Annotated in this window: 101 protein-coding genes, 7 tRNA genes and 1 pseudogene (2 of these 109 cut by a window edge); 67 read left to right on the plus strand and 42 right to left on the minus strand. The window is 55.3% G+C overall.

Annotated features, from left to right (window positions below; genetic code table 11):
• A protein-coding gene (gene purN, locus ACERY3_RS10685; RefSeq protein ID WP_058841785.1) for a phosphoribosylglycinamide formyltransferase crosses the window boundary here: on the minus strand, window positions 1-423 show its 5' portion. It extends 219 nt beyond the left edge of the window; the window shows 423 of its 642 coding nt (coding positions 1-423); the start codon lies at window positions 421-423; its stop codon lies beyond the left edge, outside the window.
• Window positions 420-1,457, minus strand: a complete 1,038-nt coding sequence (gene purM, locus ACERY3_RS10690; protein ID WP_008501643.1) for a phosphoribosylformylglycinamidine cyclo-ligase — start codon at window positions 1,455-1,457, stop codon at window positions 420-422. The genes purN and purM overlap by 4 nt, the downstream gene beginning before the upstream one ends.
• Before the next feature lie 266 nt (window positions 1,458-1,723).
• Between purM and ACERY3_RS10695 the strand changes: the two genes are divergently transcribed.
• From ACERY3_RS10695 to ACERY3_RS10710, 4 genes are all read left to right on the plus strand, one after another.
• Entirely contained in the window at window positions 1,724-3,154 is a 1,431-nt protein-coding gene (locus ACERY3_RS10695) for a 6-phospho-beta-glucosidase (protein ID WP_058841786.1), read from the plus strand.
• A 227-nt stretch (window positions 3,155-3,381) separates the two neighbouring features.
• Complete coding sequence (upp, locus tag ACERY3_RS10700; protein WP_023308769.1) at window positions 3,382-4,008, plus strand: uracil phosphoribosyltransferase; 627 nt, start codon at window positions 3,382-3,384, stop codon at window positions 4,006-4,008.
• An 83-nt stretch (window positions 4,009-4,091) separates the two neighbouring features.
• Entirely contained in the window at window positions 4,092-5,381 is a 1,290-nt protein-coding gene (uraA, locus tag ACERY3_RS10705; protein ID WP_023308768.1) for a uracil permease, read from the plus strand.
• Window positions 5,382-5,477: 96 nt separating this feature from the next.
• Window positions 5,478-6,179 (plus strand): DnaA inactivator Hda, encoded by a 702-nt coding sequence (locus ACERY3_RS10710; RefSeq protein WP_211438414.1) that lies wholly within the window; start codon window positions 5,478-5,480, stop codon window positions 6,177-6,179.
• Window positions 6,180-6,224: 45 nt separating this feature from the next.
• Here the strand turns inward: ACERY3_RS10710 and ACERY3_RS10715 are convergent, their stop codons facing one another.
• The 3 genes from ACERY3_RS10715 to celB are packed head-to-tail and all read right to left on the minus strand — an operon-like array spanning window position 6,225 to window position 9,925.
• A complete protein-coding gene (locus ACERY3_RS10715) occupies window positions 6,225-7,646 on the minus strand; it encodes a M17 family metallopeptidase (RefSeq protein WP_058841787.1) in 1,422 nt (473 codons plus the stop codon).
• A complete protein-coding gene (locus ACERY3_RS10720) occupies window positions 7,646-8,602 on the minus strand; it encodes a N(4)-(beta-N-acetylglucosaminyl)-L-asparaginase (protein ID WP_373225586.1) in 957 nt (318 codons plus the stop codon). The genes ACERY3_RS10715 and ACERY3_RS10720 overlap by 1 nt, the downstream gene beginning before the upstream one ends.
• A 3-nt stretch (window positions 8,603-8,605) precedes the next feature.
• Window positions 8,606-9,925 carry a PTS cellobiose transporter subunit IIC gene (gene celB, locus ACERY3_RS10725; protein WP_219940073.1) on the minus strand — a complete coding sequence of 440 codons (1,320 nt, stop codon included), beginning with the start codon at window positions 9,923-9,925 and terminating at the stop codon, window positions 8,606-8,608.
• Between the two features lie 146 nt (window positions 9,926-10,071).
• Here celB and ACERY3_RS10730 point away from each other — a divergent pair, with 146 nt between their 5' ends.
• Entirely contained in the window at window positions 10,072-10,896 is an 825-nt protein-coding gene (locus ACERY3_RS10730; protein WP_373225588.1) for an XRE family transcriptional regulator, read from the plus strand.
• Here the strand turns inward: ACERY3_RS10730 and arsC are convergent.
• Complete coding sequence (arsC, locus tag ACERY3_RS10735; RefSeq protein ID WP_023308762.1) at window positions 10,893-11,249, minus strand: arsenate reductase (glutaredoxin); 357 nt, start codon at window positions 11,247-11,249, stop codon at window positions 10,893-10,895. The genes ACERY3_RS10730 and arsC overlap by 4 nt on opposite strands.
• A gap of 18 nt (window positions 11,250-11,267) precedes the next feature.
• Entirely contained in the window at window positions 11,268-12,731 is a 1,464-nt protein-coding gene (bepA, locus tag ACERY3_RS10740; protein ID WP_033146173.1) for a beta-barrel assembly-enhancing protease, read from the minus strand.
• Between the two features lie 221 nt (window positions 12,732-12,952).
• Between bepA and ACERY3_RS10745 the strand changes: the two genes are divergently transcribed.
• On the plus strand, window positions 12,953-14,017 hold the full coding sequence (locus ACERY3_RS10745; protein ID WP_033146172.1) for an AI-2E family transporter: 1,065 nt from the start codon (window positions 12,953-12,955) through the stop codon (window positions 14,015-14,017).
• A 96-nt stretch (window positions 14,018-14,113) separates the two neighbouring features.
• On the opposite strand, the gene bcp is transcribed toward ACERY3_RS10745, so the two are convergent.
• Together bcp and ACERY3_RS10755 are read right to left on the minus strand one after the other, a co-directional pair.
• Window positions 14,114-14,584, minus strand: coding sequence for a thioredoxin-dependent thiol peroxidase (gene bcp / locus ACERY3_RS10750; RefSeq protein WP_032659360.1), 471 nt, complete (start codon window positions 14,582-14,584; stop codon window positions 14,114-14,116).
• Window positions 14,584-15,153 carry a glycine cleavage system transcriptional repressor gene (locus tag ACERY3_RS10755; RefSeq protein ID WP_045888584.1) on the minus strand — a complete coding sequence of 190 codons (570 nt, stop codon included), beginning with the start codon at window positions 15,151-15,153 and terminating at the stop codon, window positions 14,584-14,586. The genes bcp and ACERY3_RS10755 overlap by 1 nt, the downstream gene beginning before the upstream one ends.
• A 145-nt stretch (window positions 15,154-15,298) precedes the next feature.
• Between ACERY3_RS10755 and dapA the strand changes: the two genes are divergently transcribed.
• The 6 genes from dapA to ypfH all read left to right on the plus strand — a co-directional run bounded on the left by dapA (window position 15,299) and on the right by ypfH (window position 21,756).
• The gene (gene dapA / locus ACERY3_RS10760) at window positions 15,299-16,177 is read left to right on the plus strand and encodes a 4-hydroxy-tetrahydrodipicolinate synthase (protein ID WP_033146170.1); all 879 of its coding nucleotides are present in this window, start codon (window positions 15,299-15,301) and stop codon (window positions 16,175-16,177) included.
• A 16-nt stretch (window positions 16,178-16,193) separates the two neighbouring features.
• The gene (bamC, locus tag ACERY3_RS10765) at window positions 16,194-17,228 is read left to right on the plus strand and encodes an outer membrane protein assembly factor BamC (RefSeq protein ID WP_033146169.1); all 1,035 of its coding nucleotides are present in this window, start codon (window positions 16,194-16,196) and stop codon (window positions 17,226-17,228) included.
• A 109-nt stretch (window positions 17,229-17,337) separates the two neighbouring features.
• A complete protein-coding gene (gene purC, locus ACERY3_RS10770) occupies window positions 17,338-18,051 on the plus strand; it encodes a phosphoribosylaminoimidazolesuccinocarboxamide synthase (protein WP_023332985.1) in 714 nt (237 codons plus the stop codon).
• Window positions 18,052-18,171: 120 nt separating this feature from the next.
• A complete protein-coding gene (locus ACERY3_RS10775) occupies window positions 18,172-19,041 on the plus strand; it encodes a neutral zinc metallopeptidase (protein ID WP_047060716.1) in 870 nt (289 codons plus the stop codon).
• Complete coding sequence (locus ACERY3_RS10780; protein ID WP_373225592.1) at window positions 19,041-20,987, plus strand: tRNA(Met) cytidine acetyltransferase TmcA; 1,947 nt, start codon at window positions 19,041-19,043, stop codon at window positions 20,985-20,987. The genes ACERY3_RS10775 and ACERY3_RS10780 overlap by 1 nt, the downstream gene beginning before the upstream one ends.
• A gap of 73 nt (window positions 20,988-21,060) precedes the next feature.
• The gene (gene ypfH, locus ACERY3_RS10785; RefSeq protein ID WP_373225594.1) at window positions 21,061-21,756 is read left to right on the plus strand and encodes an esterase; all 696 of its coding nucleotides are present in this window, start codon (window positions 21,061-21,063) and stop codon (window positions 21,754-21,756) included.
• Between the two features lie 38 nt (window positions 21,757-21,794).
• On the opposite strand, the gene ACERY3_RS10790 is transcribed toward ypfH, so the two are convergent.
• From ACERY3_RS10790 to ACERY3_RS10800, 3 genes are read right to left on the minus strand one after another with little or no spacing between them, the layout of a single operon-like run.
• Complete coding sequence (locus ACERY3_RS10790; protein WP_014171111.1) at window positions 21,795-21,992, minus strand: YpfN family protein; 198 nt, start codon at window positions 21,990-21,992, stop codon at window positions 21,795-21,797.
• A 24-nt stretch (window positions 21,993-22,016) separates the two neighbouring features.
• On the minus strand, window positions 22,017-23,144 hold the full coding sequence (dapE, locus tag ACERY3_RS10795) for a succinyl-diaminopimelate desuccinylase (protein WP_047060712.1): 1,128 nt from the start codon (window positions 23,142-23,144) through the stop codon (window positions 22,017-22,019).
• A gap of 10 nt (window positions 23,145-23,154) precedes the next feature.
• Entirely contained in the window at window positions 23,155-23,505 is a 351-nt protein-coding gene (locus ACERY3_RS10800) for an ArsC family reductase (protein WP_064673735.1), read from the minus strand.
• A gap of 387 nt (window positions 23,506-23,892) precedes the next feature.
• Between ACERY3_RS10800 and ypfM the strand changes: the two genes are divergently transcribed.
• Window positions 23,893-23,952: a protein YpfM gene (gene ypfM / locus ACERY3_RS10805; RefSeq protein WP_015572204.1), complete on the plus strand. Its 60-nt coding sequence runs from the start codon at window positions 23,893-23,895 to the stop codon at window positions 23,950-23,952.
• Between the two features lie 109 nt (window positions 23,953-24,061).
• On the opposite strand, the gene acrD is transcribed toward ypfM, so the two are convergent.
• Together acrD and narQ are read right to left on the minus strand one after the other, a co-directional pair.
• Complete coding sequence (acrD, locus tag ACERY3_RS10810) at window positions 24,062-27,175, minus strand: multidrug efflux RND transporter permease AcrD (protein WP_033146163.1); 3,114 nt, start codon at window positions 27,173-27,175, stop codon at window positions 24,062-24,064.
• Between the two features lie 142 nt (window positions 27,176-27,317).
• Window positions 27,318-29,012 carry a nitrate/nitrite two-component system sensor histidine kinase NarQ gene (gene narQ, locus ACERY3_RS10815; RefSeq protein WP_373225597.1) on the minus strand — a complete coding sequence of 565 codons (1,695 nt, stop codon included), beginning with the start codon at window positions 29,010-29,012 and terminating at the stop codon, window positions 27,318-27,320.
• A 152-nt stretch (window positions 29,013-29,164) separates the two neighbouring features.
• On the opposite strand from narQ, the gene aegA reads away from it, so the two are divergent.
• From aegA to ACERY3_RS10830, 3 genes are all read left to right on the plus strand, one after another.
• A complete protein-coding gene (gene aegA, locus ACERY3_RS10820; protein WP_373225599.1) occupies window positions 29,165-31,141 on the plus strand; it encodes a formate-dependent uric acid utilization protein AegA in 1,977 nt (658 codons plus the stop codon).
• A 66-nt stretch (window positions 31,142-31,207) separates the two neighbouring features.
• Window positions 31,208-31,801, plus strand: a complete 594-nt coding sequence (nudK, locus tag ACERY3_RS10825; RefSeq protein ID WP_058841580.1) for a GDP-mannose pyrophosphatase NudK — start codon at window positions 31,208-31,210, stop codon at window positions 31,799-31,801.
• A 101-nt stretch (window positions 31,802-31,902) separates the two neighbouring features.
• Complete coding sequence (locus ACERY3_RS10830; protein WP_045888593.1) at window positions 31,903-32,946, plus strand: DUF1176 domain-containing protein; 1,044 nt, start codon at window positions 31,903-31,905, stop codon at window positions 32,944-32,946.
• Between the two features lie 97 nt (window positions 32,947-33,043).
• On the opposite strand, the gene tkt is transcribed toward ACERY3_RS10830, so the two are convergent.
• Complete coding sequence (tkt, locus tag ACERY3_RS10835) at window positions 33,044-35,032, minus strand: transketolase (RefSeq protein ID WP_029739981.1); 1,989 nt, start codon at window positions 35,030-35,032, stop codon at window positions 33,044-33,046.
• 19 nt (window positions 35,033-35,051) lie between these two features.
• A complete protein-coding gene (tal, locus tag ACERY3_RS10840) occupies window positions 35,052-36,002 on the minus strand; it encodes a transaldolase (RefSeq protein ID WP_058841579.1) in 951 nt (316 codons plus the stop codon).
• Window positions 36,003-36,291: 289 nt separating this feature from the next.
• Here tal and maeB point away from each other — a divergent pair, with 289 nt between their 5' ends.
• The gene (maeB, locus tag ACERY3_RS10845) at window positions 36,292-38,571 is read left to right on the plus strand and encodes an NADP-dependent oxaloacetate-decarboxylating malate dehydrogenase (RefSeq protein ID WP_023308741.1); all 2,280 of its coding nucleotides are present in this window, start codon (window positions 36,292-36,294) and stop codon (window positions 38,569-38,571) included.
• A 56-nt stretch (window positions 38,572-38,627) separates the two neighbouring features.
• Here the strand turns inward: maeB and hemF are convergent, their stop codons facing one another.
• Both hemF and amiA read right to left on the minus strand, forming a co-directional pair.
• Complete coding sequence (gene hemF / locus ACERY3_RS10850; RefSeq protein WP_058841578.1) at window positions 38,628-39,527, minus strand: oxygen-dependent coproporphyrinogen oxidase; 900 nt, start codon at window positions 39,525-39,527, stop codon at window positions 38,628-38,630.
• Window positions 39,527-40,402, minus strand: a complete 876-nt coding sequence (gene amiA / locus ACERY3_RS10855; RefSeq protein WP_023308739.1) for an N-acetylmuramoyl-L-alanine amidase AmiA — start codon at window positions 40,400-40,402, stop codon at window positions 39,527-39,529. The genes hemF and amiA overlap by 1 nt, the downstream gene beginning before the upstream one ends.
• Window positions 40,403-40,614: 212 nt before the next feature.
• Between amiA and ACERY3_RS10860 the strand changes: the two genes are divergently transcribed.
• The 10 genes from ACERY3_RS10860 to pdxK all read left to right on the plus strand — a co-directional run bounded on the left by ACERY3_RS10860 (window position 40,615) and on the right by pdxK (window position 48,952).
• Window positions 40,615-41,040 carry a GNAT family acetyltransferase gene (locus tag ACERY3_RS10860; RefSeq protein WP_023308738.1) on the plus strand — a complete coding sequence of 142 codons (426 nt, stop codon included), beginning with the start codon at window positions 40,615-40,617 and terminating at the stop codon, window positions 41,038-41,040.
• A complete protein-coding gene (locus ACERY3_RS10865) occupies window positions 41,027-41,476 on the plus strand; it encodes a DUF2919 domain-containing protein (RefSeq protein ID WP_058841577.1) in 450 nt (149 codons plus the stop codon). The genes ACERY3_RS10860 and ACERY3_RS10865 overlap by 14 nt, the downstream gene beginning before the upstream one ends.
• Before the next feature lie 63 nt (window positions 41,477-41,539).
• Window positions 41,540-42,115 carry an RpoE-regulated lipoprotein gene (locus ACERY3_RS10870; protein WP_048974884.1) on the plus strand — a complete coding sequence of 192 codons (576 nt, stop codon included), beginning with the start codon at window positions 41,540-41,542 and terminating at the stop codon, window positions 42,113-42,115.
• Window positions 42,116-42,207: 92 nt separating this feature from the next.
• Entirely contained in the window at window positions 42,208-43,107 is a 900-nt protein-coding gene (locus tag ACERY3_RS10875) for a Dyp-type peroxidase (RefSeq protein ID WP_029739987.1), read from the plus strand.
• A gap of 172 nt (window positions 43,108-43,279) precedes the next feature.
• A complete protein-coding gene (locus ACERY3_RS10880) occupies window positions 43,280-44,293 on the plus strand; it encodes a sulfate ABC transporter substrate-binding protein (RefSeq protein WP_023308734.1) in 1,014 nt (337 codons plus the stop codon).
• The gene (gene cysT, locus ACERY3_RS10885) at window positions 44,293-45,126 is read left to right on the plus strand and encodes a sulfate/thiosulfate ABC transporter permease CysT (RefSeq protein WP_004123378.1); all 834 of its coding nucleotides are present in this window, start codon (window positions 44,293-44,295) and stop codon (window positions 45,124-45,126) included. Before ACERY3_RS10880 ends, cysT begins: the two co-directional genes overlap by 1 nt.
• A complete protein-coding gene (gene cysW / locus ACERY3_RS10890) occupies window positions 45,126-46,001 on the plus strand; it encodes a sulfate/thiosulfate ABC transporter permease CysW (RefSeq protein ID WP_048974889.1) in 876 nt (291 codons plus the stop codon). Before cysT ends, cysW begins: the two co-directional genes overlap by 1 nt.
• Window positions 45,991-47,085, plus strand: coding sequence for a sulfate/thiosulfate ABC transporter ATP-binding protein CysA (cysA, locus tag ACERY3_RS10895; protein ID WP_008501607.1), 1,095 nt, complete (start codon window positions 45,991-45,993; stop codon window positions 47,083-47,085). Before cysW ends, cysA begins: the two co-directional genes overlap by 11 nt.
• 113 nt (window positions 47,086-47,198) lie before the next feature.
• Window positions 47,199-48,110, plus strand: a complete 912-nt coding sequence (cysM, locus tag ACERY3_RS10900) for a cysteine synthase CysM (RefSeq protein ID WP_058841575.1) — start codon at window positions 47,199-47,201, stop codon at window positions 48,108-48,110.
• Between the two features lie 5 nt (window positions 48,111-48,115).
• Window positions 48,116-48,952, plus strand: coding sequence for a pyridoxine/pyridoxal/pyridoxamine kinase (gene pdxK / locus ACERY3_RS10905; RefSeq protein ID WP_319876378.1), 837 nt, complete (start codon window positions 48,116-48,118; stop codon window positions 48,950-48,952).
• A 44-nt stretch (window positions 48,953-48,996) separates the two neighbouring features.
• Here pdxK and crr read toward each other — a convergent pair whose 3' ends face one another.
• The 5 genes from crr to cysZ form a co-directional block, all read right to left on the minus strand.
• Complete coding sequence (gene crr / locus ACERY3_RS10910) at window positions 48,997-49,506, minus strand: PTS glucose transporter subunit IIA (RefSeq protein ID WP_003861316.1); 510 nt, start codon at window positions 49,504-49,506, stop codon at window positions 48,997-48,999.
• A 40-nt stretch (window positions 49,507-49,546) separates the two neighbouring features.
• Window positions 49,547-51,274: a phosphoenolpyruvate-protein phosphotransferase PtsI gene (gene ptsI, locus ACERY3_RS10915; RefSeq protein WP_373225605.1), complete on the minus strand. Its 1,728-nt coding sequence runs from the start codon at window positions 51,272-51,274 to the stop codon at window positions 49,547-49,549.
• A gap of 44 nt (window positions 51,275-51,318) precedes the next feature.
• Window positions 51,319-51,576 (minus strand): phosphocarrier protein Hpr, encoded by a 258-nt coding sequence (gene ptsH / locus ACERY3_RS10920; protein ID WP_000487600.1) that lies wholly within the window; start codon window positions 51,574-51,576, stop codon window positions 51,319-51,321.
• Window positions 51,577-51,893: 317 nt separating this feature from the next.
• The gene (gene cysK / locus ACERY3_RS10925; protein ID WP_014884739.1) at window positions 51,894-52,865 is read right to left on the minus strand and encodes a cysteine synthase A; all 972 of its coding nucleotides are present in this window, start codon (window positions 52,863-52,865) and stop codon (window positions 51,894-51,896) included.
• A 163-nt stretch (window positions 52,866-53,028) separates the two neighbouring features.
• Complete coding sequence (cysZ, locus tag ACERY3_RS10930; protein WP_039263698.1) at window positions 53,029-53,790, minus strand: sulfate transporter CysZ; 762 nt, start codon at window positions 53,788-53,790, stop codon at window positions 53,029-53,031.
• 230 nt (window positions 53,791-54,020) lie between these two features.
• Here cysZ and zipA point away from each other — a divergent pair, with 230 nt between their 5' ends.
• The 3 genes from zipA (at window position 54,021) to ACERY3_RS10945 (ending at window position 57,306) form a co-directional block, all read left to right on the plus strand.
• The gene (gene zipA / locus ACERY3_RS10935) at window positions 54,021-55,004 is read left to right on the plus strand and encodes a cell division protein ZipA (protein ID WP_058841574.1); all 984 of its coding nucleotides are present in this window, start codon (window positions 54,021-54,023) and stop codon (window positions 55,002-55,004) included.
• A 69-nt stretch (window positions 55,005-55,073) separates the two neighbouring features.
• Window positions 55,074-57,089, plus strand: coding sequence for an NAD-dependent DNA ligase LigA (gene ligA / locus ACERY3_RS10940; RefSeq protein WP_039263696.1), 2,016 nt, complete (start codon window positions 55,074-55,076; stop codon window positions 57,087-57,089).
• Between the two features lies 1 nt (window position 57,090).
• The gene (locus ACERY3_RS10945; protein ID WP_003861328.1) at window positions 57,091-57,306 is read left to right on the plus strand and encodes a DUF3820 family protein; all 216 of its coding nucleotides are present in this window, start codon (window positions 57,091-57,093) and stop codon (window positions 57,304-57,306) included.
• Here the strand turns inward: ACERY3_RS10945 and ACERY3_RS10950 are convergent.
• Window positions 57,303-58,298, minus strand: coding sequence for a bile acid:sodium symporter family protein (locus ACERY3_RS10950; protein ID WP_373225615.1), 996 nt, complete (start codon window positions 58,296-58,298; stop codon window positions 57,303-57,305). The genes ACERY3_RS10945 and ACERY3_RS10950 overlap by 4 nt on opposite strands.
• A gap of 89 nt (window positions 58,299-58,387) precedes the next feature.
• On the opposite strand from ACERY3_RS10950, the gene ACERY3_RS10955 reads away from it, so the two are divergent.
• The gene (locus ACERY3_RS10955) at window positions 58,388-59,323 is read left to right on the plus strand and encodes a LysR family transcriptional regulator (protein ID WP_373225616.1); all 936 of its coding nucleotides are present in this window, start codon (window positions 58,388-58,390) and stop codon (window positions 59,321-59,323) included.
• Here ACERY3_RS10955 and ACERY3_RS10960 read toward each other — a convergent pair.
• From ACERY3_RS10960 to ACERY3_RS10980, 5 genes are all read right to left on the minus strand, one after another.
• Entirely contained in the window at window positions 59,320-59,658 is a 339-nt protein-coding gene (locus ACERY3_RS10960; protein WP_029740388.1) for a FlxA-like family protein, read from the minus strand. The two genes, ACERY3_RS10955 and ACERY3_RS10960, sit on opposite strands and share 4 nt — an antisense overlap.
• A 188-nt stretch (window positions 59,659-59,846) precedes the next feature.
• Window positions 59,847-59,922, minus strand: a tRNA-Lys gene (locus ACERY3_RS10965).
• 4 nt (window positions 59,923-59,926) lie between these two features.
• Window positions 59,927-60,002 (minus strand) — tRNA-Val (locus ACERY3_RS10970).
• Between the two features lie 29 nt (window positions 60,003-60,031).
• Window positions 60,032-60,107: transfer RNA gene (locus ACERY3_RS10975), tRNA-Val, on the minus strand.
• Between the two features lie 41 nt (window positions 60,108-60,148).
• A tRNA-Val gene (locus ACERY3_RS10980) sits at window positions 60,149-60,224 on the minus strand.
• Window positions 60,225-60,482: 258 nt separating this feature from the next.
• On the opposite strand from ACERY3_RS10980, the gene gltX reads away from it, so the two are divergent.
• Entirely contained in the window at window positions 60,483-61,898 is a 1,416-nt protein-coding gene (gene gltX / locus ACERY3_RS10985; protein ID WP_033146145.1) for a glutamate--tRNA ligase, read from the plus strand.
• 50 nt (window positions 61,899-61,948) lie between these two features.
• Here gltX and ACERY3_RS10990 read toward each other — a convergent pair whose 3' ends face one another.
• Both ACERY3_RS10990 and ACERY3_RS10995 read right to left on the minus strand, forming a co-directional pair.
• Window positions 61,949-62,332: a YfeC-like transcriptional regulator gene (locus ACERY3_RS10990; RefSeq protein WP_373225618.1), complete on the minus strand. Its 384-nt coding sequence runs from the start codon at window positions 62,330-62,332 to the stop codon at window positions 61,949-61,951.
• 1 nt (window position 62,333) lies between these two features.
• Window positions 62,334-62,696 carry a YfeC-like transcriptional regulator gene (locus ACERY3_RS10995; protein WP_033146143.1) on the minus strand — a complete coding sequence of 121 codons (363 nt, stop codon included), beginning with the start codon at window positions 62,694-62,696 and terminating at the stop codon, window positions 62,334-62,336.
• 217 nt (window positions 62,697-62,913) lie between these two features.
• Here ACERY3_RS10995 and ACERY3_RS11000 point away from each other — a divergent pair.
• The 3 genes from ACERY3_RS11000 to ACERY3_RS11010 all read left to right on the plus strand — a co-directional run bounded on the left by ACERY3_RS11000 (window position 62,914) and on the right by ACERY3_RS11010 (window position 65,512).
• Window positions 62,914-62,989 (plus strand) — tRNA-Ala (locus tag ACERY3_RS11000).
• Between the two features lie 41 nt (window positions 62,990-63,030).
• Window positions 63,031-63,106, plus strand: a tRNA-Ala gene (locus ACERY3_RS11005).
• A gap of 213 nt (window positions 63,107-63,319) precedes the next feature.
• Window positions 63,320-65,512, plus strand: a complete 2,193-nt coding sequence (locus ACERY3_RS11010; protein ID WP_373225619.1) for an EAL domain-containing protein — start codon at window positions 63,320-63,322, stop codon at window positions 65,510-65,512.
• 44 nt (window positions 65,513-65,556) lie between these two features.
• On the opposite strand, the gene ACERY3_RS11015 is transcribed toward ACERY3_RS11010, so the two are convergent.
• Window positions 65,557-66,744 (minus strand): NupC/NupG family nucleoside CNT transporter, encoded by a 1,188-nt coding sequence (locus ACERY3_RS11015; RefSeq protein WP_008501591.1) that lies wholly within the window; start codon window positions 66,742-66,744, stop codon window positions 65,557-65,559.
• Between the two features lie 348 nt (window positions 66,745-67,092).
• On the opposite strand from ACERY3_RS11015, the gene ACERY3_RS11020 reads away from it, so the two are divergent.
• Window positions 67,093-68,331: an Nramp family divalent metal transporter gene (locus ACERY3_RS11020; RefSeq protein WP_033146141.1), complete on the plus strand. Its 1,239-nt coding sequence runs from the start codon at window positions 67,093-67,095 to the stop codon at window positions 68,329-68,331.
• Between the two features lie 32 nt (window positions 68,332-68,363).
• Here ACERY3_RS11020 and ACERY3_RS11025 read toward each other — a convergent pair whose 3' ends face one another.
• Together ACERY3_RS11025 and mgrA are read right to left on the minus strand one after the other, a co-directional pair.
• Window positions 68,364-68,717, minus strand: coding sequence for a DUF2502 domain-containing protein (locus ACERY3_RS11025; RefSeq protein WP_023308717.1), 354 nt, complete (start codon window positions 68,715-68,717; stop codon window positions 68,364-68,366).
• A gap of 127 nt (window positions 68,718-68,844) precedes the next feature.
• On the minus strand, window positions 68,845-69,843 hold the full coding sequence (gene mgrA / locus ACERY3_RS11030) for an L-glyceraldehyde 3-phosphate reductase (protein ID WP_373225622.1): 999 nt from the start codon (window positions 69,841-69,843) through the stop codon (window positions 68,845-68,847).
• A gap of 183 nt (window positions 69,844-70,026) precedes the next feature.
• Between mgrA and ipdC the strand changes: the two genes are divergently transcribed.
• Window positions 70,027-71,685, plus strand: a complete 1,659-nt coding sequence (gene ipdC, locus ACERY3_RS11035; RefSeq protein ID WP_221701993.1) for an indolepyruvate decarboxylase — start codon at window positions 70,027-70,029, stop codon at window positions 71,683-71,685.
• Here ipdC and ACERY3_RS11040 read toward each other — a convergent pair whose 3' ends face one another.
• Complete coding sequence (locus tag ACERY3_RS11040) at window positions 71,686-72,921, minus strand: ion channel protein (RefSeq protein ID WP_045889205.1); 1,236 nt, start codon at window positions 72,919-72,921, stop codon at window positions 71,686-71,688. It abuts the gene before it with no gap.
• Between the two features lie 205 nt (window positions 72,922-73,126).
• On the opposite strand from ACERY3_RS11040, the gene glk reads away from it, so the two are divergent.
• On the plus strand, window positions 73,127-74,092 hold the full coding sequence (glk, locus tag ACERY3_RS11045; RefSeq protein WP_023308713.1) for a glucokinase: 966 nt from the start codon (window positions 73,127-73,129) through the stop codon (window positions 74,090-74,092).
• A gap of 35 nt (window positions 74,093-74,127) precedes the next feature.
• On the opposite strand, the gene ACERY3_RS11050 is transcribed toward glk, so the two are convergent.
• Together ACERY3_RS11050 and ACERY3_RS11055 are read right to left on the minus strand one after the other, a co-directional pair.
• On the minus strand, window positions 74,128-74,859 hold the full coding sequence (locus tag ACERY3_RS11050; RefSeq protein WP_045889204.1) for a LytTR family DNA-binding domain-containing protein: 732 nt from the start codon (window positions 74,857-74,859) through the stop codon (window positions 74,128-74,130).
• 3 nt (window positions 74,860-74,862) lie between these two features.
• Complete coding sequence (locus ACERY3_RS11055) at window positions 74,863-76,569, minus strand: LytS/YhcK type 5TM receptor domain-containing protein (RefSeq protein WP_373225625.1); 1,707 nt, start codon at window positions 76,567-76,569, stop codon at window positions 74,863-74,865.
• 119 nt (window positions 76,570-76,688) lie between these two features.
• On the opposite strand from ACERY3_RS11055, the gene ACERY3_RS11060 reads away from it, so the two are divergent.
• Both ACERY3_RS11060 and alaC read left to right on the plus strand, forming a co-directional pair.
• Window positions 76,689-76,937, plus strand: a complete 249-nt coding sequence (locus ACERY3_RS11060; RefSeq protein ID WP_319876370.1) for a hypothetical protein — start codon at window positions 76,689-76,691, stop codon at window positions 76,935-76,937.
• An 18-nt stretch (window positions 76,938-76,955) separates the two neighbouring features.
• Entirely contained in the window at window positions 76,956-78,194 is a 1,239-nt protein-coding gene (gene alaC, locus ACERY3_RS11065) for an alanine transaminase (protein ID WP_023308710.1), read from the plus strand.
• Between the two features lie 52 nt (window positions 78,195-78,246).
• Here the strand turns inward: alaC and ypdK are convergent, their stop codons facing one another.
• Both ypdK and lpxP read right to left on the minus strand, forming a co-directional pair.
• Window positions 78,247-78,318, minus strand: coding sequence for a membrane protein YpdK (gene ypdK / locus ACERY3_RS11070; RefSeq protein WP_099458937.1), 72 nt, complete (start codon window positions 78,316-78,318; stop codon window positions 78,247-78,249).
• A gap of 357 nt (window positions 78,319-78,675) precedes the next feature.
• A complete protein-coding gene (gene lpxP, locus ACERY3_RS11075; protein WP_024907634.1) occupies window positions 78,676-79,596 on the minus strand; it encodes a kdo(2)-lipid IV(A) palmitoleoyltransferase in 921 nt (306 codons plus the stop codon).
• A 12-nt stretch (window positions 79,597-79,608) separates the two neighbouring features.
• Between lpxP and ACERY3_RS11080 the strand changes: the two genes are divergently transcribed.
• The 26 genes and pseudogenes from ACERY3_RS11080 (at window position 79,609) to ACERY3_RS11205 (ending at window position 112,569) form a co-directional block, all read left to right on the plus strand.
• Window positions 79,609-79,749, plus strand: coding sequence for a hypothetical protein (locus ACERY3_RS11080; RefSeq protein ID WP_162531704.1), 141 nt, complete (start codon window positions 79,609-79,611; stop codon window positions 79,747-79,749).
• 632 nt (window positions 79,750-80,381) lie between these two features.
• Window positions 80,382-80,879 carry a type VI secretion system contractile sheath small subunit gene (gene tssB / locus ACERY3_RS11085; protein WP_094935815.1) on the plus strand — a complete coding sequence of 166 codons (498 nt, stop codon included), beginning with the start codon at window positions 80,382-80,384 and terminating at the stop codon, window positions 80,877-80,879.
• 32 nt (window positions 80,880-80,911) lie between these two features.
• Window positions 80,912-82,456 carry a type VI secretion system contractile sheath large subunit gene (gene tssC / locus ACERY3_RS11090; protein WP_033146134.1) on the plus strand — a complete coding sequence of 515 codons (1,545 nt, stop codon included), beginning with the start codon at window positions 80,912-80,914 and terminating at the stop codon, window positions 82,454-82,456.
• Window positions 82,457-82,473: 17 nt separating this feature from the next.
• On the plus strand, window positions 82,474-83,814 hold the full coding sequence (gene tssK, locus ACERY3_RS11095; RefSeq protein ID WP_047060680.1) for a type VI secretion system baseplate subunit TssK: 1,341 nt from the start codon (window positions 82,474-82,476) through the stop codon (window positions 83,812-83,814).
• Window positions 83,811-84,500: a type VI secretion system protein TssL, short form gene (tssL, locus tag ACERY3_RS11100; protein WP_096150714.1), complete on the plus strand. Its 690-nt coding sequence runs from the start codon at window positions 83,811-83,813 to the stop codon at window positions 84,498-84,500. Before tssK ends, tssL begins: the two co-directional genes overlap by 4 nt.
• Window positions 84,497-86,203, plus strand: a complete 1,707-nt coding sequence (locus ACERY3_RS11105) for an OmpA family protein (RefSeq protein WP_373225629.1) — start codon at window positions 84,497-84,499, stop codon at window positions 86,201-86,203. The genes tssL and ACERY3_RS11105 overlap by 4 nt, the downstream gene beginning before the upstream one ends.
• 5 nt (window positions 86,204-86,208) lie before the next feature.
• Complete coding sequence (gene hcp / locus ACERY3_RS11110; RefSeq protein ID WP_023325816.1) at window positions 86,209-86,700, plus strand: type VI secretion system effector Hcp; 492 nt, start codon at window positions 86,209-86,211, stop codon at window positions 86,698-86,700.
• A gap of 171 nt (window positions 86,701-86,871) precedes the next feature.
• On the plus strand, window positions 86,872-89,526 hold the full coding sequence (gene tssH, locus ACERY3_RS11115; protein ID WP_373225631.1) for a type VI secretion system ATPase TssH: 2,655 nt from the start codon (window positions 86,872-86,874) through the stop codon (window positions 89,524-89,526).
• Window positions 89,523-91,865 carry a type VI secretion system Vgr family protein gene (locus ACERY3_RS11120; protein WP_373225633.1) on the plus strand — a complete coding sequence of 781 codons (2,343 nt, stop codon included), beginning with the start codon at window positions 89,523-89,525 and terminating at the stop codon, window positions 91,863-91,865. The genes tssH and ACERY3_RS11120 overlap by 4 nt, the downstream gene beginning before the upstream one ends.
• Window positions 91,865-92,758: a hypothetical protein gene (locus tag ACERY3_RS11125; protein WP_373225634.1), complete on the plus strand. Its 894-nt coding sequence runs from the start codon at window positions 91,865-91,867 to the stop codon at window positions 92,756-92,758. The genes ACERY3_RS11120 and ACERY3_RS11125 overlap by 1 nt, the downstream gene beginning before the upstream one ends.
• Window positions 92,758-95,832: a T6SS effector BTH_I2691 family protein gene (locus ACERY3_RS11130; protein WP_373225636.1), complete on the plus strand. Its 3,075-nt coding sequence runs from the start codon at window positions 92,758-92,760 to the stop codon at window positions 95,830-95,832. The genes ACERY3_RS11125 and ACERY3_RS11130 overlap by 1 nt, the downstream gene beginning before the upstream one ends.
• Before the next feature lie 20 nt (window positions 95,833-95,852).
• Entirely contained in the window at window positions 95,853-96,644 is a 792-nt protein-coding gene (locus ACERY3_RS11135; RefSeq protein ID WP_373225638.1) for a DUF6708 domain-containing protein, read from the plus strand.
• Between the two features lie 44 nt (window positions 96,645-96,688).
• Window positions 96,689-97,477 (plus strand): DUF6708 domain-containing protein, encoded by a 789-nt coding sequence (locus ACERY3_RS11140; RefSeq protein WP_373225640.1) that lies wholly within the window; start codon window positions 96,689-96,691, stop codon window positions 97,475-97,477.
• A gap of 44 nt (window positions 97,478-97,521) precedes the next feature.
• Complete coding sequence (locus tag ACERY3_RS11145; RefSeq protein ID WP_373225641.1) at window positions 97,522-98,319, plus strand: DUF6708 domain-containing protein; 798 nt, start codon at window positions 97,522-97,524, stop codon at window positions 98,317-98,319.
• A gap of 44 nt (window positions 98,320-98,363) precedes the next feature.
• Entirely contained in the window at window positions 98,364-99,137 is a 774-nt protein-coding gene (locus tag ACERY3_RS11150) for a DUF6708 domain-containing protein (protein WP_373225643.1), read from the plus strand.
• A gap of 58 nt (window positions 99,138-99,195) precedes the next feature.
• The gene (locus tag ACERY3_RS11155) at window positions 99,196-99,972 is read left to right on the plus strand and encodes a DUF6708 domain-containing protein (RefSeq protein WP_373225645.1); all 777 of its coding nucleotides are present in this window, start codon (window positions 99,196-99,198) and stop codon (window positions 99,970-99,972) included.
• 233 nt (window positions 99,973-100,205) lie between these two features.
• Window positions 100,206-101,429 carry a hypothetical protein gene (locus ACERY3_RS11160; protein ID WP_373225646.1) on the plus strand — a complete coding sequence of 408 codons (1,224 nt, stop codon included), beginning with the start codon at window positions 100,206-100,208 and terminating at the stop codon, window positions 101,427-101,429.
• Entirely contained in the window at window positions 101,426-104,896 is a 3,471-nt protein-coding gene (locus ACERY3_RS11165) for an ImcF-related family protein (RefSeq protein WP_373225648.1), read from the plus strand. Before ACERY3_RS11160 ends, ACERY3_RS11165 begins: the two co-directional genes overlap by 4 nt.
• Window positions 104,896-106,500, plus strand: a complete 1,605-nt coding sequence (tssA, locus tag ACERY3_RS11170; RefSeq protein ID WP_373225650.1) for a type VI secretion system protein TssA — start codon at window positions 104,896-104,898, stop codon at window positions 106,498-106,500. The genes ACERY3_RS11165 and tssA overlap by 1 nt, the downstream gene beginning before the upstream one ends.
• 31 nt (window positions 106,501-106,531) lie before the next feature.
• Window positions 106,532-106,804: pseudogene (locus ACERY3_RS11175) on the plus strand (PAAR domain-containing protein); the annotation flags it as partial.
• A gap of 63 nt (window positions 106,805-106,867) precedes the next feature.
• Entirely contained in the window at window positions 106,868-108,622 is a 1,755-nt protein-coding gene (gene tssF / locus ACERY3_RS11180) for a type VI secretion system baseplate subunit TssF (protein ID WP_373225651.1), read from the plus strand.
• The gene (tssG, locus tag ACERY3_RS11185) at window positions 108,586-109,671 is read left to right on the plus strand and encodes a type VI secretion system baseplate subunit TssG (RefSeq protein ID WP_373225653.1); all 1,086 of its coding nucleotides are present in this window, start codon (window positions 108,586-108,588) and stop codon (window positions 109,669-109,671) included. The genes tssF and tssG overlap by 37 nt, the downstream gene beginning before the upstream one ends.
• Window positions 109,649-110,194: a type VI secretion system lipoprotein TssJ gene (gene tssJ / locus ACERY3_RS11190; RefSeq protein ID WP_047060652.1), complete on the plus strand. Its 546-nt coding sequence runs from the start codon at window positions 109,649-109,651 to the stop codon at window positions 110,192-110,194. Before tssG ends, tssJ begins: the two co-directional genes overlap by 23 nt.
• Window positions 110,194-110,649 carry a type VI secretion system baseplate subunit TssE gene (gene tssE, locus ACERY3_RS11195; protein WP_047060651.1) on the plus strand — a complete coding sequence of 152 codons (456 nt, stop codon included), beginning with the start codon at window positions 110,194-110,196 and terminating at the stop codon, window positions 110,647-110,649. Before tssJ ends, tssE begins: the two co-directional genes overlap by 1 nt.
• Window positions 110,650-110,663: 14 nt before the next feature.
• Window positions 110,664-111,134, plus strand: coding sequence for a hypothetical protein (locus ACERY3_RS11200; protein ID WP_047060649.1), 471 nt, complete (start codon window positions 110,664-110,666; stop codon window positions 111,132-111,134).
• Window positions 111,135-111,237: 103 nt separating this feature from the next.
• Complete coding sequence (locus tag ACERY3_RS11205) at window positions 111,238-112,569, plus strand: VasL domain-containing protein (protein ID WP_373225656.1); 1,332 nt, start codon at window positions 111,238-111,240, stop codon at window positions 112,567-112,569.
• Window positions 112,570-112,618: 49 nt separating this feature from the next.
• Here the strand turns inward: ACERY3_RS11205 and ACERY3_RS11210 are convergent.
• Window positions 112,619-112,690: transfer RNA gene (locus tag ACERY3_RS11210), tRNA-Arg, on the minus strand.
• A 75-nt stretch (window positions 112,691-112,765) separates the two neighbouring features.
• Window positions 112,766-113,695, minus strand: a complete 930-nt coding sequence (locus ACERY3_RS11215) for a formate/nitrite transporter family protein (protein WP_039263249.1) — start codon at window positions 113,693-113,695, stop codon at window positions 112,766-112,768.
• Between the two features lie 315 nt (window positions 113,696-114,010).
• On the opposite strand from ACERY3_RS11215, the gene mlaA reads away from it, so the two are divergent.
• Window positions 114,011-114,763 (plus strand): phospholipid-binding lipoprotein MlaA, encoded by a 753-nt coding sequence (gene mlaA, locus ACERY3_RS11220; RefSeq protein ID WP_023312585.1) that lies wholly within the window; start codon window positions 114,011-114,013, stop codon window positions 114,761-114,763.
• Window positions 114,764-114,807: 44 nt separating this feature from the next.
• Here mlaA and fadL read toward each other — a convergent pair whose 3' ends face one another.
• Window positions 114,808-115,343, minus strand: the 3' portion of a protein-coding gene (gene fadL, locus ACERY3_RS11225) for a long-chain fatty acid transporter FadL (RefSeq protein ID WP_033146109.1). It continues 748 nt past the right edge of the window; 536 of the gene's 1,284 nt are visible here — the last part of the coding sequence; its start codon lies beyond the right edge, outside the window; it ends in the stop codon at window positions 114,808-114,810.

The following is a 115,343-nucleotide window of genomic DNA, read 5'->3' on the forward strand; positions in this document are numbered from 1 at the left end:
GGTAACGAAATGCACGGAGGTGCCGTGCTCCTCATCGCCGTTTTCCAGAACCTGACGATGGGTGTGCAGGCCGGGATATTTCGGCAGCAGGGAAGGGTGGATATTCAGCAGACGACCAGCGAAGTGTTTGACGAAGGCCGGGCTCAGAATACGCATATAGCCCGCCAGCACGACCACGTCCGGCGCGTAGGCATCAATCTCATGCACCAGCTCGCGGTCAAAGGCTTCACGCCCGGCGAACTGGCTGGCTTCCAGCGCGTGCGCGGGAATGTTCGCTTCCCGCGCGCGCTCAAGGCCGAACGCGTCGGCCTTGTTGCTGAAAACTGCCCGAATGGTGCCATTGATTTTCTTCTGCTTGCAGGCGTCTATGATGGCCTGCAAATTGCTTCCGTTGCCGGAAATGAGCACCACGATGTTTTTCATTCAATGACCACACGCTGTTCGGAATCGGAGGCTTTAATCGTACCGATTTTCCACGCGTTTTCACCTTTTTCAGTCAGCAGCTTAACCGCTTTATCCGCTTCGCTTGCCGGCAGGGCGATAACCATGCCCACGCCGCAGTTAAAGGTGCGGTACATTTCGTGAGAGCTCACGTTGCCTGCGGTCTGCAGCCAGTTAAACACGGCTGGCCACTGCCATGAGGATTCGTCGATCACCGCCTGGGTGTTGTCCGGCAGGACGCGCGGGATGTTTTCCCAGAAGCCGCCGCCGGTCAGGTGAGCGATAGCGTGAACGTCGACGTTCTCGATAAGCTCAAGCACGTTTTTCACGTAGATGCGGGTCGGCGCCAGCAGATGGTCAGCCAGCGGTTTACCGTCGAGTTCGGTGGTCAGCGGGTCACAGCCGCTCACTTCGAGGATTTTACGCACCAGGGAGTAGCCGTTGGAGTGCGGGCCGCTCGAGGCGAGCGCGATCAGCACATCGCCATCGGCCACTTTGCTGCCGTCGATAATTTCTGATTTTTCTACTACGCCAACGCAGAAGCCCGCGACGTCATAATCTTCGCCGTGATACATGCCCGGCATTTCTGCGGTTTCACCACCGACCAGCGCACAGCCGGACTGCAGACAGCCTTCGGCGATACCGTTAATCACGCTGGCAGCGGTATCCACGTCCAGTTTGCCGGTTGCGTAGTAATCGAGGAAGAACAGCGGCTCTGCGCCCTGTACCACCAGGTCATTCACGCACATCGCGACCAGATCGATACCGATCGTGTCATGACGTTTTAAATCCATCGCCAGGCGCAGTTTGGTGCCTACACCGTCAGTACCCGAGACCAGAACAGGTTCACGATATTTTTGCGGCAGCGCGCACAGTGCGCCGAATCCACCCAGACCACCCATCACTTCCGGGCGGCGGGTTTTTTTCACCACACCTTTGATTCGGTCAACCAGCGCATTACCTGCGTCAATATCAACACCGGCATCTTTGTAGCTGAGAGAAGTTTTGTTGGTCACGGCTTAAATCCCCACGCGATTGCATAGCTAGTAAGAAAAATCGGCGCAATTCTAACAGTCCAGGCAAACGTTTGCGAGCCTATTCTGGACGTGGGGATCTTTTTTTCTGTGTACCTCGTGAATGTAGCCAAACTTGACTCTGTTCACGAAAATGAAACCGGTTTCTGAGAACTGCTTGCAACAGCTATGCCCTTTGCACATCATCGAAATGAAACCGGTTTCTGTAATTGTTTTTGCAGAAAATAACGCAGAATGAGGGAAAGCGAATGTCGGGATTTAAAGCAGATTTTCTGTGGGGCGGGGCCGTTGCGGCGCACCAGCTGGAAGGCGGCTGGAAAGAGGGCGGCAAGGGCGTAAGCGTTGCCGATGTCATGACCGCGGGGGCGCACGGCGTGCCGCGTGAAATCACCAACGGCGTGCTGGAGGGGAAAAATTATCCTAACCATGAAGCCATCGATTTCTACCACCGCTATAAAGAAGACATCAGACTCTTTGCCGAAATGGGGTTCAAATGCTTCCGCACCTCTATTGCCTGGACGCGGATCTTCCCGAAAGGCGACGAGCTTGAGCCTAACGAGGCTGGCCTGAAATTCTATGACGATCTGTTCGACGAATGCCTGAAGTACGGCATCGAGCCGGTTATCACCCTGTCTCACTTCGAGATGCCTTTCCATCTGGTCACCGAATACGGCGGCTGGCGCAACCGTAAGCTGATCGACTTCTTCGTTCGTTTTGCAAAAGTGGTGTTCCAGCGCTACCAGCATAAGGTGAAGTACTGGATGACCTTCAACGAGATCAACAACCAGGCTAACTTCCACGAAGACTTTGCGCCGTTCACGAACTCCGGGCTGAAGTACGCGCCGGGTGAAGACCGTGAACCGGTGATGTTCCAGGCGGCGCACTACGAGCTCGTGGCCAGCGCCCTGGCGGTGAAGGCGGGGCGCGAGATTAACCCGTCGCTGCAGATTGGCTGCATGATTGCCATGTGTCCTATCTACCCGCTGACCTGCGCGCCGGACGATATGATGATGGCGATGAACGCCATGCACCGCCGCTACTGGTTCACCGACGTACACGTGCGCGGCAGGTACCCACAGCACCTGCTCAACTACTTCGAACGTCGCGGCTTCGCGCTGGATATCACCGAAGAGGATAAAGCCGCGCTGAAGCAGGGCTGCGTGGACTATATCGGGTTCAGCTACTATATGTCCTTCGCCACCAAAGCGACGGCGGACAACCCGCAGCTGGATTACGACGAAAGCAAGAGCCTGGTCTCTAACCCGTACGTGCAGAAATCCGACTGGGGCTGGCAGATTGACCCGGTCGGGCTGCGTTACTCCCTGAACTGGTTCTGGGATCACTACCAGCTGCCGCTGTTTATCGTTGAGAACGGCTTTGGCGCGATCGACGTGCAGGAGAGCGACGGCACGGTGAACGACCAGTACCGTATTGATTATCTGGCCGCCCATATCCGCGAGATGAAAAAAGCGGTGGTGGAAGATGGCGTGGATCTGATGGGCTACACCCCGTGGGGCTGTATCGACCTGGTGTCTGCCGGCACGGGCGAAATGAAAAAACGCTACGGCTTTATCTTTGTGGATAAAGACAATGAAGGGAACGGCACGCTGAACCGCAGTAAGAAGAAATCGTTCGACTGGTATAAGCAGGTGATTGCGAGCAACGGCGAGAACCTGTAATTGTCGGGTGGCGCTAACGCTTACCCGACCTACACTACACGTAGGCCCGCGTAAGCGCAGCGCCACCGGGCAGAACCCCGCACCCAAGCCGGAGTCTCGCCTCCGGTTTTTTTGTCTCTAAATCACTTTGCTTGATATACGTCAAGCAACATGGGTATGGCCTAATCCGAAAAAAGCGGTATAATCCCGCGATTTTTTTGCGGACGCCACCTCAGAGGAGAAAGAGAATGAAGATTGTGGAAGTGAAACACCCACTCGTTAAACACAAGTTGGGCCTGATGCGTGAGCATGACATCAGCACGAAGCGTTTTCGCGAACTGGCATCTGAAGTCGGCAGCCTGCTGACCTACGAAGCGACCTCTGATCTGGAAACAGAAAAAGTCACCATCGAAGGCTGGAACGGCCCGGTGCAGGTTGAGCAGATCAAAGGTAAGAAAATTACCGTGGTGCCAATCCTGCGTGCCGGTCTCGGCATGATGGAAGGCGTGCTGGAGCACGTGCCAAGCGCGCGTATCAGCGTGGTGGGTATCTACCGTAACGAAGAAACCCTTGAGCCGGTTCCTTACTTCCAGAAGCTGGTCTCTAACATCGACGAGCGTATGGCGCTGGTGGTTGACCCAATGCTCGCGACCGGTGGCTCTATGATCGCTACCATCGACCTGCTGAAAAACGCGGGCTGTAACAGCATTAAGGTGCTGGTACTGGTTGCCGCTCCGGAAGGGATCGCGGCGCTGGAAAAAGCGCACCCGGACGTTGAGCTGTATACCGCCTCTATCGACCAGGGGCTGAACGAGCACGGGTACATCATCCCGGGGCTCGGCGATGCCGGCGATAAGATCTTTGGTACGAAATAATCGAATAACGATAAATAAGCCGACTTTGATAGTCGGCTTTTTTTTGAATAAAACACCAACAATACTACACAGAGGAAAACACTATGACGCGCCGTGCTATCGGGGTGAGTGAAAGACCGCCGCTTTTACAGACTATCCCGCTTAGTTTGCAGCACCTGTTCGCCATGTTTGGCGCAACCGTGCTGGTGCCAATCCTGTTCCACATTAACCCGGCCACCGTGCTGCTGTTCAACGGCATCGGTACGCTGCTGTACCTTTTTATCTGTAAAGGCAAAATCCCGGCGTATCTCGGGTCGAGCTTCGCCTTTATCTCGCCGGTGTTGCTGCTGCTGCCGCTGGGTTATGAAGTCGCGCTGGGCGGCTTTATCATGTGTGGCGTCCTGTTCTGCGTGGTGTCCTTCATTGTGAAGAAAGCCGGTACCGGCTGGCTGGACGTGATGTTCCCCCCTGCGGCGATGGGCGCAATCGTTGCCGTCATCGGTCTTGAGCTGGCGGGCGTCGCGGCGAATATGGCCGGTCTGCTGCCTGCTGACGGTCAGTCACCGGATTCCAAAACCATTATCATCTCGCTGGTAACGCTGGGCGTAACGGTGTTTGGCTCCGTGCTGTTCCGCGGCTTCATGGCGATTATCCCGATCCTGATCGGCGTGCTGGCGGGCTATGCGCTCTCCTTCGCGATGGGCGTGGTGGACACAACCCCGATCGCTCAGGCGCACTGGTTCGCCCTGCCAACCTTCTATACGCCACGCTTCGAATGGTTTGCTATTTTCACCATTCTGCCTGCGGCGCTGGTGGTGATTGCGGAGCACGTCGGCCACCTGGTGGTGACGGCGAACATCGTTAAGCGCGATTTAATCCGCGACCCGGGTCTGCACCGCTCCATGTTTGCGAACGGTTTCTCCACCATCATCTCCGGTTTCTTCGGTTCGACGCCAAACACCACCTACGGTGAGAACATCGGCGTGATGGCGATTACCCGCGTCTACAGTACCTGGGTTATCGGCGGCGCGGCGATCATCGCCATTCTGCTCTCCTGCGTCGGCAAGCTGGCGGCAGCGATTCAGATCATTCCTGTGCCGGTAATGGGCGGCGTTTCTCTGCTGCTGTACGGCGTGATCGGCGCCTCCGGTATTCGCGTGCTGATTGAATCCAAAGTGGATTACAGCAAGGCGCAAAACCTGATCCTGACCTCCGTTATCCTGATCATCGGCGTGAGCGGCGCGAAGGTACACATCGGTGCGGCCGAGCTGAAGGGCATGGCGCTGGCGACCATCGTCGGCGTGGGCCTGAGCCTGATCTTCAAGCTGATCTCGGTCATCCGCCCGGAAGAAGAAATTCTGGACGCTGACGACAGCGAAAAAGCGTCACATTGATCGTATTACCGGGCGAGGGATCGCCCGGTTCTCTCCTTGCAGGTTCCGTGTTAAACTCCATTCCGATTTTACGTAGGATCTCTGGTTGAGGTATTTCTGAACGGACCGGCACAGCTCTCTCTGCCACTCTATCTCCCTGACGACGAAACTTTCGCGAGTTTCTGGCCGGGTGATAACCCCTCTTTACTGGCTGCACTGCAAAACGTGCTGCGCCAGGATCACAGCGGATACATCTATATCTGGTCACGCGAAGGCGCGGGGCGCAGCCATCTGCTGCATGCCGCCTGCGCGGAGCTTTCGGCGCGCGGTGATGCGGTAGGCTACGTGCCGCTGGATAAACGTACCTGGTTCGTGCCTGAGGTGCTGGAGGGAATGGAACATCTCTCGCTGGTCTGCATCGATAATATCGAATGCGTGGCGGGGGACGAGCCGTGGGAAATGGCGATCTTTAACCTCTACAACCGCATTCTGGAGTCGGGCAAAACCCGGCTGCTGATCACCGGCGATCGTCCGCCGAGACAGCTCAATCTGGGGCTGCCGGATCTGGCGTCTCGTCTGGACTGGGGGCAAATCTACAAGCTCCAGCCGCTGTCGGATGAAGATAAGCTTCAGGCGTTACAGCTGCGCGCAAAGCAGCGCGGGTTTGAGCTGCCGGAGGACGTGGGGCGCTTCCTGCTCAAGCGGCTGGATCGCGAAATGCGCACGCTGTTTGACACGCTCGATCAGCTCGATCGCGCCTCCATTACCGCCCAGCGCAAGCTGACCATTCCGTTTGTGAAAGATATTCTCAAGCTTTGAGTTTGTTCGCCCGGTGGCGGCTGCGCCTTACCGGGCCTACGAAAACTAGACATCCCCCAGCAGGTGTTCAACCAAAAGTGGAATTGGTCTTCCCGATGCCACGCTCTTTCCGCTCTCTCGCCACAGCGCCGTACCGCTAATATCCAGATGCGCCCACGGAATGGTCGGCGGGCAAAAGTGGTGCAGCAGCCACGCCGCCGACGCACTGATTGCCGCATTGTTGGTCGGCGTGTTGCACAGATCGGCGATGGCGCTGTCGGTCTGTTTTTTCAGCCGCGCATCCAGCGGCAGGGACCACACTTCATCGCCACTCTGCTTACCTGCCAGCGTCAGCGCCGCACGCAGCGGTTCATCCTGCGTCATCAGCCCGCTCAGCTCATACCCCAGCGCCTTCACGACCGCACCGGTTAAGGTCGCCATATCAATAATATAGCGCGCCTGCGGATGACGAAGGCTGGCCCAGGCGATGGCGTCCGCCAGCACCAGCCGGCCTTCGGCATCGGTGTTGTTGATTTCAACCGTGGTGCCGTTGCAGGCCGTCGCCACCGTTCCGGGCTGCATGGCGTCCGGGCCGATGGCGTTTTCCGCCAGCGCCAGCACGCCCATGATGCGCACGGACAGCGCCAGCTCTGCCACGGTCAGCATCAGGCCCAGCACGTTAGCCGCACCGCACATGTCGTATTTCATGGTGTACATGCCCGCGCCTTCCTTCAGCCACAGGCCGCCGGTATCGAAGGTAATGCCTTTTCCCACATAGCAGCGCACCGGGCCGTCGTTGACGCCGTCATAATGGATCGCCAGCAGGCGCGGCGGACAGGTCGCCCCTTTGCCAACGGCGTGCAGCAGCCCCAGACCCTGCTCAGCAATAGCCTTTTCGTTTAGCACTTCGCAGCGCAGGGCGGGGAAGGCGGCACAGAGCCTTTGCGCCTCTTCCACCACAAACTGCGGCGTGCATCGGTCGGACGGCATATCCGACAGACGTCGCGCCGCGACCATGCCGCGGGAGATGGCCTGCTGCTGGCGGAAGACACCCTCCAGTTTTGCCTGCTGTTCCGGCAGGCAGAGGGCGGTGATGTGCGTAAGGCGCACCGTGGATTCATCCGTTTTCTTCAGCTTCAGGTCGCTTAGCCTGTGCGCCTGATTAAAGAGAAAACGCAGCACCTGCGCCAGCACCACATCGTTGATATCGGTAACGTCCAGTATCAGCCCGGGGCTGACGGGCGAGGCCAGCAGCGGGCGCAGCGCCGTCAGTAATCCTTCGGTCAGGCTGTCCTGCCAGAGCGCATCCGGCAGCAGGGTGATCCGGGCAAAAGGCGCGCAGCCAAAGCGGGTGTCAGCGATGCTGGCAGACTCGCGCATTTCCGCGACAAGCGCTGTTTCGGGCAAATGCGTACAGGAGGCGGAGGCAATTAAATGGCTTTGCGGAGCCGCGTCAGAAAGCGCGGTGATAAACTGATACGTAATCATCATGACTCCTCAATCGGCGCGCGGATCCGCGCGGCATAGGCCTGCATCCATTCATCGTCTACGGAGTGATAATACGTTTTCTCCCGCAGGCGTTCGGTACGAAAAACGGTGAGGGGCTGGCGAGCCGTCGCCACCACAAACGAGAAGGTTTTGATGTTGGTGGCGGCCCCGAATTCGCCCCTGTTGTTCATGCACACCACGGAAAGATCGCCCGCACGGCCAAAGCGCGACATCAGCTTGTCTTCCAGCTCGAACACCACCGAATCCGCCGCCTGCTGAGGCGTCATACCCTGCGCCATGCGGCGGACAATTTCGTAGCTGGTGCAGCCTTTCATCAGATCTTCACCGACGCCCGTGGCGGTGGCCGCGCCGGTTTCACTGTCGCAGTAAAAGCCGGAACCAATAATGGGCGAATCCCCGAGTCGACCGCGTTTTTTCATGAACAGGCCGCTGGTGGAGGTGGCGACGCTCATTGACCCTTGTTTATCAAGGCCGATAATGCCGACGGTGTCATGCCCGTCGTAAGGGCTTAAGCCCTTATCCAGCGTTTCGCGGCAGCGTTTGCGGTAGTGCTGCATGGCGCGGTCAGTGAGCATGGTTTTGTCGGCGAAGCCCTGGCTCAGCGCCCATTCGCGCGCGCCCTGGCCGACAAGCAGGCTGTTGTAGCGCTGGCGGCTTAACGCATGCGCCACGCGCACCGGATTGGCGATATCCACCAGGTTGCCCACGGCACCAAACGCCAGCGTATCGCCGTCCATGTAGGCGGCGTCCAGCTCCACTTCGCCATTTTCGGTGGGCAGCCCGCCGTAGCCGACGGATTTATAAAACGGAAAGTCTTCGACGGCGGCGACGGCATCCACAACCGCTGCAGAGACCGGTTTACCCGCAGCCAGCGCAGACGCAGACTCCGTAACGCCTTCAAGCGCCATTCTCCAGGTCGCGATAATTCCCCACATGCTTTACTCCTGTTTTGCAAGGGTGGTGTCGGTTTGCGTAACGGTGGCCATTTCCGCCGCGCGGTACTGTTTGTCCACGATACGCATAAAAGGCAGGTACAGCATGGCGCCAATCAGCAGGTTGATAAGCTGCATGACGCTGCCGCTCAGGTGTCCGGTAACGATAAAGCCGCTGATAACCGGCGGCAGCGTCCAGGGAATAAACACCCCGGTGGTGACGGCAACCGCGCCAATCTTCATCGCTACATACTGCACGGTGACCAGCACCAGCGGCACCAGGTTGAACGGGATAAGCATGATCGGGTTCATGATCACCGGCAGGCCAAACAGGATCGGTTCGTTGATGTTAAACACCGATGCCCCGGCGCCGAGGCGCGCCACTTCACGCATGTTTTTGCTGCGGGCGAAAATCAGCATCGCAATCACCAGCGACAGCGTGGCCCCCGCGCCGCCCATCCAGATCATGTCAAAAAACTGTTCGGTGATAATGTGCGGCGGCGTCGTGCCTGCCTGAATCGCGGCGATGTTGTCGGTCTGGTTCTCCATCCACAGCGGGCGAATGATGCCGTTGATCATCGAGCCGGAGTTAATGCCCACTGACCACAGAATGGTGATGCTGAACACCGTCATCAGCGCGCCAAAGTAAGAGGTGCCGTAGTGGCGCACCGGCGTGGCAACCACTTCGTAAATAAACTGGTGGATGGTGTTGTAGTGGGTGTTTTCAAAAACGATGCGGATACCCAGCACCAGAATCATCACCAGCAGGGCCGGGATCAGCGCGGCGAACGACTCCTGCACCGCCGGAGGCACGCCGTCCGGCATTTTGATCACCAGTTTTTTGCGCTTGAGCCAGCAGAACAGTTCCGTCCACAGCAGGGAACCGATCATCGCCACGAACAGCCCTTTGCTGCCAATCCACTCCACCGGAATGACGGTAATACCGCCGTTTTCCGCCACTTTGATAAAGGGCGTCAGGATGAGAAAGGCGACCAGCGCCAGGATACCGCAGGAGATGCGGTCTTCACCGTAGTGTTCCGCCAGGCGGAAGGCGACCAGGAAGCTGATGAACAGCGACATGGTGGAGAACACCGCGTTGAACGGGATTTCGATAATGGCGCTCCAGCTCTCACCAAAGGCCTGAGACATAAACTGCTGATAGGCTTGATTCGGGAACGACGAGATCACCAGCAGAATAGAGCCGACGATGATAAACGGCATGAAGGAGACGTAGGCGCCGCGAATGGCCCCGAGGTGACGCTGCTGGGCCGTTTTGGCCGCCAGCGGCATCAGTTTTGCTTCAAGAAATCCCAGAACATTGTTCATTGTGAACTCCGTACAAGATTGAGGGGTGTTGTTTGTGTTATGTCTGGGGATTATCAGTGAAGCGCGGCGAGCGAAAGGTGAAATCGGTCACAAAGCAATCGCTGGTGTAGTATAAATCTCATGAGATTGGTTTTAAGGATTCTGCGATGGAAATTAAACTGCATGCTAATGCCACCACGACGCCGCGCATCCGTCGCTATCTACAGCAGTCAGATAAAAGCGACAGGGAGCTGGCTACCGAGCTGGGTATTTCGGTCACTACCGTCAGGCGCTGGCGCAACCGCGAGCAGGTTTCGGATAATCACACGATGCCAAAAGTGATACACAAAGCATTGAGACAGGAGCAGGTTGCGCTGGTCAATGCCCTGCGGGATATCACTGGCGCCCCGCTGGACGAACTACTGCAGATGGTCAATAGCGAACTCGGGATCGCCGTGTCCCGCGCGACCCTGAACCGCTATCTCAAACCGGCTTCGGTAAGGCAGAAGGGCGCGACGTTGCAGGGAAAAAAGGCGCTGAAGGCAGGTATCGTGCCGCAAAAACTCCTGTTACATCATCAGCCTCTGTCGCTGCATATGGACGATGGCGGGGAACAGCATCTGCTCTGCGCGCGTGAACCCGTGAGCGGCTGGTGCTACGCCCGGCTGTACGCGGGCATTTCTCCGCAGCTGCTGGCCCACTGGACGAATGACGCGCTGGCAGCCTGTCCGGCTGATATTCAATCTGTTGAGACTTTTGGTTTCGAGGTGAAGCTTGAGGAGCGTAATACCACCGTAACGGTGCATCCACAGCAATACCGCGCCGTTCAGGTTGATCTACCGCTATGTGAAATCATCCCACGTCTGAACAGTGAACCGGCAGGCGAGCTGTTGATCCAGCTGTGCGAATTTTACAACCGGGGAAAAGCGCAGAAAAAGCTGGGAGAGAGTACGCCGCAGGCCTTTCTGGAAGCGCTGCGGCATAAGGACTAGAGGATCTCGAGCACGTCTTCCGGCGGGCGTCCAATGCGCGCCTGGCCGTTCGCCACCACAATCGGGCGCTCAATCAGCTTTGGATTTTCAACCATCGCCTGGATCAGCTCAGCCTCGGTGAGACGGCTGTCATCCAGGTTAAGCGACTTATACAAATCTTCTTTCTGACGCATCAGCTCTCTTGCACTGCCCATTCCCAGCATGTGCAGCAGCTGGCGGAGGGTTTGCGCGTCAGGTGGGGTGTCGAGGTACAGCACGACTTCCGGCTCAACGCCGTTAGACTTCAGCAGGCTAAGGGTATCGCGGCTCTTGGAGCAGCGAGGGTTGTGATAAATTTTTACGGCGTCTGTCATGACGTGAATTCTCCTTTATTACATCTTTTCGTACGGCTTAAAGCGCTGCTGCAGGCCGCGCAGCTGATCGATACGCGCGTCGTAACGGGCCTGCTGGAGGCTGCCGAGCTTGACCTGCGCGCTGGCGCTGCTGAGCGTGGAAATCGCCTGATCGAGGCGGCCCACCAGGGCAAAACCTTCGGCACGCGCCGCCAGCTCCTGATCGCGGTTGCCGAGCTGGGCTTCCGCCTGAGCGAGCAGATCCCAGCCGTTTTGATCGTCTTTATTGTTAAAGGTATAGCGGTTCAGAATGGTCGCCGCTTCGCCAGGCTGACCGCCCTGTAAGTAAGCGTTCGCCAGGTTAAGCTGCAGCACCGGGTTGGTACGGACGTCTTTCGCCCCCTTCAGACGGTTGATCGCATCGGCCGTTTTCTTCTGGCCCAGATCGATATCCGTCGACAGATCGAGGTACCACGGGTTGTTCGGGTCTGCAGCCAGAAGCGGTTGCAGCGCTTTGCGCGCCTCGTCGTATTTGCTGGCTTCCATCGCCTGGAGCGCCTGACCATACTGCGCGGCGTTTTTCTCACGCACGTTGCCTTTCGCCAGGGTATCCAGCAGGTCGCTGGTGAGCTGGTTACGCCCGGAATTGTACATCCCCAGGGTTCTCACCTTCGCCATGTAGAAATCCTGCGAAGACTGGACCACCACCGGACGCATCTGGTTAGCACGGTTACGCGCGTCCGACAGGCGGCTTTCGGGTAATGGGTGCGTCAGCAGGATTTCCGGCGGACGGGAAGAGTAACGCGCCTGATCGAGCAGTTTTTCGAGGAAGCTCGGCATGGCCTGCGGGTCAAAGCCCGAACGCTGCAGCACCTGAATCCCGATGCGGTCCGCTTCCTGTTCGTTTTGCTGGGTAAAGCTGATCATCCCCTGGCGCGTTCCCGCCAGCGTACCGGTCAGGGCTGCCATCCCGGCCTGCGGGCTGGCCATCGCCAGCAGAATGGAGCCCAGCGCGCCCACCCAGGTGAGGGGGGCGTTACGTTTCTGGTCTTCCATGGCGCGCGCCAGGTGGCGCTGGGTGACGTGCGAAATTTCGTGCGCCATTACCGAGGCCAGCTGGCTTTCGTTGTCGGAATAACGGAATAATGCCGAATGCAGCACCACGTTTCCGCCAAAGAAGGCGAAGGCGTTGATTTCGTCATTATTGATTAAATAGAAATGGAAGGGCGTTTTTACCGAGTCGGCGTGCGAAACCAGACGCATCCCCAGCCCGTTAATGTACTGTACCAGCAAAGGGTCGTTGATCAGCGGGGCGCTGCCGCGCAGCTGGCGAACATAGTAATCCCCCATTTGCATCTCTTGCCCAATAGAGAGCGTGCTTCCTGCTGTGGTGCCCATGTCCGGCAATGAATCGGACGAGTCAGCAAAAGCGGGCAACACCTGACCGACCGTCACCGCGGCAATCAGTGTTGCAACCAGTGTTTTTCTCAACTGCCTGAACATAACCACTGTCCTGTATGTTGGATGTGCTAATTTGACCGATGAACCGGCATATCGTTCATCTCTGCTGCTCTGCGAGTGTAGCCGTGTTGCAGCATGAAGAAAATCCCATTCATCAGGCTTTTGCGGATTGCGATCGGGATACAAAAAGCGAAAGTCTTTTTTGTGACAGTTAGATACAATTCACCGTCTCACTCCCGCCATTCGATTCAGGGAAGGGTTGTATGCTCGAAATGTTAATGCAGTGGTACCGGCGTCGGTTCAGCGACCCGGAAGCCATTGCTTTGTTGGTTATTCTGGTTGCCGGGTTCGGTATTCTGTTTTTCTTCAGCGGCCTGCTCGCTCCCCTGCTGGTGGCGATTGTGCTGGCGTACCTGCTGGAGTGGCCGACGGCGCGCCTGGAACACATCGGCTGTTCCCGCCGCTGGGCGACTAGCATCGTGCTGGTGCTGTTTGTCGGCATCCTGCTGTTGATGGCTTTTGTGGTGATGCCGGTCGCCTGGCAGCAGGGAATTAACCTGATCCGCGACATGCCCGGCATGTTGAACAAGCTGTCTGATTTTGCCGCCACGCTACCGCGCCGTTACCCGGCCCTGATGGATGCCGGGATTATCGACGCGATGGCCGAAAATATGCGCGCCCGCATCATGACGATGGGCGATTCGGTAGTGAAGTACTCTCTGGCCTCGCTGGTCGGGCTGCTGACGCTGGCGGTTTACCTTGTGCTCGTGCCGCTGATGGTTTTCTTCCTGGTGAAAGATAAAGATCAGATGCTCAACGCCGTGCGCCGAATTCTGCCGCGCAACCGCGGGCTGGCAGGGCAGGTCTGGGAAGAGATGAACCAGCAGATCACCAACTACATTCGCGGCAAGGTGCTGGAGATGATTGTCGTGGGGGTAGCCACCTGGATTGGCTTCCTGATCTTCGGCCTGAACTACTCGCTGCTGCTGGCGGTGCTGGTGGGGCTGTCGGTCCTGATTCCGTACATCGGCGCGTTTGTGGTGACCATTCCGGTTGTTGGCGTCGCGCTGTTCCAGTTTGGGCTGGGGACAGAGTTCTGGAGCTGCTTTGCGGTGTACCTGATTATTCAGGGCCTGGACGGTAACCTGCTGGTACCAGTGCTGTTCTCCGAAGCGGTGAACCTGCATCCGCTGGTGATTATCTTGTCCGTGGTGATTTTCGGCGGGCTGTGGGGATTCTGGGGCGTGTTCTTTGCGATTCCGCTGGCGACGCTGATTAAGGCCGTGGTCCACGCGTGGCCGGATGTGCCGGCGGTGGAAGAGAAGTAGTTTTTGTGCGGCCTGATGCCCTCACTCCGACCCTCTCCCACGGGGAGAGGGGGAAAACATTAAAAACGGCAACCTGGGTTGCCGTTTTGCTGTTTATCAGGCGCTTGCTTTCAGCCAGTTCAACACCACGTCGTGGTGGTTGCTGGTTTTGAAGTCGTCAAACACATGTTCAACTTTACCGTCAGCGTCAATCAGGAAGCTAATGCGGTGAATGCCGTCGTAGGTTTTACCCATAAACGTCTTCTCGCCCCAGACGCCGAACTGCTCGCATACCTGATGATCTTCATCAGAAAGCAGCGTGAAGTTCAGCAGCTCTTTTTCAGCAAATCGTGACAGCTTTTCTGGTTTATCCGTGCTGATACCCAGCACTTCCACACCGACTTTTTTCAACTCGTCCATGTTGTCGCGTAAGCCGCAGGCCTGTACGGTGCAGCCGGGGGTCATGGCTTTCGGGTAGAAATAGACCAGAACACGCTGTCCCTGGAAGTCGGTCAAATTTACTTGCTCGCCGTCTTGATCCGGTAAGCTAAATTTCGGTGCGATGTCACCGGCTTTCAGTGGGTTCATTACTCAACTCCATCCTGTTCGTGCTGCGAATAATTGACGACGCTTATACTGCCCTGCGCGTTTAATTCTGTACAGAGGGCTTTGAATGCTTGCTCGATATTTGACGCATCCTGTGAGGCAGGGCTGTGCGCGGTAATTTGAATAAACAGCACCGGAAGACCCTGGTCATCGCTTGTCTGCGTACGGGAAACCAGTTCGGCAATATTCATCTGATGATTGTCAAAAAGCGCGGTGAAACGCTCAATCAGATGCGGTGAATCAGGCACTTCAACCTGCACCCAGACGGTAGAAGGCAGTGCCGGACGCGGACGCGCGGTGGTGCGCTTCATGACAATCAGCAAATCCAGTTCGGCCCCCTTCAGCGGCAGGGTCGATTCAATCAACGTAATGGCGTTCCATGTCCCGGAAAGCAACATAATAAATGTGAACTCTTCGCCAAGCATCGCCAGACGGCTGTCTTCGATATTACAGCCGCAGCTGCTTACGTGACGGGTGATGGTGTTCACGATACCCGGCCTGTCGGCACCCAGCGCAGTGATAACCAGGTAATGTTGTGATGAGGTTGTCAAACCTGTTCTTCCTTTGCATGGTTAAGTCTTCCTAAGGAAAGCATAAAAAAAACATGCATACAACCGCCTGCGAGCCTCAGGTCGCTTGCTTTTATTACAGTTCCAAACGTAACATTGAGGCTCTTGTTCGCACAGAGGATGGCTCATGTTCACGGGAAGTATTGTCGCGCTTGTTACACCGATGGATGAAAAAGGTAATGTCTGCCGGTCAAGCATGAAGAAGCTCATTGATTACCATGTCGCCAACGGAACCTCGGCGATCGTTTCGGTAGGGACTACCGGTGAATCCGCAACGCTGAGCCACGACGAGCACGGCGATGTGGTGATGCTGACCCTGGAACTGGCTGACGGACGTATTCCGGTCATCGCGGGGACAGGGGCTAATGCAACCGCAGAAGCTATCAGCCTGACCAAGCGTTTTAACGACAGCGGCATCGTGGGCTGTCTGACGGTGACCCCTTATTACAACCGTCCTACTCAGGAAGGTTTGTTCCAGCACTTCAAAGCCATCGCTGAACATACTGACTTGCCACAAATTCTGTATAATGTGCCGTCCCGTACCGGTTGCGATATGCTGCCGGAAACCGTTGGTCGTCTCTCGGAAGTAAAAAATATTATCGGTATTAAAGAGGCGACAGGGAACTTAAGCCGCGTTCATCAGATCAAAGAGCTGGTTTCAGACGACTTTATCCTGTTGAGTGGTGATGATGCGACCGCGCTGGACTTTATGCAGCTCGGTGGTCATGGCGTGATCTCCGTAACGTCAAACGTTGCGGCGCGCGATATGGCTGAAATGTGCAAACTGGCCGCAGCCGGTCACTTTGATGAAGCGCGCGTCATTAATCAGCGTCTGATGCCGCTGCACAATAAATTATTTGTCGAACCCAATCCGATCCCAGTGAAATGGGCATGTAAGGAGTTGGGGCTTGTAGCAACCGATACGCTGCGTCTGCCAATGACACCGATTACCGACCACGGTCGTGACATCGTCAGGGCGGCGCTGAAGCATGCCGGTTTGCTGTAGAGTTTAGGGAGATTTGATGGCTTATTCAGTACAGAAGTCGCGCCTGGCGAAGGTTGCGAGTGTTTCGCTTGTTATGCTGCTCGCTGCCTGTAGTTCAGATTCGCGCTACAAGCGCCAGGTGAGCGGTGATGAATCCTATCTGGATGCGACCCCGCTTGCTGAACTTCACGCACCGGCTGGTATGATCCTGCCGATTCAGAACGGCGATTATAATATTCCCGTGACCAACGGCAGCGGCCTGGTCGGTAAAGCGCTTGATATTCGTCCGCCAGCACAGCCTCTGGCGCTGGTCAGCGGGGCGCGTACCCAGTTCACCGGTGATACGGCGTCTCTGATGGTTGAGAGCGCGCGCGGTAGCACGCTGTGGCCGCAGGTTGTCAGCGTCATTCAGTCGAAGAACTACACCATCGATAAACGCGATGACGCCAGCCAGACGTTAACCACCGACTGGATCGAATGGAACCGTCTGGATGAAGACCAGCAGTACCGCGGTCGTTATCAAGTCTCCGTTAAACCACAGGGTTACCAGCAGGCGGTTAACGTTAAGCTGTTGAACCTGGAGCAGGCGGGTAAACCGGTTGCGGATGCCGCGTCCCTGCAGCGTTACAGCACCGAAATGCTGAACGTGATTGCCGCGGGTCTGGATAAGACCGCTACCGATGCCGCCAACGCCGCGCAGAGCCGCAACGGCGCGACCTTCGATGTGCAAAGCGGTGCGGATGATACCGGCCTGCCAATGCTGGTGGTGCGTGCACCGTTTAACCAGACCTGGCAGCGTCTGCCAGCGACGCTGGAAAAAGTGGGCATGAAAGTGACCGACAGCACGCGTTCAACCGGCAGCATGACGGCAACGTATAAGCCGCTCTCCGACAGCGCATGGCAGGAACTGGGCGCGAAAGATCCTCAGCTTGCCTCCGGTGACTACAAGATTCAGGTAGGTGACCTTGATAACCGCAGCAGTCTGCAGTTTATCGATCCAAAAGGTCATACGCTGACCCAGTCGCAGAACGATGCGCTGGTCGCTGTCTTCCAGGCAGCATTCAGCAAATAAATACGAGGGCTGGTGAATCCAGCCCTTTTTATTTTAGTGCTACGCAAACGTGTGCGTGGCATAATATCCCCAGTTTTGAACACAAATCATCACACCAGGAGTAATGAAGATGCAGAAGCAAGCTGAGTTGTATCGTGGCAAAGCGAAGACCGTATACAGCACGGAAAACCCGGATCTGTTGGTGCTCGAGTTCCGCAATGATACGTCAGCAGGGGATGGCGCACGCATTGAGCAGTTCGATCGTAAAGGCATGGTGAACAACAAGTTCAACCACTTCATTATGACCAAACTGGCCGAAGCGGGCATCCCGACCCAGATGGAAGCGTTGCTGTCCGATACGGAATGTCTGGTGAAAAAACTGGATATGGTTCCGGTTGAGTGCGTTATTCGTAACCGTGCGGCGGGCTCCCTGGTGAAGCGTCTGGGCATTGAAGAAGGTATCGAACTGAATCCACCGCTGTTCGACCTGTTCCTGAAAAACGATGCCATGCACGACCCGATGGTCAACGAATCCTACTGCGAAACCTTCGGCTGGGTGAGCAAAGAGAACCTGGCGCGTATGCAGGAGCTGACCTACAAAGCCAACGACGTGCTTAAAAAACTGTTTGATGACGCGGGCCTGATCCTCGTCGACTTCAAGCTGGAGTTTGGTCTGTTCAAAGGCGAAGTGGTGCTGGGCGATGAGTTCTCACCAGACGGTAGCCGCCTGTGGGATAAAGAAACCCTGGATAAAATGGACAAAGACCGTTTCCGTCAGAGCCTGGGTGGCCTGATTGAAGCGTACGAAGCGGTTGCTCACCGTTTAGGCGTTAAGCTCGACTAACTCCCTCACTTGCCAAAGGATGTTCCCATCCTTTGGCGTCTTACCTTTGTTTCCTATGGTAATCTTGCCGTTAACCGCCTACGATCATAGCTATTATAAATGGAATAGTTCGAGGTGGTTATGCGCTGGCAAGGGCGTCGTGAAAGTGACAATGTAGAAGACAGACGCAGTGATGGCGGCGGCGGTCCTTCAATGGGAGGACCAGGCTTCCGGTTACCCAGCGGCAAGGGCGGGATAATCCTGCTGATTGTCGTGCTGGTTGCGGGGTATTACGGCGTTGACCTCACCGGGTTGATGACCGGTCAGCCGCTGCAGCAGCAGGAGCATTCTCAGCGCTCCATCAGCCCGAATGAAGATGAAGCGGCCAAATTTACCTCCGTTATTCTCGCCACAACAGAAGACACCTGGAGTCAGCTGTTTGAGAAAATGGGGCGTACCTACCAGCAGCCGAAGCTGGTGATGTACCGGGGGGCAACCCGCACCGGATGCGGTACCGGGCAATCTGTGATGGGGCCGTTCTACTGCCCGGCAGACGGCACCGTCTATATCGATCTCTCTTTTTACGATGACATGAAACGCAAGCTTGGCGCTGACGGTGATTTTGCCCAGGGCTACGTGATCGCGCATGAAGTCGGCCATCACGTGCAAAAACTGCTGGGGATTGAGCCCAAAGTGCGCCAGCTTCAGCAAAATGCGTCTCAGGCTGACGTGAACCGCCTTTCCGTTAAAATGGAGCTGCAGGCAGACTGCTTCGCGGGCGTCTGGGGCCACAGCATGCAGCAGCAGGGCGTGCTGGAATCCGGCGATCTTGAAGAGGCGTTAAATGCCGCTCAGGCTATCGGTGACGACCGCCTTCAGCAGCAGAGCCAGGGGCGCGTTGTGCCGGACAGCTTCACTCACGGTACTTCACAGCAGCGCTATAGCTGGTTCAAACGCGGCTTCGACAGCGGCGATCCGGCGCAGTGTAATACCTTCGGCAAAGCGATGTAATGCTGCAGTTTGAAGAGCTGATAAGCGAGCTTGAGCGCACCGGCCATCGTCGGCTGGTGGTGCTCAGCGGTGAGGCGCAGTGGACGTTAACCCAGGCGCTGACCCTGCGTGACGCCTTGCCCGGAGACTGGGTAAGGCTTGACGAACACCCTTCAAAAGCCATCGGCGGCGTGCTGGGACGCGAGTACCGGCACGCCGTTTTTGACGCCAGCGCCGGGTTTGATGTCGCCGCATTTGCCGCCCTGAGCGGAACGCTGAGCGCCGGAAGCCTTCTGGTGCTGCGGGTTCCGCCGCTCGATGCGTGGCCCGGGTTGCCTGACAGCGATTCACTGCGCTGGAGCGACAGCGCCGAAGCGATAGCCACGCCGCATTTTGTCCACCATTTCTGCCGGACGATTGCCGCCGATCCCGACGCGATTGTCTGGCTTCAGGGCTGCGGGTTATCCCTTCCGCCTTTACCCGACGCGCCAGACTGGCAGCCTGCCAGCGGCGCCCCGCAGCGCGAGCAGGCTGAGATCCTGGATGTGCTGCTGGGGATGCCGGAGGGCATCGTGGCCGTCACCGCCGCGCGCGGGCGCGGAAAATCAGCCCTGGCGGGCATGTTGCTAAACCGCATTGCGGGCAGCGCCGTGGTTACCGCGCCGTCGAAGGGGGCGACGGATATCATCGCCCGCTTTGCCGGAGAGCGTTTTCATTTTATGGCCCCGGACGCGCTGCTTGCCTCTTCACACCGGGCTGACTGGCTAATTGTCGATGAAGCCGCTGCGATCCCCGGACCTCTGCTTGAAAAGCTAGTTGCCCGTTTCCCTCGCGTGCTGTTGACCACCACGGTGCAGGGATATGAGGGGACGGGCCGGGGATTCTTGCTTAAATTCTGCGGTCGGTTTGCCGGGCTGCAGCGCTACAGCTTATCTACACCGGTACGCTGGGCGGCGGGCTGCCCGCTTGAGCGGGTTGTTGCCAGCGCGCTGCTGTTTGACGATACGCTGATTGACCGACGCCCGGAAGGGGAGGTGCGTTTAACGTCTCTGACGTCGACGGCATGGGAAAGCCGCCCGGCGCTTGCAGCGAGCATATACGAGCTTCTCTGCGCGGCGCATTATCGTACCTCGCCGCTCGATTTACGCCGCATGATGGACGCGCCCGGGCAGCAGTTTGCCGTTGCCGAAACGGACCCGGATATCGCCGGGGCGCTCTGGCTGGTGGAGGAGGGCGGGCTCTCCCCCGAGCTTAGCCGCGCCGTATGGGCAGGATATCGGCGTCCGCGCGGTAACCTGGTGGCGCAGTCTCTTGCGGCGCACGGCGGCTCTCCGCTGGCGGCGACGCTGAGAGGACGACGGGTGACCCGCATTGCCGTACATCCTCACCGTCAGCGGGAAGGGATTGGCCAGGCGCTTGTTCGCGGCGCCAGCGGCGAAGACTATCTGTCGGTGAGCTTTGGTTATACCGATGAGCTGTGGCGTTTCTGGCAGCAATGTGGGTTTGTGCTGGTGCGGATGGGCAGCCATCGTGAAGCCAGCAGCGGCTGCTACACCGCGATGGCCTTGCTGCCCCAGAGCGAGGCCGGGCGTCAGCTGTGTGAACAGGCGCAGCGTCGTCTGAAGCGCGATGCGCGGGTGCTATCGGCCTGGAACGGTGAAAAGATCCCCGTGGAAGACGGCTGGGAAGCTACCCTTAATAATGACGACTGGCTGGAGCTGGCGGGGTTTGCTTTTGCTCATCGGGCGTTTTCAACCTCGGTTGCCGCACTGACGCGGCTGTTGTTAACCGTGGATATGCCGCTTCCGGCCCTGCGCGGGAAAATGGACGGAAAAACGGAAGACGTCGGGCGAAAAGCGTTGCTGGCAACGTTGCGAAATGAAACCGCGCAAGCGATTGAAAGTCTTGATTATCTCCGTAGCCAGCAGTTGAAAGAAGACATTTTGCAATGGCAATTTTTTCAATGACTTCTTCAGTAAAGTGGCATGGTCATTCACGTCGGGAGGCGTAGAATCCAGGTCATCTATTAAGGAGACCACCATGAAACACGACCATTTTGTTGTTCAAAGCCCTGACAAACCGGCTAAACAGTTACTGCTTCTGTTTCATGGCGTTGGCGATAATGCCGTCAATATGGGTCAGATTGGCAGCTGGTTTGCGCCCGTGTTTCCGGAGGCATTGATTGTCAGCATCGGTGGCGTAGAGCCATGTGGTCCGAACGGACGCCAGTGGTTCTCTGTTCAGGGCGTGACGGAAGAGAATCGTCAGGCTCGCATCGACGCCATCATGCCTACCTTTATCGACATCATCCGCTACTGGCAGCAGCAGAGCGGCGTGGGTGCTGACGCGACCGCGCTGATTGGCTTCTCGCAGGGGTCAATCATGTCGCTGGAAAGCGTAAAAGCGCAGCCGGGTCTGACGTCACGCGTCATTGCGTTTAACGGCCGTTTTGCGACGTTACCGACAAGCGCGACCACGCAGACCACGATCCACCTGATCCACGGTGGTGAAGACCGGGTGATTGAGCTATCGCATGCGGTTGCCGCTCAGGAAGCGCTGATTCGCGAAGGTGGGGACGTGACGCTGGATATCGTTGACGAGCTGGGCCACGCGATTGACGACCGTAGCATGCAGTTCGCGGTCGATCGTTTGCGCTATACCGTACCGAAGCACTACTTTGATGAAGCGCTCAGCGGCGGCAAGCCGGATAACGATGATATTGTAGAGTTTATGTGAGGTTTCCCCCTCTCCCGGGGAGAGGGGAAACTTAACGATTACTTCTTCTGGTCCTTCTTCGGCCAGTCGTCGTCATCGTCCCACTTGTCGTTAAAATCACGGTGCGGGGGAAGATCCGGTTTATTGGCGAGAAATTTTTTATGGTCAACGCGCTTAAGATCTTTAATCACGTTAAGCAATACGCCAACCAGAAAAACTAACACCAGAATCCACCAGTACTTTGAAAGCCAATCCATTCGCTATTCCTCTCAGAGCGTTCGTCAGGCGACGAGTTGCTCCATAATACGTTGATACATACGGGCCAGCAGTTGCAAATCTGCCGCATTGACACACTCATTGATTTTATGAATGGTTGCGTTCACTGGACCCAGTTCGACAACCTGGGCGCCCATACGGGCGATAAAGCGTCCGTCTGAGGTGCCACCCGTTGTCAGCAGCTGTGGCTTAATTTCATTATAGTGCTCGATGGCGTTCACCACCGCATCCACCAGTTTGCCGCGCTGCGTCAGGAACGGCTGGCCGGAAAGCCACCACTCCACGGTGTAGCGCAGGTGATATTTTTCCAGCAGTGCGACGACGCGCGCCTTGATCATCTCATCGGTCAGTTCGGTGCTGAAGCGGAAGTTAAACTGGACGAAGTAATCGCCCGGGATCACGTTGTTGCTGCCGGTCCCGGCCTTGACGTTCGCGATCTGCATGCTGGTTGGCGGGAAGAATTCGTTGCCTTTATCCCACTCGATGCCCACCAGCTCGCTCAGCATCGGCGCAGCGCGATGGACCGGGTTATCGGCCAGATGCGGGTAAGCCACGTGCCCCTGAACGCCGTGAATGGTCAGGTTACAGGTCAGCGAGCCGCGGCGCCCGTTTTTGACGACATCACCCACCACTTCGGTACTGGACGGCTCACCGACCAGACAGTAGTCGAGACGCTCGTTACGCGCCATCAGCGCTTCAACGACCTTCACGGTACCGTTATGGGCGCTGGCTTCTTCGTCGGAGGTGATTAAAAACGCCAGACGGTTTTTGTGGTTTGGATGCTGAGCCACAAAGCGCTCTGCCGCCACGACCATCGCCGCCAGCGAGCCTTTCATGTCTGCCGCGCCGCGACCAAACAGCATGCCGTCGCGGATGGTCGGTTCAAACGGCGGGTTGATCCAGCGATCCGCGTCACCGGCGGGAACGACGTCAGTATGCCCGGCAAAGGCCAGCGTTTCGCCCTGTCCGCGCCACGCCCAGAAGTTCTGGGTATCGCCAAAATCCATGCGTTCAACGGTAAAACCGATGGCACGCAGGCGCTCAATCATAAGTGCCTGACAACCTGCGTCGTCCGGGCTAAGGGAAGGACGGCGAATAAGCTGCTGAGTCAGCTCAATGACCGGGCATGACATAAACTACACCTCAACGAAAAAAGTCGGAATAAAGGGTTTCACTGAAACCCAGCAGCATAGGCTGCCCTGGCGCGCAGAGCAATGGGCGTTTGATAATTGCCGGCATGTCGAGCATCAGTTTTGCCGCGCTGTCGGCGTTGTTGATGCTGGCGCGCAGAGATTCGTCCAGCTTACGCCAGGTGGTGCCGCGGGTGTTCAGCAGGGCTTCCCACCCCAGCTCGCCGATCGCGCTATGCAGAAATTCTGCATCAAGCCCGTCGGCTCGGTAATCGTGAAAGCGATACTCCACGTCGTTTGCTTCCAGCCAGCGGCGGGCTTTTTTGATGGTGTCGCAATTTTTAATGCCGTACATCACAACCATGGTGAATCCTTTTGACCTAATGATGATTAAATGTTCAGTAAATTCGAAGATATATCCTTAAGTGGAATATAACACATTCAGGAATCGTCTGGATTTACGCTTCTTCTTAATTCAACTCACATCTGTACGCTGAATATTCTTTCATCCTTTAAGCATAGATGTCCATAAAGTTTAAATTTCGAATAAACTCAGCGGGTAAAATAAAACTCACCCGTTCGGAGGGTTATTTCAAAATATTGCTAGCCGTCACAAAAAATTGAGGCCTCTCCGTTCATATTTATCATAAATCCCCGCAGGACGTGGGGTACAATCACAGCAATTGGTTAAATAGTCTTCACAATGATGGTCCGTTTTTGTAGAATGCGCATAATAATAAGAGAGGTTGTTATGATTGAACGTGAACTGGGGAACTGGAAAGATTTTATCGAAGGCATGCTTCGTAAATGACATTCAGTAAGAATTGCAAGAGCACTAAAATAAGTAAAATAACCATAGTGTGAATTAATCACACAATAAAAAGGCGGCCGATAAAACCGCCTTTTTTTATTTCAATCACTTACTCAGCCCGTTCCTTTAGCGGGAAGCGACGACGCACCAGCACAAAGAACAACGGCACGAAGTAAATGGCCAGGATGGTGGCCGAAATCATGCCGCCCATCACTCCCGTCCCGACGGCATGCTGGCTGCTGGAGCCTGCACCCGTACTGGTTGCCATCGGCAGTACGCCAAAGACAAACGCCAGCGACGTCATCAGGATCGGGCGTAAGCGCTGACGGCAGGCGTGCAGCGTGGCGGCCATCAGCTCGTGGCCTTTGGCATTCATCTCGTTGGCAAATTCAACGATCAGAATGGCGTTTTTCGCCGATAGCCCAATCACGGTGAGCAGACCCACCTGGAAGTAAACATCGTTCTCGAGGCCGCGCATCCAGGTCGCCAGCAGCGCACCGATGACGCCAAGCGGCACGACCAGCATGACCGAGAACGGGACTGACCAGCTTTCATACAGTGCGGCTAGGCAGAGGAAGACCACCAGCAGAGAGAGCGCGTAAAGTGCGGGAGCCTGTGCCCCGGAGAGTCGCTCCTGGTAGGACATGGCCGTCCACTCCAGACCAAAACCGGCGGGCAGCTGCTGGACCAGTTTTTCCATGGTATCCATAGCGGTACCGGTACTGACGCCCGGCGCAGCTTCCCCGACGATTTCAACCGCAGAGTAGCCGTTATAGCGCTCCAGACGCGGCGAACCGCTCTCCCAGTGCGAGGTGGCAAACGCGGAGAACGGCACCATGCCGCCAGCGTTATTCCTGACAAACCAGCGGTTTATATCATCCGGCAGCATGCGGAACGGCGCGGCGGACTGGACATACACTTTTTTCACGCGGCCGCGATCCATAAAGTCATTCACATAGCTCGAGCCCCACGCCGTCTGCAGGGTATCGTTGATATCGTTGATCGACACGCCCAGCGCCTGCGCCTTACGCTGATCGATATCCACCTGGAGCTGCGGGCTGTCGTCAAGACCGTTATGGCGAACGCGGGTCAGGCCAGGATCGTTGCCCGCCAGCGCTAACAGCTTATCGCGTGCCGCCATCAGCGCCGTGTGGCCCGCACCGGCGTGATCCTGCAGCTCCATGTCAAACCCGGCAGAACTGCCCAGGCCGCTTATCGCCGGCGGGCTGCTGGCGAAGACGCGCGCCTCTTTAATATGCGCAAAGGCTTTGGTCGCGCGCTCAATAATGGCAAATGACGTTCCCGTTCGGGTATCGCGCTCGTCCCAGTCCTTCAGGCGGACGAACATGCGGGCGACGTTCTGCCCGTTTCCGCCCGGGCCAGAGCCCACGGTGGAGAAGACCGACACAACGTTATCTTTCTCTTTGGTGAAGAAGTACTGCTCCACTTTCTGGACCACTTTCAGCGTCTGCTGCTGCGTTGCGCCGCTCGGGAGCTGCACCGAGGTGGTGAACATGCCCCGGTCTTCCATAGGCAGGAACGAGGTGGGGAGATGCATAAACAGCCAGACCATGCCGCCCAGCAGCACAACGTAAATCATCATCCAGCGCAGGCTGCGATGGAGCACGCCACCGACGGCAGATTCATACCGCGCGGCATTGCGGTTGAACATCCGGTTAAACCAGCCGAAGAACCCTTTTTGCCCGTGCTGCTCCCCTTTGTGCAGCGGTTTCAGAATGGTGGCGCACAGCGCGGGGGTGAGGATCAGCGCCACCAGCACGGAGAGCACCATCGCCGAGACGATGGTTATCGAGAACTGACGGTAAATCGCCCCGGTGGTGCCGCCAAAGAAGGCCATCGGGATAAAGACGGCCGACAGCACCATCGCGATACCGACCAGCGCCCCCTGAATTTGCCCCATGGATTTGCGCGTCGCCTGGCGCGGCGAGAGTCCTTCTTCGCTCATGATGCGCTCGACGTTTTCAACCACCACGATGGCATCATCCACCAGAAGGCCAATCGCCAGCACCATCGCAAACATCGTCAGGGTATTAATGCTGTACCCGAACGCGTAAAGCACCGCAAAGGTCCCCAGCAGCACCACGGGAACGGCAATGGTTGGGATCAGCGTCGCGCGGAAGTTTTGCAGGAACAGATACATCACCAGGAACACCAGCGCGATGGCTTCCAGCAGGGTCTTCACCACGTCCTCGATCGACGCTTTAACGAAGGAGGTGGTTTCGTAGGCGACTTTGTACTCCAGCCCGTGCGGAAAATACTGTGAAAGCTCGTCCAGACGGTCTAACACCAGTTTTGCCGTGGCCATTTCGTTTGCGCCGGAGGCAAGCTTTATCCCCAGACCGGAGGCCTGGTTGCCGTTAAAGCGGCTCAGGTAGTCATATTTTTCCGCCCCCATTTCCACCGTGGCGACATCGCCCAGACGCACTTCCGACCCATCCTGATTCACGCGCAGGGTGATGTTGCGGAACTGGTCCGGCGTCTGCAGCAGGGATTGCGAATTGATGGTGGCGTTCAGGGCCTGCTTATCGACGGACGGTGTTCCCCCCAGCTGCCCCACCGCAATCTGGGCGTTCTGGGCCTTGATGGCATTCGTCACGTCGGTTGCCGTCATCTGGACGCTGTTCAGCTTGTTGGGATCGAGCCAGATGCGCATAGAGTACTGTGAGCCGTAAGCGTCGATATCGCCGACGCCGTTGATACGGCTGATGGGATCCTGAATATTACTGGCGACGTAGTCCGCAATGTCCTGTTTATCCATCGAGCCATCTGTCGAGACAAACGCGATGGTCAAAATGTTGGTATCACCGGTTTTACGCACGGTCACGCCCTGATTCTGCACCGCCTGGGGCAGCTTGCGCATGGCCGACTGCAGCTGGTTTTGCACCTGCTGCACCGCTTCGTCCGGGTCCGTGCCCGCCTTAAAGCTCAGGGTAACCGTCGCCTGGCCCGTGGCGCTACTTTGTGAGGACATGTACATCAGGTTATCCAGACCCGTCATGTTCTGCTCGATAACCTGCGTCACGGTGTTTTCCAGCGTTTGTGCGGAAGCGCCGGGGTAGTTTGCCGTTACGCGCACGTTAGGCGGTGCCAGATCGGGGTATTGCTCAACAGGAAGTGAAGTAATCGCCAGGACACCTGTCAGACACAACAGGATGGCAAGCACCCAGGCAAAAATGGGGCGATCGATGAAAAAATTCGCCATGAAAGAGTGACCTCGTTTTGCTGCACGTCATTATTGTTTATTGCCCGCATAACTTTAGCGGTAAGGCCCAGGCCAAACGTGGAGAAATAAAGGAGATAATGTAAATTATCATGCGCTTTTTCCTGCGCGTCCTCCTTTACCGTTATTTACCCGTTAACGGCGCGGGCGCCGGGAACGTCACGCTGACCAGCGTGCCGCCGTTTTGCGGCTGCGAGAAGTGCAGCATTCCTCCGAGCCGTTGCGCGCGTTCGCGCATAATGTTCAGGCCGTAGTGTCCCGGCGGCTCGCTGGCTTCGCCAATCCCGATGCCGTTATCGCGTATGCTGACGCTGTGCGTACCGTCCACGGCGGTCACGCAGCTTACGGTGATCTCGCTGGCCTGCGCGTGCTTAATGGCGTTCAGCACGGCCTCACGCACGATCTGCAGCAAATGCACCTGCTTTTGCGCGTCCAGCGCCAGCGAGGAAAGACGGCAGTCGAGATGCAGCTTCGCCTGCGTCTGGCTCTGCAGGACGTCGAGGGACTCCTGCAGCGCTGCGGGTAAGTTCGCGTGGTTCAGCGTCAGGCGGAAGGTGGTGAGCAGCTCGCGCAGCTGCTGCCAGGCATTGTTCAGCTCGCGGGAGAAGTCGGTGATGATGGTCTGCGCCGGGATATTTTCCTCGGGCACGGCGCGTTTGAGCAGCGCAAGCTGAATGCGCAGATACGACAGCACCTGCGCCAGCGAATCGTGCAGCTCGCGTGCAATGGTGGCGCGCTCTTCCATCAGCAGCAGCTGCTGGTAATGTTTTTGCGCCTGGTTAAAGTACAGCCCGCGCCCGAGCATGGTCGCCACGCTTCTCATCAGCGGAAGGGGAACGCTGTCCGTCTCGCTTTGCCAGCGCAGCTCGCCATAAAGGGTGTCCTGCATCAGTACCGGGAGGTGCTGCAAAGGAATGCCATGTGACTCCGTCCCTTCAGACAGCCGCCAGTCGTCGCTGGTGCGCAGTTCGAGATAATTCATTTGCGTATAGTCATGGACAATCTGCAGGATATGCCGAAAGCAGTGGCTGTCTATCTGGCCGGTATTCAGCGCCTGAGAGCATTTGAACAGCATGTCGAGCTGCTGGTGGGCTTCATGCAGATGCCGCGTCTTTTCAGCGACCGAGGCTTCGAGAGAACGGTAGAGCGTAGCCAGCTCGGCGGACATGTGGTTGAAGGCGCGGGAGAGTTGGCCCAGCTCGTTCGGCAGGGCGGTATCGGGCGCCGGGGTTGCAAATTCCCCTCGCTCAACCCGTTCGCTGGCCGCTACCAGATTGTTAAGCGGCAACACCACCTGGCGACGGATGCGTCGCAGCGTAAACAGCGTCAGCAGCAGGATCCCGAGGGCGCCCGCCAGCGAGAGCAGGGTCACCGTCTGAATTTTATGTTCAGTGTAGTGCTGGAGGGCGAGCACAAAGGCATCAATGCGGCCAACAAAATCCTCAATGTGGGTTTGATACCACGCGCTGTCGCCGCGGGCGATGTGTGCATCCATCTCCAGCCAGGCCACGTGCAGCTGCTGGTAGCGCGCTTTAACATTGTCCGGGACGTACCAGCGGTTCAGCTTCTGCAGGGCAGGCGCGCTCAGCGTCCGTTGCCAGCTGTCGCGATGCGCGGCAAGGGCAGGGCTGTTGCGCTGCATCTCGTAGCCCAGACGATAGCTCTGCATGCGCAGCGAACCCGCGATATTAATGGCTTCGGCGTCACGCTGGCTGCTGGCTAGCGTCAGCAGCGCGACGGTACTGGTCAGCACCGATAAGGCAATTATCGAAAAGAAAGCCCAGGCAAGGCTTCCGGAAACGGGTCGTTTGACGGTCACAGAACGGCTCTCTGAATAAAATTGATCTGCTACAGGTTCACTGTAAATAATTCGGCATTCCGGGCATTTGAACATTGCCCGATCGCGCCGTGATGCGTAAATACCATATTCATACAAAGAATAAGGTTATTGAACCAAAAACAGGTGTGGTTATGAATCGTTTTATTATGGCTAACAGCCAGCAGTGCATCGGGTGTCGCGCCTGCGAAGTGGCCTGCGTGATGGCGCACAACGATGAGCAGCACGTCCTGAGCGAGCGCCATTTTCATCCCCGCATTACGGTCCTGCGAGCCGGCGAGAAGAGTAGCCCCGTCACCTGCCATCACTGTGAAAACGCGCCCTGCGCGCAAAGCTGTCTGAACGGCGCCATCAGCAAATGCGATGACAGCGTACAGGTGAATCAACAAAAATGCATCGGCTGTAAGGCCTGCGTGGTGGCCTGCCCGTTTGGCACGATGGAGATTATCGTCACCCCGCTCGACAGCGGCGGCGTGAAGGCCTCGGCGAATAAATGCGATCTCTGTCTGACGCGGCTACACGGCCCGGCCTGTATCGAAAATTGCCCGGCAGATGTCCTCTCACTGGCGACGCCTGCTGTCCTTGATACTCTGGCGAAATCGCGCCGCCAGCGCACGGCCTGCCTGGAAGCGCAGCCCTGGCATGCGGAAGCCGTCAGAGAGGACGCTTCGCGCACCAAACTGCATCAGATGCAAACAACCCCGCCACGCGGCGAGCCCGACAAGCTGGCTGCCGCAGAACGCGTGGGCCATTTTAACGAAATTTACCTGCCGTTCCGGGACGAGCAGGCCGCCCGCGAGGCGTCGCGCTGCCTGAAATGCGGCGAGCACAGCATTTGCGAATGGACCTGCCCGCTGCATAACCACATCCCGCAGTGGATCGAGCGCCTCAACGCGGGGGATATCGCCGGCGCGGTCGAGCTTTCACATCAGACCAACTGTTTACCTGAAATTACCGGCCGCGTCTGTCCGCAGGACCGATTATGCGAAGGTGCCTGCACAATACGTGAAGAGGCGGGATCCGTGACCATCGGTAACATCGAGCGCTATATCTCCGATCGGGCGCTGGCGATGGGCTGGCGGCCGGATATGTCCGCCGTCACGCCGACAGGTAAACGTGTTGCGATCGTCGGCGCAGGGCCCGCCGGGCTGGCGTGCGCCGACGTGCTGGCGCGCAGCGGCGCGAGTGTGACGGTCTATGACCGGCATCCGGAAATTGGCGGATTGCTGACCTTTGGCATCCCGGCATTCAAGCTGGACAAATCGCTGCTCGCGCGGCGCAGAGAGATATTTACCGCGATGGGGATCCGCTTTGAGCTGAACTGCGAGGTGGGCCAGGACGTGTCGATGTCGCAGTTAAAGCAGGATTACGACGCCCTGTTTATTGGCGTGGGAACCTATCGCTCGATGAAGGCGGGTATCCCGCACGAGGACGCGCCTGGAGTTTATGACGCGCTGCCTTTCCTGGTGGGCAACACGCGACACGTTATGGGGCTGGAGGCGACGGCCAGCGAACCGTTCATCGACACCCAGGGCTTAAACGTGGTGGTGCTTGGCGGGGGCGATACCGCGATGGACTGCGTCCGCACCGCGTTACGCCACGGCGCGGCAAAGGTGACCTGCGCCTATCGTCGGGATGAGGCCAATATGCCTGGCTCGAAGAAAGAGGTGAAGAACGCCCGAGAAGAGGGTGCGGCGTTTGAATTTAACGTCCAGCCGGTTGAGCTGACGCTGGATCCGAACGGTAAGGTCAACGGTATCCGAATGCTGCGTACCGAGCTCGGTGAGCCGGACGCGCAGGGACGGCGTCGACCGGTTCCCGTGGCGGGCAGCGAGTTCGTGATGGCCGCTGATGCGGTCATCATGGCGTTTGGTTTTAACCCGCACGCGATGCCGTGGCTGCAGGCGCAGGGTGTCGAAACGGACGACCGGGGGCGGATCGTTGCCTCCGTCGAGAGCCGCTACCGTTACCAGACGACTAACCCACAGATCTTCGCCGGGGGCGATGCGGTTCGCGGCGCGGATCTGGTGGTGACCGCAATGGCGGAAGGGCGTCATGCGGCGCAGGGGATACTCGACTGGCTTGGGGTTAACGCCCCAAAACATCATTAAACCGGCGGGCGACAAAGCGGGATTCACGGCGTAGTATAGGACGACTCATTGTGTTGTGGAGCCCGTATGACCCTGAAAATTGACGTTATCAAAGACAAAATTCTCTCTGAAAACTACTTTGTCCTGCGTAACATCACCTATGACCTTACGCGTAACAACGGTGAGGTTATCCGCCACAAACGCGAGGTCTACGACCGCGGCAACGGGGCAACCATTCTGCTCTATAACCGTGAAAAGCAGAGCGTGGTGCTGATCCGTCAGTTCAGGGTGGCGACATGGGTTAATGGCAACCCTGACGGACGTTTGATTGAAACCTGCGCGGGCCTGCTCGATGATGATGAGCCGGAAGTTTGTATCCGCAAAGAGGCCGTGGAAGAGACCGGCTTCGAAGTGGGCGAGGTCAAAAAGGTCTTCGAGCTGTTTATGTCGCCGGGCGGCGTAACGGAAATTGTGCATTTCTTCATCGCGGAATACAGCGACGCGCAGCGCACTCACCGCGGCGGTGGCGTGGAGGATGAAGATATCGAAGTGCTGGAGCTTCCTTTTGCCCGGGCGCTGGAGATGGTGCGTTCAGGCGAAATCAGGGATGGTAAAGCGGTGATATTACTGCAGTATTTACAGACAACCGGGCTGATGAGCACCACTTTCGAACGGATATAGCCTGTTTTTCGGGTATATCTGATAAATCCGATTGAGCAACCCCGGCGGGAACACGAAGATACTGCCCAGTTAAGCGTTTTCGTTCCGGGATTGTGTCATTCATGCGCTACAGCGTCTTTTTGTTTTACCTGTTTTGTGTGCTCCTCGCGCCGCAGGTGCGGGCTGCACCTGCCCAGCAAGCCTTCTCCGACTGGCAGGTAACCTGCAACAACCAGAATTTTTGCCTCGCACGCAACACGGGTGAACACCGTGGTCTGGTCATGACGCTCACCCGTAGCGCCGGGGCGAAAACGGACGCCACGCTGCGTATCGATCTCGGCGGCCTTGATACGCCCTCGGTAAAAGAGCCAGAGATTGCCCCCCGGCTGCTGCTGGATAACGTTCCCCTGAAGCTGGACAAACAGCGCTGGCAGCTCACGCCCTGGCATCTTAAAACGGACGATGCGGCCACCATAACCGCCTTTCTGAAAAACATCCAGGAAGGGAAGGCACTGACCCTGCGCGACGGTAAGCAGGTTATTTCACTGAGCGGTCTGAAAGCCGCGCTGCTGTTCATTGATGCGCAGCAAAAGCGCGTCGGCAGTGAAACCGCGTGGATCAAGAAAGGTGACGATCCGCCGTTAAGCGTTCCGCCTGCTCCTGCCCTTAAAAAGGTGGCGGTCGTCAACCCGACCCCGACGCCGCTCTCCCACGCCGAACTGAACGACCTGCTGGACTATGGTACCGGACGGATGAACACCAGCCAGTGCTCGCTGGATCCTAACCGTCGGGAAGTGCGCGTCACCGCGTTAACCGATGACAAAGCGCTGCTGATCGTCAGTTGCGAGGCGGGGGCCTATAACACGGTCGATCTGGCGTGGCTGGTATCACGTAAAAAACCGTTCACCGCGCGCAGCGTCAGGCTGCGTCTGCCGTTTACGCCGTCAGGCGACGGGAGCGAAATGGAGTTGATGAACGCCAGCTTCGATGAAAAGACGCGCGAGCTGACAACGCTCGCGCTGGGGCGCGGTTTGGGCGATTGCGGGATCCAGACGCGCTGGCGTTTTGACGGCCAGCGCTTCCGCCTGGTGCGCTACGCCGAGGAGCCCAGCTGCGACAGCTGGAACGGGCCAGATGCCTGGCCCACGCTGTGGATCACGCGGTAGTTTTATGCCGGGTGGCGCTGTTGCTTACCCGGCCTACGGTTTGGCGGTTTTAGTAGGCCGGGTAAGGCGTAGCCGCCACCCGGCAACGCAGACCCCACTAGATCACGCTCAGCGCCTTCTCCACCACGTTCTCAACGGTAAAGCCGAAGTACGGGAACAGCTTGTCGGCAGGGGCGGACTCGCCGTAGCCTCGCATGCCGACAATCGCCCCTTTGAGCCCGACATATTTGTACCAGTAGTCGGCAATACCGGCTTCCACCGCCACGCGAGCCGCGACGCTGGACGGCAGGACCGATTCCCGGTACGCCTCGTCCTGGGCGTCAAAAATATCCGTTGAGGGTAGGGACACCACGCGCACCGCGTGACCTTCGGCAGTCAGTTTCTCCGCCGCTTTCACCGTGATTTCCACCTCGGAGCCGGTCGCAATCAGGATCACGTCCGGCTTGCCGCCGCTGTCCTTCAGGATGTAGCCGCCGCGGGCGATGTTTTTCACCTGCTCCGGGGTTCGCTCAATCTGCGCCAGGTTCTGGCGTGACAGGATCAGTGCCGTTGGGCCGTTGTGGCGTTCCACCGCCAGCTTCCAGCCCACCGCCGCTTCGACCTGATCGCACGGACGCCAGGTGCTGAAGTTGGGCGTCAGGCGCAGGCTTGCCAGCTGTTCAACCGCCTGGTGAGTAGGCCCGTCTTCCCCCAGCCCGATGGAGTCATGGGTGTAAACCATAATCTGCCGCGCCTTCATTAAGGCCGCCATGCGCGCCGCGTTACGGGCATACTCGACGAACATCAGGAAGGTGGCGGTGTACGGCACAAACCCGCCGTGATGGGCGATGCCGTTGGCAATCGCGGTCATCCCGAACTCGCGCACACCGTAGTGGATGTAGTTCCCGGCAATGTCCTCTTTCAGCGATTTTGAGCCCGACCAGATGGTCAGGTTGCTGGGCGCCAGATCCGCCGAGCCGCCGAGCAGTTCGGGCAGGAGAGGGCCGATTGCGTTCAGGGTATTTTGCGACGCCTTGCGGGTGGCGATTTTCGCCGGGTTGGACTGCAGGTTTTCGATCAGCGCCTGGGTTCTGTCGTCCCAGTCCTCCGGCAGGCCACCGCTCATGCGGCGGGAAAACTCGGCGGCGAGATCCGGGTGCGCTTTTTTGTAGGCGGCGAACTTCTCGTTCCAGGACTGCTGGGCCTTTTCACCCGCCTCACGGGCATCCCAGGCTCTGTAGATCTCTTTCGGGATCTCAAACGGCGGATGTTTCCACCCCAGCTTTTGCCGGGTCAGCGCGACTTCCTCCTCGCCCAGCGCCGCGCCGTGCGCCTCCTCTTTGCCCGCCTTATTCGGCGAGCCGAAGCCGATGACCGTACGGCAGATAATCAGGGACGGTTTATCCTTCACGCTCTGCGCTTCCTGAATCGCTTTTTTCACCGCCTCAGGATCGTGGCCGTCGATCTCGTGCACCACGTGCCAGTGGTAGGCTTCAAAGCGTTTTGCCGTGTCGTCGGTAAACCAGCCTTCGGTCTCCCCGTCGATGGAGATGCCGTTGTGATCGTAGAAGCCAATCAGCTTGCCGAGCCCCAGCGTGCCCGCCAGGGAGCAGACCTCATGGGAAATCCCCTCCATAAGGCAGCCGTCGCCCATAAACACGTAGGTGTAGTGGTCGACAATCTCGTGGTCCGGCTGGTTAAACTGTGCCGCCAGCGTGCGTTCAGCAATCGCCAGCCCGACCGCATTGGCCAGCCCCTGACCGAGTGGCCCGGTCGTTGTTTCCACGCCCGGCGTATAGCCAATTTCCGGGTGCCCCGGCGTTTTGGAGTGCAGCTGGCGGAAGTTTTTCAGCTCCTCAAGCGGCAGATCGTAGCCGGAAAGGTGCAGCAGGCTGTAGAGCAGCATTGAGGCGTGACCGTTGGAGAGAATAAAGCGGTCGCGATCGTACCAGGTCGGGTCATTGGGGTTGTGCTTCAGAAAGTCGTTCCACAGCACTTCGGCAATATCAGCCATGCCCATCGGCGCGCCGGGGTGGCCGGAATTGGCTTTTTGCACGGCATCCATGCTGAGGGCGCGAATGGCATTGGCTAGCTCTTTACGGGACATAGTTCACTCCGTGGCAAGGTTAAAGTTTGGCGGCGAGAAGATCTTCAAGTTTGCGCTGGTCGACGGCGAACTGGCGGATGCCGTCCGCCAGTTTTTCCACGGCCATGGCGTCCTGATTGTGCTCCCAGCGGAACTCCGCTTCGGTCATGGCTTTCGGTTTTGGCAGAACGGTGGAGGTCGGCACCAGCTTGCGGATCACCATTTCTTCTTTGTCCTGGAGCTCCTGGAGCAGGTTAGGGGAGATGGTCAGACGGTCGCAGCCTGCCAGGGCGAGGATCTGCTCGGTACGCCGGAAGCTGGCCCCCATCACGATGGTTTCATAGCGGTGCTGTTTGTAGTAGTCGTAGATATTACGGACCGATTTCACGCCCGGATCCTCATCCACCACGTACGGATCCATCGGCTGTTTCGCCTGATACCAGTCGTAGATGCGCCCGACAAACGGCGAGACGAGGAACACGCCCGCTTCAGCGCAGGCGCGCGCCTGGGCAAACGAGAACAGCAGCGTCAGGTTGCAGTGGATGCCTTCTTTTTCCAGCACCTCTGCCGCGCGGATGCCTTCCCAGGTGGAGGCCAGCTTGATCAGAATGCGCGATTTATCGATCCCCTGCTCCTCGTACAGTTCCACCAGGCGACGCGCCTTATTAATGCTCTTTTCTTTATCGAACGAGAGGCGGGCGTCGACTTCGGTCGAGACGCGGCCCGGGATGCTTTTAAGAATTTCCGCACCAAAATTAACCGCCAGCTTATCGCTGGCTTCGGCAACCTGCTGCTCCTGCGTTTTCCCGCGCTGTTTACCGTAGGCAATGGCGTCATCAATCAGATGGCTAAAATGGGCAAGCCCTGCAGCTTTGAGCAGTAGCGAAGGGTTAGTGGTCGCGTCCTCCGGCTGATAGTGGCGAATCGACTCGATATCGCCGCTGTCTGCAACCACGGTGGTGAATTTTTTGATGCCGTCTAGCTGGTTCATAAATAATTACTCCTTGTAAATAAAAGAGTTAGATGAGTGCGTTAGTTCACACTTCTGGAAAAATCATGATGGACTTAACAAAAAAGCATAGCAGACGGGGGAGGCATTGCTTTTGAGACGGGTAACATGGCTGTTATAAATTGATAACAATTTTTAATGTGTGATGGTGAGAGTTTGGCTGCCTTCAAAGTTTAGGAGGCGGCCTGAGGCGATACTAGGCGGCACACCAGGGTGTGCATCAGGATCGCTTACGTCACCCTTTTGACCGATACGTGAAAGGAAAAATAAGATGGATGAGCAGTTGAAACAGAGTGCCCTCGATTTTCACGAGTTCCCTGTCCCGGGCAAAATCCAGGTCTCCCCAACCAAGCCGCTGGCAACCCAGCGCGATCTGGCGCTGGCCTATTCGCCGGGCGTCGCAGCCCCGTGTCTGGAAATCGAAAAAGACCCGCTGGCGGCCTACAAATATACCGCGCGCGGCAACCTTGTCGCCGTGATCTCTAACGGCACGGCGGTGCTGGGGCTGGGCAACATCGGCGCGCTGGCCGGTAAGCCGGTGATGGAAGGGAAGGGGGTGCTGTTCAAGAAATTCGCCGGTATCGACGTGTTCGATATCGAGGTGGATGAACTCGATCCTGACAAATTCATCAACGTGGTGGCCGCGCTGGAGCCGACCTTCGGCGGGATCAACCTGGAAGACATCAAAGCGCCGGAATGTTTCTATATCGAGCAGAAGCTGCGCGAGCGTATGAACATTCCCGTGTTCCATGATGACCAGCACGGAACCGCGATTATCAGCACCGCCGCGATTCTGAACGGCCTGCGCGTGGTAGAGAAAAATCTCTCCGACGTGCGCATGGTGGTTTCTGGCGCAGGCGCCGCGGCCATCGCCTGTATGAACCTGCTGGTGGCGCTGGGTATGCAGAAACACAACATTGTGGTCTGCGACTCCAAGGGCGTTATCTATAAAGACCGCGAGCCGAACATGGCGGAAACCAAAGCGGCGTATGCGGTGGACGACGACGGTAAACGCACCCTGGACGACGTGATCGACGGCGCGGATATCTTCCTCGGCTGCTCTGGTCCGAAAGTGTTGACCCAGGAGATGGTGAAGAAGATGGCGCGTGCGCCAATGATCCTGGCCCTGGCGAACCCGGAACCGGAAATCCTGCCGCCGCTGGCGAAAGCGGTGCGTGAAGACGCCATCATCTGTACCGGCCGTTCGGACTACCCGAACCAGGTCAACAACGTGCTCTGCTTCCCGTTCATCTTCCGCGGCGCGCTGGACGTCGGCGCAACGGCGATCAACGAAGAGATGAAGCTTGCCGCCGTTCATGCCATCGCGGAGCTGGCGCACGCCGAGCAGAGCGAAGTGGTTGCGTCCGCGTACGGCGATCAGGATCTGAGCTTCGGCCCGGACTACATCATTCCAAAACCGTTCGACCCGCGTCTGATTGTTAAAATTGCCCCTGCGGTGGCCAAAGCGGCGATGGACTCCGGCGTAGCGACGCGTCCGATTCACGATTTCGACGCTTACGTCGATAAGCTCACCGAGTTTGTCTATAAAACGAACCTGTTCATGAAGCCGATCTTCTCTCAGGCCCGCGCCGACGCGAAGCGCGTGGTGCTGGCGGAAGGGGAAGAGGCGCGCGTGCTGCACGCCACCCAGGAGCTGATCACCTTAGGCCTGGCGAAGCCGATCCTGATTGGTCGTCCGAGCGTGATTGAAATGCGTATCCAGAAGCTGGGCCTGCAGATCAAGCCGGGCGTCGACTTCGAGATCGTGAACAACGAATCCGATCCGCGCTTCAAAGAGTACTGGAGCGAATACTACGCGATCATGAAGCGCCGGGGGATCACCCAGGAACAGGCGCAGAAAGCGGTGATCAGCAACACGACGGTGATCGGCGCGATCATGGTGCATCGCGGCGAGGCGGACGCGCTGATCTGCGGCACTATCGGCGACTACCACGAGCACTTTAGCGTGGTGCAGGAGATCTTCGGCTATCGCGACGGCGTCCATACCGCCGGGGCGATGAACGCGCTGCTGCTGCCGAGCGGCAACACCTTTATTGCGGACACCTACGTTAACGACGATCCGACCCCGGACGAGCTAGCGGAAATCACCGTGATGGCCGCCGAGACCGTGCGTCGCTTTGGTATTGAGCCGAAGGTGGCGCTGCTGTCGCACTCTAACTTTGGTTCGTCTAAATCCGCGGCGGCCTGCAAAATGCGTCAGACGCTGGAGCTGGTGCGCGAGCGTGCGCCGGAGCTGATGATTGACGGGGAAATGCACGGCGATGCCGCGCTGGTGGAAAGCATCCGTAACGAACGTATGCCGGACAGCCCGCTGAAGGGATCGGCCAACATACTGATTATGCCGAACGTGGAAGCGGCGCGTATCAGCTACAACCTGCTGCGCGTCTCCAGCTCTGAAGGGGTGACCGTAGGGCCTGTACTGATGGGCGTGGCGAAACCGGTGCACGTGTTAACGCCGATTGCCTCCGTGCGTCGTATCGTGAACATGGTGGCGCTGGCGGTGGTTGAGGCGCAGACGCAGCCGCTATAATTTTTACCCTCACCCTAACCCTCTCCCTTTGGGAGAGGGCCGGGGTGAGGGGAGGGTTACACCCAGTCCCGAACCTGAATAAACTCACGCAAGGCAGCCTCCGGGCTGCCTTCTTTTGGTTCGTAGCAGTACTCCCAGCGCACCAGCGGCGGCATCGACATCAGAATCGACTCCGTGCGCCCGCCGGTCTGCAGGCCGAACAGCGTCCCGCGATCCCACACCAGGTTGAACTCCACGTAGCGCCCGCGGCGGTAAAGCTGGAACTCGCGCTCGCGCACGCCGTAGTCGGTATTTTTACGGCGCTCGACAATCGGCAGATAAGCGTCGGTATAGCCTTCGCCTACCGCGCGCATAAAGCTGAACGCGGTATCAAAATCAGGCGCGTTGAGATCGTCAAAGAACAGCCCGCCGATGCCGCGCTGCTCGTCGCGGTGCTTCAGGTAAAAGTAGTCATCGCACCACTTTTTAAATTTCGGGTAGACGTCTTCGCCAAACGGCAGGCAAAGATCCCGCGCGGTGGTGTGCCAGTGCACGGCATCTTCTTCGAAGCCGTAGTAGGGCGTTAAATCGAAACCGCCGCCGAACCACCAGACCGGGTCGGCGCCCGGTTTTTCCGCAATGAAAAAGCGCACGTTGGCGTGGCTGGCGGGCACGAACGGGTTGTGCGGGTGCACTACCAGCGAAACGCCCATCGCCTCGAAGCTGCGTCCCGCCAGCTCAGGACGATGCGCCGTCGCAGATGCGGGCATGGCGTCGCCGTGAACGTGGGAAAAATTCACGCCTGCCTGTTCGAAGATGCCGCCGTTTCGCAGCACGCGGCTGCGCCCGCCGCCTCCGGCCTCGCGCTGCCAGTTATCTTCCTGAAATTCACCGCCGTCTGCGGCAGCCAGTTTCTGGCAGATCTCATCCTGCAGCTGCAGCAGGAAGGTTTTGACCAGTTGAGCATCGGGTTTCATCAACGTTTCCTGGAGTGCGCTTTTTGGTTATCGAACCAGTTGAAGTAACTGATAATGCCGGAGGCGATAGCGTTGGCGATCTTCTGACGAAACGCCGTGGTGCCGAGGAGCCGCTCTTCTTCCGGGTTGGTTATGAAGGACGTTTCCACCAGCACGGACGGGATGGACGGCGACTTCAGCACCACGAATGCCGCCTGCTCGGTGCCTTTGCTGTGCAGACGATGCACCGGCTTAATCTTCTTCAGAATATGCGAGCCGAGCGTCAGGCTGTTTTTAATCGTATCCGTCTGCACGAGGTCGAACAGCACCTGCTGTAGCAGATGATCTTTGTCGGTGGCTTTTTTCCCGGCGACTTCATCCGCCCGGTTTTCGCGGTCGGAGAGGTATTTTGCCATGGCGCTACTGGCGCCCCGGTTAGAGAGTGCAAACACCGAGGCGCCGGCCGCAGAAGGGTTGGTAAAGCCGTCGGCGTGAATCGACATAAACAGATCTGCACCGTGCTGGTGGGCGATCTCAACGCGGTCATACAGCGGAATAAAGGTGTCGCCAGAGCGCGTCAGACGGGCGTCAATGCCGTTGCTGCGTAAAATTGCGCGCACATTTTTTGCAATTGCCAGCACGACGTGTTTTTCTTTCGACCCGTTTTTGCCGATGGCGCCGGTATCAATACCGCCGTGGCCCGGGTCGAGCATTACCAGACGCTTCGCGCCCGGCTTTTTGGTTTTCGGTTTGCTGTGTCCGTTACTGGTTTTGAGCGTGCTCTCGTCTTTCGCCTGAGCCTGCTTTGCGATGCCCGTTAACGTTAAGGCCGCCAGCCCCGCTTTGAGAACCTGACGACGCGATGTGAGTGCTTTTAATGGTTTGAATGTGCTCATGCGGCCTGAATACTAAAAAATGGGGTCCTGGTGTTATATCGTATCGTGTTTCCCGTTACGACAGTCCATGTTGAGAATTGTTTTACTTTTCATTTCAATACGTGACAAAGTGACATTATGCCAAATTTTGGCGAGATTTTCCCCGGTTATTGGCGAAAGGCGAGCTTCGCGCCATAATCACTGTTTTTAAACCCGAAAAGGCGGTTAATACCATGGAGATACGCGTTTTTCGCCAGGAAGATTTCGAAGAGGTGATCACCCTTTGGGAGCGCTGCGATCTGCTGCGTCCGTGGAACGATCCGGAAATGGATATCGAACGTAAGGTGAATCACGACGTCAGTCTGTTTCTGGTCGCGGAAGTCAATGGCGAGGTTGTGGGGACGGTAATGGGCGGTTACGACGGCCACCGCGGCTCGGCCTATTATCTGGGCGTCCACCCGGAATACCGTGGCCGCGGCATTGCCAATGCGCTGCTGAACCGGCTCGAGAAGAAGCTGATCGCCCGCGGCTGCCCGAAAATCCAGATCATGGTGCGGGAAGATAACGACGTGGTGCTGGGCATGTATGAGCGTCTGGGCTACGAGCATTCCGACGTGCTGAGTTTAGGAAAGCGTCTGATCGAAGATGAAGAGTACTGAGATCCATCCGGCAGACTATGACGCGCAGGGCCGCGTCAGGCTGCCCTTTTTATTCTGGTGCGTTCTGCTGCTCCAGGCCCGAACTTGGGTGCTGTTTGTGATGGCCGCCGCGTCTCGCGGGCAGGGCGACACGCTGCTGAATCTCTTTTATCCCGATCATGACGCCTTCTGGCTCGGCTTGCTGCCGGGCGTACCGGCGGTGATCGCTTTTTTGTGCAGCGGACGACGGCATGCGATCCCACGTTTCTGGCGCGCGCTTCGCTGGCTGCTGATCCTCGCCCAGGTTGCGCTGCTCTTCTGGCAGCCGGTACTCTGGTGGTACGGTGAACCGCTGACGGGCACCGGCGTTGCGCTGGTGGTTGCCGATATTGTGGCGCTGCTGTGGCTGCTGACCAACCCGCGTCTTCGCGCCTGTTTTGCGCATCAGGATGATTAATCCGGCACTTTTTGCCGATGTCGCACTCCAACAAGCGTTGATTTAACAAGAAAGGACGTTTCAATGAAATCGCTGCGTTTACTTTTATGCGCTCTCCCGCTGGCGTTGACCGGCTGTTCGACGCTCTCCTCCATTAACTGGTCCGCCGCGTATCCGTGGAACTGGTTTGGCTCATCAACGGAAGTCACCGAGCAGGGCGTGGGGAAAATTACCGCCGCGACGGCGCTGGATCAGGACGCTATTCAGGATGCGCTCAGCAGCGATTACCGCCTGCGCAGCGGCATGAAAACGGAGAATGGCAATATTGTTCGCTATTACGAAGCGCTGAAGGGCGACAAGCTGGCGCTGGTGATTAACGGTGACAAAGGCACCGTAAACCGAATTGCCGTGATGGATGAAGATATCCCGACGGCGAGCGGTGTGAAGGTGGGTACGCCGTTCAGCGACCTTTATAAGCAGGCCTTTGGCAACTGCACCAGCCTGCCGTCTGACGACAAGGTCGCGGTGGAATGTAAGGCTGAAGGCAGCCAGCACATCAGCTATGTCTTCACAGGAACCTGGAGCGGCCCGGAAGGTCTGATGCCGTCTGACGACACGCTCAGGAGCTGGAAAGTGAGCAAAATACTCTGGAAGCAGTAATTTGCGCCTGAACAAACCGCCTCGCTGAAATCCGGGTATAATAGCCGCCATCAATGCCACGCTGACGTGGCATCTTTATTTCAGGAGGAGCGATGTCTCAGGTTCAGAGTGGCATTTTGCCAGAACATTGCCGCGCGGCGATTTGGATTGAAGCCAATGTTAAAGGGGACGTGGATGCCCTGCGTGCGGCCAGTAAAGCGTTTGTTGATAAGCTGGCCACCTTCCAGGCCAAATTCCCGGAAGCGCACCTCGGCGCCGTTGTTGCCTTTGGCAATAACGTCTGGCGTCAGCTGAGCGGTGGAGAAGGGGCGGAAGAGCTGAAAGACTTCATCCCTTACGGCAAAGGTCTGGCTCCGGCGACTCAGTACGACGTGCTGATCCACATTCTCTCCCTGCGTCACGACGTGAACTTCTCCGTTGCCCAGGCGGCAGTAGCGGCCTTTGGCGACAGCATTGAGGTGCAGGAAGAGGTTCACGGCTTCCGCTGGGTGGAAGAGCGCGATCTGAGCGGCTTCGTCGACGGCACCGAAAACCCGGCGGGCGAAGAGACGCGTCGCGACGTGGCGGTGATCAAAGACGGCGTGGACGCTGGCGGCAGCTATGTGTTCGTGCAGCGCTGGGAGCACAACCTCAAGCAGCTTAACCGCATGAGCGTGCACGACCAGGAGATGATGATTGGCCGCACTAAAGAAGCCAACGAAGAGATCGACGGCGACGACCGTCCTGTAACTTCTCACCTGACCCGCGTTGACCTGAAAGAAGACGGCAAAGGGCTGAAGATTGTCCGCCAGAGCCTGCCGTACGGCACGGCAAGCGGCACGCACGGCCTCTACTTCTGCGCCTACTGCGCGCGGCTGCATAACATTGAGCAGCAGCTGCTGAGCATGTTCGGTGATACCGACGGCAAGCGCGACGCCATGTTGCGCTTCACCAAACCGGTGACCGGCGGCTACTACTTTGCGCCGTCCGTTGAGCGTCTGCTGGCGCTGTAATGTCCTTTCTCCCTCTCCCTGTGGGAGAGGGCCGGGGTGAGGGCATCAGGCCTCCCCCTTATTCCCTTTTCTGCTTCTAAATCACCAAACGGTATATAAAACCGTTACTCCTTTCATCCCCGTTATAAATATTATGACTATAAGATAGTCATCACATTTATAAGGGTGCGCAATGGCCGTTACTGTACTGAAAAAAGGAACTCTGGCGCTGGCAGGTTTACTGCTGGTGGCACAGGCGCAGGCGACTGAACTGTTGAACAGTTCGTATGACGTCTCCCGCGAGCTGTTTGCCGCCCTTAATCCACCGTTCGAACAGCAGTGGGCGAAAGATAATAACGGCGACAAGCTGACCATCAAACAGTCCCACGCCGGGTCGTCCAAGCAGGCGCTGGCGATTTTGCAGGGCCTGAAAGCAGATGTGGTGACTTACAACCAGGTGACTGACGTGCAGATCCTGCACGACAAAGGCAAGCTGATCCCAGCGGATTGGCAGAGCCGACTGCCGAACAACAGCTCCCCGTTCTATTCCACCATGGGCTTCCTGGTGCGTAAGGGCAACCCGAAGAATATCCACGACTGGAGCGATCTGGTGCGTTCCGACGTGAAGCTGATTTTCCCGAACCCAAAAACCTCCGGTAACGCGCGTTATACCTATTTAGCCGCGTGGGGCGCGGCGGACAAGGCTGACGGTAACGATAAAGCCAAAACCGAGCAGTTCATGACCCAGTTCCTGAAAAACGTCGAAGTGTTTGATACCGGCGGCCGCGGGGCGACAACGACCTTCGCGGAGCGCGGTCTCGGCGACGTGCTGATCAGCTTTGAATCGGAAGTGAATAACATCCGCAAACAGTACGAAGCGCAGGGCTTCGAAGTCGTTATCCCGAAAACCAACATCCTGGCCGAGTTCCCGGTGGCGTGGGTGGATAAAAACGTGCAGGCAAACGGTACCGAGAAAGCGGCAAAAGCCTATCTCAACTACCTGTACAGCCCGCAGGCGCAGACCATCATTACCGATTACTACTACCGCGTGAATAACCCGGATGTGATGAACAAGCTGAAAGATAAGTTCCCGCAGACCGATTTGTTCCGCGTGGAAGATCATTTCGGCTCCTGGCCTGATGTGATGAAAACGCATTTTGCCAGCGGTGGTGAGTTAGACAAACTGCTGGCGGCGGGGCATAAGTAATGTTTGCAGTCTCGACAAAACGCGTGCTGCCGGGCTTTACCTTAAGCCTCGGGACCAGCCTGCTGTTCGTCTGCCTGATCCTGCTGTTGCCGCTCAGCGCGCTGGTGATGCAGCTTGCTCAGATGAGCTGGGCGCAGTACTGGGACGTGGTCACCAACCCGCAGGTGGTGGCGGCCTATAAGGTGACGCTGCTGTCGGCGTTTGTCGCCTCCATTTTTAACGGCGTGTTTGGCCTGCTGATGGCGTGGATCTTAACCCGCTATCGCTTCCCGGGCCGCACGCTGCTTGACGCCCTGATGGATCTGCCGTTTGCGCTGCCGACGGCGGTGGCGGGCTTAACCCTCGCGTCGCTCTTCTCCGTGAACGGGCTGTACGGCGAGTGGCTGGCGAAATTCGACATCAAAGTAACCTACACCTGGCTCGGTATCGCGGTGGCGATGGCTTTTACCAGCATCCCGTTTGTGGTCCGTACCGTGCAGCCGGTGCTGGAAGAGTTGGGTCCGGAATACGAAGAAGCGGCGGAAACGCTGGGCGCCACGCGCTGGCAGAGCTTCCGCAAGGTGGTTCTGCCGGAGCTCTCTCCGGCGCTGATGGCGGGCGTCGCGCTGTCGTTTACCCGCAGCCTCGGTGAGTTCGGCGCGGTGATTTTTATCGCCGGGAACATCGCCTGGAAAACAGAAGTCACCTCGCTGATGATTTTCATCCGTTTGCAGGAGTTTGATTATCCGGCGGCGAGCGCGATTGCCTCGGTGATCCTGGCGGCGTCGCTGCTGCTGCTGTACTCAATTAACACTCTGCAAAGTCGCTTTGGTCGACGTGTGGTAGGTCACTGATGGCGGAAGTTACGCAATTGAAGCGATACGATGCACCCCGCATTAACTGGGGTAAATGGTTTCTGATTGGGGCGGGCGTGCTGGTTTCCGCCCTCATTCTCGTCGTGCCGACGGTTTATATCTTCGTTCAGGCATTCAGCAAGGGCCTGATGCCCGCGCTGGAAAACCTGGCGAACCCGGATATGCTGCATGCCATCTGGCTGACCGTGCTGATTGCGCTGATCACCGTGCCGGTGAACCTCGTGTTCGGGACCCTGCTGGCCTGGCTGGTAACCCGCTTTAACTTCCCGGGACGTCAGCTGCTGCTGACCCTGCTGGACATTCCTTTCGCCGTATCGCCGGTGGTGGCGGGTCTGGTGTACCTGCTCTTTTACGGCTCCAACGGCCCGTTGGGCGGCTGGCTGGACGAGCATAACCTGCAGATCATGTTCGCCTGGCCGGGCATGGTGCTGGTCACCATCTTTGTGACCTGTCCGTTTGTGGTGCGTGAGCTGGTGCCGGTGATGTTAAGCCAGGGGAGCAACGAAGACGAAGCGGCGGTGCTGCTGGGCGCTTCCGGCTGGCAGATGTTCCGTCGCGTGACGCTGCCGAATATCCGCTGGGCGCTGCTTTACGGCGTGGTGCTGACCAACGCCCGCGCGATTGGTGAGTTCGGTGCCGTTTCCGTCGTCTCCGGCTCCATCCGGGGTGAAACCCTGTCGCTGCCGCTACAGATTGAGCTGCTGCAACAGGACTACAACACCATCGGCGCGTTTACTGCCGCAGCGTTGCTGACGCTGATGGCCATCTTGACCCTGTTTTTGAAGAGTGTGGTGCAGTGGCGTTTAGAAAATCAGGAAAAACGTCAGCATCAGGAGGGAAATCATGAGCATTGAGATTGCCAATATTAAGAAGTCTTTTGGTCGCACCCAGGTGCTGAATGATATCTCGCTGGATATCCCTTCCGGACAAATGGTGGCGCTGCTGGGGCCGTCCGGCTCGGGCAAAACCACGCTGCTGCGTATTATCGCCGGGCTTGAGCATCAGACCAGCGGGCACATCCGCTTCCACGGCACCGACGTGAGCCGCCTGCACGCCCGCGATCGTAAAGTAGGCTTTGTGTTCCAGCACTACGCGCTGTTCCGCCACATGACCGTGTTCGACAACATCGCGTTTGGCCTGACCGTGCTGCCGCGTCGCGAACGTCCGGATGCGGCAACCATTAAGGCGAAAGTGACCAAACTGCTGGAGATGGTGCAGCTGGCTCACCTGGCGGATCGTTTCCCGGCCCAGCTGTCCGGCGGACAGAAACAGCGCGTGGCGCTGGCGCGCGCGCTGGCCGTTGAGCCGCAAATTCTGCTGCTGGATGAACCCTTCGGCGCGCTGGATGCGCAGGTGCGTAAAGAGCTGCGCCGCTGGCTGCGTCAGCTGCATGAAGAGCTGAAATTCACCAGCGTCTTCGTGACCCACGATCAGGAAGAGGCGATGGAAGTTGCGGATCGCGTGGTGGTCATGAGCCAGGGCAACATTGAACAGGTTGACGAGCCGGAGCAGCTCTGGCGTGAGCCGGCGACCCGCTTCGTGCTGGAGTTTATGGGCGAAGTAAACCGTCTGCAGGGCACTATTCGCGGCGGACAGTTCCACGTTGGCGCTCATCGCTGGCCGCTGGGCTATACCTCCGCGCATCAGGGGCCGGTCGATCTGTTCCTGCGTCCGTGGGAAGTGGACGTGAGCCGCCGAACCAGCCTGGATTCACCGCTGCCGGTGCAGGTGCTGGAAGCTAGCCCTAAAGGTCACTACACCCAATTGGTGGTACAGCCGCTGGGCTGGTATACCGAGCCGCTGACCGTGGTCATGCGCGACGACGTGCCGCCGCACCGGGGTGAGCGCCTGTTTGTTGGTTTGCAGCACGCCCGTATTTATCACGGGAAGGAGCGCATCGAGACGCGCGAGGATATTGCTCTGGCGGAGTCAGCCTGATAGGTTAGGATTACGTAGTTTTGCCGGGTGGCGCTGCGCTTACCCGGCCTACAATATGACGTCTGTAGGCCCGGTAAGCGAAGCGCCACCGGGCTTTTTATTGGACAGCGATCATGAATACATTAGAACACACCATCGGCAACACTCCTCTGGTCAAGCTTCAGCGCATGGGGCCGGACAACGGCAGCGAAATCTGGGTCAAACTCGAAGGCAATAACCCGGCGGGCTCGGTGAAAGACCGCGCGGCGCTGTCGATGATTGTCCAGGCCGAAAAACGCGGAGAAATTAAGCCAGGCGACGTGCTGATAGAGGCCACCAGCGGCAACACCGGTATCGCCCTGGCGATGATTGCTGCGCTGAAAGGCTACCGCATGAAGCTGCTGATGCCGGACAACATGAGCCAGGAGCGCCGCGCCGCGATGCGTGCCTACGGGGCCGAGCTGATTCTGGTGACCAAAGAGCAGGGAATGGAAGGCGCGCGCGACTTAGCGCTGGAGATGGCCGGGCGCGGTGAAGGTAAACTGCTGGATCAGTTCAACAATCCGGACAACCCGTACGCGCACTACACCACCACCGGCCCGGAAATCTGGCAGCAAACCGACGGGCGTATCACCCATTTTGTCTCTAGTATGGGCACCACCGGCACCATTACCGGGGTATCGCGTTTTCTGCGCGAGCAGGAAAAAACCGTCACCATCGTTGGCCTCCAGCCGGAAGAGGGGAGCAGCATTCCGGGGATTCGCCGCTGGCCGGCGGAGTATATGCCCGGCATCTTTAATGCGCAGCTGGTGGATCAGGTGCTGGATCTTCACCAGCGCGAGGCGGAAAATACCATGCGTGAGCTGGCCGTGCGCGAAGGTATCTTCTGCGGCGTCAGCTCGGGCGGCGCGGTAGCGGGGGCGATTCGGGTAGCGCAGGCAAACCCGGGGGCGGTAGTGGTGGCGATTATTTGCGATCGCGGCGATCGCTATCTGTCTACCGGCGTCTTTGGTGAAGAGAGTTATTCGCAGGGGGCGGGGATTTAAGCGTCATGGAGATGATTCTATTCCGGGATAACACCCGGGCGCAGCAAACCGACATTGTCGCCGTGCAGTCGCAGGTGGTTTACGGCAGCGTGGGGAACAGCATTGCGGTACCGAATATTCGTACCCACAGGCTGAACGTCACCGCCGTGCCGACGGTACTGTTTAGCAACACGCCGCACTACGACACGTTTTATGGTGGGGTGATCCCCGACGAGTGGTTCAGCGGCTATCTTAGGGCACTGGAAGAACGCGAGATCCTGCGCGAGCTTAAAGCGGTCACCACCGGCTATATGGGCAGCGCCAGCCAGATCGTCCTGCTGGCTCAATGGCTGAAGGCGGTCAAAGCGCAGCATCCAGACCTGCTGGTGCTGGTCGACCCGGTTATCGGCGATATCGACAGCGGAATGTACGTCAAGCCCGAGATCCCGCAGGCATATCGGGAACACCTGCTGCCGATGGCGCAGGGGATCACACCAAACGTCTATGAGCTGGAAGTGTTAAGCGGCAAACCGTGCCGTACGCCTGAAAGCGCCATCGCGGCGGCGCAGGGACTGCTCTCCGATAGCCTGAAATGGGTGGCGATCACCAGCGCGCCGGTGGCCGATGACCCGGAAAACATCCACGTGGTGCTGGTGACGAATGAAGGCGTGACCGTCAGCGCGCATCCGCGCGTAGAAACCGATCTGAAAGGGACGGGCGACCTGTTCTGTTCAGAACTGGTGAGCGGAATTGTTGAGGGGAAAACCGTTGCCGACGCCATTCGCATGGCCGGCGATCGGGTGACTGACGTGATGCTCTATACCCAGTCGAAGGGCTACGACGAGCTTATCCTACCGGCATAAACAAAAATGGCGCCCGAAGGCGCCATTTTTCTGTGCGGCAAGAATTACTTCTTGATGCGGATAACCGGGGTTTCACCCACGGTGACGCTGCCAGACAGTTTGATCAGTTCTTTGATTTCGTCCATGTTGGAGATAACAACCGGCGTCAGGGTAGACTTGGCTTTTTCTTCCAGCAGTGGCAGATCGAATTCAATTACCGGGTCGCCAACTTTAACACGCTGGCCTTCTTCCGCGATACGTTTGAAGCCTTCGCCTTTCAGTTCAACGGTGTCGATACCGAAGTGAACGAACAGTTCGATACCGCTATCAGATTCGATAGAGAACGCATGGTTGGTTTCAAAAATTTTACCGATGGTGCCGTCAACTGGAGCAACCATTTTGTTGCCAGTTGGTTTGATAGCAATGCCATCACCAACGATTTTCTCAGCAAACACTACATCCGGCACGTCTTCGATGTTGACGATCTCGCCGGAGAGCGGAGCAACAATCTCAATAGTTCCGGAGTCTTTCTTATCATCAGAAACCAGAGATTTCAGTTTATCGAACAAACCCATGATCTTCTCCTAAGCAGTAATTTGGGCCGCATCTCGTGGATTAGCAGATTGTTTTTTCTTCAATGAACTTGTTAACCAGCGTCATTAACTCGTCCGTTGTCGGTTGAGCAAGAGCCTGCTCTGCTAACACCTTCGCATCTTCGAAGTTCGTGTTACGGATAATCTTCTTAATGCGCGGGATGGAAATGGCGCTCATAGAGAATTCGTCCAGACCCATACCCAGCAACAGAAGTGTAGCACGTTCGTCGCCTGCAAGCTCACCACACATGCCAGTCCATTTACCTTCTGCATGAGAAGCATCAATAACTTGCTTGATCAAGTTCAGTACGGACGGTGACATTGGCTGGTAGAGATGTGAAATCATATCATTACCACGGTCAACTGCCAGGGTGTACTGCGTTAAATCATTGGTGCCGATACTAAAGAAATCAACTTCTTTGGCTAAATGACGCGCAATGGTCGCCGCCGCAGGTGTTTCCACCATCACGCCGATCTCGATTGACTCGTCAAACGCTTTACCTTCGTCGCGCAGTTCCTGCTTGTAGATTTCGATCTCTTTCTTCAGTGCACGCACTTCTTCAACAGAGATGATCATCGGGAACATGATGCGCAGTTTACCGAAAGCAGAGGCACGCAGGATCGCGCGAACCTGGTCACGCAGGATCTCTTTACGATCCATCGCGATACGGATTGCACGCCAGCCCAGGAACGGGTTCTCTTCTTTCGGGAAGTTCATGTACGGCAGCTCTTTGTCGCCGCCGATGTCCATGGTACGGACGATAACCGCCTGAGAGCCACACGCTTCAGCCACGGCTTTATAAGCAGCAAACTGCTCTTCTTCCGTTGGCAGCGCGTCGCGGTCCATGAACAGGAATTCTGTACGATAGAGACCTACGCCTTCCGCGCCGTTGCGCTCAGCGCCATCAACGTCGCGGACGGTACCGATGTTTGCGCATACTTCTACCTGATGGCCGTCCAGGGTGATGGCTGGCAGGTCTTTCAGCTTAGCGAGTTCGGCTTTTTCAGTCGCAACCTGCTCCTGAACCGCGCGCAGTTTATCGATCTCTTCATTGGTTGGGTTGACGTAAACCAGATTGTTTACGGCATCCAGAATCAGATAGTCGCCGTTTTTCACCTGAGAGGTGACGCTACCGGTACCCACGATGGCAGGCAGTTCCAGAGAGCGCGCCATGATAGAGGTGTGGGAGGTACGGCCACCCGCGTCGGTGATGAAACCGAGGACCTTTTTCAGGTTCAGCTGTGCAGTTTCAGACGGGGTGAGGTCAGCGGCAACCAGGATAACTTCATCCTGAATCGCGCTCAGGTCGATAATGGCCAGATCCAGAATGTTGCGCAGCAGGCGCTTACCGATGTCACGTACGTCAGCCGCACGCTCTTTCAGGTATTCATCATCCAGTTCTTCCAGGGCAGTTGCCTGACCTTCGATAACTTCATGCGCAGCCGCGTCGGCCGTCATGCCTTTATCTTTAATCAGGGCTATGATTTCCTGCTCCAGCTCCTCATCTTCGAGCAGCATGATGTGCCCTTCGAAGATGGCTTCTTTTTCTTCACCGAAAGTTTCGCCAGCTTTAGTTTTGATTGCTTCCAGTTGCGCAGATGCCTTGGCACGACCGCTCAGAAAACGTTCAACTTCCTGATCAACCTTGTCGGCAGAAATTTTTTTCCGGTCGATGACGATCTCGTCTTCTTTCAGCAGCAGTGCTTTGCCGAAAGCGATACCCGGGGATGCTAAAATGCCTGAAATCATAACCCTACCTTACTTGTGACTGATATTTAAAAGAACCCGGAAACTTACTCGAGCTCAGCCATCAGTTTTACCAGATGCTCAACTGCTTTCTGCTCGTCTTCACCTTCTGCAGAGATGGTGACAACGGTGCCCTGAGTCAGGCCCAGAGTCTGCAGTTTGAACAGGCTTTTTGCGCTCGCGCTTTTGCCGTTGGAAGTCACAGTGATTTCAGAAGTGAAGCCTTTTGCTTCTTTAACAAACTGAGCAGCAGGGCGGGTGTGCAGACCGTTCGGAGCGGTAATGGTAACTTCTTGCTGGAACATTGTATTTCCCCAACTTATAGGTTTAGTGTTGTGGAACTAAAGTCTAGCCTGGCGACTGAACTTTAGCCTGTATTGTTAGCGCTGACGTTTCGATCGTCATTAAACATTATGCAGCGAAAGCAAGACTTGAACCAAATCATAAAATCGATTCAGCAAGGCTATTTCATTCACCGATTAATTTCACGCATCAAAATAATTGCTGGTTTAAATACCAGACCCAACGGGGTGAAGCAATGCCAGGAGGGGCAAAAGTTTGAAGCAGGCCACAAAAAAGCACCTGAAAAGGTGCTTTTTTACGCGTTATTAACATGCTGGCACTACTGTTGCAGCTCTTTTTCGGTAAACAGATCGGCAAACAGTGCGGTGCTCAAGTAACGCTCGCCCGAAGAAGGAAGGATAACCACAATATTCTTGTTGGTAAAGGCTTCATCTTCCTGAAGCTTGAGCGCTGCCGCAACGGCTGCACCGGAAGAGATACCCGCCAGAATGCCTTCTTCATCCATCAGGCGACGCGCGGTAGAAATGGCTTCTTCGTTAGTGATAGTCACCACTTTATCGATCAGCTTCAGATCCAGGTTGCCCGGAATGAAGCCTGCGCCAATACCCTGAATTTTATGCGGGCCTGGCTTAAGCTCTTCACCCGCCAGTGCCTGGGTGATAACCGGTGAGTCAGTTGGCTCAACGGCAACGGTGATCAGGTCTTTTTTACCCTTTGTGCCTTTAATATAGCGTGACACGCCGGTCAGCGTACCGCCGGTACCTACGCCGGAGATAAAGACGTCAACCTGGCCGTCGGTATCTTCCCAGATTTCCGGACCGGTCGTTTTCTCGTGAATTTCCGGGTTAGCCGGGTTGCTGAACTGCTGCAGCAGCAGATATTTCGCCGGATCGCTGGCCACAATCTCTTCAGCTTTCTGAATGGCGCCCTTCATGCCCTTCGCGCCTTCGGTCAGCACCAGGTTCGCGCCCAGCGCTTTGAGCAGCTTACGACGCTCAATGCTCATGGTTTCTGGCATGGTCAGCGTCAGCTTGTAGCCACGCGCGGCGGCCACATAGGCCAGAGCGATACCGGTGTTACCGCTGGTCGGTTCCACCAGCTCAACGCCAGGCTTCAGTACGCCACGTTTTTCAGCATCCCAAATCATGTTTGCACCGATACGGCATTTTACGCTGAAGCTCGGGTTACGTGATTCGACCTTCGCCAGAATGCGTCCATTACCGATACGGTTCAGTCGAACCAGGGGCGTATGACCGATAGTCAGCGAGTTGTCTTCATAAATCTTACTCATGGCCTGTCCTTAACTGTATGAAATTGGGATACCGACCCAGCATACCTGTTGAGCAGGTAGGGGGAAGTAAGGAATTCGCATATCTATATACTGCAAGGAAATAATGGGGATCAGTATGGAATAAGGGGCGGCATAAGCCACCCCTGCTTTACACATTTTTGCATTATTTCCATAACGCGTGCTTAGCACGGTAGCAGTCGACCCACATCGCCGTCGCGCCGCAGACGGCGACGGGCATGATGAACAGATTCAGGAAGGGAATCATGGTGAACAGGCTGGTTAGCGCGCCAAACTGCATGTTGGCGACCTTCTGGCTGCGCAGGGCAGTGCGCATCTCTTTAAACGGCACCTTGTGGTTATCGAACGGATAGTCGCAGTACTGGATGGCCAGCATCCAGGCGCTGAACAGGAACCACAGCACCGGCGCCACCGTCTGGCCAATGCCTGGCACAAAATAGAGGATAAGCAGCACGACCGCGCGGGGCAGGTACCAGGCAAACTTCTGCCACTCGCGCTTCATGATGCGTGGCAGGTCTTTCATGATCCCCAGCACGCCCGTGTCCGGCGGCGTCGCACCAGTAAGCCGCGCTTCCAGCTGTTCCGCCAGCAGACCGTTGAACGGTGCGGCTATCCAGTTGGCAATCGTCGAAAAGAAGTACCCAAACACCAGCAGCACGGAGATCACCGCCACCGGCCAGAGCAGGTAGTTAAGCCACTGCAGCCAGTCCGGAACGTAACTCATCAGCGACGGGATCCAGCTCTCCAGCTTTGTGAATAGCCACCAGAACGCGCCGCCCATCAGAATAATGTTGATCAACAGCGGCAGAATCACGAAGCGTCGAATCCCCGGCAGGGAGACCAGTTTCCAGCCCTGAGAAAAATACCAGACGCCGCTGCGCGGGGGAGAAGAAGATGTTGAAACCATAGCCAGGCTGTACTCCTTTTTACACAACCAGTGGAATTGCCCGCCTATATTATCCACTTACGGAGCAATGACCAGTTCGGAAATGTTCGAAAAACCAGCAAAAAGCACGATTTCCTTCATCTTTATGCTGTGAATGCTCTGCACACACTTGCACTTGACGTAAACGGCAAATACTCTTAGTGAGTAAATGTTTGCCGTGGTGGCAAGGTGTTAGAACAACAGAGAATATAATGATGCAGGATTTGCGTCTGATATTAATCATTGTTGGCGCGATCGCCATAATCGCTTTACTGGTACATGGTTTCTGGACCAGCCGTAAAGAGCGTTCCTCGATGTTTCGCGATCGCCCACTGAAGCGCATGAAGTCCAGTCGTGACGATGATGACAGTGAAGATGACATCGACGGCAGCGATGACGACGGCGTGGGTGAAGTTCGTGTTCATCGGGTCAATACTGCGCCCGGCGCAGGCCATGGGGAGCATGAAGCGCCTCGTCCTTCGCAGCACCAGTATCAACCGCCGTATGCTTCCGCACAGCCGCGCCAGCCAGCGCCGCAGCCTGTGGAAGAACCGGTGCGCCAGCCGCCGCAACAGCCTGTCTATCAGCAGCCTGCTGCGCCACAGCCGGTTCAACAGCAACCGGTGCAGCAGCCCGTGCAGCAACAGCCTGCTCAGCCGGTACAACAACCGCAGCAGCCTGTTCACGTAAAGCCTGCGCCTCAGCCTGCTCCGGCTCCACACGTTGAGCCTGAGCCCGTTGTAGAACCAGAGCCGGTTGTTGAAAAACCGCAGCGTAAAGAAGCGGTGATCATCATGAACGTGGCCGCGCATCACGGCAGCCATCTTAACGGTGACGTGCTGCTCAACAGCATTCAACAGGCAGGATTCAAGTTTGGCGATATGAACATTTTCCATCGCCATCTGAGCCCTGACGGTAGCGGTCCGGCGCTGTTCAGCCTGGCCAACATGGTTAACCCTGGCACCTTTGATCCGGAAATGACCGGTGATTTCGTGACCCCGGGCGTCACTATCTTTATGCAGGTGCCTTCTTACGGCGACGAACTGCAAAACTTTAAGCTGATGCTGCAGTCCGCTCAGCACATCGCTGACGAAGTCGGCGGCGTGGTGCTCGACGATCAGCGTCGAATGATGACCCCGCAGAAGCTGCGCGAGTATCAGGACCGCATCCGCGAAGTTAAGGAAGCTAACGCGTAATCGTCGCGTTTACTTCAACTCCTCCTCAACCCCCGCCTGTCGGGGGTTTTTTCTCATTGATGGTGCGATATGGACTCAATCGAACAACAACTCACTGAACTGCGAACCACGCTTCGCCATCATGAATACCTCTATCATGTTATGGACGCGCCGGAAGTCCCGGATGCCGAATATGACCGCCTGATGCGCGAGCTGCGCGAATTAGAGGCGCAGCATCCGGAGCTTATCACGCCTGATTCCCCTACCCAGCGCGTCGGCGCTGAGCCGCTTGGCGCTTTCAGCCAGGTGCGCCATGAGGTGCCGATGCTGTCGCTGGATAACGTATTTGATGAAGAGAGCTTCCTCGCGTTTAACAAGCGCGTGCAGGATCGTCTGAAAAGCAGCGACTCCCTCACCTGGTGCTGCGAGCTCAAGCTGGATGGCCTGGCGGTCAGTCTTCTCTATGAAAACGGTGTGCTGGTGCGTGCCGCAACGCGTGGCGACGGTACGACGGGCGAAGACATCACCACCAACGTGCGTACCATCCGCGCGATCCCGCTGAAGCTGCAGGGTGACAACATTCCCGCGCGTCTGGAAGTGCGCGGCGAGGTGTTCCTGCCCCAGGCGGGCTTCGAGAAAATTAACGACGAGGCGCGTCGCACCGGCGGGAAGGTGTTTGCTAACCCGCGTAATGCGGCGGCAGGCTCTCTGCGCCAGCTTGACCCGCGTATTACCGCGAAGCGACCGCTTACTTTCTTCTGCTACGGCGTCGGTATTCTGGAGGGCGGCGAGCTGCCGGATACGCACCTCGGACGCTTGCTGCAGTTTAAAGCGTGGGGCCTGCCGGTGAGCAACCGCGTTCAGCTCTGCGACTCGCCGGAAGCGGTGCTGGCGTTCTACCACAAGGTGGAAGAGGACCGTCCGACGCTCGGTTTTGATATTGATGGCGTCGTCATCAAGGTGAATTCACTGGCGCTGCAGGAGCAGCTGGGCTTTGTGGCGCGCGCGCCGCGCTGGGCGGTGGCGTTTAAGTTCCCTGCTCAGGAGCAGATGACCGTCGTTCGCGACGTGGAGTTCCAGGTTGGCCGTACGGGGGCGATTACCCCGGTCGCCCGTCTGGAGCCCGTGCAGGTTGCGGGCGTGCTGGTGAGTAACGCCACGCTGCATAACGCCGATGAAATCGAACGCCTGGGCCTGCGCATTGGTGACAAAGTGGTGATTCGCCGCGCGGGCGACGTTATCCCGCAGGTGGTTAACGTCGTGGAGTCAGAGCGCCCTGCCGATACGCGCGAGATCGTCTTCCCGACCCATTGCCCGGTGTGCGGCTCCGACGTTGAGCGTGTGGAAGGTGAAGCGGTGGCGCGCTGTACGGGGGGCTTAATCTGTGGTGCGCAGCGTAAAGAGTCGCTGAAGCACTTCGTCTCTCGTCGGGCGATGGACGTCGACGGCATGGGCGACAAGATTATCGATCAGCTGGTTGAGAAAGAGTATGTCCATACGCCAGCGGATCTCTTCAGGCTGACGGCAGGTAAACTGACCGGTCTGGATCGCATGGGGCCAAAGTCAGCCCAGAATGTGGTTAACGCGCTGGAAGCCGCTAAAGAGACGACCTTTGCCCGCTTCCTGTACGCGCTGGGCATTCGTGAAGTGGGTGAGGCGACGGCAGCGGGCCTGGCGGCGTACTTTGGTACGCTGGAGGCGCTGGAAAAGGCAAGCATCGACGAGCTGCAGAAAGTCCCTGACGTTGGCATTGTGGTCGCCACGCACGTCTTTAACTTCTTCGCCGAAGAGAGCAACCGTGAAGTCATCGGCAAGCTGCTGGAAGAGGGCATCAGGTGGCCCGCGCCGGTAGTGGTTAACGCCGAAGAGATCGACAGCCCGTTCGCCGGTAAAACGGTAGTCCTGACCGGCAGCCTGAGCCAGCTTTCACGCGACGATGCGAAAGCGCGCCTGGTGGCGCTGGGGGCCAAAGTGGCGGGCAGCGTGTCGAAGAAAACCGACCTGGTGATCGCCGGGGAAGCGGCGGGCTCTAAGCTGGCGAAAGCCCAGGAGCTCGGCATTGAGGTTATCGACGAAGCGGAAATGATGCGTCTGTTAGGAGAGTAACGTGGAGAAAGAACAGCTCGTTGAGATTGCCAATACGGAGATGCCGTTCGGTAAATACAAGGGCCGCAGGCTGATTGATTTGCCGGAGGAGTATCTGCTGTGGTTTGCCCGCAAGGATGAATTCCCGGCTGGGCGGCTGGGCGAGCTGATGGCTATCACGTTACTGATCAAAACCGAGGGGCTGACCCAGCTGGTTCAGCCCCTGAAACGTCCTTAAGCCTTCGCGGCGCGGGTCTCTTCCTGCGCCAGCTTTTCGGTCTGGCGCTTGTAGCGACGCGCCAGCACCGCGCAGACCATCAGCTGGATCTGGTGGAAAATCATCAGCGGCAGCACCATCATCCCAATCACCGAGGTCGGGAACAGAATATTGGCCATCGGGATACCGTTCGCCAGGCTCTTTTTGGAACCGCAGAAGACAATGGTGATTTCATCCGCTTTGCTGAAGCCGCACCTGCGTGCCACAAAGACGTTTACCGCAATCACAATCGCCAGCAGGACGAGGCTGACCACCACGATAAACAGCAGCGAGCCTGCGCCTACCTTATGCCAGATCCCGTTCACGACCGCTTCGCTGAAGGCGGAATAGACCACCAGCAGAATCGACGACTGGTCGGTTTTTGAGATCCATTTCTTGTGCTTTGCCACGAACGCCCCGGTCCATGGACGGGATAGATGCCCCAGGACAAACGGCAGCAGCAGCTGCAGGCAGATTTTTCCAACCTGCTCGAGATTGCCTTCCGCGCCGTGCATGTTCATCAGCAGGCCCACCAGCAGCGGGGAAACGAAAATCCCTAACAGGCTGGATGCCGATGCCGAGCAGACCGCGGCCGCAACGTTCCCTCCGGCGAGAGAGGTAAAGGCAATGGCGGACTGCACGGTAGCCGGCAGAATACAGAGATACAGGAAACCGGTGTAGAGCGCCGGGTCGACGTTAACCGGCGCCCACCAGGCAAACAGCACCCCGAGGATTGGGAACAGAATGAACGTGCTGCACATCACCCAGAGATGCAGCCGCCAGTGGCCACCGCCGGCAATAATCGCTTCGCGGGAGAGTTTTGCACCGTGCATAAAGAACAGCAGTGCGATGGCGGCCGTCGTCAGCCCTTCAAAGAACGGGACGAAAGCGCCGCGAGCCGGGAAGAACGAGGCCAGTAAAACGGTAACCACCAGGGTAAGCGTGAACGGATCAAGAATACGAAATAGTTTCATAATGACTCCTGAAAACAGATGTCGCTATTGTGCTTTTTTCAATTTGAGAAATAAAATTGATTTATTGCATCCATTCATGAATGAAACAGATGAATTATTCCTTACGTCAGCTTCGTATTTTCGTCACCGTCGCTCACGCCCGCAGCTTTAGCCGGGCAGGGGAGATGATTGGCCTGAGCCAGTCGGCGGTCAGCCACAGCGTGAAAGAGCTGGAGAATCAGACCGGGGTGAAGTTGCTTGACCGCACCACGCGCGAAGTGGTGCTGACCGAAGCGGGGCAGCAGCTCGCCCTGCGTCTTGAACGATTGCTGGATGAGCTGAACAGCACGCTCAGAGACGTGGGGAGGCTGGGGCAGCAGCTTTCGGGGACCGTGCGCGTCGCGGCCAGTCAGACGATCTCTGCGCACCTTATCCCTCAGTGTATTGCGGAGGGAAGCCACCGCTATCCGGACATTGATTTTGTCCTGCATGACAGGCCGCAGCAGTGGGTGCTGGAGAGCATCCGCCAGGGCGATGTGGATTTTGGTATTGTTATCGATCCCGGCCAGGCGAGCGATCTGGCGTGTGAAAGCGTACTTTCTGAGCCCTTTTTGCTGCTCTGTCGTGACGACGACCCGCTGGCCACGTTGCCGGAAGTCAGCTGGCAGTCTCTGACGGGCGCGAACCTGGTTTTACAGGATTATGCCTCGGGCAGTCGTCCGCTGATTGATTCCGCGCTGGTGAATCAGGGCGTAAAGGCAACGATCGTGCAGGAGATTGGTCACCCGGCGACGCTGTTTCCGATGGTGGAAGCCGGTATTGGCATCAGCGTGTTACCCGCCCTGGCGCTTCCCCTGCCCCAGGGAAGCCGGCTGGCCGTCAAGCGATTAATGCCCGTTGTTGAGCGAAAGCTGATGCTGGTGCGGCGAAAAAATCGCTCACTCTCGGGGGCGGCGCAGGCTATCTGGGAAGTGGTGCGTATCCAGGCACAACGATTAACCGAAGCCCGCATACGCGACCCACTGTTTAACGCATCAGAAGATTAGATGTAGATATCAATCTGATTAGTGTCTGACGGGCTATTTACCCCTTCCACTTTGCCCAGCTTTTGATCCTGCTTCTTCTGGGCCTCTTCGGCCTGCTGGCGCTGCAGCGCGGCGAGCTGCGCCTGCAGCACTTTGATCTGGGTCTGAATAAGTTCCTGCTGCTTCTTCTTCTCATCGGTGCTGACGGGGCTGTTCGCCAGCTCTTTTAACTGCTGAGTCAGCTTTTTGATCTTGTCGAGAATGCGGGTGATTTGCGCAGAGATATCGTTACTGCTCGAAGTTCCACTCGCGCCACTGGTTTGAATCTGTTGGGTTGAAGCCTGAATGGTCGTCATACTTTTTCCTCGCGTTATAAAACAGAGGTATCGGCACCAACGGGATTAGCTTGAGCAAAACTGCCATATCTGGCAGGGAGTTACATCGATACACAATCAGTATTGATGATGCGGTGAAAGTGTACTGGAAGGCGGAAGTGGACAAACTGCAGATAGCAAAAAGGCGCCTTTAGGGCGCCTTTCTACATTGGTGGGTCGTGCAGGATTCGAACCTGCGACCAATTGATTAAAAGTCAACTGCTCTACCAACTGAGCTAACGACCCGAAATGGTGGGCGATGACGGGCTCGAACCGCCGACCCCCTCCGTGTAAAGGAGATGCTCTACCAACTGAGCTAATCGCCCATTTCGGAACTGCTGCGATAAGGTGAGAATGGTGGGCGATGACGGGCTCGAACCGCCGACCCCCTCCGTGTAAAGGAGATGCTCTACCAACTGAGCTAATCGCCCAATCTCAATTCTTATCTACACTGCGAGTCTACCGAAGTAGATGGTGGGTGATGACGGGCTCGAACCGCCGACCCCCTCCGTGTAAAGGAGATGCTCTACCAACTGAGCTAATCACCCCCGCTGTGTGGAGTCGCATTATAGGGAGAGTTGAAAATGAGTCAACGCATTTTCTAAAGTTTTTATTCGTTCGTCGTAAAATTAAACAAAACGATCGCGAAACGGGCAATGGCGCATGATTTCTAAACAAAAATCGCAAACTCGGTCACGATAAAGGGATCAACATTGAGGAATCCCCCCACAGTGATAGAATATTGCCCATCGTTTTTTCCCCAGGATTTGCCGATTGCCGGCATCTTTATAACGTAAGGCCATTTCATGAAAATCAAAACTCGCTTCGCGCCGAGCCCGACAGGCTATCTGCACGTCGGTGGTGCACGTACCGCTCTCTATTCCTGGCTTTTCGCACGCCACAACAAAGGTGAGTTCGTGCTGCGTATTGAAGACACCGATCTTGAGCGCTCCACGCCAGAAGCAATTGAAGCCATTATGGATGGGATGAACTGGCTGAATCTGGAATGGGATGAAGGTCCTTACTTCCAGACCAAACGCTTTGACCGCTATAACGCCGTCATTGATGAGATGCTGGTCGCGGGCACGGCGTATAAGTGCTACTGCTCTAAAGAGCGTCTGGATGAACTGCGTGAAGCGCAGATGGCGAACGGTGAAAAGCCGCGTTATGACGGCCGCTGCCGCCACGACCATAGCGAGCATGCTGCAGATGAGCCTTGCGTGGTGCGTTTTGCTAACCCGCAAGAGGGCTCGGTGATCTTTGACGACCAGATCCGTGGCCCAATTGAATTCAGCAACCAGGAGCTGGACGATCTGATCATCCGTCGTACCGACGGTTCTCCAACTTACAACTTCTGCGTTGTGGTTGACGACTGGGATATGGAAATTACTCACGTTGTCCGTGGTGAAGACCATATCAACAATACGCCACGTCAGATCAACATCCTGAAGGCGCTGAACGCCCCTGTGCCAGTTTATGCGCACGTCTCCATGATCAACGGCGATGACGGGAAAAAACTGTCTAAACGTCACGGTGCGGTAAGCGTTATGCAGTATCGCGACGACGGTTATCTGCCGGAAGCGCTGCTGAACTATCTGGTGCGTCTGGGCTGGGCCCACGGTGACCAGGAGATCTTCAGTCGCGAAGAGATGATCGAACTGTTCTCTCTGAGCTCTGTAAGCAAATCAGCGAGCGCCTTTAATACCGACAAGCTCCTGTGGCTGAACCATCACTACATCAACACCATGCAGCCAGAATATGTGGCGACGTATCTGCAGTGGCATATTGAGCAGGCAAATATTGATACCCGCACTGGCCCTGAGCTGGCGGATCTGGTGAAACTCCTCGGTGAGCGCTGCAAAACGCTGAAAGAGATTGCCGAAAGCTGCCGCTACTTCTATGAAGAGTTTGAAGAGTTCGACGCGGACGCCGCGAAGAAACACCTCCGTCCGGTTGCGCGTCAGCCGCTGGAAGTGGTGCGCGACAAGCTGGCGGCCCTTACCGAGTGGACCGCTGAGAATGTGCATCACGCCATTCAGGCGACGGCAGACGAGCTGGAAGTCGGTATGGGTAAGGTCGGTATGCCACTGCGCGTTGCGGTGACCGGGGCGGGTCAGTCTCCGGCACTGGATGTGACGGTTCACGCCATCGGCAAGTCACGCAGCGTGGCGCGCATTAACAAGGCGCTGGACTTTATTGCTGAACGCGAAAATCAGCAGTAATTACGCCTAGATAAAAAACGGCAGGTTAACCTGCCGTTTTTTTATGCCTTTTATTCCGTGATTCCCAGCCGCGTAAGAAAGCCTTGTATGCCTTCGCGTTTCAATAAGGCGTCCAGACGCCTCTGCTCTGGCTGAGTCATACTCTCCAGCGTCTCAATAATGCCCGGAGACAGGTTTGAAGAGGGTTCACTGTATGAAGCGGTGACCTCAGCGAGATGGTAAACCGCCTGACGGTTACGGATCGCCGGAAGGCTCATAATATGTTCCTTCACGCGCGCATCAATATGAATGAGCCGCGCGCGACCACCCTTCACGCCGTTGAGGCCTTCGGTTTTCCATCCCTGCTGGCGTATCCAGCGATTAACCGTTTGTCTGGCAACGCCCAAACTCTCCGCCAGCTCTTCCGTGGTCATTTTGCTGCGTAATTTTTTCATATCAGTTCTGATCGCGAATTCCTAAACGTTGCAACAATCCGGTAATCCCTTCCCGCATTAACAGCGATGTCATCTGCTTCTGCTCTTCCGGCGTCATTTCATTGGCCAGCGTCAGGAGCAGCGTGTGAAGCGAACTATCATGACTGACGCCTTCTGGCAGTTCGGACGTTTCAGTTGCCCGACGTGCGCTGCGGATAAAGTCACGGACTTTTTCGTTCACATGTACCAGGCGAGCTTTCCCGCCCTGGACGCCTGGTTTTGGTGATGTAATCCAACCCTCTTTGCGTACCCATTTATTGATGGTCTGGCGGCTATAGCCAGTGAGGAGGGCTAACTCTTCTGGCGTCATTCGTTCCTTGATCATGCAATTTCCTGAATATCAGTGGGGTTAATTAACGGCTCATTTTATAGCACCGTTTTACGTGAAAACGTGACAGGCTTAACTCCTGACTGCGAGCAGGCTCGCAAAGTGATTCATTTGCATGAATTTTCGGCGATTGAATGGCTGGGATTGATTTTGCCGTTGACACTCCGCGGTGGAATTCATATTATGCCGCCCGTCAACATGACAGCTTTACGATGGGGCTATAGCTCAGCTGGGAGAGCGCTTGCATGGCATGCAAGAGGTCAGCGGTTCGATCCCGCTTAGCTCCACCAAACTCTGAACCCAACAGAGTGCGGTCAGTAAAGTCACATGTGGGGCTATAGCTCAGCTGGGAGAGCGCTTGCATGGCATGCAAGAGGTCAGCGGTTCGATCCCGCTTAGCTCCACCAAAATTGTAAACCCTCGTCAAAAGACGAGGGTTTTTTTTATGTGTTTGTAACACCCGCCACCGTATTTTGTTATCAAAAAGAAGGTATTCCCGTACCTCACCTCAATCGACATCAATAAACCAGTCTAAAAATAGACTTGAACTTGATTCGCGCAATTAATAAACCTATTATCCATCCGGTCAATAATTCTCTCGGAAAATAACGCCCAGGTTAATGAATAGAAAAACTTACAATAATGTAAAGATATTTATGATTGCTCTGGCTTTATGCCTGATTGCGGTACCTGTCTCCCGTTATCTCTCTCCCCGCGCAATTGTTAATGGTCACGACGTTTATTTAGCATGGTTACCTTTAAGCGTAATGCTGGCGGTAATTCTGCTATTTGGGCGCAGGGCTATTCTTCCCATTTTGTTAGGTTTTACTGTCACTAATTTATTCTATGTAAATTTAGCACCGCTACAATATTCAGTATTACTGTTCTGTCAGACCTTTGCGTTGTTCGCGGCGTGCGGCCTTCTGCGCATTATGCTGGGTAAGCGTTGGCGCTACTCCATCCCTAACAAGCACATCGGATTGCGGATATTCTGGCTCGGTTTTATGGTGCCAATAGGGATTAAGCTGTCGATGTATTTGGCGGGCTATTTGTTTGATTTTCCGGTGACAATTTCGACCTTTTTCGGCGAAGGGACGGTAATTTATAACGTTGTGGATATACAAAGCCTGATATGTGCGGCATTGATTTTTACCATGATGTTCTATTACCCGTTAAGAATGATAATTAATCCTCGTTATGCAATAAGTTTCTGGCGACGAAGCGTGAAGTCCGTGTTTTTTCACAAGAATTCATTATATATTTTTGCCTGGCTGGTGCTATTAAGTTTCATTCTCGTCATTTTATGTGGTCCTTTTGAATCTCCCGTCATTGCGGGCTATTTGATGCCGCTGATTTTTATTCTTTTTACCTTAGCGATAAGCCGACTGACCTATGCGTTGATTTCTCTGCTGTGGGCTGTATCTGCGCTCCTGCTGTTGACCTACAACTACAACTTCCTTAACGGGGTGGAATCGGGCCATTCGCTCTCTTTTATTCTGTCCGTGCTTATCTCATTCGCGATCTGTCTGCTTTACATGTCGCGCATTTATCAGCGCAGCGAGTGGCTTAAGCGGGGCTGGCAGGGGAGGGCGCTCACCGATCCGCTGACCGGATTGCCCAATATTCGTGCGCTGGAGGATTATCTTGAGATTCACCCGGATGCAAAAGTGAGCATTCTGCGTATGGATAACCTGGAATTTTTGAGCCGCCACTATGGGATCCTCATGCGGGTCCATTGCAAACGTACGATCGCAACGTCGCTGCAGCCTCTCCTGCAAAAAGATGAGACGCTCTTCCAGCTTCCCGGAAGCGAGCTTGTGCTGGTATTACTGGGCCCGGGAACCGCTGAGCGCCTCCAGCATATGGTTGATCTACTGAACAGCCGTAAGATTTTTTGGAACAACACCGGGCTGGATATTGAATTCGGTGCGTCCTGGGGAATGGTCGAAAACGGCGAAAAACTGCACCACACGCTGGGGCAGCTGAGCTGGCTGGCCGAGCAATCCTGCGGAGCAGCAAACAACGTGCTTGCGCTCACGAATAGCCTCGAGGCGGCATCAGGGCAAACGACAGAGCGAGTCCTGATGCTGGCGCGGATTAAGCATGCCCTGGAGGCGGGCCAGTTCCATTTATACGCGCAACCGATCCAGAAGGAGGACGGGAGCGGCTACTACGAAATTCTGGCGCGTATGGAGAGCGAGGGCGAGATCTTCACTCCTGACCGCTTTATTCCGTTGATTGCCCAGTTCAACCTCAGCCACCGGTTTGATATGTGCGTCATGGAGAAATTACTGCTGTGGCTGCGCGATCACCCTTCAACGCAGGCTGGCGCTCGTTTCTCCGTTAATCTGATGCCGCTTACGCTGATGCAAAAAGAGGTGGCGTCCGAGATTTGTGCGCTCTTTGAACGCTACGGCGTTGCGCCTCAGTCCGTCGTGATTGAGATTACCGAAGAGCAGGCCTTCTCAAATTCAGGCAGCAGCATCCACAATATTCAGCAACTGCGGGATTACGGTTTCCGGATTGCTATAGATGATTTTGGTACCGGCTACGCCAACTACGAGCGCCTCAGACGCCTGCAGGCAGACATCATTAAAATTGACGGCTGCTTTATTAAAGACATTTGTACCGATGATATGGATGCGATGATCGTGCAGTCGATGTGTAATCTGGCGAAGACGAAATCGCTGTGCGTCGTAGCGGAATACGTCGAAACACCGGCGCAGCGGGAGATGCTGCTTCGCTTCGGCGTGGATTACCTGCAGGGCTACCTGATAGGCAAACCCAAACCGCTGGAAGAATTGCGGGCATAAAAAAACCGGGAGCCAGGCTCCCGGTTTTTGTTTAACGCTAAACGTTAGAGTACCAGTGCCGCGATAGAAGCAGACAGGACGCTCACCAGCGTAGAGCCGTAAACCAGCTTCAGGCCAAAGCGAGAAACCACGTTGCCCTGTTCTTCGTTCAGACCTTTAATCGCGCCCGCGATAATCCCGATGGACGAGAAGTTCGCGAAGGAGACCAGGAACACGGACAGAATGCCTTCCGCGCGCGGAGAAAGCGTGCTAGCAATTTTCTGCAGATCCATCATCGCAACGAATTCGTTAGAAACCAGTTTGGTTGCCATGATACTGCCCACCTGCAGCGCTTCGTGAGCCGGAACACCCATTACCCAGGCAACCGGGTAGAAGATGTAGCCCAGAATACCCTGGAAGGAGATACCCAGCACCGCGGCGAATAGGGCGTTCAGTGCAGAAATCAGCGCAATGAAGCCGATCAGCATGGCGGCAACGATAATCGCTACTTTGAAGCCCGCCAGAATGTACTCACCCAGCATTTCGAAGAAGCTCTGACCTTCGTGCAGGTTTGACATCTGAATGTTCTCTTCGCTTGCGTCAACGCGGTACGGGTTGATCAGCGACAGAACGATAAAGGTGCTGAACATGTTCAGAACCAGCGCTGCAACAACATACTTTGGCTCCAGCATGGTCATATACGCGCCCACGATAGACATGGAAACGGTAGACATTGCGGTTGCCGCCATGGTGTACATGCGGTTGCGGGACATTTTGCCGAGAATATCTTTATACGCGATGAAGTTCTCAGACTGACCGAGGATCAGGGAACTGACGGCGTTGAAGGATTCCAGCTTGCCCATGCCGTTCACTTTGGATAACAGGAAACCAATTCCACGAATAACGAACGGCAGAACGCGGATGTGCTGCAGGATACCGATCAGCGCGGAGATGAAGACGATAGGGCAGAGAACCTTCAGGAAGAAGAACGCCAGACCTTCGTCGTTCATTTTACCGAAGACAAAGTTGGTCCCTTCATTGGCGAATCCGAGCAGTTTTTCGAACATTTCGGAGAAGCCTTTCACGAAGCCGAGGCCTACGTTGGAGTTCAGGAAGAACCACGCAAGTAAAACTTCAATGACCAGCAGCTGGACAACATAACGGATACGAATTTTTTTGCGGTCTGTGCTGACCAGCAATGCAAGTGCAGTAACGACAACAAGTGCCAGGACAAAATGAAGGACGCGGTCCATATTTGCTCCAAATATGAGGCAGGTTTAATTTTCGTGCACATTCTATGTAACAAGCGAAAAGAAAACGAGATCGAGGACACACTATAGTTACATCCTGTGACGAGTCTCAAAAATAGTGATCCACAATACATTTTTGTTATGTTAGGTAAATGAGTGAAAAGTTAAGTTTGTGTGCTAGTCTTCACAAAAGCGCGCGCGATTTCGGTTTCTGTTAGATCGCCCCACTTACCCGCCCGTCTATCGTTCAAAGCTATCAGAGAAATCACTGTAAACATCACAAATGATCTTGATAATCATTCTCATTTTGATAGCATTAAACATAGCAAAGGCTATATTTCAGAGGCAGAAATGACAAACAGTCGCGTAGAGGGTAGCAGTGGCAGAGCCGCGCGCAAGTTGCGGTTCGCATTAATGGGACCTGCGTTCATCGCTGCCATTGGCTATATCGATCCAGGTAACTTTGCGACCAATATTCAGGCCGGGGCCAGCTTCGGCTATAAGCTGCTGTGGGTGGTCGTCTGGGCTAACCTGATGGCGATGCTGATTCAGATGCTCTCCGCAAAGCTGGGGATTGCCACAGGTAAAAACCTGGCAGAGCAAATTCGCGACCATTATCCGCGTCCGGCCGTCTGGCTCTATTGGGTCCAGGCGGAAATTATCGCCATGGCCACTGACCTCGCTGAATTTATCGGTGCAGCGATCGGCTTTAAGCTGATTCTGGGCGTGTCGCTGTTGCAGGGGGCGGTACTGACCGGGATTGCCACTTTCCTGATCCTGATGCTGCAGCGTCGGGGTCAAAAGCCGCTGGAGAAGGTTATCGGCGGTCTGCTGCTGTTTGTCGCGGCGGCCTATATCGTCGAGCTGATTTTCTCACAGCCGAATCTGGTGCAGCTCGGTAAAGGTATGGCAATACCAAGCCTGCCAACCTCGGAAGCGGTGTTCCTGGCCGCCGGGGTATTGGGGGCGACCATCATGCCGCATGTGATTTACCTGCACTCCTCGCTGACCCAGCATCTCCATGGTGGAACGCGCAAAGAGCGTTACTCCGCCACCAAATGGGACGTGGCGATTGCCATGACCATCGCGGGGTTTGTCAATCTGGCGATGATGGCTACCGCAGCCGCCGCTTTCCACTTTAACGGCCACACCGGTATTGCCGATCTCGACCAGGCCTATCTCACGCTGGAGCCCTTACTGAGCCATGCTGCCGCCACGATATTTGGTCTCAGCCTGGTGGCTGCCGGTCTCTCTTCTACGGTAGTGGGCACGCTGGCAGGCCAGGTGGTGATGCAGGGGTTTGTCCGCTTCCATATTCCGCTGTGGGTTCGTCGCTCCGTCACCATGCTCCCGTCATTTATCGTGATTCTGATGGGGCTTGATCCTACGAGAATTCTGGTCATGAGCCAGGTGCTGCTGAGCTTTGGTATCGCGCTGGCGCTGGTGCCGCTGCTGATCTTTACCAGCAACAAAACCCTGATGGGCGAACTGGTTAACTCAACGCTGGTGAAACGGACCGGGTGGGCAATCGTGGTGGTGGTAGTGGCACTGAACCTGTGGCTGCTTATTGGCACCGCATTGGGGCTCTAAAAGAAAAAGGAGCCGGGAGGCTCCTTTTTGCATTAATGGTGACCGTGGCCATGACCGTGGCCGCGTCCTTTCCCGCCGCGATCCCAGCCGCCGCGACGGTCGTCACGATCGTTCCAGCCTTCACGGTAGCCGCGCTCATACGCGTTGTCTTTATACCAGCCGCGGTGTCTGCCGTTATCATGTTTCCACCAGCGGTCTCCGCGCCACTCATAGTGACGGTTCCAGTAGTCACGGTCGCGCCAGTAGCCACCGTCCCAGTATCTGCCGTAGTCGTCACGATCGCCAATTTGTAATTTTACTGATGGCAACAGGGTGATTTCGCCCGCATTGGCGATCAGCGGGGCTGAAGCCAGTAATACCGCTGCAAGAATCAGTGACCTGAACATACTCTTTCTCCTTCACGATCGGGGCCCTTGTGGGGCCTGTTAACGCAATATTACGAGTTGGTAAAGCCTCGTTTCATCGCCTCAACTCCGAATTCCTGAGCGAGAGCACTTTTTGCTAAAAGTGATTCTATTTTGAGCTGTTCAGAATCGTGTCAATACGGACAAGTTCTTCCGCAGAGAAATGGCGGTTTTCCAGCATCCCCACGGCATCATCAATCTGGGCCGTTTTACTTGCCCCAATCAGCACTGACGTCACGATCTCATGGCGTAATACCCAGGCCAGCGCCATCTGGGACAGCTTCTGACCGCGCTCTTCCGCCATGGTGTTCAGCTTTCTTACCTTCTCCAGCTTCTCTTCGGTGATCTGGTCAGGGTTCAGGAACTGACTGCCGCTTGCCGCGCGTGAGTCTGCCGGAATGCCGTTCAGATAGCGGTTGGTCAGTTGTCCACCGGCCAGCGGCGAGAAGGGAATGCAGCCGACCCCTTTTTCCTGCAGCACGTTTAGCAGCCCCTCTTCCGGCGCACGCTCAAAAAGGGAGTATTTCGGCTGATGGATCAGGCAGGGCGTACCGAGATCGTCAAGGATATCAATCGCCTTGCGGGCCAGTTCTGCAGGGTAGTTGGATAACCCGACATACAGGGCTTTTCCCTGGCGCACCGCATGGTCAAGCGCTTTCATGGTTTCCAGCAGCGGCGTTTGTGGGTCAGGACGGTGATGATAGAAGATATCCACATACTCCAGCCCCATGCGCTTCAGGCTTTGATCGAGGCTTGCCAGCAGATATTTGCGTGACCCCCAGTCGCCGTAAGGGCCATCCCACATGGTATAACCTGCTTTGGTAGAGACGATCAGCTCGTCGCGCCAGGGCAGGAAATCCTCCTGCAAAATACGGCCGAAATTACGTTCGGCCGATCCCGGCGGCGGGCCATAGTTGTTGGCAAGGTCGAAATGCGTAATGCCCAGATCGAACGCGCGCTGTAAAAGTTGACGGCTGTTTTCGATGAGCGTGGTGTCGCCAAAGTTATGCCACAGCCCAAGCGAGATGGCGGGCAACCTGAGTCCGCTTTGCCCGCAGCGACGATACTCCATTGTCCGATAACGATTTTTGTCCGGCTGATAACCCATGCTCATGACCTCTGGCGCTGAAGAAAAAATCAGTGTATGCGTTTACATTAACGCCAAAAAAGCAGCATAGCGCAGCCTTTTTTGTAAAGCATTCTTTCCATGATCTTCTTATCGCCAATTCTGGACAGTCATCACGCTTATTTAATACTCAAGGTGAGGTCAACATTAGAAGGATACCTGTTCATGCGTACCCCATACTGCGTCGCCGATTACCTGCTGGACCGTCTTACGGATTGTGGAGCCGATCATCTGTTTGGCGTGCCGGGCGACTATAACCTGCAGTTTCTCGACCATGTGATAGACAGCCCGGATATCTGTTGGGTGGGCTGTGCCAACGAGTTAAACGCCTCCTATGCCGCGGACGGATACGCCCGATGTAAGGGCTTTGCCGCGCTGCTGACGACATTTGGCGTAGGAGAGTTAAGTGCGATGAACGGCATTGCGGGCAGCTACGCTGAGCACGTTCCGGTACTGCATATTGTGGGCGCGCCGGGTACGGCGTCACAGCAAAGAGGGGAGCTGCTGCACCATACGCTGGGCGACGGTGAGTTTCGTCATTTTTACCATATGAGCGAACCGATCACCGTTGCACAGGCGATCCTGACCGAACAAAACGCCTGTTACGAGATTGACCGGGTATTAACTACCATGCTCCGGGAGCGTCGCCCCGGCTATCTGATGCTGCCTGCGGATGTGGCAAAAAAAGCCGCCACGCCTCCTGTAAACGCTCTCACTCTCAAACACGCGCATGCCGATAGCGCCTGCCTGAAAGCGTTCCGGGATGCCGCTGAGAACAGGCTGGCCATGAGCAAGCGTACTGCGCTGCTGGCCGATTTCCTTGTCCTGCGCCATGGCCTGAAGCATGCCCTACAGAAGTGGGTCAAGGACGTGCCGATGGCACACGCCACCATGCTGATGGGTAAAGGCATATTTGACGAGCGTCACGCCGGTTTTTACGGCACCTACAGCGGTTCGGCGAGCGCCGGTGCGGTAAAAGAGGCGATTGAAGGGGCAGACACGGTGCTGTGCATCGGGACGCGATTTACCGATACCCTGACCGCCGGCTTCACGCATCAGCTAACCCCGTCACAAACAATTGAAGTTCAGCCTCATGCGTCACGCGTCGGTGACGTCTGGTTTACCGGCATCCCCATGCTTCAGGCAATCGAAACGCTGGTAGAGCTGTGTAAACTGCACGTGCACGATGCGCCGGTACCGTCGTCTCAAAGCGCGATGGAATATCCGCAGCCGGATGGCTCGCTGACGCAGGAGAATTTCTGGAAAACGTTGCAGACGTTTATCCGCCCTGGAGACATCATCCTTGCGGATCAAGGCACCTCGGCCTTCGGCGCGATCGACCTTCGTCTTCCGGCTGATGTGAATTTTATCGTCCAGCCGCTGTGGGGATCGATCGGCTACACCCTGGCCGCAGCGTTTGGTGCGCAAACCGCCTGCCCAAACCGGCGCGTGATTGTGCTGACGGGGGATGGCGCGGCGCAGCTCACCATCCAGGAGCTTGGCTCGATGCTGCGGGATAAACAACACCCGATCATTCTGGTCCTTAACAACGAAGGGTACACGGTGGAAAGAGCGATTCACGGGCCGGAACAGCGATATAACGACATTGCGCTATGGAACTGGACGCAAATCCCGCAGGCCCTGAGCCTTGATCCTCAGGCCCAGTGCTGGCGGGTCAGTGAAGCGGAGCAGCTGGCGGATGTCCTTGAGAAAGTGGCGCACCACGAGCGGCTCTCGCTAATTGAGGTGATGCTGCCGAAAGCCGATATCCCGCCGCTGCTGGGGGCGATTACTAAAGCGCTGGAAGCGCGCAATAGCGCCTGATTACTTGTCGTTTCGCCAGGCCATCATCATCGGTTTGCCCGCCAGCAGGAGCCAGGCGGGCAACATCACGATACAGAGCAGGGGGAAAAGCGTCGAATCGGGTACCACTACCGCCGCCATAAACAGGCTGAGCCAGGCGTCGCGCGTGACCACCAGAACCAGCCCCAGAATAGAGCAGGAGACGGTAATGGCCGCAGGCACCGCATCGACGTGTTCGTGCAACATCAGCCCCAGCGCTACACCGACAAAGACCACCGGGAAGATGCGTCCACCGCGAAAACCGCAGGCTGCAGCCACCACCAGCGCGGCCAGCTTAATCACGGCAAACAGCAGATAGTCGGAGACGCTAAACACCTGGCTGAAGGCCAGCTGCTGCATCTCATCCAGACCTTTGAACAACGTCACCGTCCCGCCGATTGCCCCTAAAATACCGAGGATCAAACCACCAGCCCCCAGAACTAACACCGGGTGTTTGAGTTTATGCATCAGCCGGTGCAGGCGAGGAAGACACCATACCGCTACCATTCCCAGCGCGATGGCGATCGCGACGACGATGGCGCCGCTGAAAATATCGGCTATCTGCATTTGCCCATAGTGGGGGAGGGTGAGTGAGAAGTGGGGATGGAAAAACAGGCTGGTCGTCAGCGCGCCGGCGGCTGCTGCCATCAGCGGAGCAAAGAGTTTATCCCACAGCGGGACGTCGTTATTGCCGCTGAGCGTCTGAGAAAAGATCAGTGCGGCAGCGACGGGCGTGCCGAAAAGTGCCCCGATGGTGCCTGCGGAGGCGAGGATGGTCCAGTCCAGCGCGCCGACGCGGGGCAAAATGCGTGAACCGAGGAAAACCGCCAGGCCAATATTCACCGCCATAATCGGATGCTCCGGCCCCAGGCTGACGCCGCCGGCCAGACCGATAATCAACGCAATGAGCAGTCCGGGCAGTGCCGAAGGGGGAACCGGGGCGCCAATCAGCGGTTCCTGCGCCGGATCGGGGCCGGCATGGCCGGGACTGAAACGGATCACCAGGCCTACCGCAATACCGGTTAACGTCAGCATCACAACGATCCAGGCAGGGGAATCAGCATTGACCCCCAGTTTTGTCGGAAGCGCTGTCCATAACATGGCTTGCAGCACCGACGCGACTTTCATCACGACAATGAGCACCAGACTTGAGGCCACGCCAATAATTAGCGCCGGAATTGCCAGCAACAGCATGGTTCTGGCTCGCGGGTGGAGCATGATGATTTCCTTGTACAAAACGGTATTACGTTACTTTGCACATTAAGCTTTATGGCAATAGTGCAAAAGGTGCTGAAACGGTAAAGTTATTCTGTGACGAAGATCGATAATCCATGGGCATTCACCTTATGGCCGTTGTTGTTATCACGCCTTGAATTTACAGTGTCCCAAAGATTTATTTTGACTTTAGCGGAGCAGTAGAAGAATGACAAAGTATGCTTTGGTAGGTGATGTGGGCGGCACGAACGCGCGCCTCGCATTGTGCGATGTTAGTAGCGGTGAGATTTCCCGGGCGAAAACCTATTCCGGGCTGGATTATCCAAGCCTTGAGGCCGTTGTCCGCGTCTATCTGGAAGAGCATCAGGTGAGCGTTGAAGACGGCTGCATCGCGATAGCCTGCCCGATAACCGGTGACTGGGTCGCAATGACCAACCATACCTGGGCATTCTCCATCGCCGAGATGAAAAAAAACCTCGGTTTTTCCCATCTTGAAATCATCAATGACTTTACCGCGGTGTCCATGGCGATCCCAATGCTGAAGCCAGAGCATCTGATCCAGTTTGGCGGCGCTGAACCGGTCGAAGGCAAGCCGATTGCGGTTTACGGGGCCGGTACAGGCCTCGGCGTGTCGCATCTGGTGCATGTTGCTCAGCGCTGGGTGAGCCTGCCGGGTGAAGGCGGCCACGTAGACTTTGCGCCAAACAGCGAAGAAGAGGGCATTATCCTCGAAGAGTTACGCGCTGAGATCGGCCACGTCTCCGCCGAGCGCGTCCTTTCAGGTCCGGGGCTGGTGAATCTGTACCGCGCGATTGTGAAATCAGACGGTCGTCTGCCGGAAAACCTGCAGCCGAAAGACGTCACCGAACGCGCGCTGGCGGACAGCTGCATTGACTGCCGTCGTGCCCTGTCGCTGTTCTGCGTGATCATGGGACGTTTCGGCGGCAACCTGGCGCTGACGCTGGGCACCTTCGGTGGAGTCTATATCGCGGGCGGGATCGTACCGCGCTTCCTCGACTTCTTTAAAGCCTCGGGCTTCCGCGGCGGGTTTGAAGATAAAGGGCGTTTCAGAAGCTACGTGCAGGACATTCCGGTTTATCTGATCGTGCATGACAATCCAGGACTGCTGGGTTCCGGGGCCCATCTGCGTCAGGTTCTCGGTCAAATCCTCTGATGCAGAGCCCTCTCCCGCAGGAGAGGGCCTTTTCTTTACAGGTGCATCAGCTGACGAAACTCTTTCACCTTGCTGCGGCTTACCGGCACCTGAAAATCCAGATCCTTCAGACGCAAAATGTAGGTGTTGTTAAACCACGGTTCGATCTCGCGGATTTTGTTTAAATTTACGCAAAACGACCGGTGGCAGCGGAAAAAGTGTGCTGTCGGCAGCTTGCTGCAGAATTCGGTAATGTTCATCGCCATCACGTACGATTCCCGCCGCGTATAGACAAACGTCATCTTTTCGTGCGCTTCGGCGTAATAGATATCGTTGACCGGCGTCACGATGATGCGCTCATCTTTGACCAGATTAATGGTGTCGTTTTCCCGTACCATTGGGGTGGCGCTAGCGGGAGCGGTCTGCTGCTGCCATGCGGCCTCCAGCTTTTGCAGCATGCTGACAATTCGCGACTCCTGATAAGGCTTAAGAATATAGTCAAACGCCTCCAGCTCGAAGGCCTCTACGGCGTGCTCTTTCCAGGCGGTAACGAACACAATAAACGGCTTATGGGCAAACTGATTGATGTTTTGCGCCAGCAATACGCCATCCAGCGACGGGATATTGATATCCAGGAAAATCGCATCGACCCGGTTATGCTGCAAAAATTTCAGCACGTCCAGACCATCATCAAACGTGCCCACAATCTCCATCTGGCTGTGGGTTTTGATAAGCCAGGTGAGCTCCTGCTGAGCCAGGAATTCATCTTCTACGATGATAACTTTCATGGGTTACTCCACCTGGGGCAACAGTGATGTCGTCGTATGCGCGCGCGAGCGCTCATTCGGGACGTAAAAAGCAATTTCGGTACCCGGCTCAAGACGTTGAATATGCAGACCGTCGCCGTAAAGCAGCTTGACCCGGTGGTGCACGTTCAGCAGACCGATTTTATTCCCCGGCATCTCGTTAGACTCCACGTGCTCAATGACTTTTGGATCAATCCCGTGGCCGGTATCGCGCACGGCAATCCGCACCCGGTTGCCGCTTTCGGTGACGCTAATGGTGACGACGCCTTTGCCTTTACAGGGCTGAATACCGTGAACAATCGCGTTTTCGACCAGCGGCTGGATAAGCAGGCTCGGGATCACGCAGTTGACCTCTTCATCAATATCGTAAATGACCGTGAGCTTGTCGCCAAAGCGGGCCTGCTCAATCGCGATGTAGTCCTTGATCTGATAAAGCTCTTTTTTGATGTCGATCTGCTCGTCATCTTTCAGCTCGATGTTGTAGCGCAGATAGCGCGACAGGTTAAAAATCAGCTGGCGCGCGGTGTCCGGATTAAGGCGAATGGACGAGGAGATAGCGTTCAGCGCGTTAAACAGGAAATGGGGATTAATTTTACTCTGCAGCGCGCGCAGTTCTGCCTTATTTGCCATCTCGCGCAGCTGTTCCGCCCGCGAAACCTCAAGCTGGGTGGAGATTATCTGCGACAGGCCGATGGCCATCTCCTGCAGCGTCGAGGTGATCTGATGCGCGTGGCAGTAATAAATTTTCAGCGTGCCCGTCACGACGCCTTTCTCCCACAGCGGGATGACCAGCATCGAGTGAATTTCCGGCGTTCGGTGGGCTTCATCATTGTTTTTAATAATGATTTTACCGTAGTTAATCGCCTGTCTGGTGGTCGGGCTTATGGTGTCATCGTTGTCGCGATAGTTGTGCTCCCCGACGCCAACGTAGGCCAGCACGTGATCAATATTGGTGATGGCGACGGCGTCAGCGTGGATGTCATGGCGAATGATCTCGCAGACCTGACGCAACGATTCCGCGTTAACGTGGCGGAAAAGCGGCAGCGTTTTGTTGGCGATATCCAGCGCCAGCTTGGCCTGACGGGCGGCGCTGGCCTCTTTTTCCCCTTCAACGCTTTGCACCAGCAGCACGATAAAACCGATGCACACGCTGCCCAGGATCATCGGAATACCGATTTTCGAGACGATATCCAGCCCCAGCGCGGTGGTGGGTGCCCAGACGACGACCAGGATCATGGTCAGCGTTTCGCACACCATGCCTGCGACGATCCCGGCGCGCCAGCGCTGTTTTTTCGGGATTTTGCGGCTGATCCAGCCGGAAAGCACCCCGGCGATAATGCTGGTGATAAAGCACGGCACCGCCGTTACGCCACCGATATCAATCAGATAGCGGTGCGTCCCGGCAATCAGGCCGGTGATAACGCCCACCCACGGACCAAACAAAATCCCGCCGGACATGACGGCGATAATGCGCACGTTAACCAGCGAACCCTCTACCGGCACGCCGGACCAGGTGCTGAACAGGGCGAACAGCGAAAAGATGGCGGTAACGGCCAGCAGCTCTTTTGGCGAGTGGGCTGATTTGTGCAGCAGCTCGCGAAACAGGCGAATGCGAATGAGGAAGAACAGGCAAATCAGCATTAATGCCGCGCGGTCAAAAACCGCCAGCAGCATAGTGAATATTTCGTGCACGAGTAGACCTGGGAAAACGGGAAAGAACCATGATAAAAAACCTGGCGCGTATTGACCAGCTATCCGTCAGGTTTATCAAATGAGGAAAAACCATAATTTTGAAAGGGGATTATCTGGCGATGACCGAGGCGTCCTGTTTTTTTCTGAACGGCGAATCATCAGGTAACTGGTTTGATATCATCCTGTTAAATAACAGCTATCAGACAGCCTATCCCGAAACAGGGGCTTCCGCTTTTAGGCGCAGCCGGGTTCCGGTTTTTAGTCGATCGCTTTTTTTTCATTTCCCTCTCGACAGCATGATTTTTTTCAGGTTATTTTCTAAACATGCCACATCGGTGGCAGCGTCGCTCGGACGGTCCGGGCGCTAACGTTAATCTGAGGAATCTATGGCTGAATTCAGTCCTGAACGCCGTTTTACGCGTATCGATCGTCTCCCCCCTTATGTTTTCAATATCACTGCTGAACTGAAAATGGCTGCGCGTCGGCGCGGCGAAGATATTATCGATTTCAGCATGGGTAACCCTGACGGTCCAACGCCACCGCATATCGTTGAAAAGCTCTGCACGGTTGCCCAGCGCCCGGATACGCACGGCTACTCGACCTCTCGCGGTATTCCCAGGTTACGTCGCGCGATCTCGCGCTGGTATCAGGATCGCTATCAGGTTGATATCGATCCGGAAAGTGAAGCGATTGTCACCATCGGCTCGAAAGAGGGGCTGGCACACCTGATGCTGGCCACGCTGGATCATGGCGACACGGTGCTGGTGCCTAATCCAAGCTACCCGATCCATATCTACGGCGCGGTGATTGCCGGTGCGCAGGTCCGTTCTGTGCCGCTGGTGGAAGGTGTCGATTTCTTTAACGAACTGGAACGTGCGATTCGCGAAAGCTATCCGAAACCTAAGATGATGATCCTCGGTTTCCCGTCGAACCCAACGGCGCAGTGCGTGGAGCTTGATTTCTTCGAGAAAGTGGTTGCCCTGGCCAAGCGTTATGACGTGCTGGTGGTTCACGATTTAGCCTATGCAGATATCGTCTATGACGGCTGGAAAGCCCCGTCGATTATGCAGGTCCCGGGCGCGCGTGATGTGGCGGTAGAGTTCTTCACCCTGTCGAAAAGCTACAACATGGCGGGCTGGCGTATTGGCTTTATGGTGGGTAACAAAACGCTGGTGAGTGCCCTGGCGCGCATTAAGAGTTACCACGACTACGGTACCTTCACGCCGCTGCAGGTCGCGGCTATCGCTGCCCTGGAAGGCGACCAGCAGTGCGTTCACGAGATTGCCGCCCAGTATAAGCGCCGCCGCGATGTGCTGGTAAAAGGGTTGCATGAAGCGGGCTGGATGGTGGAAATGCCGAAGGCGTCTATGTACGTCTGGGCAAAAATTCCGGAGCCCTATGCGGCGATGGGATCGCTGGAGTTTGCTAAAAAGCTGCTTCAGGATGCAAAGGTGTGTGTCTCGCCTGGCATTGGATTCGGTGATTATGGCGACACCCATGTGCGATTTGCCCTGATTGAAAACAGCGACCGTATTCGTCAGGCGGTGAGGGGCATCAAGAGTATGTTCCGGGCCGACGGTCTTCTGACCTCAAAGAGCGTCGCTGAACATCCCGCGTCGTCATGACATAAAAAAACAGGAGCCGTTGGCTCCTGTTTTTTTGACTGCATGTTCTTCACTAGATCATCAGGGCAAAGGTTCCGGCCCAGACTAAAACAATCACCGAAATGCCCATAAAGAAATATTTCACGTTTCATCGCTCCGCGTATCTTGTGGTACGCATTTAAAAACAGAGTCCACCTGATTATATAGAACTGAAATCCGGTCAAAACGGAAATGAGAATTTTCCCGTTATGCCGTTAACTCCAGCTCAGAATTCTGTGCTTTCCTGTTGCCAGACGGCGCTAATGTACGCTTAAAAATGAGGGGTGACAAGAGGGATTTTTTTAAATAATTTCCGTTACTTACGAGTGTCGTGGAACGGCGACAGTTTGATTTCACTTCGCAATAAATTCACTTTGGGCGACGCATTGAAAGATAATTACTCAGCGGGAAGACAGGTGATTGAAAAGGTTAGTTTCTTAGCGAAACTAACCTTCATGAAGGGCTAAATATAGAGCGAGGCTTCGCCAAGAGGGCGGGTTTTGAAACGACGATGCATCCACAGATATTGCTCTGGCGCGCGCATGATTTCAGTTTCGATGACTTTATTGATAAACGCGGCCGCTTCGCACTCGTTTTCCGGATAGTTAGCCATTTCCGGGGAGATGTGCAGGCGATAGCCTGACTTATCTGCTTTTCTCACCATCGTCACGGTCAGCATGGAGGCACCAGACAGACGTGAAATGACAAAGGTACCGTTAGTCGTCGCAACGTCTTTCACCGCAAAGAAAGGCGCAAAGCTGCTGCCTTTACGTCCATAATCCTGATCGGGGGCAAACCAGACGGCCTCTCCTTTCTTGAGAGCACCGACCATACCGCGCAGGTTATTACGGCTGATCATCGCCTTATTGGAACGCATACGGCCTCGCGTCTGCACCCATTCCATAAGCGCACTGTTGTGCGGTCTGTAGGTTGCCATCATTGGCTGGCAAAGCCCCATCACGCGGCCGCCCAGCTCCAGCGACATAAAGTGAACGCCGACGACCATCACGCCGCGTTTTTGCATCTGCGCGCGTTTAAGGTTATCCAGGCCTTCCACGTCAAACCATTTGCGGACACGTTCATCTGGCCAGAACCATGCCATGCCGGTTTCAAGCAGCGCCATGCCGATAGACTTGAAGTTTTCAGCGATGAGTTTCTCACGCTCCTCTGCATTGTACTGCGGAAAACAAAGCTCAATATTTTTACGCGCGATGGATTCGCGACGTTTCAGGAAAACGCGGGAAGCGCTGCCCAGTTTTGACCCCAGCAAGCGCAGGACAGGGTACGGAAGTTGAACCAGCAACCAGAGTACGCCAAGGCCAAACCATGTAAACCAGTAACGCGGGTGTAAAAACGCACGTTGAAATTTGGATTGAGACAAAATAGTAGAACCTATGTGAAGCCTGTAAAGGTAGCGCAGAGTTTGCGATACGACGTGCCGATAAGACCGTTCTTCAAGGTGATGGTTGCAGGCTTTACCGAACTTTACGGCGGCGTTGCCTGGCCACTGCTGATTTGGGCGGGCGGCGTAATGTAGCACCGTTATACGATATGTGCTATTACTCGTTTTTGATTAAAAAAGCGGCGATCCGGGAGGTGTTTGATTTTACACTGTATAAACTCCAGAAGGGAGAGCAGTTCTCATGCCTGAGAGAAGAACTGAAGTCTTTGCGCAAGGAGGAGTGGGCCGACAAAAGAGCAGCAGTGTTTATTTTCGGACCCGCATCTACATTTTATTTTCCTTCGAATAATAAATAAGAATTTTCTTTGTGAAAATTCTTATTTATTATTCATGTTATCAATCAATTCGTCACTCTTCTTCATTCATTAACCTCTGTCATTTATCTGCTTGCAATAACCTGTTGCCGTTCCTTCATCTTTTTTTAATATCATGTTGTGATGCAAATCAAAACAAGATGGTTTTATTAGCATCTCTCTGGCTGCGATCCTTTTTACGGTGCAAATATTCGCTTTGTGTGAAAAAAGCAGTGTCTTTTCCTGAGCTGAACGGATAATCCGTAATAATATCTTAGTGGAAAATTCTTAAGAAATTTCTTATTGCGGATAAATGATCTGTGTATTTGATTTTGCATCGATCATTATTCTAATATTGCGCATCAAGAACGATACCGTGAAGTTGGCGTAGCAAAAACAAAGAGGGATGATGAGATGGCTGACAGTTTTCAGAATGAGGTGCCTAAGGCACGTATTAACCTGAAGCTTGACCTGCATACAGGCGGGGCAAGCAAGAAAATGGAATTACCGCTGAAATTACTGGTTGCGGGTGATTTCAGTAATGGGAAAGAGTCTGCTCAAATATCTGAGCGTGAGAAAGTTAACATCACGAAAAATAATTTCGACAGTGTTCTTTCTGAATACTCCCCAAAACTTAATCTAACCGTTAAAAATACGCTCTCTGATGATGGTGGTGAGGAAAATGTTCAGCTGACTTTCCAGAGCATGAAAGATTTCACGCCAGAGCAGGTGGCTGCTCAGATACCGCAGCTGAAGGCGATGCTGGCGATGCGCAACTTGCTTCGCGATCTGAAGGCCAATTTGCTGGATAACCAGACTTTCCGAAAAGAGCTGGAAAAAATCCTCCTGGACCAGTCTCTTAGTGCTGAACTGCGAAATGAACTATCCGCACTGGCATCAAGAAAATCGTAACCATCACGCTGTTTTAACGGATTAAACAAGGAATGCTCATGTCTGTACAAAATAATATTGCCGGTAGTGAAAGCGTGGTGCTGGAACGTCCTGCTGCGGGTGGGGTTTACGCCTCCCTGTTTGAGAAAATCAATCTGAATCCTGTCTCCGAGTTGAGCGCGTTAGACCTCTGGCAAGATGCGCAGGCGATGTCAGATGCAACCGCTGATGAGCGTCTGACTGCAGGTATGCAGGTCTTTCTGGAATGTCTGACCAAAGCAGGCGCGAAGGTCGAAAAACTGGATAAAAGCCTTATCGATCATCACATCGCTGAGCTCGATTACCAGATCAGCCGCCAGCTGGACGCGGTTATGCACCATGACGAGTTTCAGGCGGTCGAAAGCCTCTGGCGTGGGGTGAAATCACTGATTGATAAAACAGATTTTCGCCAGAACGTGAAAATTGAGCTTCTGAGTATGTCCAAAGAAGACCTGCGGCAGGACTTTGAAGATACCCCGGAAATCATCCAGAGTGGTCTGTATAAACACACCTACATTGATGAATATGATACTCCAGGCGGCGAGCCGATTGCGGCACTGATTTCCGCTTACGAGTTTGATGCTTCAGCTCAGGATGTCGCTCTGCTTCGCAACATCTCTAAGGTATCCGCTGCTGCACATATGCCGTTTATCGGCTCAGCAGGCCCGAAATTCTTCCTTAAAGAGTCCATGGAAGACGTCGCGGCGATTAAAGATATTGGTAATTATTTTGACCGCGCAGAGTACATCAAGTGGAAATCGTTCCGCGATACTGATGACGCTCGCTACATCGGCCTGGTCATGCCGCGCGTATTGGGACGTTTACCGTATGGCCCGGACACCGTTCCGGTTCGCAGCTTCAACTATGTCGAAGAAGTCAAAGGTCCCGATCACGACAAATACCTGTGGACCAATGCATCGTTTGCCTTCGCGTCCAACATGGTGCGCAGCTTTATCAATAATGGCTGGTGTGTACAAATCCGTGGCCCGCAGGCTGGTGGTGCGGTTCAGGACCTGCCTATCCATCTGTACGATCTCGGTACCGGCAATCAGGTAAAAATCCCGAGTGAAGTGATGATTCCTGAAACCCGTGAATTCGAATTCGCGAATCTGGGCTTCATTCCTTTGTCCTACTACAAAAACCGTGACTACGCGTGCTTCTTCTCAGCCAACTCCACTCAGAAACCGGCGCTGTACGACACCGCTGATGCGACGGCTAACAGCCGCATCAACGCCCGTCTTCCGTACATCTTCCTGCTGTCGCGTATCGCCCATTACCTGAAGCTGATTCAGCGCGAGAACATCGGTACCACCAAAGACCGTCGACTGCTGGAGCTGGAGCTGAACACGTGGGTCCGCAGCCTGGTGACCGAAATGACCGATCCGGGCGACGAGTTGCAGGCTTCTCACCCGCTGCGTGACGCGAAGGTGGTAGTGGAAGACATCGAAGACAATCCGGGCTTCTTCCGCGTGAAGCTGTACGCCGTGCCGCACTTCCAGGTGGAGGGCATGGACGTCAATCTGTCGCTGGTTTCCCAGATGCCGAAAGCGAAATCGTAAAAACAGGCAGGAAGCCGATGAAAACGGAACAACCGTTATGGGGTAGGGGCATTATGGTCTCTCCCCAGCATTTTCAGCAACAGGTCGCGTATGCGGCCTGGTCTGCCGAATGTATTGCCCGGCTGGGCCTCTCCTGTCCATGGGGGGTAATTAATGCCACCTTCGAACCGGAAGCTCTCAGGCTTGGACGTCTGCAGGCCCATCATCTGCATGTCCGTTTTCAGGACGGTACGCTGATTGATACAGATAATGCCGATACTCTGCCTCCGGTCCTGTCGCTTGAAAGCGAATCGCAGGAGGTGACGGTGGTACTGGCACTACCTCTGCTGCGGTCGAACGGCGGCAACTGCCTGAAACCCGAAGAAGTGGCCGAGCGTCCGGTGCGATATCGTCAGCGCTGGCGGGATGTGCGCAATGCCTATGGAGATGATACCCGTCAGATTGCCGTAATGCAGCCCGAACTGACCCTGCGTTTTGCGCATCAGAACAACAGCGATTACCTGATTTGTCCGGTCGCCCGACTGCAGCAAGACTCGCAGGGTACATGGCAATTAGACGAGACGTTTCTTCCTCCACTGTTGACTCTCCAGGGCAGCCGTTGGCTGGTTACCCAGCTTGAACAACTCATGACTCAACTGCGGGCCCGTCTGTGCCGTCTGATGGCGATGCGGCGTGAAAGCAATGAACGCATGGCAGACTTCGCCGTGGCCGATGTATCACTGTTCTGGCTGCTCAACGCGCTGAACAGCGCTGAGCCCGTGCTTGGCCAGTTCCAGCGGAACCTGCAAAGCCCGCCGGAGCGGCTTTATCCGGAACTTTCTCGACTGGCAGGGAGCCTGCTGACTTTCTCTCTGGAACATCAGGTGAGCGCTATACCGATCTGGCACCACGAGCAACTCAATACGGTGTTTCCGCCGCTGTTCGATTTGCTTGGCGATCTGCTTGAAGCCAGCCTGCCATCCCGCGTGGTGGCCCTGTCACTCGATTATGACCCACGGCTGCACTTCTGGCAGGCTCGACTGCATGACCCGCGTCTGCGCGAAGGGGCTGATTACTATCTTTCTGTGCGCTCGCCGATCCCAGTAGCGCAACTGCAGGAACAGTTCCCGCGTCAGTGTAAGGTGGGCAGTCCTGACCATGTGCGGGGGATCGTCAACTCTTCCCGCGTGGGCGTGCCGTTGATGCCATTGCGCCATGTACCAGCCGCCATTCCGCTGCGCCTGGAAAATCAGTATTTCAGTCTCGATCTCTCCCATCCTCTGGCGACTGAGATGCTTCAGAGTGGGACGTGTATGTTTTACGTCCCGGGCATGCTGGGCGAGCCTGAACTTGAACTCTTTGCGGTACTGAGAACATGAGTGAACGTAAACACGGCGCTGCCGTATCTGTTGATATTGACGCCCTGCTGCAGGATACCTGGCTGCAGGTCATTAGCCTTCGTCATGGACCGCAGTTTCAGGAAGGTGAGGGTCGGATTTTGTGGGAGCGCTGTATCGCTGACGTGGAGCGCGTTCAGCGCGAACTGAAAGCGAGTGAACTCGACGAAGCCAGCTGTGAGCATATCCTCACTGCACAATGTGCATTGCTTGACGAGGCGGTCAAAGGACGAGGTGTGGAGGATGACGCCTGCGTGCAGTGGTATGACATTCCCCTGCAGGGACACTTCCTCGGCACGATGGACGCCGGCGACACCCTGTGTGACAGGATGCGCGATGTGCTGCGCGAACCAGCACCAGACATTGCCGTACTGACCTGCTTCCAGCGGGTAATGATGCTCGGATTTCTGGGGGGCTATCGCGCGCTGAACGATCCTGAACGCCAGAAGCTGGTCAGCGCGCTCAGTGAACATGTCGCGCCGTTCAGCTATCCGCAGACCCACCCTGTTCTGGCAGAAAGCCGTGCCGGGTGGGGAATGGGCGGATGGCTCGCATCATGGCCTGCACGTATTGGACTAAGCGTGATTGTTCTTGCCGCGCTCTGGTGGGGACTGGATCGTTGGCTCGATCAGATGCTGCTGACCCTGCTGCCGGGAGCCATAAAATGAGTCCTGTACAACAGCGCGGGCTTGCGCTGTGGGCAGCCCTGCTGAGTGCGGTGGTCTGTCTGGCTTTTCTGCCGGTATCCCGGCTGGCTTCAGTGCTCGTTCTGCTGGCGATGCTCGGGGTTATCTTCGTGTTCTGGTATATCACCAAACCTCGTGCGGAGCATGACGTCACCCTGCTTCTGGATGACCTTCCTGAAGCCACTTACCGTCAGCCCGTGGTGCTGGTTTGTGGCGATCTGCCGCTGACCTGGCCGCAGCAGTCATCAGTACTCATCGTCACGCAGGGATGCTGGATCCGCGTTGAGGATCATCAGGATCTGGAGCAGGTTGCCCGTCAGGTACTGTGGCAGCGTCCGGACTGGGGACATCAGATGTCAGTGATGGTCAGTGTCTGCCCGCAGAAACACGTTGACAGTGAAGCCCTGACAAGTCGTCTGCTGGCTCTGCGCTGGCAAATCAGCCAGTTGCGTAAAGAAACGGGACATTCTGTGCCATTGATTTTGAATGGTCAGATCGGCAGCGCGATGACGGATGACATGCTCTGGCAGGCCGCTATTCCGGGTGAAGGGTGGACTGTCTGGCGTGAGTCGAGTGCGCCTTGTTCAATTGCCGCGTGGGTCTCCACTGGCGGTGCGCCTGTGATGCAGCAGCAGGTGCTGATGAACAGCCTGATGAGCTGGTTCCATCAGCATGTCCAGGCGGTATTCATCGATGATAATCCTGATGTTCCGGCCATTGCACCTGCAGCGCTGCTGTGGGGAATGGGACCGATTCTTGCCGGAAGCCTTGCATCATCAGCCTGGACGGCGTGGTTATCGCGTCATACTGCCATGCAGCAGGTGACCGGCTGGCAGCCCAGGGGGACGGACAGTACGGTGATCTCACCCTTACCGGATTTCATCCTGCCGCTGCTACCGGAGGGAAGTGGACTCACTCCCCAGGCCCGCACCTGGCGCTGTGCCCTTGGTCTTTTCACCCTGGCGGCCATCGCCGCGCTGCTCAGCAGTGGCTGGAACAATCGCCAGCTGCTGCATCGCGTGAGCTTCGATATAGCCCGTTATGACAGCCTCTCCATGGATGACTACGGCCCGAAGGCTAGCGCCGTAGCGGCCCTTCGTGAGAATGCGGCGCTGCTGGATGACTATGCACGTAACGGCGTACTGGCCCGACTGGGTCTGGGGCTTTATCAGGGGGAACGCCTACGGATGCCCCTTCTGGAAGCGATCCGCTCGTATATGCCGCCGCCTCCTAAACCGCAGCTAACCCCAAAACCGGTGCCGAAAATTGTGAGGCTCGACAGCATGTCACTGTTCGATTCCGGCAAGTTCGAGCTGAAGGCGGGTTCCACCAAAATGCTGGTGAATTCTCTGGTCGGCGTGAAGGCGAAGCCCGGCTGGCTGATTGTCGTGTCAGGGCATACCGATAACACCGGCAATCCGCAACTAAACCAGACGTTGTCTCTGAAACGTGCCGAAGCGGTGCGCAGCTGGATGCGTGACACCGGCGACGTGCCGGAAAGCTGTTTTGCGGTGCAGGGCTATGGCGAAAGTCGCCCTGTCGCAACCAACGACACCCCGGAAGGGCGTGCGCTTAACCGCCGTGTCGAAATCAGTCTGGTACCGCAGGCAAGTGCCTGTCAGATACCCGGCAAACACCTGGCGCCATCGAAGGATGATGGCGTCTCAGAAAATATAACGGAGTAATTAACATGGCAATTCCTGTTTATCTTTGGCTGAAGGACGACGGCGGCGCGGACATCAAAGGGTCTGTTGACGTTCAGGATCGTGAAGGCAGCATCGAAGTGGTTGCACAGGAGCATAACCTGTACATCCCGACCGACAACAATACCGGCAAGCTGACCGGCACCCGTATCCACACGCCGTTCCTGTTCACGAAGGAAATCGATTCCTCCAGCCCGTACCTGTACAAGGCGGTGACCACGGGTCAGACCCTAAAATCCGCTGAGTTCAAGTGGTACAAAATCAACGACGCGGGCCAGGAAGTGGAGTACTTCAACACCAAACTGGAAAACGTGAAGGTAGTGAAAGTGAATCCTGAAATGTATGACATCAAGGATCCTTCTAAAGAGAAGCACAACCACCTTGAACGCGTTGAACTGCGTTACGAAAAAATTACCTGGACCTACAAAGACGGCAACATCATTCATTCCGACTCCTGGAACGAACGCGCCACCGCGTAAGTCGCATGCGGACAGGGCCCTGTCCGCAGTTTTTTGCTGAGTGCCTGTACGTAACGGGCTTTCAGCAAAGAAAACCACAAACTGCCAGCCTGACCATATGCGCTTTGGTCCCCTTCACGGGAAACAGCGAGGGGCGGTAGCGTGCCCAGGAACCGACAAAGAGAGAATCTCATGGAAAATCCAGCCATCCTGTTACGTCGTCTGAACCCTTACTGTGCCCGTGCGATGGAAGGCGCGGCGTCGCTCTGCCAGACCCGCGCCCATGCGGTAATTTTGCCGGAGCACTGGCTGCTAAAACTGCTGGAGCAGGGGGAAGGTGACCTGACGGTGTTGGCGCGTCGCTATGAATGGGATATGGATGGCATCTGGCAGGATTTGCTTGGCTGGCTCGACAGACAACCTCGCTCCGTGCGCCATCGCCCCCAGCTGTCTGATGCCATTCAGACGCTGATGCAGGAAGCCTGGATGATTGCCTCCCTTAACAGCGAAGAGCACATTCGCAGCGTCCATCTGCTGATGGCCCTGGTGGAAAAACCAAAACTGGCACGTTGTGACGGCCTTTGGCCGTTGTTAACGCTTGCTCAAAGCCAGCTGGAGCGCCTGCGGCCTTTGTTGGATGCGCAATCGGATGAACGTCTGGAAATGCAGCGCGAAGCTGAACTGGCGCAGAACCACGGTGGTGAGATGGAATTTGTCGGGCGTCCGGCTGGTGTGGAAATGAAAGAGGGGGAACTGAGCCCTGCGCTGCAGAACTCGCTGGATAAATTCACCCTGGATGTCACTGCCAAAGCGAAGGAAGGGAAGATCGATCCTGTGTTTGGCCGCGATACAGAAATCCGCCAGATGGTGGACATCCTTTCCCGCCGCCGTAAAAACAACCCGATCCTGGTCGGCGAGCCGGGCGTGGGGAAAACTGCACTGGTTGAAGGTCTGGCGTTGCGTATAGTAGAGGGTAATGTGCCGGAATCCCTCAAAACGGTTACCCTGCGCACCCTTGACCTGGGTCTGCTGCAGGCTGGCGCGGGCGTGAAAGGCGAGTTCGAACAGCGTCTGAAAAACGTCATCGACGCGGTGCAGCAATCGCCTGTACCTGTTCTGCTTTTTATTGATGAAGCGCATACCATCATTGGCGCAGGTAATCAGGCGGGTGGTGCAGATGCGGCCAACCTGCTGAAACCGGCGCTGGCGCGTGGCGAACTGCGTACTATTGCGGCCACCACCTGGTCTGAATACAAACAATACTTCGAGCGTGACGCCGCCCTGGAACGTCGTTTCCAGATGGTAAAAGTGGATGAGCCTGACGATGACACTGCCTGCCTGATGCTCCGTGGCCTGAAATCCCGCTATGCCGAACACCACAATGTGCATATCACCGACGATGCGGTTCGTGCGGCAGTTACTCTTTCACGTCGTTATCTGACCGGGCGTCAGCTTCCTGATAAAGCGGTCGATCTGCTGGACACCGCTGCCGCTCGCGTGCGTATGAGCCTCGACACCGTACCTGAACAGCTAATCCGCCTTCGCGCGAGTATCGCTGCGCTCGACATGGAGAAGCAGGCGTTACTGGAAGATATCGCCATTGGCAATCAGTGTCATGCCGAGCGTTTGAGCGAGATTGAGCAGGAAGAGGTGCGCCAGATAGTGACACTCGACGAACTGGAAACCCAGTACGGTCAGGAGATGAAACTCACCGAGCAGATACGCGAAAGCCGTCAGGATATATCACGCCAGCGTGAGACTCACAGGCTGCAACAGGAGCTTAACGAGATGCAGCGCAGCAACCCGTTGCTCTCCATGGATGTGGATGTCCGCACCGTTGCCAACGTGATTGCCGACTGGACAGGCGTGCCGTTGTCATCACTGATGAAGGACGAGCAGACCGAACTACTGACTCTGGAAAATGAAATCGGTAAACGTGTGGTTGGGCAGGATGTGGCGCTTGAGGCTATCGCCCGGCGTCTGCGTGCGGCAAAAACAGGTCTTACGTCCGAGAACGGTCCGCAGGGCGTGTTCCTGCTGGTTGGTCCGAGTGGCGTCGGTAAGACTGAAACTGCGCTGGCACTGGCAGACGTGATGTACGGCGGCGAGAAGTCACTCATTACGATTAACCTTTCTGAATACCAGGAACCGCACACGGTTTCCCAGCTGAAAGGCTCACCGCCGGGCTACGTGGGTTACGGTCAGGGCGGTATCCTCACCGAAGCTGTACGCAAGCGTCCGTACAGCGTGGTGCTGCTTGATGAAGTGGAAAAAGCGCACCGCGACGTGATGAACCTCTTCTATCAGGTCTTCGACCGCGGATTTATGCGCGACGGCGAAGGGCGCGAAATCGACTTCCGCAACACCGTCATCCTGATGACCTCTAACCTCGGAAGCGACCACCTGATGCAGTTGCTGGATGAAAACCCGGAAGCTACAGAAGCAGACCTACACGAACTGCTGCGCCCAATCCTGCGCGATCATTTCCAGCCCGCGCTGCTCGCCCGCTTCCAGACGGTGATTTACCGTCCGCTGGCTGAAGCTGCCATGCGTACCATTGTCGAAATGAAACTGTCACAGGTCAGCAAGCGCTTGCACCGCCACTACGGGCTGACCACGCAAATTGACGAGAGTCTCTATGACGCGCTGACCACAGCCTGCCTGTTGCCGGATACGGGGGCGCGTAACGTTGACAGTCTGCTGAATCAACAAATTCTGCCGGTGCTGAGTCAGCAATTGCTCACCCACATGGCCGCAAAACAGAAACCAGCGTCGTTACGCCTTGGCTGGAGTGAAGAGGAGGGGATCGGCCTGGAGTTTGATCGGATACAGGGAGTAAACGCATGAGCAACAATCCTCCGTTAAGATTCAGCCATAACCACCACCTTCTGGTGGTGAAGGGCTGTGAGGCCGAACCCGACGTGCTGGCTTTTGAAGGCGACGAAGCACTGAGCCGACCGTTCAGCTACCGTGTTGAGTTCACCAGCCGCGACCACGGCATCAGCAAAGAGATGATGCTGATGAAGCCCGGCTCGCTGACGCTGCAGGCCCCGGTTGACCAGGGTTACGGCATCAAAATCCAGCAGCCGCTGCGGGTGATTCAGGGGGTGGTGACCGGTTTTGAACGTCTCGGTACCTCAAAAGATGAAACGCATTACGCCCTGACGCTCCGGCCCCGTCTGGCACTGCTTGACCGTTCGCACCAGAACGCGATTTACCAGGACATGTCGGTCCCGCAAATTGTGGAGAAAATCCTGCGCGAGCGTCACGGCATGCGCGGTCAGGATTTTCTGTTCTCGCTCACAAAAGAGTATCCGCGCCGTGAGCAGGTGATGCAGTACGGCGAGGACGATCTGCACTTCATCACCCGCCTGCTGGGCGAAGTGGGCATCTGGTTTCGCTTCACCACCGACACGCGCCTGAATATTGATGTGGTGGAGTTTTACGACAGCCCGCAGGGTTACGAGAAAGGCCTGACGCTGCCGTCGGTGCCGCCGTCCGGCCAGCATTCACAGGGTGTGGACTCGGTGTGGGGGATGGAAAGCCATCACAGCGTGGTGCAGAAGCAGGTCAGCACCCGCGACTACAACTACCGTCAGGCCACGGAGAACATGAATACTCTGGTTGACGTCACCCGGGGGGACGCGACCACGTACGGGGAAGCGTACCACTATGCCGATAATTATCTGACGCCGGGCAGCGCGTATGACCTCAATCCGGCGCCCGAGTCCGGTGCGTTTTATGCCCGCATCCGGCATGAGCGTTACCTGAATGGCCAGACGCAGACCCGGGCCATCACCAGCAGTCCGGCGCTCTCTCCGGGGATGCTGCTGAAAGTCACCGGCGGGTATGAAGTGGCTGACGTGTTTGCGCATGGCGTGGTCATCACGGCGATGCAGACCCACGCGCGGAGGGATGAAGACTTTAGCCTTCGTTTTGACGGCATTCCGGACAGCCCGGATTTCAGCTTCCGTCCTGAGCCCGGCTCACGTCCGGTGATGGCCGGAACGCTGCCGGCACGTGTCACGAGCACCACTGAGAACGACACCTACGGCCATATCGATAAAGACGGCCGCTACCGCGTCAGCATGCTGTTTGACAGGGACAGCTGGGAAACCGGGTTCGAGAGCCTGTGGGTGCGCCAGTCCCGCCCGTATGCCGGCGACACCTACGGACTGCACCTGCCGCTGCTGGCGGGCACCGAAGTGGCGATTGGCTTTGAGGACGGCAATCCGGACAGGCCGTACATCTCCGGCGTGCTGCACGACTCGGCCCACGGCGACCACGTCACCATCCAGAACTACAAGCGTAACGTCCTGCGTACCCCGGCGAACAACAAAATCCGCCTTGATGACGAGCGCGGGAAAGAGCATATCAAGGTTTCGACGGAGTATGGCGGCAAGAGCCAGCTCAACCTTGGGCATCTGGTCGACAGCGAGAAACAGCAGCGCGGCGAGGGCTTTGAGCTCCGGACGGACAGCTGGGGTGCTATTCGTGCACAGCAGGGTATTTTCATCACCGCCGATCCACAAATCAAAGGTCAGGGACAGGTTCTGGCGATGGATGCGGCGCTGGGGACACTCAATCAGGCGCAGCAGTTAGCGAAGTCACTGAGCGATGCTGTAGCCACTGCACAGGCTGAACTCGCGCAGATCCAGGCACAAAAAACATTGCTGGAATCCTCTATCAAGGATCTGCAGCAGTCCGCGTTGCTGATGAGCGCCCCGGGCGGGATAGCTCAGGCATCACCGCAAAGTATTCAAATCAGCAGCGGACAGAACTTTATTCAGACCTCCGGCGAGAACAGTGACTTTAGCGTCTTCAAAAAATTCACCGTTGCGGCAGGCGAGATCATCAGTCTGTTTGCCAAAACGCTGGGCATCAAAATCTACGCTAATAAAGGCAAGGTGGATATTCAGGCTCAGGGGGATGAAATGGCACTGACCTCCCTGAAGGCCATGAAAATTATCAGCAAGGGTGATGAGGTTTATATCCAGGCCAGTAAAAAACTGACGCTGAGCTGTGGCAAAACGGCGGTGGTGATTGAGCCGTCGGGGATCACGATTTTGACTCCGGGTGATGTGAGTGCCAAATGCGCCAGTATCAACCAACTGGCCCCTCAAAGCTTCAGTCCGGCGCAGCCTGAATTACCACCTGAAGCAACCTGTGTGGAGAGCGCCCGCTGATGAAGAGTATTGCGACGATAGCGGAATGCCTGAATGCAAGACAGGATGAATACCGGTATTTGTTAATAGACCCATTGAAGCCAGTAATGTCGTGGAATCCCTTGCATCCTGATTGCCTGAAAGAGGGGAAAGGTTCAAATTTCTTGCAGAGGGTACTGCGTCCAGACCTGGCATGGTCACCGGAGCACTGTCCATTGTTAGTGCTGCTGGCTTCGCCTGGCGAAAATTGCGATGAAAGGTTAATTGAAGAGAGTGAAGAATATGCTCTCGGTGAAGTCCTGTATGAGAAACGCTATGTTTGCGGCTGGATGAGCGCTTCATTAGATCCTCAAGAAATGGCGACCTGGCTTGCAGAGTTGTGTAAAAAAATCAGACCGGGCGCAATTGTGCCAGTGTTTGAACCCCTGCGCCTTGAGCTGTTACGGAGCACGGCAGATCCCGCTCAGTTGTCCACGTTGCTGGCACCCATCGGTCGCTGGATATTCCTTTCTGCTACAGGAGAACAGACGGTCTTGTCAGGTGCAGTAAACAGTAAGGAATGGCAACTAAAATGGGGGACTGAACAGGCACTGGATAACTATCGTGATATCTGGCGTCTGCTTTCTGCGTGGGGTATTACCTCAGGACCTCTACCGACAGACGCTGCCCGACAGGCAGCAAAAGCCTGGGCTGGATCGGGCAAGGTTGGGCTTAACCATCTGAGCGATCGGATTTTTCTCGTACTTAATTCGCTGACGTTACCAGCCAGCGTGACCATACACGATGAAATGAAGGCGCTCCTGCAAAAAGTGGCCAGCAACCCAGATTTGCATCTCACGCAACTTATGAAAACGCTCCCGGACGCAGTCTGGCAGGAACAGCGCTCGCCTGAGCCGAAAGTGGAAGGAATTTAATGATGGGTACGCGAGATAAGGCAGGCAGTAACGCCGAAGCAAGTCAGCAGGCAGCAGTTGTTCCGTCAGGTTGTAAAGCCTGTAAACGTGAGGGCGTTGCCATTTATCCTCTGCGCGTGGCCGCAATTCCACAGCCTCTGGTAAATACCGGTTGGCAACCTGCGGTTCCTCCCCAGGATATTGAGCTAACCGGGGGGGAGTTTAAATATGCCCTTCGCACCTTACGTCAGGGCTATGTTTATGTGTTGCTGGACAAATCAGTCTGGCAGGCCTACCAGGTCACCGCCGAAGGCTTTTTACGTCAGTTCAATGCCTACGAGATGCCGGAAAGCGAAACAGTGGATTCACTGAGCCCGGCATGCCTGACGCAAAACCATGATGTGCTGGCAAGCTTCATCAATATTGATCCTAACTACTCGCAGGCGATGGTCGGATTTAGCAGCGATCCATGGTGTAAAACGGTCCTGGATGAATATAAAAGTGGAAAGCGTCCTGCTACACGTTTTACGCAGGTTACCGTCTCGGATGGAAAAGCGACGATAGAAGGAGCAAGCCGGAGCCTGAGACTCGATCCCTCTTTGTCTGCGCTCAAAAGCAACGCGCTGGAATTTGCGACGGAATCTTTCCCTTCCGTCGTCGGCAAAGATGCCGACCCTGACGGGGCCCATGGTTTTTACCCACGAATGGAAAAGAGCAAGCAAACCGCCCTGGGTAACCAGATTGCTCAGCTGCAACAGCAGTATGGCGCTCCTGTGAAAGCCATCGTACTGGATGACGTCGTGGGCGTGGTGGAGGAAATTAACCACGGCCGCCTGGATGTGGTTCAGGCGCTTGCCACGTACACGTCTGAAAAGAGCAACATTCACCAGAAAACCATTTCAGATGCGATTGTGCAGCTACGGGCATCCACAACAAAGCAGACTGAAAACGATCCGAAGATTCAGGGATTCTCCACGCCGGGTTACAGCACATCGTATTCCGTCAGCCGTGAAAGTGCGGTTGCTATTGAGTTACGAAAAGCCCTGGGCCGCATGGAGGAGTACTACGACGAGCCTGCGCGTGCGGCTTTTGCCAGCAGTTGGCAGTCAACCGTGGACGGTTATAAGCAACAGATGGCAGCTATCTGGCAGGATCTCGACAATCTGTATACCTCTGCGCTGTGGCTGGTGCTTCTGAATAACGACTACTCGCCGGAAACCAGCGTAGTCAGCTGGCACTTCCAGCTGCGAACCATTACTGCTTGTCTTCAGGGTAGCCTGGCCGGATGCGATACTGAAAAGATCCAACAAGGGGGCAAAAAACCGCAGTGGGCAGGCTGGCTGGCAGATCCAATGAGCCCACCTTTGATGGCTTTGCTGCGCAATAAGCATGATTTTTCAGCAGAAGTGTTCAATGGATCGCTGACCTATTCGAACCTGAAAGCAGTGCTGAACAGCAAAGAGGCCAGCGCTTTTGTTAACAATAAAGCGTACCAGCAATTAGCTGCGAGCCTGGTCAGTGCGATTGGCGGGGCGTACAGCGGTCTTTGGAGCCTACTGTCTGAATCAGCTAAAGGCGGTGTGTTAAGGACGTTGCAGGGGGTGGCGTATGTGGCGGAAGGCAGCCCGGTTGTAACCGTTTTTACCGGGGAAATGACCATCCGGGATTATCAGAATCTTTTGCGCACCCAGCTTGATGTTCATGGGAAATCGCCCCTGACTATGCAGACCGAAGAGGCTGGCGGGGCAATGCGCTCAACGCGTGTTGGGCACTGGTTACAGGTTACCGACCCGGTCGTGCTGGAGCAAAGAATCCAGGTTCGCCTGACGGCTCCGCTGAGCAATCAGGGGAAATTATCCGGCATTACCATGCTGACACCGGATGTGATTGATAACTCATTAACTCGAGGTGAAATCGCGCTGGGCCCGGCTGAGATGCGCGACATAGGCCGTTACCAGGCCACAATATCGACCGATTTCCAGAGTGGCCTGCTGGGGTTGATCCTGGCCGGAATATTGATTAATACCACCTTCAATAATATTGAAGCTCTGAAAACGGCGATGCCGGGTGATACGCAGGCGCAAATGTCCATGACCTCGGGCTCGCTGATTGCGCTGGCCTGCGGGGTTGAAATACTGGGCCAGGGCTCGGCGGTGCTGAACTTATTTAATAAAGGTGATTTTTTGATCCGCAGTGCCGGGGTGATCGGGGGGCTGGCTGGCGCTATTGATGGGGTTGCGTTGGGAATGAAAACGCTAAGTTTGTGGCGTGACGGAGACTCTACAGCGGCTGCTTTCTACGGATTTGCGACAGCATCAGTGATCGCTAGCAGCACAGTTAGTGTTATATCCAGTGCTGCTGGTAATTTTGCCATCTTCAGTGAAGGCGCTATTTTATTAGGACCTGTCGGCTGGTGTATTGTTCTTGGTGTAGTGGCTGTTACTTTGATTTCTATTGGAAATTCTTACATTCTTTCGCCCTTGGAACGATGGTTGACACATACCTGCTTTGGTAACCGCGACGAGTGTGATGAGAGTGAGGTGGTGTGGCATAAGGAGAGCCTCTCTGATATGCGCGAAGCCATGAAGGCGCTGCATGTCATTGCCAGCGGCGTGTCTGCCCAACTTGTAGGTGATTGGTTCGCCGATATGACGAACAACACTCGATTGCTGGGCAACCGGATGATGGCGACTCGGGTTATCCTTGCCGACTGTAGCCCTACGGGATCCGACTGGCTGGTGGAACTGACCGCTACGGGTGGTGGGTCACATCAGGTGCTGGCCCGCAATGGATCAGATGCAAAGCTAGCAGGACTAAAAACACCAGAACCTCAGAGCTATGAAACAGCGGCCCTGCAGATTGGTCGAGGAGAATTGACGCCTATGGTACCCGCCGTGATGACAAAGACAATATCTGCAACCTCTCTGAACGCCAGCTGGCTGGTCGCTGAAGGAAAACCGCAGGGGCTGCAATTGGATGGTGAATTCCCGCTGAACTTGTCCCGTTTCACCGGCGCTGAGTTGACGGTCACCTACTGGCCGGATAAAACTCAGCAGGATTATAGTTTACAGTTGACCACCCAATTGGACAGCTAATTCAATAAGGATGTCAATTTATGCCACTGCTCACTTTTGAAGAACCTCAACCGAGATTAAATCCTCCAGTCAGCTGCTGGCGGGAAGATATGCCTGAAAACCACGAGCCGCAGTTAGTGCCTCCCCAACTGCGTTGGTTGACAACACAGAACGATACTTACCTGGAAGTCCCGCGTTACAGTACAGAAGTCATTTGGTGGGGAATGCTTTTTACAGCAGTTTTAATTTTCGGAGTAATGATTTTCTTTGTTATTCTCTGCTTGTCGATGTGTTTTTATCTTTTTGCATCTATCGGCTTCTTTATATTTTCCTCAATGATATCCTTTTTTGTTAAAATGTATTTTGTTGTTCCTCGTAACCTACCTCTCCGCTTTAACCGTAAACGGCAAAAAATATATATCTTCGACTATAACCGGTCGCGCCTTCCATGGCTGAGCTGGCCAGTCTCCATCAAGGTGTACAACTGGGCAGATGTGTATGGCGAAATCAGTTTTTCACCTACGTCAGGAGACCGGGGATACCGCTTGTATGGTGCGGTTTGCGAGCCAGGTACTGATAATGTTGTAGATCGTTTTCTGTTGGCAAGAGAATGGGAAGAGCGGGAGCAGCTCAACCAAATCTGGAGCTATCTGTGCATCTATATGAAAGGTGAATCCGATTTGCCGGAGCCGAGATTTAAAGGTCGTCCGGATTTCTGGCGACGACGTAAGGCAGATAAGTGGCCTGATGAAATGGAACGCGAGTCAACCACAGCTCCAACTGAAACTCTGCAATCCTGGACTGATAAAATCCGCCTGAATAATAGCCTGTAACTGATCACTCAACTGGACAGTTAATTCGTTAAGGACGCGACACAATGCCACTACTTACTATTGAATCACAGCCCAGACTGAATCCGCCGATCAGCTGCTGGCGGGAGGATATGCCTGAAAACCACGAGCCGCAGTTAGTGCCTCCACAACTGCGTTGGTTGACAACAAGGAACGATACCTATCTGGAAGTGCCACGCTATGGTACGGAGGTGATCTGGTGGGGAATGTTCGGGAGCGCGATTTTAACCTTTGGGTTAATGGTTTTTATGTTAACGATTTCTATTTTGATACAGAATATATATCTTATAATCGTAACATTAGTTGTATTTTTCTCACTTCTTCTTTTTTGCTTGAAAATGTATTTCGTTACTCCCCGTAACCAGCCTCTTCGTCTGAACCGTAAACGGCAAAAAATTTATATTTACGACTATAACCGGTCGCGACTTCCATGGCTGAACTGGCCAGTCTCCATCAGGGTGTACAACTGGGCAGATGTTTATGGCGAAATCAGTTTTTCCCCTACGCCGGGAGACAGGGGATATCGTTTGTATGGTGCGATTTGCGAGCCAGGTACTTATAATGTTGTGGATCGTTTTCTGTTGGCAAGAGAATGGGAAGAGCGGGAGCAGCTCAACCAAATCTGGAGCTATCTATGCATCTATATGAAAGGTGAATCCGATTTGCCGGAGCCGAGATTTAAGGGCCATCCGGATTTCTGGCGACCACGTAAGGCAGATAAATGGCCTGATGAAATGGAACACGAGTCAACCACAGCTCCAGCTGAAACTCTGCAATCCTGGACTGATAAAATCCGCCTGAATAATAGCCTGTAACTGATCACTCAACTGGACAGTTAATTCGTTAAGGACGCGACACAATGCCGCTACTTACTATTGAATCACAGCCAAGACTGAATCCGCCGATCAGTTGCTGGCGGGAAGATATGCCTGAAAATCACGAACCACAGTTGGTTCCTCCTCAACTGCGTTGGTTGGAAATTCGGAACGATACTTGTCTGGAGGTCCCCCGTTACAGTACAGAAATCATTTGGAGGGGGATGCTGTTTACTGCGATTTTAATGTGTGCTTTGATCTTTTTTATAATCTGGTTTAGTTTTTTATTTGGAGACTATATTTTTTTTATAATTGGGTTTGTAGCTTCGTTCGTTCCTTTCATTTTGCTCTTGTTAAGCCTGAAAATGTATTTTGTTACCCCGCGTAACCAGCCTATTCGTCTGAACCGTAAGCGCCAAAAAATATATATCTTCGACTATAACCGGTCGCGCCTTCCATGGCTGAACTGGCCAGTCTCCATCAGGGTGTACAACTGGGCAGATGTTTACGGGGAAATCAGTTTTTCACCTACGTCAGGAGACAGGGGATATCGTTTGTATGGTGCGGTTTGCGAGCCAGGTACTTATAATGTTGTAGATCGTTTTCTGTTGGCAAGAGAATGGGAAGAGCGGGAGCAACTCAACCAAATCTGGAGCTATCTGTGCATCTATATGAAAGGCGAATCCGACTTGCCGGAGCCGAGATTTAAGGGCCGTCCGGATTTCTGGCGACCACGTAAGGCAGATAAATGGCCTGATGAAATGGAACGCGAGTCAACCACAGCTCCAACTGAAACTCTGCAATCCTGGACTGATAAAATCCGCCTGAATAATAGCCTGTAACTGATCACTCAACTGGACAGTTAATTCGTTAAGGACGCGACACAATGCCACTACTTAATATTGAATCACAGCCCAGACTGAATCCGCCGATCAGCTGCTGGCGGGAAGATATGCCTGAAAACCACGAGCCTCAGCTTGTACCACCTCAGTTGCGTTGCATGACAACGCGAAATGATATTTACTTGGAGGTGCCGCGATACAGTACGGAGGTATCTTGGTTGATGATGCTTCCACTATCAGCATTAGTAGTCGGTGTAATGTTTTATTTTATATTTCTTTTCGTTTCAATTGGTTTTTATATGTTTTCTTTTGTTTCTACTGCTGTACTGTTTTCATTTTTGTTATTCTTTTTAAAAATATATTTTATTACCCCTCGAGATCAACCCATTCGTCTAAACCGTAAACGACAAAAGCTTTATATATTTAATTACAACCGTTCACGTCTTCCGTGGCTGAACTGGCCAGTTTCCATCAAGGTGTACAACTGGGCAGATGTGTATGGTGAAATCATATTTTCCGGAGTAGGCGGTGACAGAGGATATCACTTATATGGAGCGATTTGTGAACCTGGCACGTATAACGTAGTGGATCGTTTTCTGCTGGCAAAAGAGTGGGAAGAGCGGGAGCAGCTCAACCAAATCTGGAGCTATCTGTGCATCTATATGAAAGGCGAATCCGATTTGCCGGAGCCGAGATTTAAAAGTCGTCCGGATTTCTGGCGACCACGTGAGGCAGATAAATGGCCTGATGAAATGGAACGCGAGTCAACCACAGCTCCAACTGAAACTCTGCAATCTGGACTGATAAAATCCGCCTGAATAATAGCCTGTAACCGATCACTCAACTGGACAGTTAATTCGTTAAGGACGCGACAAAATGCCACTACTTACTATTGAATCACAGCCAAGACTGAATCCGCCGATCAGCTGCTGGCGGGAAGATATGCCTGAAAACCACGAACCGCAGTTAGTGCCTCCCCAACTGCGTTGGTTATCAATACGAAATGATATTTATCTGGAAGTGCCGCGCTTTGGCACGGAAATTATCTGGAAGGGAGTGTTATTTAGTGCAGTTTTAATGTGCGTGTTAGATATTGGTACGTTGGTGTTTTCCCTTTTTTTACAGGCCAAAAGCAGAAGTTATGCTTTTGGAATTATGGGATTAGTGTCACTTGTTGTATTTTCTTCCTTAGCATTTTTAGAGTTTAAAATATATTTTATTGCTCCCCGTAACCAGCCTATTCGTCTGAACCGTAAACGGCAAAAAATATATATCTTCGACTATAGCCGGTCGCGCCTTCCATGGTTTAACTGGCCAGTGTCCATCAAAGTGTACAACTGGGCAGATGTGTATGGGGAAATTATGTTCTCTGGAGTAGGCGGTGACAGAGGATATCACTTATACGGAGCGATTTGTGAACCGGAGACTTACAACGTAGTCGATCGTTTTCTGTTGGCAAGAGAATGGGAAGAGCGGGAGCAGCTCAACCAAATCTGGAGCTATCTGTGCATCTATATGAAAGGCGAATCCGACTTGCCGGAGCCGAGATTTAAAGGTCGTCCGGATTTCTGGCGACCGCGTAAGGCAGATAAGTGGCCAGAAGATATGGAGCGAGAATCCACGACTGCCCCGCAGGACACAATCAGGCCGTAGCGGATAAAACCAACCGGGGGCAATAGACTGAAACTCAATACTCAACTGGACCGCTAACCCGACAAGGAAGCCGCATTATGGTACTACACACTTTTGATAAATCGTAGCCAGGGTTAATTCGCTCATCAATAGCTTAACTTTATATTGGCCTGCGAAATACTAGTTGAAAAGTGGTGTCACTTTTCATGTCATTTTAGGTTGCTATTAATCACCCCCACCGTAAGATCAAACCTATGCCTGTTGATTTAAAAAATATCCCAGAGCCAAGTGTCAGACCTGCACCGCCAAAGTTCGTACGAGCATTAATGGTTCTTGTAATTCTGATTGGTCTGAGTATTACCCTGTCTCGCTTATTCACCGGGAATAACAACGTATGGTTTTCTGTTATTGTGCCCACAGTGATTATTGGTGGCGTGATTTTTGTCAGGTTTATTAATTATCTTGTCCAGCAGTTAGTGGCGAATTCACATGACATGCTAAGAGAGAAAACCATTATCCAGGAGGTCCGCCGGGGACGGAGGGCGTTACAAATATTATTCGCTGAGTGCTGTACCGCGCATTCTCTGTGTGAAACTCCATTTGCATCAGGCAGTAATAGTCTTGTGAATAATGAAAATGTTTTCTTCCCCCAGCGCTCCTGGCGTGGTGAAGAAAATGTTCGCTTAAGCCAGTTGCCAAGGCCAATAAAAATTAAAGAAGAAAAGCATCTTAGCCTGCTTTTCGCAGTCCTTGCCGAAAGGCTTGCAATATCTTTTTCTGCTTATCCAAAGGAAAGGCCTGTCATGGTGTTACTGGATTTCACGTCATCAATACCTGAGGAAAAAGCCATTAATTTATGGCAGCAGGCATGGCAGAATGCAGGTATTCAACAAACCTTAAACCGTATTAATTCTTTTGGTGCTCAGGCCGTTGATGAATGGCTGGATCACAATATTCGAAGTGATGCCCTCTTGTTGGTTTTGTCCTGGCATTATGCGCCCATTAATACCCGAGATTCTGCAGAAGCGATATGTGGAGTATTGTTTGGCAATCGTCTTACGCAAGAAACGCTTCCCTCACTTGCTATTCTTCATCGTCCGGAATCTGGTGAAGGTGCCGATGAGGACTTGCGTTATGCCATTACGCAGGCGCTGGACTGGGGGCCAGTAAAAAGTAGTGAAATACAACATCTCTGGTTAAGTGGCGTGGAGGATGAAATGGATAATTACGCCACTCTTATAAAGGCGATTGCAGATTCTGACCTCAAAAACGTATCTCAAAAGACAGGCACTCACAATTTTAACGATTATCTTGGCGATCCGGGAAAGACCGGAGTCTGGTTAGCTATTGTTGCTGCCACACAGTCGATGCAGCAACAGCGGGTGCATCATTTATTAATTTGTCGCGAACAGCAGAATGGAAAGTTCTGGAATATGGTTGTATCCCCTACAGTACTCGATGAGGAGCGCGAAGAATGAGGTATATTCTATCAAAGATTAAGAAACCAGAATTGGGATTCTGGTGTTTAATGCTGGTCGCTCTGGGGGTGGGGGGGGGGATTTTCTGCCTGACTAAATGGTATCCCGAAAAATTGAACCTTATTAAGGATACTCCCACCTGGTATAAATGGTTTTACGGCTCTGCGGCGGGAAGCTTAGCGATACTGGCATTTGCACTCTTTCTTTATTTCGGCGCAAAAGCAGAAGGAAGGCAGAGTTTTAATAAAAAGCGTAAGAATTCTCAGGGTGACGATGTCAAAGAACTAGCCAAAGTAGCTGTATCTTCTGTTACCCCTTCTCTTGCTTTAAGTCTTCAGATTCGCGATCACCTCCGCCATCGATATACCTTCTTCTGGCACCACAAAACTCGTCTGCTATTAATCACTGGCGATGAGGCGGCAATCGAACAACTGGTGCCCGGCCTGCAACAGCAGCAGTGGCTTGAAGGCAACCGCACCGTGCTGATTTACGGCGGCAGCCTGGCATCGGAGCCTGACCGAGAAAAATACATCGCGCTGCGTAAACTGCGCCGCGGGCGTCCGCTGGACGGGATTGTCCGTGTATTGCCGCAGTCGCTTAATCTGACCCCACAAATCAGCGACAGCGATTTACGCGGCTTGGAAAAAATCAGCGAACTGCTGCGTTATTCCGCTCCGGTCTGGCTGTGGCAACTGTGCAGCAGTAACTGGTCGCAGGGTACGCGTCCTGAGCAGGCGGTAGGCGCAAGCTTTCCACCACGCGCAAAAGAAGACGATATTATCCGCCAGCTGGAGCTGATGCTGTCGCCCCTGCGGGCGCGGGGTATGAGCCAGGTCGCGGAAAAGAACAGCCACGACTTTCTGCTGCGTCTGAGCCAGCACCTGAAGGACGGCACTGTCACCCGCTGGGCTCAGCAACTGGTGCCATGGCTCTCTGGTTCTCAGCAGCGCGTTCCGTTGCGGGGGTTGATGTTCAGCCTGCCGGAGAATAAATCTGCCGGTACGCCAGCGGGAACAGCCGACGCTGAGCAGTATATCACGGAATCACAACGCCATGTTCTGACCCTGCCGGTGACCTGGCAGGGAATCGTTAATGATTGTTCACGCGTACGTGGCCGTCGTGTCGGTATGGCGTGGGAGCAGGCCCTCGCATGGACGCTGTTGACCATTATCTGTGTCTGGGGGGCGGGGACGCTGCTGTCGTTTGCCGTCAACCGATCACAGATAGTTTCTGTTGCGCAGCAGGCTCATGCCCTGGTGGAGCACCCTTCCGTATCGGATTACCAGCTGACGGCCCTGCATGCCCTGCACAATGACGCGAGTCGCCTGCAGCATCATGTTCGTGACGGTGCTCCGTGGTATCAGCGCTTCGGTCTTGACCATAATCAGCAGTTGCTCAACGCAATGCTGCCCTGGTACGGCGTGGCGAATAACCGGCTAATACGCGACCCGGCAAATGCTGCCCTGGCGCAAAAGCTCACCGCCCTGATCAACTCAGCGCCAAACAGCGACCAGCGTGCACAGCTGGCGAAACCAGGTTATGACCAGCTTAAAGCCTGGCTGATGATGGCCCGTCCGGATAAAGTCGACGGCGCGTTTTATGCACAAGCTATGAAAACCGTGCAGCCGACACGAATGGGTGTTTCCACCAGTTTGTGGCAAAGCCTGTCGCCGGATTTATGGTCCTTCTATATCTCTGAACTGCCAAAGCAGCCACAGTGGAAAATCAAGCCGGATGAACAGCTGGTCAGCCAGAGCCGCCAGGTGCTGTTACAGCAGATTGGCCGCCGGAATGCAGAAAGCACGCTGTACGAGAATATGCTCAAATCGGTACGCCGTAACTTTGCCGATGTGTCTCTGGAAGACATGACCAGCGGGACCGATGCGCGGCGACTGTTCACCACCGAGGAAGTGGTGCCGGGCATGTTCACCCGTCAGGCATGGGAAGGTGGGATTCAGCAGGCCATCGAAAAGGCCGCAAATTCTCGACGGGATGAAATCGACTGGGTGCTGAGCGATTCCCGTAAAGCCGTATCGGCGGACATGTCGCCGGAAGCGCTCAAAGCACGCCTGACAGAGCGTTACTTCACTGACTTTGCCGGCAGCTGGCTGAACTTCCTTAACAGTCTGCGCTGGAATTCTGCGAACAATATTGCCGATGTGACCGACCAGTTGACGCTAATGAGTGATATCCGCCAGTCTCCACTGATTGCCCTGATGAACACCATCGCCTGGCAGGGGCAGACCGGCCAGCAAAGCGAAGGCCTTTCGGACTCCATTATCAAATCGGCAAAAGATCTGGTTGGTGGAAAAGACAAACCCGCAATTGACCAGTCTGCGACAGGTCCACAGGGACCACTGGATGAAACTTTCGGTCCGCTGCTTCAGCTTCTCGGCAAAAACACGGGCAGCAACGTCATGTCGGCTGACAACTCACTGAGCCTGCAGACCTATCTGACCCGTATCACCCGCGTGCGTCTTCGCTTGCAGCAGGTGGCCAGCGCCTCAGATCCGCAGGAGATGATGCAAACCCTGGCGCAGACCGTATTTCAGGGAAAAAGTGTGGATCTGACCGACACCCAGCAATATGGCAGTCTGATTTCGGCAAGCCTTGGTGAAGAGTGGAGTGGTTTTGGTAGCACGATGTTTGTGCAGCCGCTGACCCAGGCCTGGGAGACCGTACTCCAGCCGTCGGCGGCGAGCCTGAATGACAAATGGAGCCGCTCCGTGGTGGCGAACTGGCGCACCGCCTTTGACGGGCGCTTCCCGTTCGCTGCGAGCAAGAGTGACGCCTCTTTGCCGATGCTGGCAGAGTTCATCCGTAAAGACAGTGGGCGCATAGATCGATTCCTGACCACAGAACTCAATGGAGTGCTTCACAAAGAAGGCAGCCAGTGGGTACCGGATAAGGTCAACAGCCAGGGGCTGAGCTTTAACCCGGCCTTCCTGCGGGCCATTAACCAGCTGAGCGAGTTGTCAGACATTCTGTTTACCGATGGCAGTCAGGGTATCAGCTTTGATCTGCAGGCGCGTCCTGTGCCGCGGGTAGTGGAGACGCAGCTAACAATTGATGGACAAAAACTGCAATACTTCAACCAGATGGCCGACTGGCAAAGCTTCCGCTGGCCGGGAGACACTTACAAACCAGGAACGATGCTGACATGGACCTCCGTCAATGCAGGCGCGCGTCTGTTCGGGGATTACCGAGGGACCTGGGGCTTTATTCGCTGGCTGGATCAGGGCAAACGGCAGCAGCTTGACCGCAGTCAGTGGATGGTGAGTTTCACCGCCCCGGATGGTTGTACGCTGCAGTGGGTATTGCGTTCACAGCTGGGCAGCGGGCCGCTGGCATTACTGGCACTGCGCGGCTTCACGCTGCCGGACCAGATTTTCAGCGTTGACAGCGCGGCCACGGCTCAGGCTCTGATGGCCAATACGGAAATCAGTGACATGGATGGAATCGAATAATGAGCACTCTTCAGAATCTGGTTGCCGCTTGTCAGGCGGACGAAACTGAGCTGCGGCAGCAGGCGCAGGCGCGCACGGAACGCTGGCATCCCTGGCTTTCCCCTGTCAGCGATACCCGTCCTGCTGGGGACGAGCCGGGATATGACGATGATTTCCAGCGTATAAGAGAGGAAGTCAATAAACTCTCCGGCATCGATACCGGGCTGATTTGTACGCTTGCTGAAAAACTACTGACCACCACCGCCAAAGATATCCGTATTGCGACTTATTACTGCTGGGCCCGTCTGCATCAGGACGGAGAAGCTGGCTTTGCCGAAGGGCTTGAACTGCTGGCGGGATTACTGCAACGCTACGGAGCTCAGCTTTATCCGCAGCGGGAGCGAAGCCGTAGACCGGCGCTGGAGTGGCTTGCAGGCTCTCGTCTGCTTGATAGCCTGTCCCTGTGGCCTGAAGTGGTACGCGACGATGCTATGCGCACTACCGGTGCGCTGCTGCTCATCCACAGCAGTCTGGACGCTGAGCCAGAAGCGTCCTGTCCGGATCTGAATGCGCTTTACAGCGCGCTGGAGTCCCGCCTGATGAAGGCCGGTGGCGTGGATGCTTTGGTTCCACAGAACGCCGCCAGTAACACCCCTCAGTCACAGACCTCTGCACACACGACAGAGCATGACGCTCCAGCCCTGAGCCGCATCACGTCCGGTCAGGATTTGTTGACTCAGGCCCGTACCCTGGCGGGGTATTTGCGTGAACAACCCGATGGATGGCTTCCCGCACACCGGCTGATGAAAAGCCTGCGTCATGACACGATGAGAGCGATCCCTGCGCCGGATGCTGAGGGGAAAACACGCATTGAACCGCCGCGGGCTGACCAGCGGGCCATGCTCAAACGCCTGTACCTGCAGCAGAGCTGGCTGGAGATACTGGAACATGCGGACAGCACCTTCTCGCGTGGTGCTAATCACCTCTGGCTGGATTTGCAGTGGTATATCCATCAGGCTCTGGTGAAGTTGGGGCAAGATGTGCTGGCCGACATTATCATCGCCGACCTGAAAGGGCTACTGCGACGCCTCACCGGACTTGAAACGCTGGCCTTTAATGACGGAACGCCGTTTGCTGATGAGGTCACGCTAAACTGGATAAATCAGAGCGTGCTGGACGATATGTCCGGCTGGCGCGATGAGCCGGTCAGTACCGTGAGCGGGGAGGATAACGATATCCTGGCACTCGAAACGGAAGCGCTGGAGAAAGCGGACACTGACGGTCTGGACGCCACACTCCACTGGCTGCAGACACGCCCGGGTACGGACTCCACTAAAGACAAATGGCTGCTGCGTCTGCTGATGGCCCGCGTGGCCGAGCAGAAGGGCAGGAATGAACTGGCGCTGCATCTGCTGGGTGAACTTGATGGTGCGGCGGAATCAATCACCCTTACGCAGTGGACACCGGCGCTGCTGTTTGAAGTGAAATCGCGTCGCCTCAGACTGTTGCGTATAAAAGCCACCCGCAGTGAAACCGACAAAGCACGGCTTCAGCCAGAGATGGATTTGCTTCTGGCTGGTCTTATCGTACTTGATCCTGCCAGTGCTGCGGTGCTGTGTGGTTAGCGTGAACTGAATTTTGCAAGGAGGATGACAAATGGCGAAAGGTTACTATCTGGTGCAGGGGGATAAAACCACCTGTGGAGGGAAGATCCTCGAGGGCGATCCAACTAACACGATTGAGGGGATCCCAGTTACACGCGAACAGGACAGTGTGACGTGTGGGAAACATGCCGGCACTTATAAAATTATTGGCGCTATTCCACAAAACTTAGTGAATGGTCGGAAGTTTGCGGGCACGTTACACAGTAAAAGTGGATGCCCGTGCGCGGCGACGTTAATACCCTCCCATCGGGAACGCACCTACGAAGCTTAAAGCCTTCACTCTTCACCGGCACGCTTAGCCGGATGGTCACACAACACTCAGGTTCTTATGGACGATTTAACCCTGCGTTATTATGACGCTGAAATGCGCTACCTGCTGGAAGCCGGTGAAGAGTTTGCCCGTGCTCACCCCGAGCAGGCAGCAATGCTCAATCTCGATAAAGCCGGCGCGCGCGACCCTTACGTAGAGCGCCTGTTCGAAGGCTTTGCCTTTCTGATGGGGCAGCTTCGAGAGAAGCTTGATGATGACCTTCCAGAACTGACCGAAGGGCTGGTCAGCCTGTTGTGGCCGCATTACCTGCGCACCATACCGTCGATGTCGGTGGTGGAGTTCACCCCTGACTGGCGAGAAATGAAAGAGCAGATGCGTATTGTCAAAGGTTTCGAGATTAACTCGAGGCCGATCGGTGAAAAGGGTACGCGCTGTCGGTACACCACAACTAAAGAGATAACTCTCCAGCCGCTGTCGCTGGAACACGCTCGCCTGTCTACTGACCCTGACGGGCGTTCGGTCATCAACATGCGCTTTAACTGCAGCCATCTGGCGGACTGGAGCCGTGTCGATCTCAGTCAGATCCCGTTCTACTTCAATGCTGACGCACCTCTCGCCTGCGCCATGCACGAAGCCTTCACCATGAATGTTGCTCGCCTGTGGCTGCGGATGCCGGGTGACATGGACAGAAGACCGCTCGACGGGTACTTCGCCGCGCTGGGATTTGGCGATGACGATGACCTGTGGCCGAAGGGCAACAGCAGCTTTAGCGGATATCAGCTGTTGCTGGAATACTTCACCTTTCGCGAAAAATTCATGTTCACTGGCCTGCGTGGACTGGATGGCGTCAACTTCCCGGCTGAGCTTCCCTGGTTTGAAATCGACGTGGTGCTGGCAGAACGCTGGGAGCATGACTTTAACTTTACCGAAAAACACCTGCGCCTGAACTGCGTGCCGGTGATTAACCTGTTCCCGCTGGAATCTGACCCGCTGACGCTTAACTCTCTGCAGACCGAATACATGCTGCGCCCGATGCGCGTGCAGGATGGGCACACCGAAATATATGCGGTGGATTCGGTGATGTCATCGAGCCAGCATACCTACGTACCATTTTCAAGCTTTCGCCACAAAGGCGGAATGATGCGCCATGAAGCCCCGGAATATTACTACCACACCCGCGTGCGGCGAGGTTCGTCAGGGCTGTACAATACCTGGCTTATTCTGGGGGGAGAAGCATTTGATAATCACACCGTTCCTGAAGATGAAAGCTTGTCGTTGACGCTCACCGGTACCAACGGCCAGCTGCCGCGACGGGCGTTGCAAAGTACCGTGCTCGATACGGTGATGAAAACTACGTCGGCCAGCATCGTCGTGCGTAACCTGTGTGCGCCGACACTGCCCTGTTATCCACCTGCGCAAGACCGTTTCCACTGGCGCGTGCTGAGTCACCTCGGCAGCGGGTTCCTGTCGATGATGGATAACGCCGATGTGCTGCGCGGTACCCTCGCGCTGTACGAGTGGACCGACAGCGAGATGAACCGCCGTCGTCTGGAAGCCATCATCGACGTGAAGCACAGTGAAACTGAGCGATTTGAGCAGGGATACCTGGTGCGCGGCGTGCAGATTGAAGTGACGCTAGACAGCTACGGCTTTGCCGGGCGCGGCGACATCTGTCTGTTCGGCGAGATGCTAAGCCGCTTCTTCGCGCTCTACACCGACATCTATCTGTTTAACCGCCTGATTATTATCCTGCAACCAACCGGAGAGCGCCTGGAATGGGAAGAGAAGCACAACCGCCGCATTCCCGGCTGACACCGCGGCTGGAAGCCGACCTTCACCGCATTAACTTCTATCGATTATGTCAGCTGCTGGAGAAAAACAATCCTGGCAGGCCGCTGATGGGATCGACCAGCCACCCCGCAGATGACCCGGTACGCTTTGCACCGCACCCTGGAATGGGGTTTCCGGTCAGTGAACTGAAGGCTGTCGAATATGATGAAGACGATGACAGCAAGCCGCCGGTTATCCGTACGACCTTTATGGGGATGTACGGGGTCGATTCCCCATTACCAACGGCGTATCTCGATGACATCACCCAGCGCCGGGAAGGGCATGAGGCGCTGCAGGGCTTTCTGGATATTTTTAGTCATCGCATCCTGACGCAGTTTTACCGCGTCTGGCGTAAATACTCCTATCCGGCCACGTTTGAGCCCGGCGGGACCGACAGCATTTCGCAGTCGTTATTGGGTCTGGTGGGGCTTGGAATACCGGGCACGGCAAATCACATTGCCACGCCAGTGTCGCGCTTTCTGGCCCTGTTGGGAGTTCTGCAACAACCGGGCAAAACTCAGGAAGGGATGCAGGCACTGGTGAGCCTGCTGGCCCCCGATACGACGGTGCAGGTGAATCCGTATTGTCTGCGGCCTGTAGAGATCGACAGGCCGCTGGGTTTTTACGGTGACGAAGATTTTCTGCTTGATGGCAATACGCCGCTGGGTGACGAAGCGATGGATGCCGGCAGCCAGCTGCTGGTAGCTCTCGCGACGGACAACGAACAGGAGGCGCAGGGCTGGAAGCCGGATGGTCAGTTGTACATGGATTTCCTGGTGATGCTGCGGGTGTATCTGGGCTGGCGGTTTAAGGCCAGAATAACCCTGACGACGTCTGTTCGTCTGCTGGCCGTACCCCCGCTGGGTGAGAACCCTTTCTGGCTGGGAATGAACGGCGTGCTGGGAGCAGAAGATGATAGCCATCCTGATGACATTCCTGAAACCTTTACGACAGAACTGGGCTATTACAGCGGGCTGGAGCCCGCGAAACCACAACAAGGAAACCGACGTGTTACGTACAAGTTTAACTAAAACCGCGCGCTGGATGATGCCTCTCGCGGCGCTTATTCTGACAGGTTGCGGGGTGACGCAGAGCGTCACCGACGGTACCAAATCGGCGTTTAATTCTGTGTTCTATAAAAAAATTAAAATCCTGCATCTGGATTTCACCGCGCGCGAAGCTCTGAACACCGACTCTCGCGAAAATAACTCGCTGTCTGAGCCTGTCGTGGTCAGGGTTTACCAGCTCAAAGACCGCAAAACCTTTGATAAGACGGTTTATCAGCAATTGCTTCAGGATGATGCCAGCATTCTGAAAGACGACATGCTGGCCAGTCGTAATATCGTGGTAAAACCGGGGGGGGATGCAAGCCTTGATATGCCGATGGAAGAAGAGGCGCAGTTTGTCGCGGTGGTAGGGCTGTTCCGCCATCCGGACATGACCAACGACACCTGGAAGCAGGTTATCAAGCGCAGCGATCTGGATCCCGATAAACCGCGCATTCTGGAAGCCGGCGAGAACTATCTGACGCTGCAACCGCTTAAGGACGACTGATGCCCCAGGGACTTAACACGCCTTCGCTGTATGAAATGCTAACCGGAAATTTTAGCGGTGGCCTCGACCTTAAACAGGTCAGTGAAGAAAACCAGGTCATCCTTTCGGTTCTGGACAACATGCAGCGCGTTCTCAACTGTCGCGCCGGCACGCTGGCGCATCTGCCTGATTACGGGCTGCCTGATATGACAAAAATCCTGCAGGGCATGCCGGGAACGGCTCATGAGCTCATGGGCACATTGTCTGCCGTCCTGCTCAAATATGAACCGCGCCTGAAAAAAATAGACGTTGTTCTGCTGGAGCAGAACATTCCCGGCGAGCTGCGCTATGCCATTGACGCTGAACTTAAAGGGATTGGCCTGGTGCGCTACGGGACTGAGTTTATGCCCGAAGGTCGGGTCCTGTTGCGGCATCTCAGGCAACAGCAGTATCTCGACATAACACCTCGTATATAAGGTCAGTTAACACCATGTCAGTAAAATCACAGTTCCTGAAGAAGTTGCAGGCGCAACAACCTTCACCCGTTCCCGCAGTTAGCAAGAGTCAGGCCGATATTGCAGAGTTTCGCATGCGAATGGCTCAGCTTCAGGATCAAATGGACGCCTGGCTGTCAGATACCGGACTGAATGCAGAGCCACTGGCGGTATATGTTCCGGACCTGCTGGTGGAGGGGGGGACTTTTGATATTTCCGGTATCGTCCTGCGTTATGGTAACCGGGCGGTTAAGTTTATGCCGATATTTCTGTATGGACAGGGAGTTGCAGGCTGTGTCGAGGTGACTTTTTTTTCCGGGTACAGCGCGATTTCTCAAGGACGCCTGTTCATGCGGGTGGGGAGCGTAAATGACTGGATGTTTACTCCCCCTGATACATTACCTCAGTCAGGAAAACTATTTGATGAAGGTGTTTTTTTCGATCTGATTTTAGCGCTGCTGTCCTAGCAATAACATTCATTCCTTTATTCGTCATTGCGTTTCTACACGCAAAACTGCCTTACACATCAACTGACGAAATTAACCGACACGGATATGCAGGCCCTGCAGAATGACCACACATATAACGTTAAAAACCGGCGGCGACCCGCGTACGCTGCCAGATTATGCCGCCCTCCGCGACGAACTCAGTAAGCTAACACATCCTGCTCGCCCTGATGTGAACTGGCAATATGTCCAAAGACTCTGTCTCTCAATGTTTGAACAGAACGGTGTGGAGTTGCAGACAGCAGCCTGGTACACCCTTGCTCGTACTCACCTGTCTGGATTAGCTGGCCTGAATGAAGGGCTGGCGATTCTGGAGGCCCTGATTAGCCACCAGTGGGACATCTTATGGCCGAAGACGCAACACGCTCGTATGGAAATCCTTAGCGGCCTTAGCCAGCGCCTGCAGCAGCGCATGCGTATGCTGCCATTCAACAGCAGCCATCTTAGTGAGCTTTATCGTGCTGAAGCGTTACTTACCAGCCTGAGCGCGGTGCTCCAGCGCCTTGAGCTTAAACACCTTAGCCAGTTCGATACGTTACGAACGTTGATACGTTCAAGTGCTGAACGGCTGGAAAGCAGTAATGACAAGTCCGATTTGAATGTGAACATGAAGCCCGATAGCGAATCGACTCTGGAGAAAGCCGAACCGATCGAAGAAGTGAAATGGGTATATGTTGTGCATCAGGAAAATCAGCCGAATGGGGAGGATCGTACGACAGCCCCCGTGCCTGTCAGACAGTGGAAGCCCTTTATTACCGGGATGTGTTCCACACTGGTGGTGTGCTTCGCTGTGGCGTGGGGATGGGCTTCTTTGTCCAGACCCGACCCCCTGGCGACTCAGGCTTTTGCCTCTCTGGCTCCGTTACCTGAAGTGCTCACGCCTGTGCAGCAAGACGCGTTAACACTGCGAGGTACTTTACCGTCCACGTTTATCACAGACACGCAGCAGCAGCTTGCCCGCCTGGATAAACTGCCTCCTGACTGGAATCTTTCCTACAGCCTTCAGCTGTTAAAGCAGCTCCAGACATTATGGCCGGAGGAGGCGAAACCGCTCACAATGCAGTGGCAGCAAAAATTTAACGCGGCAGCGTTACCTGTCGACGCAATGAACAGCTGGTATCAGGGAATGATGACGCTTCAGCAACTGAGTCATCGGCTGAGTAGTCTGGACGAGCAAAAAGGAAAATACATCACGGTAAGCGAGCTTAAATCGGTGGTTTTTTCGACTATACAGTCATTTAACCAGACGATACCGGCTGAAGAACAACTCAGGCGCCTGTCACAGCATCCAGCAGGAGATGCGCTTCCTGAAGCAGAAAAGACTCAACTGGAGTTGCGTCTTAAACAGCTGGCAACGCGTTACGCTCAAATAAAACAGGATTCTTCTGCTCAGTGAATTCTGGCGGTAGACAGACGAATGTGCTGGAAAAAGCGGGAGGGTAAAGTGTCCCCTGCAGGAATCGAACCTGCAACTAGCCCTTAGGAGGGGCTCGTTATATCCATTTAACTAAGGGGACGAGGCGGCACGAGTATAGCCTTATTTACACTTTGCGTTAAGCGCATCACCGCCTGACTGCTCAAAGAGTCACCATTCAGGTCGATTTTTTTGTCGATTTATCATCATTTTCCCGTGCCTTAAGCTCAGCTTTGCGTTTGTTCGACATGTCGTTACGAATTTGGGCATGGCTTAACAGCGCGAAGATAAACGTTCCGCCGCAAATGTTTCCCGCCAGCGTCGGAAGGGCAAACGGCCAGAAGAAATCGCTCCAGTGAAGCGTACCGTTAAAGACCAGATACAGGATTTCAACGGTACCGACCACAATATGCGTGGTGTCCGCCAGCGCAATCAGCCAGGTCATCAATATGATCACCACAATTTTGGCGCTTCCCGCTGAAGGAAACATCCAGACCATCGTGGCGATAATCCAGCCAGAGATGATGGCGTTTGAGAACATCTCGACCGGCGTGTTTTTCATTACGTCCATGCCGATTTTCACAAACGCATCCCGGGTGGGTTCATCAAAGATCGGCATATATTCAAACGCCCATGCCGCGATGCCCGTGCCGATGATATTACCCAGCAGAACCACGCTCCAGAGCCGCATCAATAAACCGAAATTACCGAGTGTGGGGTTTTGCATCACCGGCAGAACGGCGGTCACCGTGTTTTCGGTAAACAGCTGCTGGCGGGCCATGATGACAATAATAAAGCCGAAGGTATAGCCGAGGTTTTCCAGTAAAAATCCACCGGGTACGCCTTCCAGCTGCACATGAAATATCCCTTTTGCAAGCAGAGATGCGCCCATTGATAGCCCGGCAGCGATGGCTGACCAGAAGAGGGCCATCGCGTCGCGCTCCATCTCTTTTTCACCATCCTGGCGTATATGCTCGTGGATAGCCATTGCGCGGGAGGGGAGGCGATCTTCATCAATTTCTATCTTCTCGCCGCGCGCTTTCTCCTCGCTTTCAATTTCAAGCTCCTCTGTACTCTGGCCAATTTTTTCTTCGCCTACATCTTTCATATCTGCTCCCGGAGGTTGATCTTTCTGTTAAGCGTAGCGGCTTTTATCGGGATGCCTGTGGGGATGCTCTTAAATTGGCGGCAATGACAACAAAGGTGATACATCTCTTTCAAAGTCATTATAAAATTGCCAGCGAAACGAATTCCAAAAGCCAGGCTATGCTGAGATCAGAGTCACGGTGGTTACTGCCCGTAATTGTGCTCATAGACATCGGTAAACGTGCTGTTACAATCGCTTGCACGTTTACAGACGGAGCGTCAACGGCTCCGTTACGGATGGCAATCAACGATAGCCATACTGAACAGGGAGATATTTATGAAACTTCGGCTGTCGGCGCTTGCGCTTGGCGCGACGATGCTTGTGGGCTGCGCCAGCTCCGGTGAGCAAACGGGACGCTCCGATCCTCTCGAAGGATTTAACCGCTCAATGTATAGCTTCAACTACAACGTACTGGACCCGTATGTGGTTCGTCCGGTGGCAGTAGCATGGCGCGATTATGTTCCACAACCTGCGCGTAACGGGTTAAGTAACTTTACCAGCAACCTCGAAGAGCCTGCGGTAATGGTGAACTACTTCCTGCAGGGCGACCCGTATCAGGGGATGGTCCACTTTACCCGCTTCTTCCTGAACTCCATTCTGGGTATGGGTGGCTTTATTGATGTTGCAGGTATGGCTAACCAGAAACTGCAGCGTGAACAGCCGCACCGTTTCGGCAGCACGATGGGACACTATGGCGTCGGGTATGGTCCGTACGTGCATTTACCGTTCTACGGTAGCTTCACCCTCCGTGATGATGGCGGCGATATGGTGGATACGCTGTATCCGGTCCTGTCGTGGCTGACCTGGCCGCTGTCGGTGGGTAAATGGACGGTGGAAGGGATTGAAACACGCGCGCAACTGCTCGACTCTGATGGTCTGCTGCGCCAGTCTTCTGACCCGTACATTATGGTGCGTGAAGCGTACTTCCAGAATCATGACTTTATTGCCAACGGCGGCAAGCTGAAGCCGGAAGAGAATCCAAACGCGAAGGCGATCGAAAACGAACTAAAAGATATCGATTCGGAGTAAATAAAAAAGGTGAGCAATGCTCACCTTTTTTGATTCCAGCGCGATTAGAACGCGTAGTTGAAGTTCGTACCGAACAGCCAGGCTTTACCTTCAGAGGTAAACTCGTACGGACCTTCCTTGAACGTTACTTTCTGACCGTGCATATAAGATACGCCCGCATCGATGGATGCATTCTCGTTCAACGCATAGGTCGCACCAGCACTTAACCAGAAGCGGTCCTGATCCGGAATGGAAATGGAACGTTTGTCTGCCGGAACCGGGCTGTCGTCAAATGCGATACCGGAGCGGAAAGTCCAGTTCTTATCGTAGTAGTAGGTGGTACCCAACGCGATACGATAGGCGTCGTGGAAGCTTTCGTCCTTATAGAACAGCGTTTGACCATTGGTTCCGGTCGCTTTCAGCTCCTGGAATTGGCTCCAGCTGGTATAGGCCAGGCTATAGTGAATAGCCCACTGTGGTGCAACGCGGTTGTAACCGGAGACTTCCCACATTTCTGGCAAATGCAGTGACAGTGAACCCGGAACGGTCTGGTTGGACGTTCCCCAAGGAATAGTGGTGCCCGCACCTGGAACCAGATTGT

Origin of the sequence: Enterobacter cloacae complex sp. ESBL7 (assembly GCF_041679625.1) — a bacterium.
In the GTDB taxonomy this organism is placed as follows: Bacteria; Pseudomonadota; Gammaproteobacteria; order Enterobacterales; family Enterobacteriaceae; genus Enterobacter; species Enterobacter asburiae_B.

Excerpts from the sequence above, each read along its gene's own strand:
- tssH (WP_373225631.1), top strand. The coding sequence starts at position 86,872 with ATGGAAAATCCAGCCATCCTGTTACGTCGTCTGAACCCTTACTGTGCC.
- ACERY3_RS11120 (WP_373225633.1), top strand. The coding sequence starts at position 89,523 with ATGAGCAACAATCCTCCGTTAAGATTCAGCCATAACCACCACCTTCTG.
- ptsI (WP_373225605.1), bottom strand. The coding sequence starts at position 51,274 with ATGATTTCAGGCATTTTAGCATCCCCGGGTATCGCTTTCGGCAAAGCA.
- ACERY3_RS11215 (WP_039263249.1), bottom strand. The coding sequence starts at position 113,695 with ATGAAAGATGTAGGCGAAGAAAAAATTGGCCAGAGTACAGAGGAGCTT.
- alaC (WP_023308710.1), top strand. The coding sequence starts at position 76,956 with ATGGCTGAATTCAGTCCTGAACGCCGTTTTACGCGTATCGATCGTCTC.
- ACERY3_RS10715 (WP_058841787.1), bottom strand. The coding sequence starts at position 7,646 with ATGATTACGTATCAGTTTATCACCGCGCTTTCTGACGCGGCTCCGCAA.
- ACERY3_RS11025 (WP_023308717.1), bottom strand. The coding sequence starts at position 68,717 with ATGTTCAGGTCACTGATTCTTGCAGCGGTATTACTGGCTTCAGCCCCG.
- cysA (WP_008501607.1), top strand. The coding sequence starts at position 45,991 with ATGAGCATTGAGATTGCCAATATTAAGAAGTCTTTTGGTCGCACCCAG.
- ACERY3_RS10780 (WP_373225592.1), top strand. The coding sequence starts at position 19,041 with ATGCTGCAGTTTGAAGAGCTGATAAGCGAGCTTGAGCGCACCGGCCAT.
- ACERY3_RS11105 (WP_373225629.1), top strand. The coding sequence starts at position 84,497 with ATGAGTCCTGTACAACAGCGCGGGCTTGCGCTGTGGGCAGCCCTGCTG.
- gltX (WP_033146145.1), top strand. The coding sequence starts at position 60,483 with ATGAAAATCAAAACTCGCTTCGCGCCGAGCCCGACAGGCTATCTGCAC.
- ACERY3_RS10775 (WP_047060716.1), top strand. The coding sequence starts at position 18,172 with ATGCGCTGGCAAGGGCGTCGTGAAAGTGACAATGTAGAAGACAGACGC.
- cysM (WP_058841575.1), top strand. The coding sequence starts at position 47,199 with ATGAATACATTAGAACACACCATCGGCAACACTCCTCTGGTCAAGCTT.
- cysW (WP_048974889.1), top strand. The coding sequence starts at position 45,126 with ATGGCGGAAGTTACGCAATTGAAGCGATACGATGCACCCCGCATTAAC.
- bepA (WP_033146173.1), bottom strand. The coding sequence starts at position 12,731 with ATGTTCAGGCAGTTGAGAAAAACACTGGTTGCAACACTGATTGCCGCG.
- ACERY3_RS10950 (WP_373225615.1), bottom strand. The coding sequence starts at position 58,298 with ATGAAACTATTTCGTATTCTTGATCCGTTCACGCTTACCCTGGTGGTT.
- arsC (WP_023308762.1), bottom strand. The coding sequence starts at position 11,249 with ATGACAGACGCCGTAAAAATTTATCACAACCCTCGCTGCTCCAAGAGC.
- ACERY3_RS11050 (WP_045889204.1), bottom strand. The coding sequence starts at position 74,859 with ATGAAAGTTATCATCGTAGAAGATGAATTCCTGGCTCAGCAGGAGCTC.
- mlaA (WP_023312585.1), top strand. The coding sequence starts at position 114,011 with ATGAAACTTCGGCTGTCGGCGCTTGCGCTTGGCGCGACGATGCTTGTG.
- tssK (WP_047060680.1), top strand. The coding sequence starts at position 82,474 with ATGAAAACGGAACAACCGTTATGGGGTAGGGGCATTATGGTCTCTCCC.
- tssL (WP_096150714.1), top strand. The coding sequence starts at position 83,811 with ATGAGTGAACGTAAACACGGCGCTGCCGTATCTGTTGATATTGACGCC.
- dapA (WP_033146170.1), top strand. The coding sequence starts at position 15,299 with ATGTTCACGGGAAGTATTGTCGCGCTTGTTACACCGATGGATGAAAAA.
- hcp (WP_023325816.1), top strand. The coding sequence starts at position 86,209 with ATGGCAATTCCTGTTTATCTTTGGCTGAAGGACGACGGCGGCGCGGAC.
- amiA (WP_023308739.1), bottom strand. The coding sequence starts at position 40,402 with ATGAGCACATTCAAACCATTAAAAGCACTCACATCGCGTCGTCAGGTT.
- ACERY3_RS10995 (WP_033146143.1), bottom strand. The coding sequence starts at position 62,696 with ATGATCAAGGAACGAATGACGCCAGAAGAGTTAGCCCTCCTCACTGGC.
- hemF (WP_058841578.1), bottom strand. The coding sequence starts at position 39,527 with ATGAAACCCGATGCTCAACTGGTCAAAACCTTCCTGCTGCAGCTGCAG.
- mgrA (WP_373225622.1), bottom strand. The coding sequence starts at position 69,843 with ATGGGTTATCAGCCGGACAAAAATCGTTATCGGACAATGGAGTATCGT.
- ACERY3_RS11135 (WP_373225638.1), top strand. The coding sequence starts at position 95,853 with ATGCCACTGCTCACTTTTGAAGAACCTCAACCGAGATTAAATCCTCCA.
- ACERY3_RS11130 (WP_373225636.1), top strand. The coding sequence starts at position 92,758 with ATGATGGGTACGCGAGATAAGGCAGGCAGTAACGCCGAAGCAAGTCAG.
- ACERY3_RS11140 (WP_373225640.1), top strand. The coding sequence starts at position 96,689 with ATGCCACTACTTACTATTGAATCACAGCCCAGACTGAATCCGCCGATC.
- ACERY3_RS10800 (WP_064673735.1), bottom strand. The coding sequence starts at position 23,505 with ATGGTTGTGATGTACGGCATTAAAAATTGCGACACCATCAAAAAAGCC.
- ACERY3_RS10695 (WP_058841786.1), top strand. The coding sequence starts at position 1,724 with ATGTCGGGATTTAAAGCAGATTTTCTGTGGGGCGGGGCCGTTGCGGCG.
- maeB (WP_023308741.1), top strand. The coding sequence starts at position 36,292 with ATGGATGAGCAGTTGAAACAGAGTGCCCTCGATTTTCACGAGTTCCCT.
- ypfH (WP_373225594.1), top strand. The coding sequence starts at position 21,061 with ATGAAACACGACCATTTTGTTGTTCAAAGCCCTGACAAACCGGCTAAA.
- tssG (WP_373225653.1), top strand. The coding sequence starts at position 108,586 with ATGGGAAGAGAAGCACAACCGCCGCATTCCCGGCTGACACCGCGGCTG.
- tkt (WP_029739981.1), bottom strand. The coding sequence starts at position 35,032 with ATGTCCCGTAAAGAGCTAGCCAATGCCATTCGCGCCCTCAGCATGGAT.
- cysT (WP_004123378.1), top strand. The coding sequence starts at position 44,293 with ATGTTTGCAGTCTCGACAAAACGCGTGCTGCCGGGCTTTACCTTAAGC.
- glk (WP_023308713.1), top strand. The coding sequence starts at position 73,127 with ATGACAAAGTATGCTTTGGTAGGTGATGTGGGCGGCACGAACGCGCGC.
- ACERY3_RS10745 (WP_033146172.1), top strand. The coding sequence starts at position 12,953 with ATGCTCGAAATGTTAATGCAGTGGTACCGGCGTCGGTTCAGCGACCCG.
- ACERY3_RS11020 (WP_033146141.1), top strand. The coding sequence starts at position 67,093 with ATGACAAACAGTCGCGTAGAGGGTAGCAGTGGCAGAGCCGCGCGCAAG.
- ipdC (WP_221701993.1), top strand. The coding sequence starts at position 70,027 with ATGCGTACCCCATACTGCGTCGCCGATTACCTGCTGGACCGTCTTACG.
- tal (WP_058841579.1), bottom strand. The coding sequence starts at position 36,002 with ATGAACCAGCTAGACGGCATCAAAAAATTCACCACCGTGGTTGCAGAC.
- ACERY3_RS11160 (WP_373225646.1), top strand. The coding sequence starts at position 100,206 with ATGCCTGTTGATTTAAAAAATATCCCAGAGCCAAGTGTCAGACCTGCA.
- tssF (WP_373225651.1), top strand. The coding sequence starts at position 106,868 with ATGGACGATTTAACCCTGCGTTATTATGACGCTGAAATGCGCTACCTG.
- ACERY3_RS11165 (WP_373225648.1), top strand. The coding sequence starts at position 101,426 with ATGAGGTATATTCTATCAAAGATTAAGAAACCAGAATTGGGATTCTGG.
- ACERY3_RS11155 (WP_373225645.1), top strand. The coding sequence starts at position 99,196 with ATGCCACTACTTACTATTGAATCACAGCCAAGACTGAATCCGCCGATC.
- dapE (WP_047060712.1), bottom strand. The coding sequence starts at position 23,144 with ATGTCATGCCCGGTCATTGAGCTGACTCAGCAGCTTATTCGCCGTCCT.
- ACERY3_RS11205 (WP_373225656.1), top strand. The coding sequence starts at position 111,238 with ATGACCACACATATAACGTTAAAAACCGGCGGCGACCCGCGTACGCTG.
- zipA (WP_058841574.1), top strand. The coding sequence starts at position 54,021 with ATGATGCAGGATTTGCGTCTGATATTAATCATTGTTGGCGCGATCGCC.
- ACERY3_RS10880 (WP_023308734.1), top strand. The coding sequence starts at position 43,280 with ATGGCCGTTACTGTACTGAAAAAAGGAACTCTGGCGCTGGCAGGTTTA.
- tssC (WP_033146134.1), top strand. The coding sequence starts at position 80,912 with ATGCTCATGTCTGTACAAAATAATATTGCCGGTAGTGAAAGCGTGGTG.
- aegA (WP_373225599.1), top strand. The coding sequence starts at position 29,165 with ATGAATCGTTTTATTATGGCTAACAGCCAGCAGTGCATCGGGTGTCGC.
- ACERY3_RS11200 (WP_047060649.1), top strand. The coding sequence starts at position 110,664 with ATGTCAGTAAAATCACAGTTCCTGAAGAAGTTGCAGGCGCAACAACCT.
- ACERY3_RS10830 (WP_045888593.1), top strand. The coding sequence starts at position 31,903 with ATGCGCTACAGCGTCTTTTTGTTTTACCTGTTTTGTGTGCTCCTCGCG.
- ACERY3_RS11125 (WP_373225634.1), top strand. The coding sequence starts at position 91,865 with ATGAAGAGTATTGCGACGATAGCGGAATGCCTGAATGCAAGACAGGAT.
- ACERY3_RS10860 (WP_023308738.1), top strand. The coding sequence starts at position 40,615 with ATGGAGATACGCGTTTTTCGCCAGGAAGATTTCGAAGAGGTGATCACC.
- ACERY3_RS10955 (WP_373225616.1), top strand. The coding sequence starts at position 58,388 with ATGAATTATTCCTTACGTCAGCTTCGTATTTTCGTCACCGTCGCTCAC.
- uraA (WP_023308768.1), top strand. The coding sequence starts at position 4,092 with ATGACGCGCCGTGCTATCGGGGTGAGTGAAAGACCGCCGCTTTTACAG.
- cysZ (WP_039263698.1), bottom strand. The coding sequence starts at position 53,790 with ATGGTTTCAACATCTTCTTCTCCCCCGCGCAGCGGCGTCTGGTATTTT.
- ACERY3_RS10870 (WP_048974884.1), top strand. The coding sequence starts at position 41,540 with ATGAAATCGCTGCGTTTACTTTTATGCGCTCTCCCGCTGGCGTTGACC.
- ACERY3_RS11145 (WP_373225641.1), top strand. The coding sequence starts at position 97,522 with ATGCCGCTACTTACTATTGAATCACAGCCAAGACTGAATCCGCCGATC.
- celB (WP_219940073.1), bottom strand. The coding sequence starts at position 9,925 with ATGAACAATGTTCTGGGATTTCTTGAAGCAAAACTGATGCCGCTGGCG.
- ACERY3_RS10790 (WP_014171111.1), bottom strand. The coding sequence starts at position 21,992 with ATGGATTGGCTTTCAAAGTACTGGTGGATTCTGGTGTTAGTTTTTCTG.
- ACERY3_RS10875 (WP_029739987.1), top strand. The coding sequence starts at position 42,208 with ATGTCTCAGGTTCAGAGTGGCATTTTGCCAGAACATTGCCGCGCGGCG.
- purC (WP_023332985.1), top strand. The coding sequence starts at position 17,338 with ATGCAGAAGCAAGCTGAGTTGTATCGTGGCAAAGCGAAGACCGTATAC.
- pdxK (WP_319876378.1), top strand. The coding sequence starts at position 48,116 with ATGGAGATGATTCTATTCCGGGATAACACCCGGGCGCAGCAAACCGAC.
- upp (WP_023308769.1), top strand. The coding sequence starts at position 3,382 with ATGAAGATTGTGGAAGTGAAACACCCACTCGTTAAACACAAGTTGGGC.
- ACERY3_RS10720 (WP_373225586.1), bottom strand. The coding sequence starts at position 8,602 with ATGTGGGGAATTATCGCGACCTGGAGAATGGCGCTTGAAGGCGTTACG.
- tssB (WP_094935815.1), top strand. The coding sequence starts at position 80,382 with ATGGCTGACAGTTTTCAGAATGAGGTGCCTAAGGCACGTATTAACCTG.
- ACERY3_RS11060 (WP_319876370.1), top strand. The coding sequence starts at position 76,689 with ATGACCGAGGCGTCCTGTTTTTTTCTGAACGGCGAATCATCAGGTAAC.
- bamC (WP_033146169.1), top strand. The coding sequence starts at position 16,194 with ATGGCTTATTCAGTACAGAAGTCGCGCCTGGCGAAGGTTGCGAGTGTT.
- ligA (WP_039263696.1), top strand. The coding sequence starts at position 55,074 with ATGGACTCAATCGAACAACAACTCACTGAACTGCGAACCACGCTTCGC.
- ACERY3_RS11150 (WP_373225643.1), top strand. The coding sequence starts at position 98,364 with ATGCCACTACTTAATATTGAATCACAGCCCAGACTGAATCCGCCGATC.
- ACERY3_RS10990 (WP_373225618.1), bottom strand. The coding sequence starts at position 62,332 with ATGAAAAAATTACGCAGCAAAATGACCACGGAAGAGCTGGCGGAGAGT.
- crr (WP_003861316.1), bottom strand. The coding sequence starts at position 49,506 with ATGGGTTTGTTCGATAAACTGAAATCTCTGGTTTCTGATGATAAGAAA.
- ACERY3_RS10865 (WP_058841577.1), top strand. The coding sequence starts at position 41,027 with ATGAAGAGTACTGAGATCCATCCGGCAGACTATGACGCGCAGGGCCGC.
- ACERY3_RS11015 (WP_008501591.1), bottom strand. The coding sequence starts at position 66,744 with ATGGACCGCGTCCTTCATTTTGTCCTGGCACTTGTTGTCGTTACTGCA.
- cysK (WP_014884739.1), bottom strand. The coding sequence starts at position 52,865 with ATGAGTAAGATTTATGAAGACAACTCGCTGACTATCGGTCATACGCCC.
- ACERY3_RS10960 (WP_029740388.1), bottom strand. The coding sequence starts at position 59,658 with ATGACGACCATTCAGGCTTCAACCCAACAGATTCAAACCAGTGGCGCG.
- bcp (WP_032659360.1), bottom strand. The coding sequence starts at position 14,584 with ATGAACCCACTGAAAGCCGGTGACATCGCACCGAAATTTAGCTTACCG.
- ACERY3_RS10730 (WP_373225588.1), top strand. The coding sequence starts at position 10,072 with ATGGAAATTAAACTGCATGCTAATGCCACCACGACGCCGCGCATCCGT.
- ptsH (WP_000487600.1), bottom strand. The coding sequence starts at position 51,576 with ATGTTCCAGCAAGAAGTTACCATTACCGCTCCGAACGGTCTGCACACC.
- acrD (WP_033146163.1), bottom strand. The coding sequence starts at position 27,175 with ATGGCGAATTTTTTCATCGATCGCCCCATTTTTGCCTGGGTGCTTGCC.
- tssA (WP_373225650.1), top strand. The coding sequence starts at position 104,896 with ATGAGCACTCTTCAGAATCTGGTTGCCGCTTGTCAGGCGGACGAAACT.
- ACERY3_RS11010 (WP_373225619.1), top strand. The coding sequence starts at position 63,320 with ATGAATAGAAAAACTTACAATAATGTAAAGATATTTATGATTGCTCTG.
- ACERY3_RS11040 (WP_045889205.1), bottom strand. The coding sequence starts at position 72,921 with ATGCTCCACCCGCGAGCCAGAACCATGCTGTTGCTGGCAATTCCGGCG.
- tssE (WP_047060651.1), top strand. The coding sequence starts at position 110,194 with ATGCCCCAGGGACTTAACACGCCTTCGCTGTATGAAATGCTAACCGGA.
- nudK (WP_058841580.1), top strand. The coding sequence starts at position 31,208 with ATGACCCTGAAAATTGACGTTATCAAAGACAAAATTCTCTCTGAAAAC.